The following is a 115,343-nucleotide window of genomic DNA, read 5'->3' as shown; positions in this document are numbered from 1 at the left end:
TGGGTCCGCTCCGCGATCGTCTCCCGCAGAAACTGCCAGCGATCGCGTGCCCTGATGCGATGCGGCCGAAGGCTGGAACGCAGGTGTGGAACTCGGGTCCGCATCCGAAAGAGAAAGAGCACGTTCGGTTCCGGAATCCTCGACACGGGGACGGGAAAAGAGGACACCCTCTTCCGCTTCGCCGACACTGCCGAGGACCGTCCATGAGACCGCACTGCCGGCGAAGGTCACGCTGATCGGCGCGGCGGAGGCCGCGCTGTCGGCTTCCACGTCGGTCGCGGGACGGGGGCCGTCAAGCCTTGCGTCGCGCGGACCCGGTTCGCTGCCACGGGCCTGCACCGGCCTCGAATCTACCTGCGTCATCGTCTCTGCCTTCCGAAACTTCTCGCCGCCCGGGCGGACCTATCTCTCGGTCAGCGCGCGGTCGGAGATGATCCGAAGCGGCTTCAGGAGATAGGACAGGACCGTCCGTCGTTCAGTCGTGATGTTTGCCACGACCGTCATTCCGGGAGATATGGGGAGCATTGTGTCGCTTTCGTGGCCGCGATCGGCGAATGCACCATTCTTTTCGAACGACAAGGTCGTCCGGAAGACCTGCCGTCCCCCGTCGATCTCGAAGCTCGAGGGCGAAATACGCTCGACGCGGGCCTCGATGTCGCCGAACCGCGTAAAATCGTATGTCAGGATCTTGAGGCTGACCGGATCGCCGACCTTGATGCCGCCGACCCGCTCTGCCGGTATCTCGATCTCGGCCACCGCACGGCTGTCGCGTGGCACGATCTCGGCCACGATCTCGCCCGCACCGAGAACCTCTCCCGGGCCCTGGACCTCGATCGAATTGACGATGCCCGCGACCGGCGCGGTGAGGATGGTGCGGGCGAGCCGCTCGTCGATCTGGCCTAGCGTCTCCTGCGCGGCTTCGAGTTCCTCGCGTGCCTCGCCCGCATTGCGCGCCGCGTCGAAGCGATATGACCCGACGAGTTCGGCCTCTTCTGCCAGGGTCCGGGCGATCCTGGCCTCGGTTACGGCACGCTCGCCCGAAAGCGCGTCGCGGTTGGCGCGGAGCTTCACGAGATCGCGGTCGAGATCCTCGACCGCCTGACGGGTCAGGGCCCCACTGTTCTCGACGGCACCATAGCGGGCCTGCCGGGCGGCGAGGAGATCGATCTCGTAGCCGAGCGAGGTTGTACGCGCCGTGATCGCGGCGATGCCGGCCTCGGCAACGGCGCGCTCCTGGCGGATCACGTCGAGCTGCGCGGCGCGGAACCCAAGTTCCTCGATCAGCGCGGGATCGATACCGGCACCCGCCCGGTCGCGCGCTTCGGACTCTGGGGCCAGTGCGAGCAGCGCGTCGTACCGGGCAATGTCCCGTTCCAGCCGCGTGATCCGGGCCGTGAGCTTGCGGCTATCGGCGCGCAGATCGGAATCGTCGAGCACGACGAGCGTATCGCCCGCCTCGACGGTATCCCCCTCGGCGACGGCAATGCGTGCGACGACGCCGCCCTCGGGATGCTCCACCCGCTGCAGGAGGCCCTCCGGACGGATCATCCCCTGACCCGTCACGGTCTCGTGCACGGGGGCGTAGGCTGCCCAGGCGATGAAGCCGACGAGCGCTACGGCAATCGTCCAGACGAGCGCACGTGCGGGGCGTGTTTCGTGGTATTCGGGGAGGAACGCACTCGACGTGAGGGTCGCGTGGCCGGCGTGAGCATGGGACATGGTTGACGGAAGGATCATGGCTTCCTCTGTTCGATGGTGGACGGTGCACCGGCGAATGCAACGCGCCCGTCGCGCAGGGCAACGACGTGTCGGGCGCGTGCGAGAATGGTCGGCCGATGGCTGACGAGGACGCATGACATCCCGTCCAGCCGGCGTTCGAGCGCCGCCATCAGGAGGCGTTCATCTTCGGGGGAAAGCGACACCTCGATCTCGTCGAGGAGGAGAATCTTCGGCATTCCGAGCAGCGCACGTGCGACGCAGAGCTGCGTTCGGAAGGTCGGTGTCATCGCCGCTTCGGCAGCCCGGTCGAGAACCGTGTCGAAGCCTGCCGGCAGCGCGCGGACCTTGTCGAGAAGACCGAGTTCATCGCAGATCGCCTCGAGGTCGGTGCGTGTCGCGGCAGGGGCAATCAGGCGCAGATTCTGGGCGACCGTCCCGTGGATAAGAAGCGGTTCGTGCCCGACATATCCGATGAGCTCGGCTTTCTGGCGCCCGGCCCATTGCGCGAGGTTCATCGTCCCGAGGCGTACCCGACCCGACTGGATCGTATGATTGCCGACGATGGCCCGGAGCAGGGAAGTCTTTCCCGCGCCCGACGGACCGGCGATGCAGGTCAGGCAGTTCGGCGGAATCTCGAACGTCAGGTTCTTGAGCGCGGGCTCGCTCGATCTCGGGTATCGCATGACCACGTTCTCGAACGCGATCGGCATCTGCGAGGAGCCGGTCTGCCGCCCGTCCGTCCGCACAGCGCTGTCGTCGCGTTCGGAGGGGAGGGCCCTCATGGCGTCGACCTGCCGGAAGATCTTGAGCAGGCCGTCGGCCCGCATCAGCACGAGAAGCGCCTGCCGTACCGGACCGAAAAGGCGCGATCCGAGAATGATGCACGCAACGAGCGCGCCACCCGAGATATTGCCTTCGGTTACCTGCCAGGCACCTACGAAGGCGATCGCCGCGACGCTGAGCGTCATGACAATCGACAGGCCAATACCGAGAGCTGCGACCGTCCGATCGAGCGCGGCCTGTGCTTCGAGTTCTTCCTTGAAGGCGGGCTGCAAGCGTGCCGAGAAGGCGGGCCCTAGTCCGCGCCGCGCGATTTGCCCGGCGTGATCGAGCGTGTCGCTCAGAAGGCGACGATAGGCCCTTCGGGCCGTGCCATGGCGGGCGACCCGGCTTCTCAGCCGCGGGACGGCGATCGCCACGATGACCGCGAGCACGGCAAGCGTGGCGAGCACCACGAAGCCGAGCTGAAGGTTGATGACGAAGATCGCCACGATCAGCGCCGCGACGAAAGGAAGATCGAGCATGATGATCATGCCCGGACCGGCCGCGAAATCGCGTACCGCCTCGAACTGCTTGAGGCGTTCGAGCTGTTCGCTGTTCGGCGCGGCGACCAGCAGGCTCAGCGGCATGCGCAGGAGCTTGGAATAGAGTTGCGCGCTCACGATGTAGTCGAGGCGCCCCGACACCCGCGCCGTAACCTGCGCCCGGATGCGCCGAAGCTGGATGTCGATCGCCATCATTCCCACAAGACCGATGCAGATCGCGACGAGCGTATCCATTGCTTCGCTTGGCAGGACCGCCTCGAAGACGAAGGCCACCGACATCGACGCCGCGATGATGAGCGAGCTCGAGAGCGTGGTCAGAAGCACGAGCAGACGCAGTTCCGGCCAGAACCGGGTCACGATTTCACGCCGCAGAGGTTCGACCTGTCCCGCGCCCTCGTGGCTTGGTCGATCCTCGACGATCAGGCAATCGTAGACGCGCCCCGCCCGGATTCCCGACCGCGCTCCCGTCGCGCAATCCCGCAGGACCGCTCCATCGCCCAAAAGGGTCTCGACGAAAAGCACACGGTCGCGATGGAGGATCATCGTGCCGGGCGGAAGTGCCGCAAGATCCGCGCCACTGTACTGGACCTCACGCGTGAAAAGACCCAGATTTCGCAATGTCGCCCGGATTTCGGGAATCTCGAACCGGTCGGGAAAATGCGGTGTCGCCCCGGCGAAACTGCGCGCGTTGACGGGCCACGCACGGCGACGCAACACCTCGACCAGAATGCGCGGACCCGATCCCGCGACGGGGATGCCGCAAAACAGGCCACTCTCCATGCCTTCGATCAACGTGTCGTAGGCGAAGTCCGCAGTCACGGGATCCGCTTGGACGGCGTGGTGTATCTGCGCTTCCCCTGAGTGATCTTCGGCGGGGAGGATCCTGGCTTCGAGCTTCATGGGGCATCCCCGGCGCGCGTGATCGCGATTGCGGGCCCCGGCAGCGCGGATTCCTCGATCAGTTTCCCATCCCGTAGCCGGTAACGACGATCCGCGAGCGGCTGCGCGAAAGGATTGTAGCTGACGACGACGAGGATCAGCTCGGACCTCATCTCGGCGAGCAATTCGAGAAGCGACGATTTCAGACGATGATCGAGACCGAAGGACATCTCGTCGTAGAGGATCACGTCGGGTTTCGAGACGAGAGTGCCGATCGCGAGAACACAGTCATGTACCGCTTTCGGCAACCGGGCGGCGTTCTGAACGGAAACGTCGGTATAGAACCCGTCGGGCAGCCCCGAGATGAACTCGTCGATCCCGAGCCGTCGCGCCAGCGCGAAGGCTTCGTCGCGATATCGCGGGGGATCGAAGCGGGTCATGTTGTCGAGAAGGGTGCCCTGAAGCATGACATGATCGCCGCCGAGATGGACGATCCGTTCCGAAAGAGCGACGGGGTCGAGATCGAGGATCGACCGTCCGTTCAGCTCGACCTTGCCGGACGTTGCAACCGAATGACCTCCGAGAATGGAGATCAGGGCCGAACATCCGCTTTCGTCATGGCCGTCGAGAGCGATCGCCTCGCCCTTTCGAAGCGACAGGCTGACCCCGTCCAATCGCGGCGATGCTCCGTCCGCTTCGGCAAGCGTGACGTCTTCCAGCCGGATCTCGTCGATCGGGCCGACGGAATGGCGGCCGGATCTGACAAGCGGCGCGCCCAGCAATTGAGCCACGTCTTCGACGTGGAAGCGCACGTCGCGCTCTCCCGCGATCAGCGCCTCGATCCTAAGAACCGGCTGGATGATCCGGCTGGTCAGGAGGATCGTCGCCGCCAGTCCGCCCATCGTGATCGACTGGTTGATTACGAGGAAGGATCCCAGGCAGGCCATGATCACGGGCGACACGAGGGAGATAGTCCCGGCAAGGCCCTGGGTAAAACTGACCCGCTCGGAAAATTCCCGCGTCTGGGCCGCATTGACCGACATCAGCTTTTCATAACGGCGTTCGAAATCGGATTCGAGGCCGAGCGCCTTGATCATCTCGATCCGCCCGAGCGTTTCGGCGAGAAACGCGTTGCGGCGCCCGCTGCGTTCGATCCGCTCGTGTCCGAGTTTGATGATCCTCCGGCGGAAATGCACCACAACGATCATCGAAACGAGCGCGAGCAGCATGGCTCCGAGGCCCATGATCGGCGAGATCAGCACCACGACTGCGATGAACAGGAGGACGAAGGGAATGTCGTAGAGCGCGATCGCGACCTCGCCACCGTAATGCTTGCGGATGCGCGCGATGGAGTCGAACCGGTCGAACAGCTTGTGCGTCGCGAGGAAACGGCCATCGATCCCCGGATCGAGGATGCGCTGGCAGGCTTGCCAATGCGCCGAAAGCGCGAACCGCATGGTCGATGCGGAAACGATGCGGAAACGTGCCGTCCTGACTGCGTAATCGAGCACCGCAACCACGGCGAGGCCGACCGCGAGAACCCCCAGTGTCGCGAACCCGCGGTTCGGAACCACACGGTCGAACACCTGCAGCAGCGCCAGCGGCAAGGCCAGCGCGAAGATGTTCGTCAGGAACGATGCCGCGATGATCGCAGGATCCTTCCTGGCATTCTGGACATCCTCGATCATGTCGCGATTCCACGGGCCCGGATGGTTGCAGGAACGTGGTCTCCTAGCGCGACCGATTATAAGATTGGGTTAAACCCGTCGCGGACGGGATCGGGCCGTAGCAGACAGGAATGCGGTGACCGGTTCGGCCTTATCCCGACCTTTAAGGGTTCCGGGACTTATCGAACGAGTGTCTTCTGAGATGGCGTAATGCGGGAGGTCCACATTTCCTGAGAAACGACCTTTGCGGCATCTCGATAGTGCTCCGCCGGTGGCTACCGGAGCAGGGACAGTAGAAGCGCGGCGGCACAGGGCCAATTGGGCAGGTCCGCCACGATGGAATCGTGGCAAATCCTGCGCCGCCGCGGATGGTCTTATTCGGGTTCGGCCGATCTGGTTTCCCGCTCCACGTTGCGGTTCCAGATGGAGTGATCGACACCGTCGCCGAGCTCGGGGTAGTCCGCGATCTTGAAGAGCGGCTCTTTTCCCGCGCGTCTCTGGGCGAAGTAGTCGCGGGTGAGCTTTCCGACGGTCTTCGACAGGATCAGGATCGCAACGAGGTTCACCGTCGCCATCAGCGCCATCGACGCATCTGCGAAGTTGAACACCGTCGTCACCGCCTGCAGCGATCCCCAGACCACCATGAGAACCACCAGCGCCTTCAGCACGAGAAGCGGAATGCGCTTGCCCATTCCGAGGAACTCCATTGCGCTTTCGGCATAGGAGTAATTTCCGATGATCGAGGTGAAGGCGAAGAACAGGATCGCGATCCCGACGAAGATCGGGCCGAACGCACCGATGTGCTGCTCGAGAGCGATCTGTGTCAGCGCCATGCCGGTCGGTGCACCTTCGGAATAGTCGACCGCGCCAGACAACAGGATCATCAACGCGGTCGCCGTGCAGATGACGAGCGTGTCGATGAAGACGCCGAGTCCCTGCACGATTCCCTGGCTCGACGGGTGATGCGGATCGGGCACCGCGACGGCCGCGATGTTCGGGGCCGACCCCATGCCAGCCTCGTTCGAGAAGAGGCCGCGCTTCACGCCATTGAGGAGCGCTGCCATGAACCCGCCCGTGAACCCGCCCGCAGCCGCCTCGAAGCCGAAGGCCGACTTGACGATCAACGCCAGCATGGCCGGAACCTCGGCGATGTTAATCAGCACGATGATCAGCGCCACGAGGATGTAGAGCCCGGCCATGCCCGGGACGATCTTCTCGGCAACGCGCGCGATCGACTTGATGCCGCCGAAGATCACGATGCCCGCAAGACCGCCGACGACGAGACCGGTGACGAGTTTCGGGACCGAGAATGCCTCTTCCATCGCGACCGAGATGGAGTTCGCCTGCACAGCCGAGAAGATAAGGCCGAAGCTGAGGATCAGGCAGACCGAGAAGACATAGCCCATCGCGTTGGACCCGATGCCCTTGGACATGTAGAAGGCCGGCCCGCCGCGATACTGTGAATCCGCGTTCCTTACCTTGTAAAGCTGTGCCAGCGTCGATTCGGCATAGGCCGTCGCCATGCCCACCAGTGCCACCATCCACATCCAGAACACGGCACCCGGGCCGCCAAGATAGATTGCAACCGCGACCCCGGCGAGGTTGCCGGTGCCCACACGACTCGCGAGCGAGATCGTTAGCGCCTGGAACGGCGAGATGCCCGCAGACGATGTATCCCGCGAAGATTTGATGACGCGAAAGAATTCGGGGAAATGGCGAAACTGCAGGAACCCCGTCCGCCATGTGAAATACAGGCCGACGGCCAGCAAACCATAGACGAGGACATAGCCCCAGAGGATCGTGTTGAGAAAATCTACGATTGCTGTCATTGCCCTGCCTTCCGCAAATATCACGCAAGTGTTAACCACACTTCTTGCGATGAAAACCCTTCACCTGCCTACGATGCCCGGCGGCGTAGGCATGATGCGGTTTCGCATCTGTCGGGCCTGGCTGGCCGAGAGTGATCATATCAAGCAATAGAGGCGTCGAACCGCATCCTGCCCGGGGATCGAACGGGGCGGGCGCTGCGCGACTGACCGCGATCAAGCCGCTTTGGGAGCCCATGCGGCGACATTGCGTCGCGTCAATTTCGGCTAATTCTGGCCGAGCGTCGAAGTTACGCAGTGGTAACTTTCATTAGACTTGCCGATTGTCTGATTGGTTTTTCCGCGGCAAAGCGCAGTACACGTTCGGTGTCGCCCAGTACTTTAAACATTGTGAAAGCCCTTAGCGTGAGCTTGAGGTTGAAGGCTTCCTCGCGGATATGAGTGACGGAAAATACTTACTTTATCGTAAGTTATATCGGAAATTTAATGTATAGAAGATTGCACGGATTACAGGCTATACAAGACATCGTACACCCGCGGTAGTTGTAGCGCCCTTATCTTTTCGGCCGCGCTTCTTCCTGAAGGGACGTGACATCAAGTACCGTGTCCGCCTATCGACCGACACCGAGGTCGGTATCTCCGCACCGTCCTGTTTGTCTGCGCTCCGGCGCAGACTATTCTCTCTGGCGGCAGTCGGACGACGGACGAGGCACCAGCGTAGCCCGATCGACCGGCATAGATGAACGGGACCATCACTCCCGATACCCACATTCCGCAGGAGACCTGCAATGAAAGACCAACCTACCGACGATCATGCGGCGACCCTTGGCGCATGTCCGTTCCGCGGCACGCGCGTGGGCGGTGCCCTGGGCTCGGAGCCGCAGCTGGACCATTGGTGGCCCAACCGCCTTAAAGTCGAGCTTCTGAACCAGAACCCTGTGCAGTCGAATCCGCTGGGCGAGACATTCGATTATGCGGCGGCGATCGAAACGCTGGACTACGAGGGCTTAAAGCAGGACATGCGCGCGCTCCTGCACAGCTCGGTCGAGTGGTGGCCTTCCGACTACGACAATTATGGCCCGCAGATGATCCGAATGTCATGGCATTCGGCAGGGACTTACCGGATCGCCGACGGACGCGGCGGAGCCGGGCAGGGCATGCAGCGTTTTGCGCCGATCAATTCGTGGTGGGACAACGGCAATACCGACAAGTCGCGGCGCCTCCTGATGCCGCTCAAGCTGAAATACGGCTCGAAGGTGAGCTGGGCTGATCTTATGGTTCTCGCCGGTACCGTGGCGCTCGAGGATATGGGTCTGCCGATTGAGGGCTTCGCTTTCGGCCGCGAAGATGCGTGGGAAGCGGATCGCGCAACCTATTGGGGTCCCGAAGGCTGGCACGGAAAACGTCCGGGCGAAGAGCCCGCCGGTCCACATGAAGGGCACCCCGACCAGATGGTGACCCGCGGAATCCGCTGGGAAGGCGACGTCAAGGAAGAGTATTACGACCTCGAGAACCCGCTCGGCGCATCGCACCAAGCGCTGATCTACGTCGATCCCGAGGGCCCGAACGGCAATGGCGACCCGATGGATTCGGCGCGCGACATCCGTGAGACGTTCTCTCGCATGGCGATGAACGACGAGGAAACCGTCGCGCTGGTCGCGGGCGGACATGCCTTCGGCAAATCCCATGGCATGACCCCCCCGGACCAGATCGGACCTGCGCCCGAAGGTGCGTCGATGCAGTCGATGGGAATGGGCTGGCACAATCCCAACGGAACGGGCAAGGGCCAGTACACCATGACGAACGGGATCGAGGGAGCCTGGACACCCGATCCGACGCGGTGGGACAATTCCTACCTCGAGAATCTCTTCAAGTTCGAATGGCAGCAGACCAAGAGCCCGGCAGGATCGGTGCAATGGACGCCGGTGGATCCCGACGCGCCGAAGACGCCCGATGCGCATGTCGAGGGTCAGATGAACCCGCTGATGATGATGACCTCCGACATCGCGTTCAAGGTCGATCCGAAATACCGCGCCGTTTGCGAACGCTTCCTGCAGGATTTCGACGCCTTCACAGATGCCTTCTCGAAAGCCTGGCACAAGCTCATTCACCGCGACATGGGCCCGAAATCGCGATATCTTGGGCCGGATGTGGGCGGTGACTTTATCTGGCAGGACCCGCTGCCCGAGGTCGATCATCCGCTCGTCGGCGCGGATGATGTGGCCGAACTGAAGCGGATGATCGGTGCGCTGAACATTCCCCGGCGCGAGCTGATCGCCGCCGCATGGGCCGCGGCATCGACCTACCGCGACACCGACAAGCGCGGCGGGGCCAACGGCGGTCGCCTGAGACTCGAGCCGCAGAAGGACTGGCCGGTCAACGCACCCGATCAGCTGTCGCGTGTTCTGGCGGCACTCGAAGGCGTGAAGACGGAATTCGACGAGCGTGGCGCGACGAAGATCTCGATTGCCGATCTCATTGTCCTCGCGGGCTCTGCCGCGGTCGAGGACGCCGCAAGGGATGCAGGTCACGAGGTCAATGTGCCCTTCGTGCCCGGTCGGACCGACGCAACGGACGAGATGACCGATCCAGAGCAGATAGACTGGCTTCAGCCCGTGGTCGACGGGTTCCGTAACTACCACAACGACGCGGTGCGTTTCGCGGTACCCGACGAACATCTGTTTCTCGACCAGGCGGCAAAGCTCGCGCTTACCGCGCCGGAATGGACGGCGCTTTCGGGCGGCCTGCGTGCGCTCGACCAGAACTTCGACGGCGGACGGCACGGCATCTTCACCGATCGTCCCGGGGTTCTTTCCAACGACTTCTTCAAGGTTCTCGTCTCGATGGAGTACGTCTGGGAACCGCAGGACGAAAGCGAGACGCTGTTCAATCTCGTCGATCGCGCCTCCGGTGAGACGCGCTTTACCGCAACCCGCTGCGATCTCATCTTCGGGGCCAACAGCGAATTGCGCCAAGTCTCCGAGTTCTACGCGGGTGCCGATGGCGAGGAGCATCTCGTCCGGACGTTCGTGAATGCCTGGACGAAGGTCATGATGCTCGACCGGTATGACGTACCGAAAGAGCGGGCCGCAGCAACCTCCATCTGCTGATACGATCACTGCTCCGCGCCGATGAGGTTTTCGGCGCGGAGCATTCTAAAAGGAAATACGCCTCAGATTTCGAGCCAATACGGGTCAAAGTATATTACATAATCGAAGTTCTCGGCATTTACGATTTCTTACAGCGCGAGTTTTTTGAAAAGCTTGAGGGCTCTTCCGGCCCGGATCACAAAGCTCCGACATACTAGCCTGCCGGACGCGGTCAACGCTGTCTAAGTCTTCCTCAATACCCGAAGTAATGCCAACGTTGCCCAAAACCCTTGATTGAGAACTGCAATCACGAGGTCGAGTTGACAGCATGACGTTATGGCGAAACGTTTGGGCTCGAACCCGCAGAACATCGAGGATGCCCGGAACATGGAAGAATTCGCCAGGAAGCTGGGACTGAAAACCGACGCGACGATCTTCTTCGTGTCCGCTGGCTTCATGGTCGTCTTCGTGCTCGCGCTGGTCATCGCCCCTGGGCCGATCGAAGCCGCTTTCGCCGCCGGGCGAAGCTGGATCGTGACCAATCTCGGGTGGTTCTTCATCGTCGGCGTGAACGTCTGGCTCGCATTCCTGCTCTGGATCGCATTGAGCCGGTTCGGCCGCATCCGCCTCGGCGGACAGGATGCGAAGCCCGCCTATGGCAATCTCTCATGGTTCACCATGCTCTTCGCCGGGGGCATCGGAACGGTTCTGATGTTCTGGGGCGTGGCCGAGCCAATCTTTCACTTCACCACACCGCCCCGCCCGGGCGTCGAGCCATTCAGCCCCGAAGCGGCGCAGGATGCTATGGCATTCTCGCTTTACCATCTCGGGCTCCATACCTGGACGATCTTCGCCCTTCCCGGCCTCGCATTCGCGTATTTCATCTATCGCTACGATCTTCCGATCCGGGTGAGCTCGGTCTTCTACCCCTTGATCGGCGAGCGCATCCATACCGGTGTGGGCAAGGCGATCGACATCGTGGCGATCCTGGGCACGCTCTTCGGAGTCTCGGTCTCGATCGGACTGGGCACGCAGCAGATCAATGCAGGTCTGAGCGAACTCATGGGGGTGCCCGACAGCGTCTTCGTCAAGGTCGTCGTCATCGCGATCCTGACCTCTGTGGCCGTCGGGTCGATCGCGGCGGGGCTCGACAGTGGGGTGAAGCTCCTGTCGAACATCAATATCGGGATGGCGACGGGGCTCATGATCTTCGTCCTCGTCACTGGATCGACGGTGTTCCTGCTGCGCGCGATCATCGAGACGGTAGGCATCTACGTATCGAACATCATCCCTCTCGCCTTCTGGAACGACACGCTCGCCGAATTTACGAGCGATGACGGCGATTGGGGCTGGCAAGGCAACTGGACGATCTTCTACTGGGCCTGGACGGTCACATGGTCCCCGTTCATCGGCATCTTCGTCGCGCGGATTTCCAAGGGGCGCACGATCCGGGAATTCGTCCTCGGTGTGCTTTTCGCGCCGTCGGCCTTCACGCTGGTCTGGTTCGCGATCTTCGGCTGGTCCGCGATGGAGATCGACGGGATCGGTGCCGACGCGCGCGCGGCGCTTGGCGATCAGGCCGGAAGCCTTTCGCAGGCCGTGTCAGAAAGCGTGCCGCTCGCGATGTTCGCGTTCTTCGAAAGCTTCCCCGCAACCACCCTCATCCAGGGGCTGGCAATCGTCATCGTGGCAATCTTCTTCGCCACGTCGTCGGACTCGGCCTCGCTCGTGGTCGACATGCTCTGCAGCGGGGATGCCGATCCCGGTCCCGTCCGGCAACGGGTGTTCTGGGGCGTATCGGAAGGCGTCATCGCGGCGATGTTGATCGTCCTCGCCGGAGAGGCGGGCCTGACGGCGCTTCAGCAGGTCATCACGGTCATCGGATTGCCGATCTTCATCATGGTCTCGATGATGGTCGTATCTCTGATCAAGGGATTGCAGACGGAAACGGTGCATCTGCGTCCCATCGATCCCCCGAAGGAAGCGTCCGAGTTGAAGTGATCGCACGCTGCGACGCGTAAATCGCCCCGGACCGGCCTATGCTGGGCCGGTATCGCTTGCGCACCATGCGGATCGGTACGAGATCCGCATGGTGGGCCTCTGCGGATCAATCAGCCGTGGGAAGCGAAGCGCAATGCGCGCCCGCAGCATCAGCCCCGGAGCCGAGTGCGATAAAGGCCGGCTGCGCATAGGGGTCCAGCGGCTCCGACGCCGCCAGATCGAAGGCTAGGAGACCGGTCATCAGGATCGCGACGACCGTCGCGGTCAGCTTACGCGTCATCGATCAGCCCCCCAGCCCGAGTTTCGGACGCAACTTCACGCCGAAGATCGATCCGGCGAAGGCGGCTGCGAACCACGCCCAACCATGCAGCGATCCGGTCGAGATACCGGAAAAGAACGCGCCCACATTGCAGCCGAACGCGATCCTCGAGGAATATCCCAGAGCTAGCCCCGCAAGGATCGCCGAGATCCAGGCGGTCGCGGAATAGCTCGGCAGCTTCTGCGCGAACCCGCCCCGCCAAGCGGTCACGAGAAAGGCACCCCCGATGATCCCGAGATTCGTGAGAGAGGTCACGTCGGTCAGAAGGCTCTGTGCGATACGGTCCTGATTTGCGGGAAGGCTCCAGAAGGCTGACGCCTCGAGCGGAATGCCCATGCCCGTCGCGCCTTTGGCGACCCAGAGGCCGAGCCCGTAAACGACCCCCCAGGGCTGACCTGCGACAATCAGGTTGAGAACGGCCAGCGCGGCAAGGATGACGGCCGCCAGGATATAGCGTCGCTGGATTCGACGATGCTCAGCCGGAGCAAGCCAGAGGACCAGGACAGCGATGATCGCAAGGCCCGTCAGCGTCAGCAGCAGCCCGCCGGTCCCGTCGAATGCGATGACCGGCAGTGCTCCGAGGTCCGTCCACCAAACGAGATTGAATGCACCCAGAAACGAGCCGATCGCGAAGAAGGGCAAGGCCACAAGCCCGATCGGGTTGCCGCTGCCTGAATTGACCAGCGTGCCCGATCCGCACCCCATGACGAGCTGCATCGCCAGACCGAAGACGAAGGCTCCACCCACCATCGCGTATCCGATCGGGGCATGCGCACCGATGAGTTCCCCGGGATGGCCCGCCAGCAGAGGAAACGCCACGAGCGCCACGAGCGCAATCGACAGAAGGTGGCCCAAAAGGCCGTCGGGGTTGCGATCCACGATCATGCGTCGCCACGGACCGGCGAAACCGAACCGCAATCCTTCGAGCGTGATGCCGAAGCCGAGACCGATGAGAAGCAGCGCGCCGTAGCGTGCTCCGGCGAAAGCCGCGACCGCGAGCGCGAGTGCGAGAGCAGCCGCAATCAGGCCAATACGGGCCAGCGTCGACGCGCCGGCCGGGGATGCCGGCGGCGCGAGTTCGATATTGGACATGGCCTATCCTTTCCGGGACGCCTCAGAACGCCGACGTGATCTTGTTCCACATCATGCGCAGCGGCCCGGGAACGTTTGCCATCTCGTAACCGGCATTCGACCAGCCGACCATGGATTCAGGGTAAAGTTTCACGTTCTCGACACCGGCCAGTTCGGACAGCGCGAACCAGTTGGTCGCGGCCCAGTGGCCAGTATTGCAGAACGAGATGATCGCCTCGGCATCCGTAAAATCCTGCTGCGACGCGATATCCCGGGCGGCGGAGGCATCGACGATGGTGGGCCCGTCAGAGAACCAGCCGGCATGCTCGAAATACTGCGACTGCGGCAGCGTTCCGGGCTTTGCCGCGGCCGGGTGTCCATCCCGTCCCTCCCAGAAGCTTTCGGGGCGTGCATCGAGAAGCAGTGCCTCGTCCTCTCCACCGATCGCGTGCTGAACGTCATCGACCGAGGCAGTCCACTGATCGTTCCAGGTGATCTCGATCTCCGACGGCTCGACATCGGTCGGTGCGTCGGTCAGATCGTATCCCGCTTCTGTCCACGCGTTGACGCCACCGTTCAGGATCGAAAGATCCTCGAACCCCGACGATTTCAACGTCCAGTAGACACGCGCGGCGGCACCGAAATCGGACACGTCGCTTCCCTGATAGACAATGACGACGTGGTCATCCGTTTCGAGCCCGAGATCGCGATACGCGGTCTGGAGCGCGTCGGCGGAGACGATCGCACCGGGGTTTTCGGCGGGGCCCCGGAAGAGGTCGTAAGGTGCCGAAGCCGCACCGGCGATATGACCAGCGTCGAAATCGGCGCTGCGGATGTCGATCACTCGCACCTCGTCGAGCGCATTCTCCAGATCGGCCGGCGCAACGAGCGGTTCCAGATCGGCCGCCCACACGGATGTCGTGGCGAGGGAAAGCGCAGTGACGAGCGCGAATCGGGACGTCATGATCATGGATCGCCTCCAGAGAATTGGTTTCCCCGCCATCTGGCGTGCAATCGATGTCGCGACAAGCCTCGCTGCTGCGATCAATCGAAACAGCGGTCTGCTCATGCAGACCTTTTGTGGAACGTGCGTTTCGCCGTGAGGGTCCGTCCCGGGCGGTCGCGACGCCGTCGCGCCCGGCTATGGAACCCCCATTCCTTTCGCTCCGCGGGCACCCTTCTGTTCTAACGATGGAAACTTACACGTAGGCGGGGTCGCGGGAATACCCGCGATAGCCGGGAAGCTTCTTTGCGAGGATCAGGCATCACCGCCATGCATACGTCAGGAACCGAACTCGAACACAGCGTCCACCTCGACGAGCGCACCAGCCGGGAGGGACGAAACGTTGACCGCCGTGCGCGCATGCCGTCCCGCATCGCCCCAGATGTCGATGAACATCTGCGACGCTCCGTCGATCACCGCCGGACCTTCGCCGAAGGTCGGAGGAGCGGCGACGAAGCCGCCAACGCGCACGACCTGGGAAACGCGATCGAGCGATCCGGCGACGGCACGCGCCGAATAGAGCAGATTGAGCGCACACATGCGCGCCGCCTCCCTCCCCGTCTCCGGATCGAAATCTTCGCCCACAGGGCCGAAGAATTTCGGCACGCCTTCCCATTCGCAGATCTGACCTGACAGGAACAGCAGGTTGCCCGTAATTTTCCCCGGCAGGAACAGCGCGCGGGAGGGCGCGGAGGGCGGGAGCACCAGTCCGAGTTCGGCCAAACGTGCCTCGACCACGCCGCTCATGCGCGATCACCCGCCATCAGGCGCGCGGCCAGATCGATCAGCGACAAATCCGACCCTCGCGGGCCGATCAACGAAACACCGACCGGCGCGCCGTCGATCCGTCCGGCGGGCATGACGACTTGTGGCAGCCCGGCCAGACCCGCGATGCAGAGGATCCGCTGGCTGTCGTGCCGGAAACTGTCGAAGAGCGCCAGCGGAGGCTCGAGACGAAAGGGTTCCGCATGGACCGCGGGGGCAAGGATCACGCCGTCCTCTCCCAGCAAACGGTTGAGATGATCGGTGAAGGCTGACCGGACGGCACGTGCCGCCTGGATCTCGTCCTCGCTCAATGCCCCTGCGGCCGCGATCCGACCGTCGATCCCGTGGACCAGCGGCGGCCGCGCCCGGGTCACCCAGGGGAGAAGATGTTCGCGCGCATCAGCGCCGATCGTGGCGAGGCAGGCGGAATAGGCGGCCTCGACTCCATCGGGATAGGGTTCGGCCTGCGCGGTCGCGAGCCCGGCGAACGCCTCGTCGAAGATCGTCCGAACGCCCGCGGTGGCGAGTGCCTCGATCGCCTCGGACCGAAGGTATCGCGGCGTATCCGGCAAAGGATGTGCGTCCTCTCCGTAGAGCGCGCGGGCTCCACTGCTCAGCGTCGCGGCATCCCGGGCGAACAACCCGGCCGTGTCGTAGCTTGGCGCGACGGGCTGGGTGCGGTCCATCGGTACCGTGCCGTGGGTTGGCCGGATGCCCCAGATCCCGCAGAAGCTCGCCGGTGCACGCACCGATCCGCCCGTATCGGACCCGAGCGCCAGATCGACCAATCCGCCAGCCACCGCAACGGCCGATCCAGAGGACGAACCCCCTGGAATGCGGTCGGGCGCGGCCGGGTTCACGGGCGTGCCGAAATGCGCGTTCATCCCGTACATCGACCAGGCGAGCTCGTCGGTATGGGTCTTGCCGACGCACCGCGCGCCTGCATCGACAAGCCTTTGGACGGGCGGCGCATGAGCCGTCTTGATGCCGCTTTCGGCGAGCCTGAGCGGGCAGCCGCTCCCCGTGCGGTAGCCCGCGACATCGTAGATGTCCTTGACCCCGAGCGTCAGCCCGGCAAGCGGGCCGTCCGTGGCGAACGGCACCTCGACCCCTTCGTAGGGCATGAAGGCGTGGAAGGGATCATGGTCGAGCAGCATGTCAGGCAACCTCCATCGGTGCGTCGGCATGGATGCAGGCCACGCGACGGCGCGGCCCGATCCGGTGAACCGGCGGAAGGGCGGCGCGGCAGCGCGCCTCGGCCAGCGGGCAGCGCGGAGCGAAGGGACAGGCATCGGGCTTCGTATCGAGGGGTGGCGGCGCGCCCGGGATCGCGTCGAGCCGCGTGCCCCGCGCCACGTCGTGCAGGTTCGCGGCCAGCAGTCCCTTGGTATAGGGATGACGCGGCGACTTGATGATCTCGCGCGTCGTGCCCTCCTCCACGATCTGGCCGGCATACATGACCGCGATCCGCTCGGAGACCTCGACCGCGACGCCGATATCGTGCGTCACGAAGATCACGCCCATGCCGAATTCGCGCTGCAACGCGCGAAGCAGCAGCAGGATCTGGATCTGCACCGTCGCGTCGAGCGCGGTCGTCGGCTCGTCCGCCAGCAGCAGCCGCGGACGACACGAGAGAGCCAGCGCAATCATCACCCTCTGCAGCATGCCGCCCGACAATTCGTGGGGATAGTTCCGAAGCCGCCGGTCGGGCGAGGGGATCCGCACGCGTCGCAGCATGTCGAGTGCGGTCGACATCGCCTCGTCGCGACTGACACCCGTCTTCCGGCGCACCGCCTCGGCGATTTGGTGGCCGATCGTGTAGACCGGATCGAGCGCAAGACCCGGTTCCTGGAACACCATGGACACCTCGCCCCCGCGGTAATCCTGAAGTGCCCTGCCCTTCAGCGACATGACATCCACGGCGTTCACCTTCATGACCCCGTCGATATCCGTTCGTCGGGGCGGCAGAAGCCGCAACAGCGCCTTCAGCGTCACGGACTTGCCGGATCCCGATTCCCCCAGAAGGGCGAGCGTCTCGCCCTGCTCGAGCTCGAGCGTCAGGTCGTTGATCGCGTGAACGTTGCGTGCGCCGCGAAACCGGATGTTCAGATTGCGGATGTCGACGAGAGATCCCTGCCCGCTCATGCCACCCCCTCCTCGCCCGCGCGGGAATGGCCCGACGCGCGATCGTGGAGATGGCAGGCCGCGAGATGCCCCTGCCCGTCCGAGACGTCCCGCATCGTGGGAACCCGGCCCTTGCAGACGTCCTCGGCATATCTGCAGCGCGTGTGAAACCGGCAACCCGAGGGAGGGTTGATCGGGTTCGGCGGATCGCCCGTCAGCGGCGGCTTCTCGGTGCGGTGATCGGGATCCATCGAGGGCATCGCCGAGAAGAGCGATCGCGTATAGGGATGCGCCTGACGCGACCAGATGAGGTCCACCGGCGCGACCTCGACCACCTCGCCCAGATACATGACGAGAACCCGGTCGGAAATGTAGCGGACCACGTTCAGATCGTGGCTGATGAAGATGTAGGTCAGCCCGAATTCGGCACGCAGATCCGCCAGCAGGTTCAGCACCTGCGCTTCGACCGACTTGTCGAGCGCCGAGACCGCCTCGTCGAGCACCACGATCCTCGGCGACATGGCAAGTGCGCGGGCGATGTTGATCCGTTGCCGCTGTCCGCCCGAGACCTCGTGCGGATACCGCCGCGCGAAGCGCGCCGGGTCGAGCCCGACGCGGGCCATGAGATCGCGGGCCCGACCGATCGGGTCCGACAGGCCCTGAACGCGGGCACCGAAGGCAATCGATTCCTCGATCGTCAGGCGCGGGTTCAGTGACGCGTAGCTGTCCTGAAAGACCATCTGCATGCGGCCGCGCAGGTCGCGCACCGAGAGATCCTCGCCGAGCGTGCGCCCCTCGAGCCGGACATCGCCCTTGTCACGGTCGATCAGTCCGACCAGAAGCCGCGCGGTCGTGGACTTGCCGCAACCGGACTCGCCGACGATCCCCAGCGTCTCGCCCTCGTTGACCGAAAAGGAGACCCCGTCGACCGCCTGGACCCAGGCTTTCTGACGGCCGAGGATGCCCCCCCTCACCGGGAAGTACTTCCTGAGGCCCGTCACCTGCAGGATCTGCCCGGGGCCGCCGGGGAGCAGTGCGTCAGTCGCGGACATTCATGGCACTCCTTACGCCGTCGCTGAGAAGGTTGAGGCAAAGCGAGGTCACGAAGATCATCACGCCCGGCAGCGCCGCGAGCCATGGATCGACGTAGATGGCCGATCTGAGCGTGTTGAGCATTAATCCCCATTCCGGTTCGGGCGGACGCACGCCGATGCCGAGGAACGACAGGCCGGCGGCCAGGATCATGCACACGCTCGTCAGCGAGGTCGCATAGACGAAGATGGGCGACAGCACGTTGCCGATCACGTGGACGCGGATCACGGTCAGCGCATTCGCGCCCGTTGCACGGGCCGCATCAATATAGTCGAGAGACCGCACCCCCGATGTCACCGCCTCGGCCACGCGGGTAATGGGCGGGATGAACACGATGGTGAGCGAGACGAGGCTGTTGACGATCCCCGCCCCGAGCGCACCCGAGATCGCGATCGCCAGGAGAACCGACGGAAACGCGAAGAACACGTCGACCGTCCGCATGATGACGGTATTGAGCAGCCCGCCGACATACCCGGCGGTGATCCCGAGAAAGCTGCCGATGAAGAAGGCGAGGATTACCGGCACCAATCCGATGAAGAGCGTGAGCCGCCCGCCATAGATCAGGCGGGCCAGCATGTCGCGCCCCTGCTCGTCGGTGCCGAGAGGATGCCCCTCGGACCCGATGGGGTTCAGCCGCGCGACCATCGACCCGGTATAGGGATCGGCAAGACCCAGCCACGGTGCGAAGATCGCGGATCCGATCAGCAGACCGAGGATCGTGGCGCAGCAGATCGTTACCGGATCGCGCGACAATCTGTGCAAGACGCCGGACCAGTATCCGCCGCTTTCGCCGACCGGGATCTCGACGATATCGGTTTGCGCGACCGCCATGTCAGGTCCTCTTTATGCGTGGATCGATCGCGGCCTGCGCCACGTCGACGACAAGGTTCATCGCTACGAAGAACAGCGCGAGGACCAGGATCGTCCCCTGCAGAAGCGGCAGGTCGCGCTGGAAGATGGCGTTCGACAGCAGGTATCCCGAGCCCGGCCAGTTGAAGACCGTCTCGATCAGGATCGACCCGCCGAGCAGATATCCGAGCTGCAGACCCATGACCGAGAGGGCCGTGGCCGCCGCGTTGCGGGCCACGTGGCGGATCACGTCGCCGCGGCTCATCCCCTTGGCATAGAGCGCCAGAACGAAATCCATCGACAGGATGTCACCGGCCAGCGCGCGTACGGTCCGTGCGACGATGCCGATCGGAACCACGGCAAGCGTCGCCGCCGGCAGGATCAGATGCCGCAGATGCGACCAGTTCCAGGACCAGTCCTGCGAGCCCCCTGGCCCCGCACCCATCGAGGGCAACCAGCCGAGATTGACCGAGAAGATGATGACCAGCACGATGCCGAGCCAGTAGTTCGGGACCGATACGCCGGCGATCGAGATCGCCGTGACGATCCGGTCGAGGATCGTATCGCGGAAATAGCCCGCGACGAAGCCCAGCAGCACGCCGATGGGAAAGGCGATGATCGCCGCGCTCACCGCGAGGAGGAGCGAGTTCTGCACCGCGCCGAACACCTCGTCCGCGACAGGGCGCCCCGTCGCGATCGACCGACCCATGTCGCCCTGGATCAGGTTTCCTACCCAGACGACGTACTGGACCGGCAGGGGCTTATCGAGCCCGTAGGCCGCGCGCATCGCGGCCTGCTGTTCGGCCGTCGCGTCGACCGGCATGATCGCGGTCAGCGGATCGCCCGGTGCGATCTGCACCAGCATGAAGCAGATGACCGAGACCCCGAATGCCACCGGCATCACGAGGATCAGGCGTCTGAGGAAATAGACGAACATGCGCCGGAACTCCTTTCGCGACGGGCCGACCGCACCCGCCGCACGCTGCGCGGCGGGTGCGGTATTGCCGTCAGTCGGTCATGGTGATCGAGGAGAAGTTCTGGAACCAGTTCTGCGCCTGGACGTAACCCTCGACGCGCGGGCTGAGCGCACGCGGGGCCACGTCATGCGCGACCATCAGGAACAGGGCGTCGTCCACGTATTTCTCGTGAGTCCTGCGCAAGACCTCGTTCTGCGCCTCCACGTCGAAAGTGGTCTGGATCTCCTCGAAAAGCGCCTGCATCTCGGGGTCGCAGTAATGACCCCAATTCGTCCCGTCGGGCGCGATGAGATCGCAGGACAGGTGCCTGATGAGGCCGGTGAACGGATCCTGCACGAAGTAGCTGAAGTTGATCGATTCAGCCCCTTCGACGGCCGGGTCCGCGGCACCAGCGCGCCAGAGGTTGATCATCTGGTTCCACTCGACGACCGAAAACTCGACGTCGATCCCGATCGCGGCCAGGTTCTGCTGGACATACTCGTTCATCGGCAGCGGCAGCATCTGCCCCGACCCCGAGGGCGAGATCAGCGCCTTGACCGCCAGCCGGTTGTCGGGACCGTAGCCCGCCTCGGCCAGCAGCTCCTTTGCCGCCTCGGGATCGTAGCGGACCTCGAATTCCGGCTCGCCGAACCAGTTCGACGAGGGCGGCAGGAACCCTTCGGCGGGCACCATCAATCCGCCCAGAAGCGCGCCCATCCCCTCGCGGTCGATCGCGAGATTGGCCGCCTTGCGCACGTTGATGTCGTTCCAGGGCGACCCGTCGAGACGCGAGAGGTGCCAAGTCCAGTTATGAGGATAGGTGTTCGACGAGATGACGAAACCGTTGCCCTCCATGGCGGGAATGGTGTCGGGCGCGGGCGCCTCGATCCAGTCGACCTGCCCCGACAGGAGCGCGGCCGAGCGGGCATTCGGTTCGGGCAGCGGGATCAGGATCATGCTGTCGAGCTGCGGCACCCGTTCGGCATCCCAGTAATCCTTGAACGGCACCATCTCGGCGCGCTCGCGTGGGACGAAGGTCTCCATCTGCCACGGCCCCGTTCCCGAAGGCTCCTGCGCGACCCGCTCCCAATCCTTGTCGAGCGCTTCCCAGTTCGCCTGGGAGGACATCAGGATCCACGACAACTGATACGGCAGCGTCGCGTCGGGTTCGGTCGTGGTGATCTCGAGGGTGTATTCGTCGATGGCGCGGTAGCTTTCGACCGTCGGAATCCGCGACCGTCCCTGTGCGGATTGCCGCGGGTCGTACTGCTCCGACGATTCGTCGAGCAGCTTGTCGAAGTTCCACACGGCAGTCTCGGCCGTGAAGGGGCTGCCGTCGTGGAACGTGACGCCTTCGCGAAGCTTGAACGTCCAGACCGTCTGGTCGTCTTCGTTCACCGACCATTCCGTCGCGAGCCCGGGGACCAGTTCCGACGGCCTGTCCGCGGAAAGCAGGTCCCAGGATACAAGCGGATCATAGAGGGTGTAGCCGATGAAACGCATCCCCTCGCCGCCCTGGTCGGTCTGACCGGTGGTCAAGGGAATGTCGGCTGCCGTCATCCCGATCCGCAGGGTTCCCTGAGCGTTCGCGGTCCCCGCGAAAGACGCGCCTGCAACCAGTGTGATCGCCAAAAAGCCATGCTTCCAGTCTCTCAAGGTGTATCTCCGCTCTCTATCGCTCGGACGCCGGCCCGGGCTTCATCCCGGGCCATTCAAGATCGAAATCGGGCAGGTGCACATGTTTCATGCGATGCGATCCCGCCCGCGCGACCGCGGATAGGGCATTTTGCTGAATTCTTCGGACCTGTTGGATCCGAACGCCTAAACTCCCATCGGTTGCGGAACCCGAAGGGCAGGTTGGCGCGTTGCCAAATGTCGACCCGTATTCCGTTCCGTGGGATCGGATCAGGATGGCGACTGCATTTCGTAGTGCAACGCCGAAACTCGGAGAGTACACCGCACCCGTACCGAGACAGGAGTTGCTTTCGGCGCGATTGCCCCGACAGCGTTCAGGCAGCTTTTTCAAGAGACCGACCATGCTCACGCAGACGACGGCCCCCGAAGTTACAATGGCCGCAGACCCCCCCGATCCGGACGACGACCGCACGACACGCCGGATCTCCGACATACTTCAGGGGATCGCCGACGCGCCCGCCGGTGCCGACGAACGGATCACGCTGGGTCAGCTCGTCGAGGGGTTCGGCAATCGCGCATTCGGCTCGCTGCTGTTCATCTTCGCACTTCCCGTGGCGCTGCCCATTGCGATCCCCGGCATCTCTGCGGTTCTTGGCGCGCCTCTGCTTCTCCTGACTTGGCAGCTCATGTGCGGCCGCGACCAGCCGTGGCTGCCCGAGCTCATGCGCAAGCGGTCCTTCCGGCGCGCCGATTTTTCGCGGATGCTGCTGCGGGTCCTGCCTTTCGTCCGACGGCTCGAACGTCTGATCGGCCCGAGATTGACGTGGCTGGTCGACCGGCCCGGTGAACGGATCATCGGTCTCTTCGCCTTCATCCTCGCGGTCGTCCTGTTCCTGCCGATCCCGTTCGGGAACTCTGTTCCTGCCCTCGCAATTGCGATCATGGCGCTGGCAGTCCTCGAAAGGGACGGCATCGCGGCTATCGCCGGTACGGTGATCGGTCTTGCGGGGATCGCGGTTGTGTCCGGCGTGATCCTCGGACTGCTCAAGGGTGCCGTCCTGCTCGTCCACTCGTTCATCTTGTCCTGAGCGAAGGAACCGCATTTCAAGCGATCGACGGGACGCTCTGGATGCACACTGATCGCCGGGACGAGGCGGCCCCGATCAGGCTGCGGCCTTTTGCCTGATCGCATTCAGGAAATTGGCAATTTCCGTTCGTCGTAGCCGCCCGTCGGTGACTTCGACATCCAGACCGAGCTGCCATGCAAGATCGCGCCGTTCCGGCACCGCATCCAGTGCATCGAGATCGCCCGCATACCGCTCGACGGTTTTCTCGTCCTGGGCCAGACCCTGATGGACGAGCGCCTCGGACTGCCCTCTCAGCGCATCCGCGATCTCGGCCAGGGCGAGTTCGGGGTGATACTGCACACCCCAGAACACACCCGATCCCGACCGGATTTCCGCGGCCTCGACGGGCACGTCCCGCGTCCCGGCGAGGACCGTTCCCCCTTCGGGCAGCTCGCACACGACGGCCGAATGCATCGTCGGGGCGTCCCACGCGCCCGGGCGCCCCCGCAACATCGGATGACCGCGCCCAGCCTCGGTCGCGACGATCCCGCGCGCAAATCCGGCCTCCATCCGCGTTTCGCAGGGCTTTACCGCACCACCCGCGGCGACCGCGGCGATCTGCAATCCCGCACAGGACCCGAAGGATGGCACGCCCGCTTCGAACACGGCCGCCATGAAACGTGCCGCCCTGCGGACTTCGGGCGTGGCTTCATGCATCTGGATGGGCGAACCCGGAAACAGGACGCCGTCGAACTGCCGCAGCCATTCGAGTGTCACATCGGCACCGCTTTCCACGCAGGAGACATGCTCGATCGTGCCCTCCCCCATCATGTCGCGCACGGTGTCGGCATAGGTTTCGTGCGAGGCCATGCCCGAACGACGACGCCGGGCGGCCTGCTGGTCCGGGGTCTCGCTCGACACGACGAGGACATGAAGCGGCATGGTCGAAATATCTCGGCATCAGGGTTGGGTCAGCAGCCACATAGGTCCCCGCAGCGACTTGGAACCGGCATGCGACAAATCGCGGGTGCGACCCGAGGGCCGGACGCTTCGACCGGCCAATGGTCTTCGACCCGGCCTCTTCGGCGCGGCGCTTCGCTTGCACGCAACACCCATGCTTTCATACTGCCGGAAACGGTTGGCAGAGGACGCAGACCGACCGATTTACGTCCCCTGCGGACCTGATCGGCCGAATTGCGCGGTACCGTCCCACCCTATGAAAAATCACTACCTTATAGCGAGACTTCGGCCCATGCTGATCTCGCGATGCTGGTGTCGGACACGACGAAACGTGCATCGTGAAACTGGGAGGAAATCATGAGTGACGGAACGGGACGGCGTCCAAGTGACGCGACCGGCTACTGGAAGGCCAATATCCGGACGATCGTCGGATGCCTTATCGTCTGGGCCCTGGTGAGCTTCGGCTTCGCCATTCTCTTGCGGCCGATATTGTCGGTCATACCGATCGGCGGAACGGATCTGGGGTTCTGGTTCGCCCAGCAAGGCTCGATCCTCGTCTTCCTTGTCCTGATCTTTTTCTACGCCTGGCGCATGAACAAGATCGACCGGGAATACGGCGTCGAGGAGGATTGAGCCATGGACCAGTATTACCTCAACCTGCTGATCATCGGCGGCTCGTTCCTGCTTTATATCGCGATCGCGATCTGGGCACGGGCCGGAACGACATCGGAATTCTACGCGGCCGGACGCGGCATCCATCCGGTCACAAACGGAATGGCCACAGCGGCGGACTGGATGTCGGCCGCCTCCTTCATCTCCATGGCGGGCCTCATCGCCTTCTCGGGCTACACGGCGTCCGCCTATCTCATGGGATGGACGGGGGGATACGTGCTGCTGGCATTGCTGCTGGCACCGTATCTCCGCAAGTTCGGCAGCTTCACCGTTCCCGAATTCATCGGCGACCGCTTCTACAGCCGCAGCGCGCGACTCGTGGCGGTGCTGTGCCTCGTCATCGCCTCGATCACCTACGTCATCGGGCAGATGACCGGGGTGGGCGTGGCCTTCTCGCGCTTTCTCCAGGTGTCGAACTCCACCGGCCTCTTCATCGGGGCGGCGGTCGTGTTCTTCTACGCGGTTCTCGGGGGCATGAAGGGGATCACCTATACCCAGGTCGCTCAATACGTCGTCCTGGTTTTCGCCTATACGGTGCCGGCGATCTTCATCTCGCTCCAGCTGACGGGCAATCCGATCCCGGGCCTCGGCCTTTTCTCAACCTATGAGAATTCCGGAGAGCCGTTGCTGGCAACGCTGAACCAGACCCTCGCGGATCTCGGTTTCTCGTCCTACACCGCACAGGACGGCGCGCCCCTGGCGGTGCTCAACATGTTCCTGTTCACCCTGACCCTGATGATCGGCACCGCGGGCCTGCCACACGTGATCATCCGCTTCTTCACCGTGCCGAAAGTGTCGGATGCGCGGCTGTCGGCAGGCTGGGCGCTGGTCTTCATTGCCATCGTCTATCTGACCGCCCCGGCGGTCGGCGCGATGGCGCGGCTCAACATCATGGACACGATCTGGCCCAACGGCACCCAGAACGCAGAGGCGATCGAGATCGACGAGCTTCCGGCCTGGTTCGAGAACTGGCAGACCACCGGGCTGCTCGGCATCGAGGACAAGAACGGGGACGGCCGCCTGCAATATTACGACGAGAACGGCACGCCTTCCGAGACCCTCGGCACGACCGAACTTGCCGGCAACGAGCTCGTCCTCTTCAACCCTGACATCCTCGTCCTTGCGAACCCCGAGATCGCGCAGCTTCCCGGCTGGGTCATCGCGCTGGTGGCGGCGGGCGGAATGGCGGCCGCGCTCTCGACCGCGGCGGGTCTGCTCCTGGCGATCTCCTCGGCGATCAGCCACGACCTCGTGAAGCGGTCGATCAATCCGAACATCTCGGATTCGGCAGAGCTGTGGTGGGCACGGGGCTCAATGGCGGTTGCGGTGGTGGTGGCCACGTATCTCGGACTGAACCCGCCGGGCTTTGCCGCGCAGACCGTGGCACTCGCCTTCGGGATCGCGGCGGCGACGATCTTTCCCGCGCTGGTGATGGGCGTCTTCTCGCGCCGCATCAACAACGTGGGTGCCGTATCGGGCATGCTGACCGGGCTCGTCTTCACGGTGGTCTACATCTTCCTACACAAGGGCTGGTTCTTCATCCCCGGCACCGAAAGCTTTCCCGACACGATCGAGGGTTCGCTCTTCGGGATTCAATCGACCGCCATCGGCTGCTTCGGGGCGCTGCTGAACTTCGTCGTGGCCTTCGTGGTCTCGGGCCGCACGGCCGATACCCCCGACGAGGTGAAGGCGATGATCGAGAATGTCCGCATTCCCCGTGGGGCCGGCAGCGCCACCGGCCACTGACCCCGATCGCGTCAGCCTTCGGGCCGACGCCCCGGGCCCGATCCGAACCAGGAAAGGCCGGCTCGATCCCCGAGCCGGCCTTTTCGTCCCCTTTACCGATGACCAAAGTCAGCGGCGATACGTCCCCTTCGACCCCTTTCGGGCCGGCCTCTGCTGCATCGGACCGCAGCTCACTTCAGATTTAACGGTTCAAATTTCGGTGAACACCGTGCAAGGGTCGGACCGAAGCTGCAAGGAGGACCCTCGATGGCAACCGGAATTTGGGTATCGCTCGCGATATACTTCGCCGCGATGATCGCGATCGGACTATACGCGTATCGAAGATCGACGTCGAATTCCGAGGATTACGTCCTCGGGGGCCGCAATCTGCCTCCGGCGGTGGCCGCGCTGTCCGCCGGCGCGTCGGACATGTCGGGTTGGCTGTTGCTGGGTCTGCCGGGTGCGCTCTATGCCGCGGGCCTCGTTGAGGCCTGGATCGGGATCGGCCTGTTCGTCGGGGCGCTCTTCAACTGGATCATCGTCGCGCCGCGCCTGCGCGAGCAGACCGAACGCTACGACAACGCGCTGACCATTCCTTCCTTCCTCGCCAATCGCTTCCCCAGCCAGGCGACGCTTCTGCGGGTGGTCTCGGCGGTCGTGATCGTCCTCTTCTTCGCCGTCTACACGGCGAGCGGCCTCGTCGGTGGCGGCAAGCTGGTGCAATCCGCGTTCGACGGGTCCTATCAGCTGGGCGTCTGGCTGACGCTCGGCATGGTGCTCGCCTATACCGTCGTCGGCGGTTTCCTCGCGGTGTCGCTCACCGATTTCGTGCAGGGCTGCATCATGATGCTCGCCCTTGTCGTCATGCCGATCGTGGTTCTCTACGCAGGCGACGGCGGTGGATTCGATCAGGCGCGCGAGACGCTTTCGGGCGTCGAGGGTTTTTCCCTCTCTCTGACATCGGGCCTCACGCTGCTCGGATGGCTCTCGGCAGTAACCTGGGGGCTCGGCTATTTCGGGCAGCCGCACATCATCGTCCGCTTCATGGCGATCAAGTCCGTCGGGGCGGTGGCGGCCGCGCGGAACATCGGGATGATCTGGATGGGCATTTCCCTGATCGGCGCGATCGGGGTGGGCATTCTCGGACGGGCCTATGTCGTGCGCAACGGCGTAGATGTCAGCGATGGCGAGACGATCTTCATCGTTTTGGCGAACCTGCTGTTCCACCCGCTCGTCACCGGGTTTCTATTCGCCGCGCTGCTGGCCGCGATCATGTCGACGGTTTCCAGTCAGCTTCTCGTGGCATCCTCCTCTCTCGCCGAAGATTTCTATAGGCTCTTCATCCACCGTGACGCGAGCGAGACGGAAGTTGTCAATATCGGCCGTCTTTCCGTGGTCGCGGTGGGCCTCGTCGCGGCCTTCATCGCCCGCGATCCCGAAAGCGAGGTGCTCGGGCTCGTATCCAATGCCTGGGCGGGTTTCGGTGCCGCGTTCGGGCCCCTCATCATTCTGTCGCTGACCTGGTCGCGGATGACCGGGGCGGGCGCGGTGGCCGGTCTCGTCACCGGGGCGGCTGTTGTGATCCTCTGGATTTTCGCGGGATGGAACGGAAGCTTCCTAGGTGGCCCCGGAATATACGAGATCATCCCGGGCTTCATCGCCGCCACTGTCGCTACAATCGGCGTCAGCCTGGCCACGCGCGACCGGCAGGAGTTCCGCGCCGTCCCGGCGGAATAGAACGACCGACCGGCCCTGCAATCGAAGGGCCGGTCGGTCGTAGACCAATCACCGCAGAACGAAGTCTGACAATCGCGTTCCGGGATACCGGTCCCGTCGGCAAGTTCTTGCCCCCCGAGTGCCGTGGCTTTTCGGCCCCGTCCCGACCCGATCGCGGCCCTCGCTCTGGCATGCGCCGACCATCGCTATAAGCTCCGCCCGAACCGATCTTAGGGAGGACGCCGTGCTTCAATTCATCTCGCGACCGATGACGCGTATCGTCGATCGCTACCTGCCCGACCCGTTCGTCTTCGTCGTGGTCCTGACGCTCGTCGCGGGGCTCGCTGCGCTGCTGGTCGAAGGGACAGGACCGCTCGAGATCGTCGCCATCTGGGGCGACGGATTCTGGTCCCTCCTTTCCTTCTCGATGCAGATGCTTCTGGTTCTCGTGACGGGATACATGATGGCATCGACGCCGGTCGTCAGCCGCGGCCTCGGCGCGCTCGCGGGCCTCGCGAATAGCCGTGGCGGCGCGATCCTCCTCGTCTCTCTCGTCTCGTTGCTTGCATCCTGGATAAACTGGGGCTTCGGCCTCGTCGTGGGCGCACTCTTCGCCAAGGAACTCGCGCGCCGGATCGCGGTCGATTACCGTCTTCTCGTCGCGTCGGCCTATTCGGGCTTCATCGTCTGGCATGGCGGGCTTGCGGGCTCCATCCCGCTTTCTATCGCGACGGCGGACCACCCCTTCGTCGACAGCCTCGGCATCGTTCCCACCTCCGAGACGATCTTCGCACCGTTCAACCTGATCATCGTCGCGGCGCTCTTCATCGCGGTGCCCTTCGTCAACCGCGCCATGCTTCCCCCCGAGGACGAGGAGGTTCTGATCGACCGCAGCCTCCTCGATCCCGAGGAAAAGCCTCGCCGCTCCACGGACCGTCCCGCCGACTGGGTCGAGACCTCGCCCGCGCTTTCGATGCTGATCGGGTTCGCGGGGCTTGCCTGGTTGATCCAGTATTTCGCCACCGGGGGCGGGCTGTCGCTCAACGTGGTGAACTTCATCTTCCTCACGCTCGCGATTCTTTTGCACGGGAACCCGCGAAACCTTCTCGACAGTCTTGCGGACGGCGTGAAGGGCGGGGCCGGTATCGTCATCCAGTTCCCGTTCTATGCGGGCATCATGGCAATCATGACGCAATCGGGCCTCGCGGCGACCATCTCGGCATCGCTGGTGGGCCTCGCCAGTGCGACGACCCTGCCCTTCTGGGCGTTCCTGTCGGCCGGCATCGTCAACTTCTTCGTGCCCTCGGGCGGCGGACAATGGGCTGTGCAGGCACCCGTGATCGTCCCCGCGGCGGCCGAGCTCGGAACGGATCAGGCGCGCGCCGCGATGGCAGTCGCCTGGGGCGACGCCTGGACCAACATGATCCAACCCTTCTGGGCGCTGCCGATCCTCGGGATCGCGGGGCTTGCCGCGAAGGACATCATGGGGTTTTGCGTCGTGCATCTGATCCTGTCGGGGATCATCATCTCCGTCGGTCTGACCTTCCTGTAACCCGGGCAGCCGATCGAAGTCTGCGCGGCGCGGTCGTGTCCGCACCGCGGATGCCCAAAGGCTGACCGAACACCAGGGATGGGTGAAGCTCCATCGCTGATGTGAACGGATGGATTGCGGCAGCCCTTCGCCCCGGCGGGAAATGCGCTAGCATTGCTGCATGACCCGGGCGTCGTGGCCATTCATGTGCCGCAACGCCCTGAGACGAGCGTAACGGGGATCGAATGGGCCGCAGCGGCGACGACGGACAGGACGCCGATCACGACACGACCGGGGTCGACGACGATCCCGGCGCGCGCTCGCCCGACTGGGAAGCGCGGTTGGCAGCCGCACGCCGCGCCCGCGAAAAGGCGCTTGCAGGGCGCGAAAAGGCGACGGCCAGACCCGCACGGAAGGCCGGGCAGGAAACGGCCGTTTCCCTCGACCGACGTCTGGAAGCGGCACGGACCGCACGCGAACGCGCGCTGGCCGAACGAAAGATCACTCCCCCCGCCAGGCAATACACCCCACCCCGGCCGCGGGACGCCGACCGCACGATCGGGTCCGGCCGGGAACTGGCCCGGACGCTCCGTCACGGCGCGCCCGCGCCTGCGGAAGCGGAAGACGACGCAACTCCGATGCGGCACGCATCGCTCTATGCCGCAGGGGCAGCGGTGCTCGTGATCGGTACGGGCATCCTCGCGGCGACGCTGAAGCCCGGCTCCGAACGACTCCCGGATCTCTCGCGGCACGACCTCGTGATCGTCGCCCGTTCCGCCCAGACCCGCGATCTGCCCTTTGCCGCCGGTGACGAGGAAAGACGCCGCAGCACCTTTCCGATCGAAACGTCGAGCGTGCAGTACTTCCACCCGGGCGACGTCGAAGCCGCCGAGAGGCTCGCCACGATCGTGGGGGGCGAACCGCTCGATCTCACCGGGTTGCGCCCCTCCCCGCCCGAGGGTCGCCTGATCGTTTATCTCGCTGACGAAGGCTCCTGAACCTCGCCTTCTATCCGCCGGTCTCGAAGACGATCCGCACCAGAACCTCGCCCGGACCAAGGTCCAGACCGCCCTCCCGAAGGGCCCCGCCTTCGCCCAGTGCCGGGACGAAGTCGGCGATCTGCGCGGCCAGGTCCAGATCGCTGTCGAAGCCATAGACCACGGAACTCGTCCCGTCGGCATCCTCGGTCAGGTCATAGACGACGTCGAGTCCCGACCGGTCGAGCGATGCGCCGATCCGTTCGGCATATCCCATCGCCCGGCGATCATCCTGCCCAACCCGGAACCGCACCGTCGCAGGCGGCACCGTCTCGACGGGCACGCCCTCGGCATCGGTCCAGGGCGATGCGGCGTAATCCGTCTCGCCCATCTGGATTACGCGGACGATCGCATCCTCGGGGAGATCGGGCAGCGTGAGGGAGGCCGCCGAGATCTCCGTTTCGATCGACTGGACCTGTCGCGCGGCGGGTCTTGCCGCGGCATCCATCATCTCGACGCGATAGCGGCTGCCGTCCGGGCCGGGCGGTGCCGCCCAGGCGAGGCGCGCCTCCGCACCGCTCCCGTCCTCGACGAGCACGACCAGCAGGATCTCGGGCGCACCGAGCGCCGCACCCTCGACCGGCGCAAGGCCTTGAAGCAGGTCGCCTGCCGCAGGCACGTCGTCCTGCGCGCGTCCGAGCCACAGATCGGCAAGGGCGGGATTGGCGGGGACGCCGGTTCCCTCGGCGAAGATCCGGCCGAGGTTGTACTGTGCCCGCGGAAAATCGTCGAGCGCCGACAGTGCGTACCATCCCGCAGCCCCGCGCGGATCGCTCTCGGCCCCGACGCCGGAATCGAGCATGACCGCCACGTTGAACGCCGCCTCGGCATTTCCCAGCCGCGCCGCGCGGCGATACATCGCGAAGGCCTCGTCAGGCCGGGAGGGGCCCGTCAGCCCGAAATCGAGCAGGTTGCCAAGCCCGAGGAACGCCTCGGCCGACCCGTCTTCGGCCGCATCCAGCCACAGGCGTTCGGCCGCCGCCCAGTCGCGCGCCGCATAGGCCTCCTGCCCCGAGCCATAATCCTGCGCGCCCGCCGGAGCGGCGAGGCTCAGGGCGATCAGCAGCGATGCCGCGCCGCGCATCCCCTCAGCGCCAGTTGATGAGGACGGAGCGGTTCTCTTCGTTCGCCACGCCGTCATCCGTCGGGACGGGCAACTCGCTGTTGCCACGGCCCAGGACCTGCAAACGCTCGATAGGAATGCCGCGCGCGACGAGGCCGTCTGCCACGTTGCGCGCGCGACGGATCGACAGGTCCAGATTTTCCGATGCGCTGCCGACTGTGTCCGCGCTGCCCGTGACAATCATGACGACCGGATTGCCGTCGCGGAACAGGCGCGATGCCTGATCGAGCACTTCCTGCTGATCCGACCGGATCGACGCCCCTCCCAGATCGAAGAGGATCGACAGCCCCTCCTGATCCGGATCGACCGACAGCGAGGCCGATTGCTGCGCGGGGGCCTGGAACGCGAACAGCGACAGGGCGAGGGAAAGGGAAAGGACAAGCGGCTTCGCATGCATGGCATTAACTCCGGTACTGATACTCGTTAATGGAACGTTAAGGATTTCCGCGGCACCCCGCAATCTTTCCCGACCGGTCGGCCCAGATCGCGCCGAACGGCTTTGCGTCGCGCGTCAAGATCGCCCAATATGCCTGCCTATGCCGGATCGGGGGGATCGATCGCGGCGATGCATTTGAATTGCGGCGAAGGAAGGAACACTCATGTCCCGCTCGGATCGCCAGGACGGGTCCAGGCCGCTGATCCAGACGATGGAGGAGCTTTCCGCCGCGATCGGCGTCTCGCGTCCGACGTTGTCGCGGTACTTCCAGGACCCATCTCGGGTTAGTGCCGCTTCCGTCCGCCGGATCGAGGAGGGTCTCAGCACGGTCGAATACGTGCCGAATTTCTTCGCCACGCGGATGAACCGCAAGTCGACTGGGATCATCGGGGTCATCATCCCGTATCTGAACGACCTCTTCTTCACCAACCTGCTCAAGGCGGTCGAGATGGCCGCGATGGAGGCGGGCTTCACCGTCATCACGCAATGTTCCCACGACGATCCCGCGATCGAGGCGCGCGCGGTCGAGACCTTCCTGTCGATGAGCGTGGACGGCGCGCTCGTGGCGCCGCTGGGCGACCGCAGCGATGCGCGCGCCCATACGCGGCTCGACGCGCGGCTGCCCTACATCCTCATGGATTCGCGCCCGCATACGCTGCCGCAGATGGATTACGTGGGCACCGACCACCCCCGCTCCACCAGGCTCATCGTGGATTACCTTTGCGATGCCGGCGACCCGCCCGCCTTTCTCGCCATGCCCGGAACGAACTTCAACGCGCTCGAGCGCGAGCGCGCCTATGTGGACCGGATGGAATCGCTCGGCCACGAGCCGATCGTGATTGGCACGAAGCCCGAGAACGACGCCGACCATTACGAATCACATGGCTTCGCCGTGCTCGACGACCTCTTCTCGCGCGGCCTCCATACCCAGAGATCCATCCTATGTGCCAATGACAGGGTGGCGATCGGCGCTCTCGCCGCCGCGGCGCGGCATGGCCTTGATCCCGGTGGTGCCTCGCGGGGTGGGCTGAGGATCGCGGGCCACGACGACTATCCGCTCTGCCCGTTCACGACCCCGTCCCTGACCACGGTGGCGCAGGATGTGGCCGCAATCGGGCGCAACGCGGTGCGATTGTTGACCGAAAAGATCCACGCGAAAAGCCAGCGGACGGAGCCTGCGCTCCTTCTTTTCGAAGGGGTCCTGAAGGTCCGCCAAAGCGCCTGAGCACCAACGTTCGCCGCAGCGCGGCGGAAGATTTTACATCTTCATGCTTGACGGATCGGACATCCCCGATCAATCTTTGACACGTGTAAAGATTTTACCGGGAGGAAAGACATGATGACCAAACGCACCCTCATGGGGTCCGTTGCGGGTTGCGGCATTGCCGCTGGACTCGCCTTCACCGCGAGTGCGGCCGAGATCACCGTCGCCACGGTGAACAACGGCGACATGATCCGCATGCAGGAGCTCTCCTCCGCTTGGGAGGAAGAGACCGGCAATACTATCGAATGGGTCACGCTCGAAGAGAACCAGCTTCGCCAGCGCGTGACGCAGGATGTCGGAATGAGCGGCAACTCCTTCGACGTCGTGACGGTCGGCAACTACGAGGTTCCGATCTGGGGACAGCAGGGCTGGCTCGCCTCGCTCGACGATCTGCCCGAGGATTACAACGTCGACGATCTGCTGCCCGCGGTCCGCAAGGCCCTGTCGGTCGAGGACACGCTCTACGCGGTGCCGTTCTACGGTGAATCCGCAATGGTGATGTACCGCACCGACCTCGCCGAGCAGGCCGGGATCGAAATGTCGGACGAGCCCACCTGGACCGAAATCCGCGAGGCCGCCGCGGCCATGCAGGAAGCCGGCGACGATGTCTACGGCATCTGCTTGCGCGGCAAGCCCGGCTGGGGCGAGAACATGGCCCTCATCACCGCGATGGCCAATTCCTACGGTGCGCGCTGGTTCGACATGGACTGGAAAGCACAGTTCGACAGCCCCGAGTGGCAGGAAACGCTGACCGACTATCTGTCGCTGATGAACGAATACGGCCCTCCGGGTGCCGCGGCCAACGGCTTCAACGAAAACTTGACGCTGTTCCAGCAAGGCCGCTGCGGCATGTGGATCGACGCGACGGTCGCCGCGTCCTTCGTGACCGACCCCGACGAAAGTCAGGTCGCCGACAATGTGGGCTTCGCGCGCTTCCCCAACAAGGAAGGCGTCGACAACCACGGCAACTGGCTCTGGGTCTGGACGCTTGGCGTGCCCTCCTCGTCCGACCAGCAGGACGTGGCCAAGGAGTTCATCTCCTGGGCGACCTCGCAGGACTACACCCAGCTCGTTGCCGAGCGTCAGGGCTGGCGCGCCGCCCCTCCGGGCACGCGGACATCACTCTACGAGAACGCCGAGTATCAGGAAGCGGCTCCCTTTGCCGAAATGACCCTGAACTCGATCGAAGCGGTCAATACCGACAGCCCGTCGGTGCAGGAAACGCCCTATACCGGTGCGCAATTCGTCTCGATCCCGGAATTCCAGGGCATCGGCACGGCGGTCGGTCAGACCTTCTCGGCCGCTCTGGCAGGGCAGATGGATGCCGAACAGGCGCTGCAATCCGCGCAGTCGGCGACCCAGCGCGATATCGACCGCGCGGGCTACGGCTCGAACTGATCGTACGTCCGATCTGATCGGCTGATCCGTCGGGGGGCACCGCCCCCCGACACAACCCTCCTCGCGAAGGGGCAAGCTCCATGGCCACGCAACATTCGCGCGCTGCCGCGCGGTTCATGATCGCACCGTCGGTCGTCCTGCTCCTCGCATGGATGCTCATCCCTCTGGGGATGACGATCTATTTCTCGCTTCTTCGCTACAACCTGCTGATGCCGGGGCAGAATCCCTTCGTCGGCCTCGAGAACTATACCTACTTCCTGAGTGATCCGGCCTTCCAGACCGCGATCTGGAACACGTTGCTGCTTGTAGGCGGCGTCCTCTTCATCACAATCGTAGGCGGCATCGCGCTCGCCACCCTGCTTGACCAACCGATGTGGGGCGTCGGGCTCTGGCGGATCATGGTGATCTCACCCTTCTTCGTGATGCCCACTGTCTCGGCACTCGTCTGGAAGAACATGTTCATGAATCCCGTGAACGGCCTCTTCGCATGGATCGCGGGGATCTTCGGCCTTCCGGCTTATGATTTCCTGACGCAGGCTCCGCTCGCCTCGATTGTGGGGATCGTGTCGTGGCAATGGCTTCCCTTCGCCACACTGATCCTCCTGACCGCGATGCAGAGCCTCGACGGAGAACAGCTCGAAGCGGCTGAGATGGACGGTGCCTCCGCTTGGTCGCGCTTCTGGTATATCAAGCTGCCACACCTGGCGCGTGCAATCACCGTCGTCGTGCTGATCCAGACGATCTTCCTGCTGTCGATCTTCGCCGAGATCCTCGTCACCACGAATGGTGGCCCCGGCGTGGCCTCGACGAACCTCACCTATCTCGTCTACGCCGAGAGCCTGCTGCGCTTCGACGTGGGCACCGGTTCCGCCGGCGGCGTGATCGCCGTCATCCTCGCCAACATCGTCGCGATCTTCCTCATGCGGATGATCGGCAAGAATCTCGACGCCTGAGGAGAGACGTCCATGGCCCGCGCAGTCCAGACCAGAACCAAGGCGATCTATACCGTTACCGCGGCAATCGTCGCCTTCTTGATCTTCTTCCCGATCCTCTGGACGATCCTAACCTCGTTCAAGACCGAAGGCGAAGCGATCTCGACCCCGCCCTCGTTCCTGTTCTTCGACTGGACGTTGCAGAACTACATAGCCGTGCAGGAGCGCTCTGATTACTTCCGGCATTTCTGGAACTCGGTGGTGATCTCGCTCGGCTCCACGGTGATTGGCCTTGCCATCGCCATTCCGGCCGCCTGGGCCATGGCGTTCGTGCCGGGAAAGCAGACGAAGAACGTCCTGATGTGGATGCTGTCGACCAAGATGCTGCCGCCGGTCGGCGTGCTCGTGCCGATCTACCTGATCTTCCGCGACTGGGGGCTGCTGGATACGCGGACGGGCCTCGTCATCGTGCTGACGCTCATCAACCTGCCTATCATCGTCTGGATGCTCTACACATATTTCCGCGAGATCCCAAATGACATCCTCGAGGCTGCCCGGATGGACGGTGCGGGTCTTAGTTCGGAGGTGATCTACGTGCTGCTTCCGATGGCAGTGCCCGGCATCGCCTCGACGCTGCTTCTCAACGTCATCCTCGCCTGGAACGAGGCATTCTGGACGCTGAACCTCACGGCCGCGAATTCGGCACCGCTCACCGCGTTCATCGCGAGCTATTCGAGCCCCGAAGGCCTCTTCTACGCTAAACTTTCGGCGGCTTCGACCATGGCGATCGCGCCGATCCTCGTCATGGGCTGGTTCAGCCAGCGACAGCTCGTCCGCGGCCTGACCTTCGGCGCGGTGAAATAGGGAGATCCTGAAAATGGGACGCATCACGCTCGAGAAGGTGCAGAAGAAGTTCGGCGAGACGGAGGTGATCCCGCCGCTCGACCTGACGATCGAGGACGGAGAGTTCGTGGTCTTCGTCGGCCCGTCGGGCTGCGGCAAGTCCACCCTGCTGAGGCTCATCGCGGGGCTTGAGGACGTGTCGGGCGGCGAGATCCGCATCGACGGCAAGCCCGCCACCGACCTTCCGCCCGCCAAGCGCGGCCTCGCGATGGTCTTCCAGTCCTATGCGCTCTATCCGCATATGAGCGTGAGGAAGAATGTCGCCTTCCCGCTCAAGATGGCGGGGCTGGACGAGGCCGAGAAGAAGAAGCGCGTAGAACACGCCGCGCGGATCCTGAACCTCACCGACCATCTGGAGCGGCGCCCCGGGCAGCTTTCGGGCGGTCAGCGCCAGCGCGTCGCGATCGGCCGCGCCATCGTCCGCGAACCCGCCGCTTTTCTCTTCGACGAACCGCTCTCTAACCTCGATGCCGCCCTGCGCGTCGGAATGCGGCTCGAGATTACCGAGCTTCATGAGCGTCTCAAGACCACGATGGTCTACGTCACCCACGATCAGGTCGAGGCGATGACCATGGCCGACAAGATCGTCGTGCTGCGTGCGGGCCATGTCGAGCAGGTCGGGTCGCCGCTGGAGCTCTACCGGACGCCGCGCAACCGCTTCGTCGCCGAATTCATCGGCAGCCCGAAAATGAACGTCATCGACGGGGCCGAGGCAGCCAAGCACGACGCCCACGCGATCGGCATCCGTCCCGAACATATCGCGGTTGGCGACGGGCCCTGGCACGGCCGCGTCGGCGTGTCCGAGCATCTGGGTTCCGACACGTTTTTCCACGTGCACGACACGGGCCTCGCAGAGACAATCACCGTGCGCGCGCCGGGCGAGGTCACGCTGAGGAGCGGTGACAGCGTGCAGCTCGCCCCCGAAGCGGACAAGATCCACAGATTCGACCGGAACGGCCTCCGGATCGCCTGACCTACCCAAGACTGGACGCCCCCAATGACCGATCCGATCCGGCTTTCCGCCGACACCCTCGACCGCCTGCCCGACGATGTGCGCCGTCCTAGCTACGACCGCACGAAACTGTCGGCCGGCATCGTCCATATCGGCCTCGGAAATTTTCACCGTGCCCATCAGGCCTGGTATCTTCACCGTCTGATGGACGAGGGACTCGCCCATGACTGGGCGATCCTCGGCGCGGGGGTGCGCGCACCCGATGCCGCACGGCGAGACGTGCTGCTGGCGCAGGATTGCCTCAACACACTGATCGAGCTCGATCCCTCGGGTAAATCCGCCGAAGTCACCGGCTCCATGATCGGTTTTGTCGCGGTCGAGGACGGCAACGCGGCGCTGATCGCAGCAATGGCAGATCCCGCCATCCGCATCGTTTCGCTCACCGTGACGGAAGGCGGCTATTTCCAGAACGCGTCGGGCGGCTTCGACACCGACCACCCCGACATCCGCCACGATGCCGAACACCCCGATACGCCGCGCACCGCCTTCGGAGCCATGATCGCGGCTCTTCGACTGCGGCGCGATGCGGGTCACGGGCCCTTCACTTGCCTTTCCTGCGACAACCTCCAGGGGAATGGCGACGTGCTCGCACGGACGGTGCGGGGTCTCGCGCGGCTCGTTGATCCCGAACTTGCCAAGTGGATCGAAGAGACCTGCACCTTCCCGAATTCCATGGTCGATTGCATCGTTCCCGCCACCGGCGAAAGCGAGCTCGCCCTCGTTCGGGACTTCGGAATCGCCGACAATGCGCCCGTGACGCACGAGAATTTCCGCCAATGGGTGATCGAGGACAAGTTCTGCGCAGGCCGCCCCGACTGGGACCGCGCGGGGGCGACCTTCACCGATGATGTCCACGCCTTCGAGGCTATGAAGATCCGCCTCCTCAATGGCGGCCACCAGATCATTGCCAATCCGGGCGAGATCCTCGGGATCGAGACGATTCACGGCACGATGGAGCACGAAGGAATCCGTGCGACCTTCCAGAAGATCGAGCGCGAGGAGATCGCCCCCCATGTCGCCCCCGTTCCCGACATGGATCCCGACCGCTATATCGAGCTCATCTCGACCCGCTTTGCCAATCCCGAAATTCGCGACACGACGCGCCGCGTGGCATTCGACGGGTCGTCGCGCCATACGGGCTTCCTCGTTCCGGTGATCCGCGACGCGATCGAGGCGGGCACCCCGGTCGAAGGCCTCGCTCTCGCCGAAGCGCTCTGGGCGCGGATGTGCGAGGGCACACGTGAAAACGGAACCGAGATCGCGCCGAACGATCCCCTTTGGGGCGACCTGCAGAAGGCCGCCCGTGCGGCGAAGGACGATCCGGCTGCCTGGCTCGAACAGCGCCGGTTCTACGGCGACATCGGCGCGGATCCCCGTTTTGCAAAGGCGTTCGCCGCATGGCTGTCGCTCATCTGGTCAGAAGGGACCGAAGCCGCACTCGACCGCTACGCACGCTCGACCTGAACGGTGTCTAGCCCCAGGGTCCGTCATGATCGCGGCCCTGCTGCTGGCGGGCCTCGGTCCGGGGGCTGATCGATCCGGCCATCTCGCGCAGCGCCGCGACGCGGTTCTCGGTCGACGGATGCGTCGAGAACAGCTTGTCGTGGCTATGCGCGTGAAGCGGGTTGATGATGAACATGTGCGCCGTGGCGGGATTACGCTCGGCTGTATTGTTGTCGATCCGCGCGGCACCCTGCTGGATACGCTCCAAGGCCGATGCGAGCCACATCGGGTTGCCGCAAATCATGGCCCCCTCGCGGTCGGCGGCGTATTCGCGAGTCCGGCTGATCGCCATCTGCACGAGCGCGGCGGCAAGCGGTGCCAGGATCATCAAGGCGAGCGTCCCGATCAGCCCCATCCTTTCACGTGACCCGCCAAAGAACAGCGCGAAATTGGCCAGCATCGAAATCGCACCGGCGAATGTCGCGGTCACCATCATGATCGCCGTGTCGCGGTTCTTGATATGGGCAAGTTCGTGGGCCACCACCGCCGCCACTTCCTCGCGCGAGAGCGACCGCATCAATCCGCGCGTCACCGCGACGGCGGCGTTCTCGGGGTTGCGGCCCGTGGCAAAGGCGTTTGGTTGGTCTGTGTCGATCAGGTAGACGGCCGGCATCGGCAGGTCGGCGTTGCGTGCCAGTTCTGCCACCATCTGCCTGAGGCCCGATCGGTCATTCTCGTCGACAGGATGCGCGTTGTGCATCCGCAGGACCATCTTGTCGGAATTCCACCACGAGAAGACGTTCATCGCCACCGCGACGGCGAAGGCGATGGCGATCCCGCTCGTTCCGGCGAGTAGATAGCCGATCCCGAGGAAAAGCGCGGTCATCGCGGCCATCAACATGGCGGTCTTGACGTAATTCATTTGCCGGCACCTCTCTCGTTGCAAGGTGCAATATGGGTGTCGGGTTGCGGGGGTGAAGGTCCCGCGCGACGAAATGCAGGCGGGGCGGCAAGGCCCCGCCTGCGCGCTTTCAGACGTCGCGTCGGCGCGACCGCATCGCCCCGAGCCCCGCAAGGCCAAGCCCCATCAGCCAGATCGAGGCCGGAAGCGGGATCGCGGCCGAAACCTCGCCCGCCGAAAGTATCTCGTATCGCAGGCCCTGCGCCTCGCCCGCGTCGAAGCCGGCCCAGTTTCCGAGATCGCCCAGCTCCGGCAGGTCCAGATAGCGGCTCATCGAGTTGTCGCCCTTGAGTTCGAGATTCATCCACGCCGTCAGAAAATGCTGCGCGATGTTGTTCGAGCGTACCTGATCCCAGACCGGGTCGTTGTAATGAGCCGAGACATCGAAGCCCAAGGCATCATTAAAATAATAGGCCTCCTCCGGCGCGGGCATCGGCGCCGCGACGCTGTGGCCGCCACCTTCGAAGGTTACGAGGGTCCGGTCTACATTCACGGCCCCCTCCCAGATCGCGCGGATCCCGTCCTCGTAGAGCGATGTCGCGTCGTCGGACCCGGCGAGGAACAGCATCGGCATGTCGATCCCTTCGAGCCCCTCCGCATCCCAGAAACCGGCATTCATCCCCCAAGGCCCGATCGCCGCGGCCGTTTTGATGCGCGGATCGTCGAGCGCCTCGTGGCTGTCGCTCCCGGCCTGATGGATGGCAAGCGTTCCCTGCGGTGCGAACCCGGCTGCAGCCTCGGTGACACCTGCGCCCGCGTTGATCACGGCACCGTAGCCACCCATCGAATAGCCGATCACACCGGTATTGTCGGCGTCGATCATGCCGGCAAAATCCGACTCGGCATCCCGGTTGAGCTTTGCCATCTCGTCGAGCACGAAGCGCTGGTCGAGCGGGCGGTTCACCAGCGTCGACGCAAACGCCGCCTGATCGCGATAGGTCGAGTCGGTATGATCGATGGACGCCACGACATACCCCTTGGAGGCGAGGTTCTCGCCCAAATGGGACATCAGAAAGCGGTTGCCTGGATAGCCATGGCTGAGGATCAGCAGGGGATAGGGGGTCTCGGATGCTGCAGGTGCAGCATCGCGGATCGCGCGCCCTTCCAAGGTCACCTCGGTCGTTCCATCCCGCAGATAGGCCTTCAACGATGTATCGCCGTCCGACCCCTCGGCGGCAGGATACCACATCTCGACGCTCAGCGGTCTGTCGTACCGCGGCAGGCTTTCGGGACGGTCTCCGCTCGGATCGACCGCCAGGATGTCGATTTCGTCTTTATTGACGAAGTCGATCTGCCGTACGCCAACCGGTTTTTCGCCATAATTCGAAAGTTCCGGAGCAAGGGGCGACTGTCCGTCGATCCTGTTCTCCGCACCGACGGGCCCGGTCAATGTCGTCGCGGCCACAACCGTGGCTAGAATCCTGTAGCTCATTCTGCAACTCCTCCTGATTCTGGCTCACCTTAAGGGAGAAACATGACAATTTGAGCTTTCATCTTTCGTTAACCTCTTCTGCGGCGACGCAGCACTTGAAATGCTGCAATGCGGCACGATATGAGATGGAGCAGAGACAAAGAACGCAATTTAATTTTCAGGAGAAGATGTCATGGCCAATCGTCAGCAGAAGACCAAATCCGCCGCCAACGACATGCAGTCGCTGTTCGATCCGCAAAGCTATCGGAGCGCCTTCGAAACCTGGGCATCCAGCAATGAGCGGATGTCGAATGTTGCGCTCGAGGCGGGCAACCGCATGACCGAGGTCGCCAGCGACAGCGCCCGCGAATCCTTCGCCAACATCCGCGAAGTCACGCAGGTTCGGGAAGAATTCGCCGATTACGGCAAGGCCTACAGCGACTTCATGCAGAAGCAGATGGATCTCGTCATGCGTTCCGCGCAGAGCTTTGCCGAGATCGCGCAGAATGCCGGTGGACAGACCACCGAGCTGGTCCAGAAGACCGGTCAGGAAATGGGCGAGACGATGAACGCCAATCTCGAAACTGCCGCGAACAAGGCAACCTCCGCAACCAAATCGGCCGCCTGAGTCGATCCGACGGACGGAAGTATCGAAATGGCGGATCCATCGGGGCCCGCCGTTTCTTCGTGGATCAGACCGTCCAGGGAGCGGGCTTCGCGGAGTCGAGGTTGAAGCGGCGCACCGCATTCGCCTGCACCTCCACGTCGATCCGGCCCTCCGCGACCAGCGCCTCGATCGCGGCGAGAGCGATGCTTGCCGCGTCGACCTCGAAGAAGGCCCGCAACGGTGCGCGTTGATCGCTGCGCCCGAACCCGTCGGTGCCGAGCGCCACGAAGCGCTGGCTGACATGCGGCGCGATCATCTGCGAAACGGCACGCACGTAATCCGTTGCGGCGATGACCGGACCGTCCGAGTTAAGACAGGTCGCGACATGGGGCACGTGGCCTGCGCCGGGCTCGAGCCGATTGAGCCGCGCGACCGCCTCGGCATCGCGCGACAGCTCCGAATAACTCGTCGCGCTGAAGACGTCCGAGGCGATGCCGAACTCGTCCGCGAGGACCCTCGCCGCCGCGATCACCTCCCGCAGGATCGTCCCCGACCCGAGAAGGTTCACGCGCAGATCGCCCTCGCCATACTGACTGATCCGGTAGAGCCCCTTGAGGATGCCCTCCTCGTCGCCCTCCGCCACCGCCGGATGGGGGTAGTTCTCGTTCATCACAGTGACGTAGTAGAATTCGTCGACCTGCTCTTCCATCATGCGGCGCGCGCCGTGATCGAAGATGACCGCGAGCTCGCCCGCGAAGGCGGGATCGTAGGCGCGGCAATTGGGGATCGTCGCGGCGATCAGATGGCTCGTCCCGTCCTGATGCTGGAGCCCCTCGCCCGAAAGCGTCGTGCGCCCCGCGGTCGCCCCGAGCAGGAACCCCCGCGCACGCTGGTCTGCGGCGGCCCAGATCAGATCGCCCACACGCTGGAACCCGAACATCGAGTAGTAGATGTAGACCGGCAGCATCGGCATCGCGTGGACCGAATAGGATGTCGCCGCCGCGGCCCATGACGACAGCGCGCCCGCCTCGGTGATCCCCTCTTCCAGAAGCTGTCCGGTCGCGGCTTCCTTGTAATAAAGCATGGAGCCCGCATCCTCGGGCTCATATAGCTGGCCTTCGGGCGCGTAGATACCGATCTGGCGGAACATGTTGTCCATGCCGAAGGTCCGCGCCTCGTCCGCGACGATGGGCACGACACGCTGGCCGAAGCCCTTGTCCTTCAGCAAACCGCTCAGCAGACGCACGGCCGCCATCGTGGTCGAGATCTCGCGATCCGTCCCGTCGAGCGCGAACCCCGCATAGGCCCGCCGCTCCGGCAATTTCGCGACGCTTTCATCAGGGGCCTTCCGCCTGCGCGCGGGCAACGCGCCGCCGAGCGCCTCGCGACGTCCGCGGAGATAGCGCATCTCGTCGCTGTCGGGATCGGGCTTCACGATGTTGAGCGCCTCGACATCCTCGTCAGGGATCGGCAGGTCGAACCGGTCGCGGAACTGCGCCAAAGCCTCGCGGTCGAGCTTCTTGGCCTGATGGGCGATCATCCGCGATTCCCCCGCACCGCCCATGCCGAAGCCTTTCTTCGTCTTGGCAAGGATCACCGTCGGCCGTCCCTCATGGGCCTTCGCCGCCGCGAAGGCCGCATGAAGCTTGCGCAGATCGTGACCGCCGCGCTTGAGCTTGTGGATCTGGTCCTCGCTCATGTCGCGGACGAGTGCGGCACTGGCGGGATCGGCGTTGAAGAACTTTTCGCGGTTGTAGTCACCGTCCTTCGCGCCGAGATTCTGGTATTGTCCGTCCACAGTCTCGGAAAAACGGCGGAGCAGTACATGATCCGTGTCGCGCGCGAAGAGGTCGTCCCATTCCGACCCCCACAGCACCTTGATCACGTTCCAGCCCGCTCCGATGAAGAGGCTTTCCAACTCCTGAATGATCTGGCCGTTGCCCCTGACCGGCCCGTCTAGCCGCTGCAGGTTGCAATTGATGATGAAGGTCAGGTTGTCGAGCCCCTCGCGCGCGGCGAGCGTCAGGCCCGAGATCGATTCCGGCTCGTCCATCTCGCCGTCGCCGAACACGCCCCAAACATGGCGGTCGGATGTCCGGGCAAGGCCACGCGCCTCGAGATAGCGCATGTAGCGCGCCTGATAGACCGCGTTGAGCGGCCCGATCCCCATGGATCCCGTCGGAAACTGCCAGAAATCCGGCATGAGCCACGGATGCGGATAGGAGCAGAGCCCGTTCCCCGCGACCTCCTGACGGTAGTTCTGCAGCTGCTCGAGGTCGAGCCGCCCTTCGAGATAGGCGCGCGCATAGATCCCGGGTGAGGAATGCGGCTGGTAATAGACCAGATCGCCGCCGAAATCCCCGTTTGCCGCGCGGAAGAAGTGATTGAACCCCGTTTCGAAGATCTCTGCGGCCGAGGCATAGCTCGCGATATGGCCTCCGAGCCCCCCGTAGGCCGCATTGGCGCGGGCCACGATGGCGAGCGCGTTCCAGCGCATGATCGCGGTCAGGCGCGTCTCGATCTCGAGGTCGCCGGGATATTCCCCCTGTGCCTCGGGCGGGATCGTGTTGCGATAGGCCGAGAAAGGACGCTCGCCTACCGTCAGACCTTCGACTCGCGCTGTCTCCTCGAGCTTGCGCAGGATGAAGCGCGCGCGCTCCACCCCGTCATGCAGCTTGACGTCGCGCAGCGCGTCGATCCAGTCGCGCGTCTCGACCTTGTCGATATCGGGTAGGGGGGCGGTGGCTTTCATGATCTCTCTCCCGGGCCTCGGACGGGCGCGACCGCCCGTCCCGCAGGTGCCGCCTCAGCCGTCCTTGTAGTGATAGGAATACCCGTTCAGCGCCGGAGCGCCACCGAGATGGGCATAGAGGACTTTCGATCCTTCGGGGAAGAACCCCTTCTTCGTGAGGTCGATCATCCCTTGCATCGACTTCCCCTCGTAGACCGGGTCGGTCATCATCGCCTCGGTCCTCGCGGCGAGCCGGATCGCTTCGTTCGTCTCTTCCGACGGCACGCCGTAGGCGGGATAGGCGTAGTCCGGATTGATGACGATCTCGTCTTCACGCACGGAACGGCCCAGCCCCACGAGATCCGCTGTCTTGTCGACGATGCCACGCACCTGTGCGCGGGTCTGGTCGGGCGTTCCCGATGCGTCGATACCGATGACACGATCCGCGCGATCCTGCGCGGCAAACCCCACGATCATGCCCCCTTGCGTCGATCCGGTGACGACACAGACGACGATGTAATCGAATGTGAAGCCCAGTTCGCGCTCCTGCGCCGCGACTTCCTCGGCGAAGCCGACATAGCCAAGGGCCCCGTATTTGTGGACCGATGCCCCGGCGGGAATCGGATAGGGCTTGCCGCCCGCCTCCTCCACCGAGCGGATCGCATTCTCCCAGCTCTCGCGGATGCCGATATCGAACCCTTCATCCACCAGCCGCGAATCCGCGCCCATGAGGCGGGTCATCAGGATGTTGCCGACCCGGTCGTAGACGGCATCGTGATGCGGCACCCAGGATTCCTGGATCACGACGCATTTCATCCCGAGCTTTGCGGCAGTGGCCGCGACCATCCGCGTGTGGTTCGACTGCACGCCACCAATGGAGACGAGCGTATCGGCCCCCGACGCGATCGCATCGGGTACGATATATTCGAGTTTCCTGAGCTTGTTGCCCCCCATGGCGAGGCCGGAATTGCAATCCTCGCGCTTGGCATAGATCTCGACACCGCCGCCGAGCGCCTCGGTGAGGCGCGGCAGATGCTCGATCGGCGTCGGCCCGAAGGTGAGGGGATAGCGTTCGAACTTCTCGACAAGCGACATGCGCCGTTCTCCATCTCTTGAAATCGAGGATTGACTAGCATGGTGTCTGACGGAATGTCCCAATCAATTTTAAGATAGTTATCTTTCGGATATTTCGGTTATCCAGTATATTTCGGTTTCTTCGAGAAACTCGGCCACGCACCATGAAAGCTTCTTCCATGCCTGATCTGGACCGAATCGATCTGGCCATCCTTCGGCATCTGCAATCTGACGGGCGGCTCAGCAATGCGGACCTCGCCCAGCGGGTGAACGTCAGTCCGGCGACATGCCATCGCAGGACCCAGCGGCTCTTTGACGACGGGCATATCGAGGGCGTGCGCGCGGTGGTGGCACCCGACACAGTCGATCTCGGCGCAGTGGTGATGGTGGGCGTCGTGCTCGACCGCTCGACACCCGAAAGCTTCGCCGCCTTCGAAGAGGCGATCATGCGGCTCGACATCGTGCTCGACTGCAATCTTGTGGCAGGCGATTTCGACTACCTGCTCAAGATCCGTGTCCGCGACATGGCCGATTTCAACAAGTTCCACGGCTCGCACCTGATCGCCTTGCCCGGCGTGCGGCAGACCCGCACCTTCTTCGTCATGAAGCAGGTGAAGGACAACGCGCCGCTCGCCTTCTGACGAATGCCCCGGCCGAACGGACCATCTCGGCCGTTCAGTCGAACCGGGTCAGGTCCGGCCCCTCGAAATATTCCATGAGCGCGGCCTGATCCTCACAGCCAAGACCCGCTGAGGTCAGCATGCGGTGGATCTCGTTGCAGAGCGCGGTCAGCGGCATGGACGTGTTCGTTCGCCGCGCGAGGGCCTGCGCCGCGTCGAGATCCTTGACCATGTTGTCGATCCGGCCGGTGCGGCGGTAATCCTTGGCGACGAAGCGCGGCATGTATTCCTGCAGTATCGCGCTGTCCGCGCGTCCGCCCCTGAGCGCGCCCGGGATCTTCGAGGCATCGACGCCGGCATTGACCGCAAGCTGCGTCGCCTCGGCTGCGGCCATGAAATGCAGCCCGCACAGCACCTGGTTGATCAGCTTCGTGGCCTGCCCCGCGCCGTGATCGCCCATCCGGGTGATGTTGGCGGCCAGATGGCTCAGCACGTTCGCGGCATCGTCGACATCGTCCTCGGACCCACCGCACATGAGCGCGAGATCCCCTGTCGCGACCTTGGGCGCACCGCCCGAAAGCGGGCTGTCGACCCATCTGAGCCCGGCTTCTCCGGCGCGCGTCGCCAGTGCCTTCGTCGCCTCCGGATCAATCGACGACATGTCGATGAGAAGGACGTTCGCCCCCGCACCAGAGGCGACGCCGTCCTCCCCAAAGACCGCCCTCTCGACGATTTCGGCCCCGTTGAGCGAAATGATCACGTATTCGACACCGCTCGCCGCCTCGGCCGCGTTGCGGGTCGCGGTCGCGCCCTTCGCAACCAGCGCCTGCATGGCCCCCTCGTCGAGGTCGAAGACGCGCACGTTCTGACCTGCCTCGCACAGACGCGCGGCGATCGCACCGCCCATGGCTCCGCAGCCGATCACGGCAATTTTCATACCCATAAAATAGAATCCTTTTGAAACATTGTGCCTGGCGCCAAAAATCAGACGCAGGCGGTCATTCCGCCATCGACGAAGATTGTCGTGCCGTTGACGAACGAAGACGCGCTAGAGGACAGGAAGATCGCCGTCCCCACCAGCTCGTCGACTTCGCCCCAACGCCCTGCGGGCGTTCGCTTCTCGAGCCATGCGGTGAATTCCGCATCCTCGACCAGTGCCTTGTTCATCGGTGTCGCGAAATATCCGGGCGCGAGCCCGTTGATCTGCAGCCCGTGCTTCGCCCAATCCGTCGCCATCCCCTTGGTGAGGTTCGCAACGGCACCCTTCGTGGCGGTGTAGGGCGCGGTCCCCGGCCGGGCGAGCGCGGTCTGAACCGAGCAGATGTTGACGATCTTGCCTTCCTTGCGGGCGATCATGTGCCGCGCGCAGGCCTGGCTCACGTGAAAGACGCTCGCGATGTTGGTCTGCATCAGGTCGTCGAACCCGTCTGCGGGAAACTCCTCGAGCGGCACCCGCTGCTGCTTGCCGGCATTGTTCACGAGAATGTCGATCGCGCCGGTCTCGGCCTCGAACCGGTCGATCGCCACGCGCACGCCTTCGTGATCGGTAACGTCGAAGGCAAGCTCGTGCACGACCGCCCCCGTCTCCCGCAACTCCCCGGCGGCTTTCGACAGACGTTCCGCGTCGCGGCCGTTCACGACGATCTCGGCCCCCGCAGCCGCCAATCCTCGTGCAATGGCATGCCCGATCCCCTGAGAGGATCCGGTGACGAGGGCACGTCTGCCGCTCAGATCGAAGAGGGAAATGCTCATCAAGCCTCCTGCATCGCCGCGAGTTGCGGCGCGTTGCGACGTCTCGACATGAAACACTAACCCGACATGGCGAATAAGCTACCGGAAATCCCGCCGGCGCGACCCTTCCTCCTGCGGAAGGGCTTGTGGAAGGCCCGCAGGCGACTTGCAGCTTCCCGTGCAAGCCACGACTGCAAAGGAACTGGCGCTCAACGGCCCTGTCCGCGTCCACGGGAAGTCCTTCACCGGCGTCAGCCCTTGTAGAACAACTTGGATCTACGTCCGGCCCTTCGTCAGGCGCACCTTTTCGCTTGCCGACGCGCTTTCGACGTTCGAGGTTGCCGACGACCGCTCACGCTCGATCAAGACGCAGATCGCCTTCACCGACGCCTGATCCCGCGCAACCGACAGGATAATCATGCCCGACAGCATCGCTTCCGCAAACACCCGCCTCGCCGATCCCGGGCACCGTGCCTTTCTCAAGGCCGATGCCGAGGCTGCCCTCGACTTCTTCGCGGGCAGCCTCCGCGCGGATGGCGGTTTCGACACGCTCGATACCGATGGCACGCCCCTGCCCCGCGCGGGACAGGAACTCCACAACACCACGCGGATGATCCATTCCTACGCTCTCGGCCATGCGATCGGCCATCCCGCCTCCGAGCGGATGATCGACGCGGGCATGGCGTTTCTGTGGAACCGCCACCGCGATACCGAGCATGGCGGCTATTTCTGGTCGGTCGACGAGACCGGCGTGCACCGCGACGAGAAGCTCGCCTACGGTCACGTCTTCGTCCTGCTCGCCGCGTCGAGCGCGACCGAGATCGGCCATCCCGACGCGCCACGCCTCTTGGCCGACATCTCGGAAATTCTCGAGCGGCACTTCTGGGACGATAGCGTCGGACGGCTCGAGGACGAGTTCACCCGCGACTGGCAGCCCTTCTCGCAATATCGCGGGATGAACGCCAACATGCATGGCGTCGAGGGATTGCTCGCCACGTTCGAGGCGACCGGCGACCGGGTCTGGCTCGACCGGGCGGGCCGGATCCTCGATTTCTTCGTGCATCGCATGGCGTCCGAACACGATTGGCGCATCCCCGAGCATTACGATACCGAATGGCGGGTCGATCCCGATTATTCCGGCGATCCGATGTTCCGACCGTCCGGCACGACGCCCGGCCACAGCTTCGAATTTGCGCGTCTGCTGCTTCAGCATTGGGACCTGTCTGGCCGGCCCGAAGGCCCCGCGATCGACGCGGCGCGCAATCTCGTCGACCGGGCCGAGGCCGACGCCCTGCAGCCCTCGGGCGGCTATGCCTATACTCTCGACCGGAACGGCCGCGTCGACATCCCGGACCGCTACTGGTGGCCCGTGACCGAGGCGATCGGCGTCCGCGGGGCCCTTCTCAAGGTCGCGCCGCGCCCCGAGGACGATGCGGCCTATGCCCGCGACTGGGACTTTGCCCGCGCCCGTCTCATCGATGGCGAGCGTGGCGGCTGGGTCCCCGAACTCGACGCCGAGGGCCGCCCCCAATCGACGCAGTTCGCGGGCAAGCCCGACCTCTATCACGCGCTGCAGGCCGATCTCTTTCCGCTCGTTCCCGGCATCTCGGCCCATCTGCGGGGCTTGGCAGCACTCGGCTGATCCCGGGCGGTCATCGCCTGGAGGGCAGCGCCCGTTCCAGCTTTCCGGTGATCGGGATGAACTCGTCCTCGTCACCGGGCGGCAGGCGGAAGGGGCCGTTCTCCCAATCGGCGGCCTTCCACGCCTCCTTCGCCGTCTCGATCCGATCGCGCGAGGACGAGACGAAGTTCCACCAGATGTAGCGGCTTTCGTTCATCGTCGCCCCGCCGAGCGCCATAAGCCGCGCGCCCGTCTCACCCGCCCTGACCGAGATCCGGTCGCCGGGCCGGAACACCATCATCCGCCCTGCCTCGAACCTGTCGCCCGCGACCTCGACCGATCCTTCGGTGATATAAAGGCCGCGATCCTCGTGATCGTCGGGCAGCGGAAACCGCGCACCGGGTGCGAGTGTCACGTCGAGATAGAAGGTCTCGGACGGCAGCGTCACCGGGCTCCGCTCGCCGTAGGCCGTGCCGAGGATCAGCCGTGCGGTCGCGCCCGCCTCCTCGATCATCGGCAGCGCGGCCTCCTTGTGATGCTCGAAATCGGGCTCCATCTCCTCGCGATCCTCGGGCAGCGCGATCCAGGTCTGGATCCCGAAAAGCCTGCTGCGCCGCGACCGCGTCTCGGCGCTCGTCCGTTCGGAATGGGTGACGCCGCGCCCCGCGATCATCCAGTTGACCTCGCCGGGATAGATCATCTGGTGCGTGCCCAGGCTGTCGCGGTGCTCGAACTCTCCCTGATAGAGATATGTGACCGTGCCGAGCCCGATATGCGGATGCGGTCGCACGTCGATACCGCCCTCGGTTATGAACTCGGCCGGTCCCATCTGGTCGAAGAAGATGAATGGCCCGACCATCTGCCGCCTGGGCGATGGCAGCGCGCGCCGCACCTCGAACCCGCCGATATCGCGGACCCGCGGGATGATCAGCGTCTCGAGCGCATCGGCCCCCGCTTCGGGGCATTCGGGATTCTGGGTCGGGTTCCAGCTCATGATAATCTCCTCAGAGGTCTATCCCGTGATCAAAGCCATGCGGCGGACACGCCGCCTACAATTCGACGATATCCGCAGTCTCGACGCGATGACGCTGGGCGTAGCTTTTCAGAAACGGGCAAAGCGGCACGATCCGCCGCCCCGCCGCGCGCGCATCCGCGATGGCCCGCTCGGCCAGTGCCGCGGCCACACCCCGCCCGCGCATCGTGTCCGGAACGCCCGTGTGATCCACGATGACGCGCGTCTCCGACAGCTTCGACAGCGTCATCTCGGCCTCGCCTTCCAGCCCCTCGATCCGCGCGGCATAGCGGCCCCTGGACCCGGTTTCCTCGTAAGTGATGATCACGTCCGACATCCTCGTTTCCCCTTTTTCGTTGCCGACCCGCCGCGACGACGCCTGCCCAGTCACGTTGCCCCGGTCATGCCCCCGCATCGAAGAATTTCACCAGCGCCTCGATTTCGACCGGGCGGATCTCGTGACCCCCCTCGTGGACCTCGCTCGCGATCTGCGCGCCTTGCGCCCCGAACCACCCGATCAGCCGTTCGCTCAGCGGCCACGGGCAAATCGGGTCCCTTCGTCCGGCCGTGACGAGGACGTGGCGACCAACAAGCCCCGGCACCGGCTCCGGGTCCCACGGGATCAGCGGATGGAGAAGGACCACCCGCCCGAAAAGGTCCGGCCGCGCCATCGCCACCGATGCGAGGATGTTCGCGCCGTTGGAATAGCCTACACCCCAGACCGGAGCGCCGGGATGCATCGCCGCATGATCGGCCACGAAACCCGCCATCCTCACCGTCGCTCGGGCGAGATCGTCCATGTCGTAGACGCCCTCTCCCGAACGGCGAAAGAACCGGGCGGCACCGCCTTCGAACACATCCCCGCGCGGGGCCACGACCCCCGCGCCGGGCACGAGGCTCCGGGCGAAACCGACCATCTGCTCCGCATCGCCGCCGGTCCCGTGGAACGCGAAGATCAGCGGCGCGCCGGAACCGGGGGCTACCGCGACATGCGCGTAGCTGCCTTCCGACATCGCTTTCGACATCACGCGGCGAGCGGCGGCAGGATCCGCTCGATCCGGTCGCGATGCGGCTCGTAACGCTCGGGCAGCTTCAGCGCCTCGCCCAGATGCGCGACCTCTTCGTCCCGGTCGAAACCCGGCTCGTTCGTCGCCACCTCGAAAAGGACACCCCCCGGCGTACGGAAATAGATCGCGTGGAAATAGTCGCGGTCGATCACCGGTGTCACCTGGTATCCCGTATCGAGCAACGCGGCGCGCACCGCGTCCTGCGCGGCCCGCGTCTCGACGGCAAACGCGATGTGATGCACCGATCCCGCGCCCTGCCCCGCGACCTGCGCGGTCGGCAATTCCTCGATATCTATCGTATCGGCCGCGTTGCCGCCCTCGATGACGTAGCGGGTCACGTCACCGCTACGCTCAGCTATTTCGTAGCCCATGAACCGCAACAGCTCCGCCGTCGCCCCCGCCTCGCGCAGCCGCAACCGCGCGCCGTGGAAGCCGAGGATCGCGGCCTCCTCCGGCACACCTGCACCGGTCCATCCGCGCCGTCCGCGCGTCGCACTCTCGACCAGCGCCAGATCGTCTCCGTCGGCACCGGCAAAGCTCAGCCGCGACCGGCCGAGGAACGTCTCCTCTGCAAGGCCAGATACGTTCATTTGTCCAAGCCGGTCCTTCCAGTAGGCGGCCGACCCTTCGGGGATCGCGAACTCGGTCACGCCGACCTCACCCGTGCCCCGCCGCCCGCGCGGCATCCGCCCGAAGGGAAATGTCGTCATCACCGATCCCGGCGTGCCGGTCTCGTCGCCGTAATAGAGGTGATAGACCTCCGGCGCGTCGAAATTCACCGTTTTCTTGATCCGCCGCAGCCCGAGGATGCGCGTGAAGAAATCGTTGTTCGTGCCAGCATCCGCCGCCATCGACGTGACGTGATGCAGACCCCTGATTGCCCTGTCCATGATCGGCTCCTGATCGCAAGGAATGTTCCTGCGGTCAAAGATAGGTGAGCCCGCCACGATCCGGAACGACAATCATCTTGCATATACCGTTGTCATGAATGCAATGATTCCGCATGATGGACCTCAAACCGATCCGTGTCTTCCTCAAGGTCGCGAGACAGAAAAGCTTCGCGCAGGCCGCGCGGAATCTCAGGATGACGCCCGCCTCGGTCACACGCATCGTCGCGCGCCTCGAAACCGATCTCGGTCAGCAGCTTCTCGTGCGCACATCCCGTCAGGTGGCGTTGACCTCGTCGGGCGCGCTCATCGCCGCGCGGTACGGCCCCGTCATAGCGGAGTTCGACCGCATCTCGGTCGAGCTCGAACGCTCCATGCTGCCCGATCGCGGCACGCTTACGATCAGCACGCCGATGTCGTTCGGACAGCGCGTGATGCCCCGCCTCGCCCGGGCCTTCGGCGACGCCTATCCCGCGATCGAACTGCGTCTGCACATGGCCGACCGGCTGGTCGACATCGTGTCGGAAGGGATCGACCTCGCCATCCGCATCTCGGCCCCGCCCACCGACAAGTCGTCGATCTGGCGCAGGATCTGCGTGATCCCGCGCCGGGTCATCGCGGCGCCGACGCTCTTCGACCGGACACCCCGTCCGACCGCACCCGACGATCTCGACCCCGCGCTCTGCATGTCCTACGGCCACGGCCCCGAAACATGGCGCTTCCGGCAAGGCGCTCTGAAGCGTGACGTGACGGCCGGAACCGCGATCGTCTGCAACAATGGCGATGTCCTCTCCGCCCTAGCAGTGTCGGGCACGGGCCTCGCGCTGCTACCGGATTTCATCACGGCGCCGGATCTCGCGACCGGGGCGCTCGAGCCGGTGCTGCCCGACTGGACGGCGTCGCCGCTCTGGCTCGCGGTGCATTATCCGCCCTATGAGACGCTGCCGCCGCTGGTCGCGACCTTCACCGACTTCTTCGAGGCCTTCCTCCGCGATCTCGACGGCTTCGACTTCGCATGAGCGGCAAGCGACGGGGTCAGACGATCCCGCCGCCGCCCGATTTCGAGGCTGGACGGCTTTCGGCCACCGAGGCGCGATAGCCCGACGCACGATAGGTCGCGATCGGATCGATCGCCGCGCCCTTTTCCAGTCGCGCCATCTCGAGGATCGGCGTCACGTCGGTCCGGAAGGCACGCTTTAGCGTCTCCGACGCCATCATCGCGTCGTTTTCTTCCTGATAACCCGACAACGCGGCACGATCGACTATCAGCGCCTGCGCATAGGCGCGCTGCACCTCCATCGCCGAGTTCATCAGGCTCTCGATCGGGTCCGTCACGTTGTGGCTCTGGTCGAGCATGTGCGACGGATCGAAGCCCGGCCTGTCCGCCGCGTTCACCAGCTCGTTGAAGACGAGGAACAGCCGGTAGGGGTCGATCGCCGCCGCATCGAGATCGTCGTCGCCGTACTTGCTGTCGTTGAAGTGGAACCCGCCGAGCTTGCCGAACTGGATCAGCCGCGCCACGATCATCTCGATATTGACCGTCGGCGCGTGGTGTCCCAGGTCGACGAGGCAGAAGGCCCGATCCCCCAGCTCCTTGGCGATCAGGTAATTCGTGCCCCAATCCTGCACCACGGTCGAATAGAAGGCCGGCTCGAAGATCTTGTGCTCGGTGAAGAGCCGCCAATCCTCGGGCAGCGCGCCATAGATCGCGCGGGCCGAGTCGAGATAGCGCTCGAACTGCCGGGTCATGTCGACCTGACCGGGAAAGTTCGATCCGTCGCCCACCCAGATCGTCAGCGCCTTCGACCCGATCTTCCGCCCTAGCTCGATGCAATGCAGGTTGTGCTCGATCGCCTGGTCGCGCACCGGTTTCTTGGTATGCGACAGCGATCCGAACTTGTAGCTGTGCGCCTGACCCTCGGCATCCGAGAAGGTGTTGGAGTTCATCGCGTCGAAACCCAGGCCGTGCTCCTTGGCCTTGGCCCTCAGATCCGCCGGGTCCGCATCGTCCCACGGGATGTGCAGCGATACCCGCGGCGTCGCCCCCGCGAGTCTGTGGATCACGCCGCAATCGTCGAGCTTGTCGAAGATCGTCGCGGGCTCTCCCGCGCCGGGGAAGCGGGCGAAGCGCGTTCCGCCCGTACCCACGCCCCATGACGGCACCGCGATACCGTAGGCCGCGACCTTCTCCGTCACCGTGGCGATGTCGATGCCGCGCCGGTCGAGCTGCTCTCCCAGCGCGTCGTATTCGGCCCTGAGCCGCGCTTCGTCCGCCTCGTTCGCGGCGGCGATATGGCTGTCGTCGATCATGGTGTCCTCCCTCGGGTCGTTCGTTCGCGCGCCTCTCAGCGCGTGAAGGATTGCACGTTGCCGGCATCCACATTGACGATGTTGCCCGTCGATTTGGCGCTTTCGTCGCTGGCGAAGAAATAGCAGGCGGCGGCGATGTCCTCGGGCAGCACGTCGCGCTTCAGGAGCGAGCGCTCGCGGTACATCTGTTGCAGCCCCTCCTTGTCGGTCCCGTAGGTCGAGGCCCGCTGTTCGAGCCATTCCCCCGACCAGATCTTGGAGCCCGACAGCACCGCGTCGGGATTGACCACGTTGACCCGGATGCCTTCAGGGGCCCCTTCGAGCGCGAGGCACCGCGCGAGGTGGATCTCGGACGCCTTGGCGGTGCAGTAGGCCGCGGCACCCGGGCTCGCCGCGAGGCCGTTCTTCGAGGCGACGAAGATCATCGAGCCGCCGATTCCCTGCGCCTTGAGAAGTTTGAACGCGTCGCGCGAGACCAGGAAATACCCCGTCGACAGGATCGACATGTTCCGGTTCCAGAGCTCGAGCGTCGTATCCTCGACCTTGGCCGACGAGGCGATGCCGGCATTCGACACCACGATGTCGACGCCGCCGAACTCGACTGCGATCTCGGCATAGGCCGCCGCGACCGCGTCTTCCGATGTCACGTCCATCTCGACTGTGCGGACGACGTCCGCGCCATAGGCACCGGCCATCGCCCCGCGTGTGGAGGCGAGCGCCTCGGCGTCGATATCGGCAAGCATCACGCAGGCCCCTTGCGATAGATATCTGAGCGCCGTGGCCGCCCCGATGCCGCCCGCGCCGCCCGTGACGATCGCGACCCGCCCGGCCAGCGATTTCGGCTTCGGCATGCGCTGCAGCTTGGCCTCCTCGAGAAGCCAGTACTCGATGTCGAATGCCTCCTGCTCCGGCAGGCCGGTATAGGTGCTGACCGCATCCGCATTGCGCATCACGTTGATCGCGTTGACGTAGAACTCGCCCGAGATCCGCGCCGTCGCCTTGTCCTTGGCGAAGGTGATCATGCCGACGCCCGGCACCAGATAGACGACCGCGTTCGGATCGCGCATGACCGGACTGTCGTCGTGCTTGCAGCGTTCGTAATAGGCCGCGTACTCGGCGCGGTATTCCTCGACCATGCCCCGCAACCTCTCGAGCGTGGCATCGAGATCGGGGCTCGACGGGTCGAACTCCACGACCAGGGGCCGGATCTTGGTGCGCAGGAAATGATCGGGGCAGGACGTCCCGAGGGCGGCAAGCCGCGCCATGTCGCGCGCGCCCGCGAATTGAAGCACGGCGTCGCAATCGTCGAAATGACCGACCTTGTGGCTCTCGCCCGAGATCATGCCCCGGATCGCGGGCATGAGCCGGGCGGCGACGCGGCGGCGTTCCTCTGGGGGCAGCGCCTGATGCGCCTCTCCCCCGAAGGCCGCGACATCCTTTGTCTCCTCCCCGAACCACTCGATCGCGCGGTTGATAATCTTGAGCGTCAGCGCGTAGCATTCCTCCGCGTCGTCGGCCCAGGTGAAGAGCCCGTGGCTCTCCAGCACGACACCCTTGGCCTCCGGGTTCTCGCGGCAGAACGTCTCGAGCCACAACCCCAGCTCGTAGCCCGGCCGCTTCCAGGGAAGCCAGCCGATCTCGTCGCCATAGATCCTGCGCGTCAGCTCCTCGGAATTCTCGGCGGCGGCGATGGCGATGACGGCGTCGGGATGGACATGATCGACGTGCTTCTTGGGCACATAGGCATGGAGCGGCGTGTCGATCGAGGATGCGCGCGGATTCAGGTCGAACGTGCAATGCGGCAGGTAGCCGACCATTTCGTCCTCGTACGCGACGCCGCGATACTTGTCCTTCAACGCGCGGAGCTTCTCCATGTAGAGGGTCGCGAACCCGTCCATGGCCATCGAACCGATATCGCCGCCCGACCCCTTGACCCACAGAACCTCGACATCCTCGCCGGTCAGCGGGTCGGGCTGCATGACCTTCGCGGACGTGTTCCCGCCCCCGTAATTGGTCACGCGCTTGTCCGATCCGAGCAGGTTGGAGCGATAGAGCAGCTTCTCCGGCTCGCTCATTCCCGCCGCGGTCGCGGCATCCCACCCGTTCGCGATCGAGCCGCCTTCGGCACCCTTGGACATGGTCTGGATCCTCCCGCATCCGAATTTCCGTCGCGCGCATCCTGTCCGCTGCGCCTCGACCCGTCAATCACAAACGCTCAATTTCGGTCATACTGCGTCGCAGCATGATCGTTGGCGATCATTCGTGATTGACAAGCGTGGAGATGCCGCGCGAAGGTCGCCCACGGGGAGGACGCGGAATGATCGAGAGCGAACGCCACAGGCTGATCCTGTCCGCCGTCGAGGCGCGGCCGGTCCTGACAGTCGCCGAACTCGTCGAGATGACCGACGCGTCGGAGGCGACGGTCCGCCGCGACATCGCCACGCTCCACATGCAGAAAAAAGTCCGCCGCGTGCGGGGCGGTGTCGAGAGCCTCGCACCGCCGCAATTCGTGGGCCTTTCGGGCCGCACCTTCGAGATGAACGCGACCCGCCACGTGGCGCAGAAGCGCGCCATCGCCCATGCCGCCGCCGACCTCTGCGAGGATGGGGACGCAATCATCATCAACGGCGGCACGACCACGTTCCAGATGGTCCACCCGCTCGCCAATCGCCGCTGCCTGATCCTGACGAACAGCTTCCCGATCGCCGAGCATCTGCTCAAGCAGTCGCGCAACACGGTCATGCTTACCGGCGGCACGATCTACCGCGAGCAGAACATCGTGCTTTCGCCCTTCGACAACGACGTAAGCCGGAATTTCGCGGCACGGCGCATGTTCCTGGGCGCGCACGGCATCTCGCGCCTCGGGATCATGGAAGCCGACCCCCTCGTCGTGCAGTCCGAGACCAAGCTCCTCGGCCAGGCCGAGGAGGTCGTTCTGCTGGTCGATTCCTCGAAGTTCCGCAAGCGCTCGGCGCTGGTGCTCTGCCCGCTCGAGCGGATCGACAGGATCGTGACCGATGACGGCATCGCCGATGCCGACGCGCGGATGATCGAGGCCGCTGGCGTCGCGCTGACAATCGCCACCCCCGGCCGCGCGGAGGAGGCGCGGAACACGGGGTAACCGCACAAAATCATGGGAGGAAACCACATGACCATCACCAGACGGATCGCCATCGCCACCGGCCTCATCGCGGGACTCATGGGCAGCACCGCCATGGCGCAGGACAATGTCCGCATCGCGCTTGTGGCGAAATCGCTCGGCAACGGCTTCTTCGAGGCCGCGGCCCGCGGCGCTGAGGAAGCGGCCGAGGAACTTGGCAATGCCGAGATCATCTATACCGGCCCCACCACCACCACGGCCGAGGGCCAGATCGAGGTCATCAACAGTCTGATCGCGCAGCGCGTCGATGCCATCGCGATCTCCGCCAACGACCCCGACGCTCTGGTCCCGGCGCTCCAGCGCGCGATGCAGCGCGGCATCACCGTGATCTCGTGGGATTCAGGCGTCGCACCCGAGGGCCGCGAGATGCACCTCGCCCCCTCGTCGGACGAGCTGATCGGCCAGACCATCATCAAGCTCGCCGCAGATCACCTGCCCGATGGCGGGCAGGTCGCGGTGCTCTCCGCAACCTCCACCTCGACGAACCAGAACACCTGGATCGCCGAGATGGAATCCAACATGGATCAGTATCCCGACATCGAACTCGTCGCGACGGTCTATGGCGACGACCTCGCCGACAAGTCCTACCGCGAAACGCAGGGCCTACTGCAGAGCTATCCCGACCTCGACGCGATTATCGCGCCGACCTCCGTCGGCATCGTCGCCGCCGCACAGGCCGTGCAGGACGCGGGCAAGGTAGGCGAGGTGAACGTCACGGGCCTCGGGCTGCCTTCGGAAATGGCCGGTGCCATCGAATCCGGCGCGTCGGAATCCTTCGCGATCTGGAACCCGGTCGATCTGGGCTACGCCACCACGATGCTGGCCTACAACCTCGCCACCGGCGAGGCCACGGCCGAGCCCGGGGCCGAGATCGGCATGGGCCGCATGGGCACCGCCACCCTCGACGACAAGAACGAGGCAGCGATGTCCGAACCCTTCACCTACGACGCCTCGAACATCGACGAGTTCAAGGACGTCTTCTGATCCCGTCCCGACCGGGTCGGCCTCGCATCAGGGCCGGCCCCACCCCGTCCGGCAAGAGGATTGGCCATGATTGACGACGGACATGCCGCCGCCCCGGTCCTGCGGCTGCAGGGCATCACCAAGACATTCCCCGGCGTGACCGCGCTTTCGGAGGTCGAGCTCGCCCTCCATCCGGGCCAGGTGACCGCGCTCGTGGGCGAGAACGGTGCCGGCAAGTCGACGCTGGTCAAGATCCTCACGGGCATCCACCAGCCCGACCAGGGCCGGATCGAGGTCGACGGGGCCGAGACCCGCTTCGCCAGCGCCACCGACGCGCAGGCGGCAGGCGTCACCGCAATCCACCAGGAAACCGTCCTTTTCGACGAACTGAGCGTGGCCGAGAACATCTTTCTGGGCCACGCCCCGCGCACCCGCTTCGGGCTTATCAACTGGGCGGCGATGCGGACGCGATCGCGCGAGATCCTGGATCGCATCGGCGCGCGGCTCGATCCCGACACCGCCCTGCGCGATCTCGGCATCGCGTCGAAGCACCTCGTCGCGATCGCCCGCGCCCTGTCGGTCGAGGCCCGCGTCGTCGTCATGGACGAACCCACGGCCGCGCTGTCGCAGGCCGAGATCGAGGAGCTCTACGACCTCGTCGAGCGGCTCAGATCCGAGGGCCGCGCGATCCTCTTCATCTCCCACAAGTTCGACGAGATCTTTCGCATCGCCGACCGCTATACCGTCTTCCGCGACGGCCGCATGGTCGATGCCGGCATGATCGCCGACGTGACCGAGGACGATCTGGTCGAGAAGATGGTCGGCCGCTCGGTCGATGCGATCTTCCCCCGACGCGACACCGTGCCCGGCGACGAGATCCTGCGCGTCGCGGGCTATTCCCATCCGACCGAATTCGCCGATATCGGCTTCGGGCTGCGCCGGGGCGAGATCCTCGGCTTCTACGGCCTCGTCGGCGCCGGCCGGTCCGAGCTCATGCAGGCGATCTTCGGCGTGACGAAGCCTTCCAAGGGCGCGGTCAGGATCGACGGCCGTGTGGCCGTGATCCGCTCCCCGGCCGAGGCGATCGCGCGTGGCATCGTCTATGTGCCCGAGGATCGCGGCGCGCAGGGTGCCATCACCGCGCTGCCGATCTTCCAGAACGTCACCCTGCCCTCGCTGTCGCAGACCTCGCGCAGCGGGTTTCTCCGCATGGCCGAGGAATTCGCGCTCACCCGCCACTACACCGAACGGCTCGACCTGCGTGCCGCGGCCCTCGACCAGGATGTCGGCAACCTGTCGGGCGGCAATCAGCAGAAGGTCGTCATCGCCAAGTGGCTCGCCACCCGGCCCAAGGTCATCATCCTCGATGAACCCACCAAGGGCATCGACGTGGGCTCCAAGGCGGCCGTGCATGAATTCATGGCCGAACTCGCGGCCGAGGGGCTCTCGGTCATCATGGTCAGCTCCGAGATCCCCGAAATCCTCGGCATGTCCGACCGCGTCATCGTCATGCGCGACGGCCGCATCGCGGGCGAGTTCGAGCGCGACGCGCTCAGCCCCGAGACGCTCGTCCGCGCCGCCGCCGGATACAGGGAGAGCGCCGCATGACCCGGTTCTTCACCTCGCGCGAGGCGATCCTGCTGGGCGCGCTCCTCGTCCTCGTCCTCGCAGTCGAGATGCGGTTCAGGGGCTTCGCGGCGCCCGGCAACCTCGCCGCGATCTTCAACGACACCTCGATCCTCATCATCTTGGCGCTTGGCCAGACACTCGTGATCCTGACGCGCTGCATCGATCTCAGCCAGGCGTCGAACCTCGCGCTGACGGGCATGGTCACCGCGCTTCTGAACGCCGCGATGCCGGGGATCCCGCTCGCGGCCCTCCTCGTCCTCGCGGTCGCGATGGGCCTCGCAATGGGGGCGTTCAACGGCATCCTCGTCTGGAAGCTCGACATCCCGCCCATCGTCGTAACGCTCGGCACGCTCACGATCTATCGCGGGATCATCTTCCTCGTCTCGGGCGGCGCATGGGTCAACAGCCACGAGATGTCGGCGGCCTACAAGGCCTTTCCTCGCGCCGTGATCCTCGGCCTTCCGGTCATGTCGTGGATCTGCGTGGGCGTGGTCGCGGCCTTTGCGGTCGCAGTGAACCGCACCGCGCTCGGTCGCGCCTTCTATGCCGTGGGCGGCAATCCCGGCGCGGCCGTCTATACCGGGATCGACGTGGGCCGGACGCGCTTCTGGGCCTTCACAATCGCGGGCGGGCTCGCCGGGCTCTGCGGCTATCTCTGGGTCGCGCGCTATGCCGTCGCCTACACGGATGTCGCCGGCGGGTTCGAGCTCGACATCGTCGCCGCCTGCGTGATCGGCGGCATCTCCATCGCGGGCGGGCTCGGCACAGTGACGGGTGCCGTCCTGGGCGCGCTCTTCCTCGGCACGATCAAGAACGCGCTGCCCGTGGCCGGGATCTCGCCCTTCTGGCAAATGGCGATCTCGGGGGCGGCGATCATCGTGGCCGTCGCCTTCAACCGCCGCCGCGCGCCCGGCCGCGTCATCCTCAGGGAGGCCGCGGCATGAGTACCGCGCATGGCACCCGCCCCCGCCACGTCCCCGACCGCCTGCAATCGCGCCCCGCCCGCATCCTGCATTCGTGGGAGCTTCTGCTGGGCGCGATCGCGATCCTCATCTTCCTCGCCAACACGCAGGCGAGCCCCTATTTCCTCGACCCCTGGAACCTCTCGGACGCGACGTTCAACTTTACCGAAAAGGCCTTCGTCGCCTTTGCGATGGCCCTGCTCATCATCTCGGGCGAGATCGACCTGTCGGTCGCGGGCATCATCGCGCTCGCCTCGACGGCGATGGGCTGGGCGCTGCAATTCGGCGTCGGCACGCCCGGCCTCGTCGCGATCGGCCTTGCCGTCGGACTTGCCTGCGGGGCGTTCAACGGCATCCTCGTCACGCGGCTGGGGCTGCCCTCGATCGTGGTCACGATCGGCACGATGAGCCTCTTTCGCGGGATCAGCTACATCGTGCTGGGCGATCAGGCGTTCAACGGCTACCCGACCGATTTCGCCTTTCTCGGCCGCGGCTACGTCGTCTGGGTCATCTCGTTCGAGCTGGTGCTCTTCTTCCTCTTCGCCGCGATCTACGCGACGATCCTGCACTTCACCAATTTCGGGCGGCAGGTCTATGCCATCGGCAACAATCCGACGGCCGCGACCTTCTCCGGCATCCGTGTCGCGCGGGTCAAGATGATTCTCTTCCTCCTGACGGGCCTCATGTCGGGCATTGCCGCGATCTGCCTGACCGCGCGTCTGGGCTCGACCCGCCCCTCCATCGCTTTCGCGTGGGAGCTCGAGATCGTAACCATGGTAGTCCTCGGCGGCGTGTCGATACTCGGCGGCGCCGGCTCGATCCTGGGCGTCGTCCTCGCCGCGATCGTCATCGGCCTCGTCACCTTCGGGCTTGGCCTCCTGAACGTGCCGGGCATCGTCATGTCGATCTTCGTGGGCGCACTGCTGATCGGCGTCATCGCCATCCCGCGCCTCATCCGCCTCATCCGAACGGGGAAAGCCGCATGAGCCAGAAACACGCCTTCATCATGAAGCTGATCCCGGGATGCGAGGCGGAATATGCCCGCCGCCACGACGCGATCTGGCCCGAACTGGCCCAACTCCTGTACGAGGCAGGCGTCAGCGACTATTCCATCCATCTCGACCGCGAGACCTCGACCCTCTTCGCAGTCCTCTGGCGCAGCGACGAGCATTCCATGGATACGCTGCCCGGCCATCCCGTCATGCGCCGCTGGTGGGACCACATGACCGACCTCATGGTCACGCAGCCCGACGCATCGCCCTACGAACGCCCGCTGGAAACGGTGTTCCACCTGCCATGACACTTTCCCGCATCGCCGTCATCGACATCGGCAAGACCAATGCCAAGCTCGCGCTCATCGATGCCGAAACCCTGTCCGAAATCGCGGTCACCACCCGGCCGAACCGCATCCTGCCGGGCCCACCCTGGCCACATGTCGATCTCGACGGGCACTGGAATTTCCTGCTGGATGCGCTGCGCGAGATGCACGCGGCCCACGGCATCGACGCGATCTCCGTCACCACGCACGGCGCGTCCGCGGTCCTGCTCGATGCGGCGGGCGGGCTCGCTGCGCCGATGCTTGATTACGAACATGACGGCCCCGACGCGATGGCCGTCGGATACGACGCCCTTCGTCCGTCCTTCGCCGAGACGGGCAGCCCCCGCCTGCCGCACGGCCTCAACCTCGGCGCGCAGCTTCACTACATGCTGGCGACCGATCCCGGCCTGCGCGACCGCATCCGGCAGATCGTGACCTTCCCGCATTACTGGGGACACCGCTTGACCGGCGAGATCGCGAGCGACGTGACCTCCCTCGGTTGCCACACCGATCTGTGGAACCCGTGGAAGGGCACGCCCTCGGGCCTCCTCGACCGCCTCGGCCTCGGCGGCTGCCTCGCCCCGGCGCGCAAATCCACCGACATCCTTGGAACCGTCACGCCCGAGATCGCCGCGCGAACGGGTCTCTCGCCCGACACGCCGGTGGCCTGCGGCATCCACGACAGCAACGCCTCGCTCTACCCGCATCTGCGGGGCCGCGAGGGACCGTTCTGCGTGGTCTCGACCGGAACCTGGGTCGTCGCCATGGCGGTGGGGTGCGGGGGTGGCACGCTCGATCCGGCACGCGACACACTCGTCAACGTCCATGCCGGCGGGGGCGCGGTGCCGTCGGCCCGCTTCATGGGCGGCCGCGAATACGAGATCGTCCGCGACGGGGACGATGCGACCCCCGACGTTGCCGACCGCAAGGCAGTGCTCGACGGGCTGTTCCTCCTGCCGGCGATCGCGGCCGGGACCGGGCCCTATCCCGGCCGGTCGGGCGGTTTCGACCGTCCCCCTGCGACCAGGGGTGAAAGGCTTCTCGCCCTTTCCTATTACTTGGCCCTGATGACCGATACCTGCCTCGATCTCATCGGTGGCGAGGGTCCGACCATCGTCGAGGGCCCCTTCGCGCGGAATGCCGACTACCTGGCCATGCTGGCCGTTCTGCGGCCGGACGGCGTCGCCGCATCGCCGTCGATCACCGGGACGGCCACGGGTGCCGCACTCCTGATGATCCCGAAATCGATCACACCACCGCCCGCCGTCGCCATCCCCGACGACGCCCCGGCCCTCCGCGCCTATGCCAGTGCATGGGCCACGCGGGTGAACGGGGCCGCCTAGCCGCCTTTGCCGGTCGCAGACCGCGGCGCATGGAGCGGCACGGCCTCTGACGGTTCGCCCCCACCGGCACCGGCTGGCTCACTGTCGGGCTCGGACCCCTCCGCCGCACGCCCGCCGACCCGGTGCCGAAGAAACAGAGGATCGCCCCCGAGAATTGCAGGCCCCAGCATCGCGCGGGCTCAGGGCTCCTCGTCATAAACCGCGAACGAGGTCGCCGACATCACCGCCCCCTCGATCCGCCCGAGGATCCAGACGTTCCGCCCGATCACCGGATCGGCCATCCCGCCATCGACCGTCTCGGGCGTCAGCCGAACCGTTAGAAGCGCACCGTCGGGCTGACGGATCTCGATCTCGCCATCACCGATGCCGGTCCGCACGGCCTCGATCCTGCCGAACCTCTGACCGCCGGGGATCGCCTGAACGGGGCCGCTGGCCGGGTCCATCGCGAATGTCGTCATCTGAGCCTCCCTCGCTTTGCCCCCGACAAGATCGACCGGAACGCCCGAAGGGCTATAAAACTGGTTTAAGAAATCGCGGATCGCGGCATTCCGTCCGACCGCGACCTCTGCGCCACGATGCGCGCGATCAAAAGCCAAGGAGCGTGAAGGCACCATGAGCGATAGCTTCCTCGTCCAGCGACTGGGGCGGTTTCTCCATCTGACCGCCGACGAGCGGGATTTCGTCGCCGGCATGGAGCGCGAACCCCGCGAACTTGCGCGCGGCGATGTCCTGGTCTCGCGCGGATCGGACAGCCGCAGGCTGCATGTCGTCAAATGGGGCTGGGCGGTCGTCACCGCACGTGAGGTCGGCGGTCGCCGCGCCATCCTGCGGACATACCTCCCCGGCGAGGTGATCGGCCTGGCCGAGATCGGCACCCCCGAAGCCCCGCATGACATCGTCATGCTGACCGACGGGGCGGTCTGCCCCTTCCCGCGATCCTCGCTCGGACGGATCTACGATAGCGCCCCGCGTCTCGCGGCCCTCCTGACGGCCATCAGCAGCACCGAACAGGTCATCCTGCGCGAGCTTCTGCTGGCAGTCGGCCGCATGCCGGCCGAGGACCGGCTCATCCTCTTCCTGCTGACGCTGCTCGACCGGCTCTCGGTCGCCGGGGGCGGATCGAATTCGCGGTTCCACCTGCCCATGTCGCAATCCGAGATCGGCGACGCGCTCAGCCTCACGCCGGTCTATGTCAGCCGACTGATGACCCGGCTGCGCGGCGCGGGCGTGATCGAGGTGGCCGACCGGCATGTCCGGCTCATCGACCGCGCAGCGCTCGAGGCGCGGGTGGGCTATTCAACGCTCGCCACCCGCATCGACACGTCGTGGTTCCCGAAACCGCGCGCCACGCCGGACTGATCCCCTCCATCCCATAAACTGGTTTGCCGGTCGCGGATCCGCCCCGTTGCGGCGGATCGTCCCGATCGCCAGATCCGGGCCTCGCCCAGACATGCGGGAGCGGGAACATGATCGACTGGATGCATTCGAACACGGCCTTCATCTCGATGCTTTCGAGCATCGCGACCGCCTTCATCTGGCTGCTCTACCTGCAGATCATCGTGACCAGCAACAGCCGCCAGCGGCGCGCGCTCGTCACGATCAATCGCGGCGCGGGGCGCAATCTCGACGCCCACCTGGTCCTCTGCAACTTGGGCTACGAGACCGTCTACGTCACCGACGTCATCGCCGAGCTGGAACTCGACGGCGAAACCCTCGCCGCAAACATCACCGAATGCGACGAGACGACGGACACCGCCCCCTCCAACCCCCTCGCCGGTACCCTGCAGGGGTCGCTCGGAAACGGCGATTGCCGCGCGATCGGGACGATCCGCTCGATCCTCGAGCGCATCGCCCGGCAGAGCGGCACCGAAACGCTCGACCGGGCGGGGCGGATCTCGGTCGTCGTGCTTTTCGGACGCGAGACCTCGATCGGCGTGCGCCGCCGCTATCGCCTCATCCGCTCCGATGGCACGATCCATCTCGACGCCGACATGATGGACACCAAGCGCATCCCGCGCGGATCCGCGCGCCGCTACCGCGAAAGCTGGGGTTACGACGTGCCGAAGGGCTACGTGGAATCCGCGCAGGCCGCCTGAGACGGCGGGTTGCGCTCAGGCCAGGATGCCGTTCGCGGCGTCGTGCAGGAAGGGCAGGATCTCCGCGCGGATCCGCGCCTCCTCGTAGGCGTGGCCCGACACCGACACCTGCACCGCCGCCTCCGCGCGCCCGTCCATGCCCTTCACCGGGGCCGCGATGCTGACCTCGTTCAAGATCATCTGGTTGCGCGTGATCACATACCCGTTCTGCGCGCCCCGCCGCACGTCCTCCCGGATCGCCAGGCGGTCGGTGACGGTCTTGGGCGTCATCGCCGTGATGGGCCATTCCGCGATGGCGCGGTCGACCTCCTCCTCGGGCCAGGTGGACAACATCGCGCGCCCAGCGGCGGTCGCGATCGCGGGCAGCCGCCGCCCGACGATGCTCGCCCCGAAATGCGTCCGCTGATTTGGCAGGCGCAGCGAATAGATGATGTGATCGCCCGACATCTGGGCGAGGTTCACCGTTTCGCCGATCCGGCGGCTGAACTCGATCAGCCGCGGCAGCGCCCGCGCGATCAGCGGATCCGACCAGTAATAGGCATAGGCAAGCTGAAGCCAGGCATGCGACGGCCTGAATCTCCGCGTCACCGGGTCCTTTTCGAGCATTCCCTCAACATGAAGCGTATGGGCGAGCCGCTGCGCCGCACTCTTCTCGAGGCCCGTCCTGCGAACCAGATCGGACAGCGACAGCGAGACGTTTTCCTCGTCGAAGGCCCGCAGAATGCGGATTCCCTTGGCGAGCGTGCCCGCATGAAGCGGGTCCGCCTTTCGAGATGCCGACTTTTCACTCATTCCGTGTCCCGATCAAAAAAATTCGTGTTCGACCCTTGACGCATGCGGTCAGGCTGCGCGTACTGGGATCAAATCACGATAAGCCGTATCGCATAATGATACAATGCAAGCGGCAGCACCACGATACGCCACCAACAGGGACCGCCGATCATGAAGAAACTTCTCAGGACGACCGCCCTCGCCGCCCTCGCCGCGGGGCCCGCCATCGCCGACAAGGCCGACGACACCCTCGCGGTGGCCTTCACGAAGGAGCTCGAGAACGTCGACAGCTACTTCAACTCCTCGCGCGAAGGCGTGGTGCTGCAGCGCGCGGTCTGGGACGGGTTGATCTATCGCGACCCCGAGACCAACGAATATGTCGGCAACCTCGCCACCGACTGGGAATGGATCGACGACACCACGCTCGAATTCACGCTGCGCGAGGACGTGACCTTCCATAACGGAGAGCCCTTCACCGCCGACGACGTGGTCTACACCGTCAACTTCGTCGCCGACGAGGCCAACGGCGTGAAGACCCAGCGCAACGTCAACTGGATGGACTCCGCCGAAAAGGTGGACGACTACACTGTCCGCATCAAGCTCAAGGACAAGTTCCCCGCCGCGATCGAGTTCTTCTCCGGCCCCGTCTCGATGTATCCCGACGAATATTACGCCGAAGCCGGCCCATCGGGCATGGGTCTCAAGCCCGTGGGCACCGGTCCCTACAAGGTCGTCGACGTGACCCCCGGTCAGCGCTTCGTCCTCGAGAAGTACGAGGATTACCACGACAGCCCCAAGGGCCAGGCCCAGATCACCAATATCGACATCCGCACGATCCCCGACGTGAACACCCAGATGGCCGAACTCTTCTCCGGGTCGCTCGACTTCATCTGGCAGGTCCCGGCCGATCAGGCCGAAAAGCTCGCCGCGATGGACCGCTTCACCGTGGTCAACGCCTCGACCATGCGCGTGGGCTATATCCAGATGGACGCCGCCGGCCGCTCGGGCGAGGACAATCCCTTCACGAACAAGCTGGTGCGCGAGGCCGTCAATCACGCGATCAACCGCCAGGAACTCGTCGACGCGCTGCTCCAGGGCGAAAGCGCGGTCATCGACACCGCCTGCTTCCCCAGCCAGTTCGGCTGCGTGCAGGACGTCAAATCCTACGAATACGACCCCGAGAAAGCACGCGAGCTTCTTGCCGAGGCTGGCTATCCCGACGGTTTCTCGACCGAATTCTACGCCTATCGCGACAGGCCCTATGCCGAGGCGATCGTGAGCTACCTCAACGCCATCGGCATCCAGACGGATTTCAAGATGCTTCAATATTCGGCGCTGCGCGAGCTCAACATGGACGGCGTGGTCCCGATCTCGTTCCAGACCTGGGGCAGCTATTCGATCAACGACGCCTCCGCGATGGTCAGCCAGTATTTCAAGCATGGATCGCTCGACAGCGCGCGCGACGACCAGGTGCTCGAATGGCTGAACGTGGCCGACAGCTCGACCGATTCCGACGAGCGCATCGAATACTACACGATGGCGCTGCAGCGCATCGCCGACGAGGCCTACTGGGCCCCGATGTTCAGCTACAACACCAACTACGTCTTCTCGCGCGAGGTCGAGTATCAGCCGACCCCCGACGAGGTGCTGCGCTTCGTGGACATGAGCTGGAAGTGATCCGCAAGGTGGGCGGCCCCGTGCCGCCCGCGCTTTCGCCCCTCCCGCATCCCCTTGGGTGCCGCGCGTCCCGCGCGCGCGCCGCCCGCCACACGAGGTGCATCCGATGCTATCGTTCATCCTGAAGCGGACCGGGCTCGCGCTGCTCGTAGCCTTCACCGTCAGCTTCATCAGTTTCTCGCTTCTCTTCATGTCGGGCGATCCGGCCGCGGCCCTCGCGGGCGAAACCGCAAGCGGCGAGGATATCGAGGCCATCCGTCGCATCTACGGCTTCGACCGGCCGATGCTGGTGCAATACGGCGAATGGCTGTTCTCGGCCCTCAGGGGGGATTTCGGAGAGAGCTACTACTTCAAGCTGCCCGTCGCCGGCCTCATCGCCGAACGGTTGCAGGTGACGATGACGCTCGGCGTCTGCGGCATCACCTTCGCGCTGCTGACGGCCGTGCCGCTCGGCGTCGCCGCCGCGATCCGGCCAAATTCGATCATCGACCGCGCCGCGCTCTTCCTGTCGGTGGCGGGACAGGCGATGCCCTCCTTCTGGTTCGGGCTCATTCTCATCGTGGTCTTCGCGATCCAGCTCGGCATGCTGCCGCCCTCGGGGGCCGACAGCTGGCGGCACTTCATCCTCCCCACGATCGTGCTGGGCTATTACGCGATGCCCGCCATCATGCGCCTGACGCGGGCCGGGATGCTCGACACGCTCAATTCCGACTACATCCGCACCGCGCGCGCCAAGGGCGCGGGCGAGGGCCGCGTGCTCTTCAAGCATGCCCTTCGGAACGCGATCATCCCCGTGGTCAGCCTCGCGGCGGTGCAGATGGGCTTCATGCTCGGCGGCTCGATCGTGGTCGAGTCGGTCTTCGCACTGCACGGCGCTGGCTACCTCGCCTGGGAGAGCATCGCGCGCAACGACCTGCCCACCGTGCAGGCGCTGATCCTCGTCTTCTCGATGTTCTACATCGTCTTCACCCTTCTCGCGGACGTGCTGAACGCCTGGCTCGACCCCCGGATGCGGAGCGCATGATATGACCGACACGACGCTGACCGACGCCGCCGATCCCCTCACCCGCGAATGGCAGGGCCCCACCCCGCGCCAGATGCTCGTCTCGCGCGTCAGGGGCCATACCGGGCTGCTCATCGGCGTGGGCATCGTGGGACTGCTGGCCGTGATCGCGATCCTCGCGCCCGTGCTGGCCCCGCACGACCCCTACGCGCAATCGCTGATGAACCGCCACGTGCCTCCGGTCTTCATGGGCGGCAGCTGGGACCACCCCCTCGGCACAGACCATCTGGGGCGCGACTATCTCTCGCGGCTCATCTACGGCGCGCGGGTCTCGCTGCTGATCGGCACGGTCGCGGCACTGATCTCGGGCCTCATCGGCACCGCGATGGGCGTGGCCGCAGGCTATTTCGGCGGCAAGGTCGACATGGTCGTGACCTTCCTCATCAATGTCCGCCTCGCCATGCCGGTGGTCCTGGTCGCGCTCGCCGTCGTGGCGATCCTGGGCGGCTCGCTCACGGTCGTGACCTGCGTGCTGGGCCTGCTGCTCTGGGACCGCTTCGCCGTGGTGATGCGCGCATCGACCCTGCAGGTCAGCCGCCGCGACTATGTCGCCGCCGCGCGCGCGATCGGGGCCTCCACGCCCCGGATCGTCCTGACCGAGATCATGCCCAACATCTTCAACAACCTCATCGTGGTCATCACGCTCGAGATGGCGCATGCCATCCTGCTCGAAGCCGCGCTGAGCTTCCTCGGCCTCGGCGTGCAGCCGCCGACGCCCTCCTGGGGCCTGATGGTCAGCGAGGGCAAGGACATGATGCTGTTCGAGCCATGGCTCGTCCTCATCCCCGGCATCGTGCTCTTCCTCCTGGTGCTCGCGATCAACCTGATGGGCGACGGATTGCGCGACGTGACCGCCCCCGAGAACCGGAGCTGACACCATGACAGACGACCCGCTTCTGGAGGTCCGCAACCTCACCCTCGACATCCCCACCGGCGGGGGCGAGCTTCACGCCGTGCGCGGCATCGACTTCGACCTCCGGCGCGGCGAGACGCTGTCGATCGTCGGTGAAAGCGGATCGGGCAAGTCGCTGACCTCGCTGGCGCTGATGGGCCTTCTGGGCAAGGGCATCCGCCGCGACGCGGACGTGATGCGCTTCGACGGCACCGACCTCCTGACCGCCTCGCGCAGGCAGATGCGCGCGCTTCGCGGCGACCGGATGGCGATGATCTTCCAAGAGCCGATGACATCGCTCAACCCCGCCTACACCATAGGCGACCAGCTGATCGAGACGCTGCGCCTCCACCGCCGGGTGAGCCGGAGCGCCGCCCGCGCCCGCGCGGTCGAGCTGCTCGAGAAGGTCGGCATCACCGCCGCCGAAAGCCGGCTGGGGCAGTATCCCCACCAGCTCTCGGGGGGCCTGCGGCAACGCGTGATGATCGCGCTCTCGCTCATGTGCGAGCCCGACCTCCTCATCGCGGACGAACCCACCACCGCGCTCGACGTGACGATCCAGGCACAGATCCTGCGCCTCCTCGTCGATCTCACGCGCGAGATGAACATGGCGATGATCCTGATCACCCACGACCTGGGCGTCGTCGCGCGCGTGGCCGACAAGGTCGCCGTCATGTATGCGGGCGAGCTGGTCGAGACCGGCCCCGCCGCCGACCTCTTCGCGCGGCCGAGCCATCCCTACACGCGCGGCCTCCTGCGCTGCATCCCGCAGCCCGGCAGGACCGCCCGCGGCTCCGAGCTCGGGACCATTCCGGGCATCGTCCCCTCGCTCGTGGGCGACATCACGGGCTGTGCCTTCCGCACCCGCTGCCCCCATGCCGTGCCCTCCTGCCGCGAGGCCATCCCCGTCCGCGGCGACGCCGCCCACGATTTCCGTTGCGTCCATCCCGACGGCGCACTCCACGCCGAAAGGGAAACCGCATGAGCGATCCGATCCTCAAGCTCGACCGCGTCGCCAAGACCTATACCGTCAAGCAGGGACTCTTCGGCGCGCGCAAACCGCTCAACGCGGTCAACGACGTGACGCTCTCGCTCGAAAAGGGCGAGGTCCTGGGCCTCGTGGGCGAGAGCGGCTGCGGCAAGTCCACGCTCGCCAAGCTCCTCCTCGGGCTCGAGAAACCGACCAGCGGCGAAGTCCTCGTCGAGGGCAAGGCCCTCCACGATCTCGACCGCTCGACGCTGGCGAGCCGCCTCCAGCCGATCTTCCAGGACCCGTATTCGTCCCTCAACCCGCGCAAGTCGATCGAGGACATCGTCTCGCTGCCGCTGCGCGTCCACGGGATCGGGGATGCGGCGAGCCGGGACAGGTCGGTGCGCGAGATGCTCGAGATCGTGGGCCTGCCCCAGCGCGTCCTCAATTCCTACCCGAGCCAGATGTCCGGCGGGCAGCGGCAGCGCGTGGCCATCGCCCGCGCCCTCGTCATGCGCCCCGAGATCGTCATCTGCGACGAGCCGACCTCCGCGCTCGACGTCTCGGTCCAGAGCCAGATCCTGAACCTGCTGGGCCAGCTCCGCCGCGAATTCGGCCTCACCTATCTCTTCATCTCGCACGATCTCGCCGTGGTCGAACATCTCGCGACGCGCGTGGCGGTCATGTATCTCGGCCGCCTGGTCGAAGAAGCCCCTGTCGCCGACCTCTTCGAGCGTCCCCGCCACCCCTATACGCGCGCGCTGCTCAGTTCGGTCCTCACGCCCGAGCCGGGCCTCGGCGTGCCCGAGACCTCGCTCGGCACCGCCTATCCGAACCCGATCGACCCTCCATCGGGCTGCGCCTTCCATCCCCGCTGCCCGAACGCCACCGCGCATTGCGCCGCCACGGCCCCCCGGCCCGTCGAAACCCCCGGCGGTCGCGTCGAATGCCACCTTCACGATCCCGACAGCCCGATGTTCCAGAAGGACGCCGCCTGACCCATGAGCGACGCACTCTCCCGCACCGCCCGCACCACCAAACACGTCGTCGAGACCGAGTTCGGTGTCGTCGCCTCGCAGCACCGCCTCGCCGCCGAGGCAGGGGCCGAAATCCTGCGCGCGGGCGGCGACGTGGTCGATGCGGCCGTCGCCTGCTCCTTCGTCGTGGGCGTGCTCGAACCGTGGATGTCGGGCCCTGCCGGGGGCGGGGCGGCTGTCCACTGGCGCGCCGCGACCGGCGAGGCCACGGCCATCAATTTCGGCATGCGCTCGCCCAAGGGACTCGACATCGGCCACTATCCCCTTTCGGGCGAGGGGAAGGCCGCCGACCTCTTCCCGTGGGAGCGCGTGGTGGACGACCGCAACGTCGAAGGGGCCAGCGCCATCGCCGTGCCCGGCACGGTCGACGGGCTCGGCCAGGCGCATGATCGGTGGGGCCGCATGCCCTGGTCCGATCTGCTGCAACCCGCCATCGCCCATGCGCGCGAGGGGATGCTGGTCGACTGGTACGCGGCCCTGATGATCGCCTCGACCGCGCGCGAGCTGTCCCGCGATCCCGACGCGGCCGCGATGTTCCTCGACGACGGCACATGGCCCAAGGGCTCGGGATGGACCGCGATCCCCGAGAACCGGCTCGACCAGTCCCGCCTGGCCCAGAGCCTGGAGATCATCGCCCGCGGCGGCCCCCGCGCCTTCCACGAGGGCGATCTGGCCCAGGCTCTTGCCGCCGACGTTCAGGCCAAGGGCGGATCGCTTTCCGCCGCCGATCTCGCGGGCTACCGCGCCTGGACGGGGCCTGCGCGGCGCGTGCCCTATCGCGACGCGGCCTTCCACGTCATGCCGGGCCTCACCGCCGGCCCCACCTTCGCCCGCGCGATGGAAGACCTCGCCTCCCGCGACCTCTCGACCGGGCCCGACGCCTATGCCGCCTATGCCGATGCGCTCCGCCGGGCCTATGCCGAACGGCTCGGCACGATGGGCGATACCGGCGAGGTGCCCGAGGCCCCCGGTTGCACCACGCATTTCTCGGCCGTCGACCGCGAGGGCAACATGGTCGCCCATACCCAGACGCTGCTGTCGATCTTCGGCTCCCGCGTCGTCTCGCCCTCGACCGGATTCCTGATGAACAACGGCATCATGTGGTTCGACCCCGAACAGGGCAAGCCGAACTCCCTCGGCCCCGACAAGGCGTGCCTGATGAATGTCTGCCCCGTCGTGGGCGAAACCCCCGACACCCGCTTCGCGCTCGGCGCGTCGGGCGGGCGCAAGATCGTGGGAGCGGTGACGCAGCTCTCCTCCTTCATCGTCGATGGCGGGATGAGCCTCGAAGGCGCGTTCCACGCCCCCCGGATCGACGTCTCGGGCGGCGCGGGCGTCATCGCCGACGACACGCTGCCCAGGGACGTGTTCGACCGCCTCGCGCGGGACGCCGCCCTTCAGACTACGCGCCGCACTGTCCTGCCCTATGCCTTCGCCTGCCCCGCAGGCGTCGCGCGCAGGAACGGCCGCAATGCCGGCTGCACCGAGATCATGTCGCCCTGGGGCGACGCCGTACTGGAACAACCCGAGGAACAGCAATGACCCGCCAGGCCGCCCTGACCCGCGTGAGCGACTATTTCGACGACGGCACCTTCCGCGCCGAACTCGCGCATCTCGTCACCTTCCGCTCCGAAAGCCAGAACCCCGACGATGCCGCCCGTGCCGAATGCCGCCGCTATCTCGACGAGGCGATGGAGCCGCGCCTCCGTCGGCTGGGCTTCGACTGCGAGATCGTGGACAATCCCGATCCGCGCGGCGGCCCGCTTCTTATCGGCGAGCGGCACGAGGGCGACGACCTCACCACGATCCTGACCTACGGCCACGGCGACACGGTGCGCGGCCAGGACGCGATGTGGCGCGAGGGCCTGACCCCCTGGCAGATCGTCGAGGAGGGCGAGCGTCTCTACGGTCGCGGCACCGCCGACAACAAGGGCCAGCACCTCGTCAACATCGCCGCGCTCGAGGCGGTGCTGGCCGAACGCGGCCATCTCGGCTTCAACGTCCGCATCGTCATCGAGATGAGCGAGGAGGTCGGCTCCGTCGGCCTGCCCGAGACCTTCGAGCGGCACAAGGACCGGCTCGCAGCCGACGTGCTCATCGCCTCGGACGGGCCCCGCCTCCAGCCCGACGTGCCGACCATGTTCATGGGCTCGCGCGGCGGCACGGCCTTCGATCTGGTGGTCGAGACGCATGAGGGCGCGCATCACTCGGGCAACTGGGGCGGCCTGCTCTCCGATCCGGCGATGATCCTGGCCCATGCTCTGGCCTCGATCACCGACAGACGTGGCCAGATCAAGGTGCCCGAATGGCGTCCGACGAGCCTGACCGACAGCGTCCGCGCGGCGCTCGCCGACCTGCCCGTCACGGGCGGCGAAGGTCCCGAGGTCAATCCCGACTGGGGCGAGGAATCGCTCACCCCGGCCGAGCGGGTCTTCGGCTGGAACAGCTTCGCGATCCTCGCCATGGTCTCCGGCGTGCCCGACGCGCCGGTCAACGCGATTTCCGGCTGGGCGCGCGCGACCTGCCAGCTGCGCTACGTCGTGGGCACCGACCCCGAGGAGGTGATCCCCGCTCTGCGCCGGCATCTCGACGCCGAGGGATTCGAGAATGTCGAGATCCGCGCCCACGATCGCGGCTTTTTCGCCGCGACGCGCCTCGATCCGGACCACCCCTGGGTCGAGAGGATCGGTGCCTCCATTCGCGAGACGAGCGGCGGCGCACTTCACGTGCTGCCGAACCTTGCGGGATCGCTGCCGAACGACAGCTTCACCGACATTCTCGGCCTGCCGACCATCTGGGTGCCGCATTCCTATCGCGGATGCTCGCAACACGCACCGAACGAACACGTGCTGAAGGGCGTCAGCCGCGACGGGCTACGGATCATGGCCGGGATCTTCTGGGATCTCGGCGAACCGGGATAAGCCCAAAACCATTCGATTGATGCGAACGGTCAGACCCGTATTACTCGTTGGATTGATCGGTAGAACAAGGGATATGATCGGCCCCGCAATCAGGAGCCGACATGTCCGACACCACGATCCGCCTCTTCGCGGTCCGCCCCACACCCGCGGCCATTCCCGGCCTCGTCATCTGCATCGCGATCGCCGCACTCGCCTTCGCGGCCGCGCGCCTGCCGGGGCTCTCGGCGCTGTCGCCACTGATCCTCGCCATCGTTATGGGCATCGCGGTCGGCAACCTGACCCCCCTCGCAAGTCGCGCCGAGCCAGGCGCGACCTTCGCGGTCAAGGTCATCCTGCGCTGGGGCATCGTCCTGCTGGGCCTGCAGCTCACCATCGCGCAGGTCCTCTCCGTCGGCCTTTCGGGCCTTGCCATCATCCTCACCGGGCTCTTCGCCTGCCTCTTCCTCACCCGCCGGATGGGCCGCGCACTTGGCGTACCCGCGGGCCTCACCGACCTCATCGCGGCCGGCAGCTCGATCTGCGGGGCCTCCGCCGTCGTCGCCGCCAACACGGTCGTCCGCGCCCCTGAGGAGGATGCGGCCTACGCGGTCGCGACCGTCACGCTCTTCGGCACGCTCGCCATGATCCTCTGGCCCTTCCTGGGCTCGCTCGCCGGTCTCTCGCCCGAACAATACGGCCTCTGGGTCGGTGCCTCGGTGCACGAGGTCGCGCAGGTCACCGCAGCCGCGTTCCAGCATGGCGACGTCGCGGGCGAGGTCGGCACGGTATCGAAGCTCGTGCGCGTCCTGGCCCTCGCTCCCGTCGTGCTGCTTCTGGGCGCGCTCTCGGCGCGGCGCAACGGGACCGAGAGCGGCGGCGGCGTGCCTGTGCCGTGGTTCGTCGTGGGCTTCATCGCGATGGTGCTGGTGGCCTCGACAGGCTGGGTGCCTGCTCCTGCGCTCGACGTCGCGCGCGTCGCCGTGCCCGTGCTGCTGGCCGTGGCGCTGGCCGGCATGGGCCTCAAGACGAACCTGCGCGCGCTCGTGCGCCGCGGTCTGCGTCCCGCATTGCTGGCGGCTTTCAGCTGGGTCCTGATCGGCGGTCTGACCTTCGGGCTCATCACCCTGGTCTGACGCGGCCCGGGCGTTCCGCCTCGCGCAGGAACGCCATCATCGTCGTGACGGCCCGCGTCGGGCTGCGCTTGCCGTCGCGCACGATCGAGAATTCCCGCCCCGGCAATTCCACCGGCAGCCGCACGACGCTGCCCTCCGCGATCCGATAGCGCACCGCCCGTTCCGACAGCGCGGTGATCGCCTGCGACTCGACCAGCGCCGCCGCGCAGGCCTCGTTCGAGGGCAGCTCCAGCGCCACCTGCAACGTGCCGGGATCGATGCCGAGCGCGGCCAGATCCGCCTCCAGTGCCGCGCGCGTGCCCGACCCGTTCTCGCGCAGGATCCACGATGCGGCTGCCAGATCCGCGGCCCCGAGAATGCGTCCGTCCGCCCATTCGTGCCCTGCACCGGCCACGACCGACAGCCGGTCGATCGCCACCGGCTCGCGGATCAACGCGCTGTCGCCGATATCGCCCTCCACGATCCCGAGATCGGCGCGCCCCGCCTCGACCGCCTCCGCGACCGAGGTGGTGTTGCCGACCGACAGCGCGATCTCAACCCCCGGGAACCGCTTGCGGTGCCGCATCAGGATCGGCGGCAGCCAATAGCTCGCCACCGTCTGGCTGGCCTGGATGGCCAGCGTCCCGCTCGTCCCGTCCGCCAGATCGGCAAGGACCCTTTCCGCCGCCCGCATCTCGTCCACGAGCCGCCGCGCCCCCGGCAGGAAGCTGCGCCCCTCGGCCGACAGCGCGATCCGCCGCCCCACCCGCTCGAAAAGCTTGACGCCGTGTCGCTCCTCCATGGCCGAGATCGCGGCGCTCACGGCCGATTGCGTCATGTTGAGCGCGCGCGCGGCATCCGTCACATGCTCGCGACGTGCCACCTCGATGAAGACGAGCAATTGGGCAAAGGTCATGCGCAACTAATAACCTAAATCGAACATTCGATCAAAAACATTCGATTGAACGGAACTGCATCACGCGCCTGTCACCTCGACGACGATGCGATAGACGGACCGCGTCGCCGTGATGAAGATCGTGTTGCCCCGTGGCCCCCCGAAGCAGAGGTTCGATACCCGCTCCGGCACCAGGATCTTGCCCAGCAGATCCCCCTCCGGGGACAGGCAATGCACACCGTCCCAGGCCGATGACCAGAGATTGCCATGCACGTCGCAGCGCATCCCGTCGGGGAAACCCGTATCGATCTCCGCGAATATCTCCCCGCCGGCCACGCGCGCCCCCTCGACGTCGAAGCGACGGATCACCGAGGGCACGTCGGCATCGTGGCTCGACCCGCTCTCGGCCACATACAGCACCCGCTCGTCGGGCGAGAAGCAAAGTCCGTTCGGCTGAGCGAAATCCTGGATGACCGCGCCGAGCGTCCCGTCCGGCGCGATGCGAAAGACGTTCCGCGCCTCCTGCTCCGGCTCGGCGCGGTAGCCCTCGAAATTCGACAGGATCCCGTAGCTCGGATCGGTGAACCAGACCGCCCCGTCGCGGCTCGTCGTCACGTCATTGGGCGAGTTCAGCCGCCCGCCCCCGAAATCCCGCGCGAGGATCGTGATCGACCCGTCATGCTCGGTCCGCGCCACGTCGCGCATCCCGTGCCGGCACGAGATCAACCGACCCGCCCCGTCGCGCGTATTGCCGTTGGCATAGCCCGACGGGGCGCGAAAGACGCTCGTCCCCTCCGCCTCGGACCAGCGCAGCATGCGGTCCGACGGAATGTCGGAAAAGATCAGGCATCGATGGTCGCCGAACCAGACGGGCCCCTCTGTCCAGGTGCAGCCCTCCACGATCCGCTCCAGCCGTGTCATCGGGTGGACCAGATCCGCGAAACGTCCGTCGATCGGCAGCAGATGCTCGGGATAGGGTTTCATGGGCGGTTCCTCCTCCTATGTGACGAATTGTCCGATCCTTGCGCGCCCGGCGGGGGATTTGCAAAGCCCGACCGGGAACCTTCCAGCGCTGGATCGTGGTTTCGCCGCGAAACCTCCCCCATGACGGAGATCCGTATGCCCAAGGATACACGCGAGAAACAGGCCGTCCTCTACCGGATGGTGATGCCCGGCCATCTCTGCCCCTTCGGTCTCAAGTCCAAGGACCTGCTCGAACGCGAAGGCTTCGCGATCGAGGACCACTGGCTCGAGAGCCGCGACGAGGTCGATGCCTTTAGGGAAAAGCACGGCGTCAAGACCACGCCGCAGATCTGGATCGACGGCACCCGCGTCGGTGGCTACGACGACCTGCGCGTCCATCTCGGCAAGGACGACGCGAAGGCCGCAGACGCCACGACCTATCGGCCCGTCATCGCGATCTTCGCCGTGGGCTTTCTCATGGCCTGCGCCGTAAGCTGGGCGGCCTTCGGGACGATTGCCACGATCCGCACCTTCGAATGGTTCGTCGCGATCTCGATGACGATCCTCGGCATCCAGAAGCTTCAGGATGTCGAGCGTTTCTCGACAATGTTCCTGAACTACGACCTCCTGGCCCGCAGGTGGGTGCGCTACGGCTATCTCTATCCGTTCGGCGAGACGCTGGCGGGTCTTCTGATGATCGCGGGGACGCTTGTCTGGATTTCGGCCCCGATCGCGCTCGTCATCGGGACGATCGGCGCAATTTCCGTGTTCAAGGCCGTTTATATCGACAAGCGAGAGCTCAAATGCGCCTGTGTGGGCGGTGACAGCAACGTGCCGCTCGGCTTCATCTCGCTGACCGAGAACCTGATGATGATCTTCATGGGTCTATGGATGCCGGCGCGCGCCTTCCTGTTCTAGCGCCGCCCCATCCGCCGGGCGAGCCGCCCTTCGAGCAGGACGAGCGCATCGTAGATCAGCACGGCGAAGAGGCCGACGATCAGCCCGCCCTGCAGCACGAAGGCCGTGTTGCTCGTCAGGAGGCCCGCGATGATGACCTCGCCCAGTGTGCGCGCCGCGACCGTCGATCCGATGGTCGCGGTCCCGAGCGCGATGACGACCGACAGCCGGATCCCCGCGAGGATCACCGGGGCGGCCAGCGGCAGCTCCACCCGCCAGAGCCTTTGACGGCGGTCGAGCCCGATGCCCCGCGCGGCCTCCATCGTGGCGGGCGGCAGGGTCGAAAGCCCCGTCATCGCGTTCTCGAAAATCGGCAACAATCCGTAAAGGAACAGTGCGACGAGCGTCGGGCCCGCCCCGAACCCCAGAACCGGCACGGCGAGCGCCAGGACCGCGACGGGCGGAAAGGTCTGGCCCACATTGGTGATCGTGCGCGACAGCGGCCGGAACGGCGCACCGGCGGGCCGCGTCACGAGAATGGCAAGCGTCACCGCCACCAGCGTCGCCGCGGCAGAAGCTATCGCCACGAGGCCCAGATGGCTCAGCGACAGCGCAAGAAGCGATGTCCGCCCGTAGATCACCGGCCCGTTCGGGGGCGCAAAGGGCGCGAAGACCGGCACGAACCATTCGGGCCGCAGCACCAGCGCCAGAAGCAGCGCGACCGTTGCCGCGCGCAGGAGATTTCCGACCTTCATACGTGCGCTTCGGCGCGGGCGCGGATCGCGCTCAGCGTCGCGCGCCCGATGGCCCGCCCGTCGCGCGTCACGGGCACCGCGTCCCGCCCGGTCCAGAGGCAGGCCGACAGCGCGTCGCGCAGGCTCGCATCATGGGCCAGCGCCTCGCCCTCGGCCTCACCCGGCTCGACGATCTCCGACAGCTCCACCAGCGACAGAAGGCGCAGCGGACGCTCCACGTCGCCGACCATCTCGGCCACGAAATCGGTGGCGGGCCGGGCCACGATCTCGGCGGGCGGCGCATATTGCACCAGCTTGCCGCCATCCATCACCGCAACCCGGTCGGCGAGCCGGATCGCCTCTTCCATGTCGTGCGTGACGAGCATGATCGTCGAGCCGAGCTTCTGCTGGATCTGGCGCAGATCCGATTGCGCGCGTGCCCGGATGATCGGGTCGAGCGCGCCGAAGGGTTCGTCCATCAGCAGGAGATCGGGCCGCGAGGCCAGCGCCCGCGCCACGCCCGCGCGCTGCTGCTGACCGCCCGAAAGCTCGCCCGGAAAGCGGTCGCGGAACTGTTCGGGGTCCATCGAGAAGAGGTCGAGCAGCTCGTCCACCCGGGCCGCGATCTTGTCCTTCGGCCAGCCGAGCAGCTTCGGCACCGTGCCGATATTGCGCGCGACGCTGTGATGCGGGAACAGCCCGTGGCCCTGGATCGCATAGCCGATCCGGCGGCGCAGGATATGCGGCTTGACCGTATGGGTGGGCTCTCCGTTGATCCGCACCTCGCCCGAGCTGGGCTCGACCAGGCGGTTGATCATCCGCAGAAGCGTCGTCTTGCCGGAGCCCGAAGTGCCGACGATGACGGTGATCGTTCCGGTCTCGACGATCATCGACACGGCATCCACGGCGCGATGGCCGTCGTAGATCTTGGTGATCTCGTCGATCTCGATCATGTCTCACCTTTCGCGCGCGCGGGCCGGGCAAGCTCCACGAGGATATCCATCACCACCGCCGCGACGAGCGCCAGCAGCACCGTCGGCAACGCGCCCAGCAGGATCAGGTCCGTGGCCGTCTGGTTCAGCCCCTGGAACACGAAGGTGCCGAACCCCCCGCCGCCGATCAGGCCCGCGATGACGGCAAGGCCCACATTCTGCACCAGAACGATCCGGAGCCCCGCGAGGATCACCGGCAGACCGAGTGGCAACTCGACCCGGAAGAGCCGGCGCATCGGCGTCATGCCCATGCCGCGCGCGGCCTCGATCGCGGCGGGCGGCGCGGTTCCGAGCCCCGCGACCGTGTTGGCCACGACCGGCAGCAGGGAATAGAGCACGAGCGCGAGGAAGGCGGGCGCGAAGCCGATCCCCGCGATCCCGACGGCACGCGCGGCCGGAAAGCTCAGCGCGACCCAGCCGAGGATGGGGATCATGATCCCGAACATCGCGAGCGACGGGATCGTCTGCAGAAAGCTCAGCACCGGCAGGATCGCGCCCCGCGCCCGTCCGCTGCGATGGCAGAGGATGCCGAGCGGAAATCCGATGAGGCCCGCCGCGGCCAGAGACCCGAAGGCGAGGCCCAGATGGCGCACCGCCTCGCGCTGGAAGGCATCAGCGCGGCCCCGGTATTCGACCATGACCGACAGGTCCGACAGCATCCCGGAGGCGAGCACCAGCGCCAGCGCCCCGAGAAAGAGCGCGAGCAGCCCGCCGCGCAGCCACGGCCCCGGCGACAGCGTCGAGAGCGCATCGGCCAGCAGCAGGAGAAGCACCGCGAAAAGGCACCAGAACCCCGCCGCGGGCGAAACGCGCGCATATTCCCCCGCCTCGCCCAGAAGCGACACCGCCCCCGCCGAGAGCAGCGCAAGCACCCCGCCGAGCCCGAGGATCGCGCCCGCGAGCCGCAGATACGGCCGGCCCGCCCGGATGCCGAGGCCAAGGGCCACGATCACCGCGCCCCCTCCGAGCACCGCGCCCAGAGGCGCGCCGAGATTCCAGAGCCGAACCCCCTCGCCCGCGACGATGCGGTTCGCGCTCAGCGTCATGTAGGGCAGGAACAGGGCCGCGAGCCCCGCCGCCGCAAAGAGGAGGCCCGGCGGCGAGAGGCCGCGGGTCATCCTCCCGCCCTCCTCAGTCGAGCACCCCGGTCTGGGTCAGGTAGTCGCGCGCCACGGCCTCGGCCGGCTCGCCGCCGACCTGGATGCGGCCGTTGAGCTGCTGCAGCGTCTCGAGGTCGAGCCCCTCGAAGATCGGGTTCAGCACGTCGGGGATCGAGGGATATTCCTCGAGCGTCTCGTCGCGGACGATCGGCGCGGGCTCGTAGACGGGCTGCACGCCCTGATCGTCTTCCATCACGACGAGGCCCGTCGCGCCGATGCCCCCGTCGGTGCCGTAGACCATCGCGGCGTTGACGCCGGACGTGCCGCGCGCGGCCGCCTGGATCGTCGCGGCGGTGTCGCCACCCGACAGGATCACGGTCTGGTCGTTCGACAGCTCGAAGCCATAGGTCTCCTGCATGGCGGGCAGCACGGCGGGGGACGAGACGAATTCGGTCGAGGCGGCGAGCGTCACGTCGCCCCCGCCCGCGACCCATTCCCCGAAATCGGTCATCGTCGACAGATCGTTGGCCTCGGCCACGTCGCCCGTGACCGCGATGGCCCACGTATTGTTGGCGGGGGCCGCCTCGAGCCAGGTGATGCCGTTCTCGGCGTCGAGCTCGCGCGCGCGCTCCAGCGCGGCATCCGCGTCGTTCCAGGTATCGGCATCGGCCTCGTTGAAGAAGAACGCGGCGTTGCCGGTATATTCGGGATAGATATCGATCTGCCCCGCGAGGATCGCCTCGCGCACGACCTGCGTTCCGCCGAGTTGCAACCGCCGTTCGACCGGCAGTCCCGCATCCTCGAGCGCGAGCGCGATCATGTTGCCGAGCAGCCCCCCTTCGGTGTCGATCTTGGAGGACACGGTGATGTCCGCGGCGGCGGTGCCCGCGATGCCGGCGGACAGACCCGCGGCCAGGACGAACTTGATCTGCATGGCGTCTTTCCCCTCGGTCGGTGCAGGGCCGCGTCGCGCGACCTTTTCCGTTAACCTAGCGAACCCTGCATCGGGTCCAAGTCTTTTCCCCGCGCCGCGACACTCGCGCGCGGAACCGGCGCTCACTTCATCAAGCCGCGGATCCCGCCCGAGACGAGCACATTGACGTCGTAGAGGATCCGCGCGGCCGAGATGCCGCCCGGCGCGGCCAAGTAATTGCCGGTCCAGACCGGATCGAACTTGGTCTTGAACCCGTGCAGGCCCTCGAACCCGTAGATCCGTTCGCCATGGGTATAGACGAAGCCGCCGAGCCGCGCCCAGAGCGGGGCGAGCGGCCGCGCCTCGAGGCCCGCGAAAGGCACCGATCCGAGGCTGAACCAGCGATACCCCTCCGCCTTGGCCCAGAGCATCAGCTCGCCGAAGAGGGCGTCCATGCTGACGCCCTTCGCCTCGGGGTCGTAGCGCATCAGATCGACCGACACCTCTTCGCCCTCGGCCCCGCGCATGATGTTGGCGAAGGCCGCGATCCGCCCCGTCTCCCGGTCGCGAAAGACCGCGTGATCGAAGTTCGAGAGGTATTCGGGATCGAAGCGCCCCATGGTGAAGCCCTTCTCGCCGCCGGGCTTGTCGCGCCGCCAGGCTTCCGACACGGCGCGCAGCGCCTCCATCTCGGCGGGCACGCGGTCGCGGGGGACGATCTCGAAATCGAAGCCCTCCCGCTTGGCCCGTCCGATGTAATAGCGCAGGTCCTTGCGTGCCTTCCCCTCGAGCCCGAAGCCCGAAAGATCCACGCGCGCAAGCTCTCCGATCTTGAGGATATCGAGCCCCAGATCGATATAGGCGGGCAGCCAGTCGGGCGAGACCGCGTAGAAGGCGCAGAGCCGCCCCATCCGGTCGGCCTGTTCGCGCAACTGCCACAAAAGCGCGCGCCCCGCCTCGCGGTCGCCCACCGGATCGCCCTTCGAGATGAGCGCGCGCCCCGTATCGGCATAGGCGAGAAACGCGCGCCCCTCCGGATCGACGAGGAACGCCTTGTCGCCCAGCAGGTCGATATTGGGCTCGGCCACGGGGCTTTCGGCCACGAGGCGGCGCACGGCGTCGGGGATCGGCTCGGGCACGATGCGGCGCGTATCGCGCCAGACGAGCTGCGCGAAGGCCACGCAGCCGAGCGTCACGGCTGCCACAAGCGAGGCGCGCAGATAGCGCGAGGCATCCCCGCTCAGCGCCACCTCCCACCAGAGCGCGTCGCGGTAGTCCACGTTGGAATAGGCGAACAGCCCGATCCACAGCACGACGCCCAGCAACACGACGAGGCTCACCAGCCAGCGCGCGGTGAGTCTCAGGCTGCCCGCCCCGCGCCGGTAGAAGGCCGGCCGGAAAAGCGCCATGGCACCCGCCAGCGACAGCAGGATCAGCGCCTCCTCCCAGTCGAGCCCCTTGGCGAGCGACAGGACCGCGCCCAGGATCAGCAGGGCCGTGACCGCCGCCCAGGCGCGGTGCAGCCTGCGCCAGAGCCCCCGCGCCAGGACGAGGAGCAGCACCCCCACGACCGATCCGATCAGGTGCGACGCCTCGATCACCCCCAGCGGCAGCAGATCGCCGAGCGTCGAGATCCGCCAGCGCACCGCCGGAAGGCTCCCCGAGACGAGCAGCACGATCCCCCCGAGCGTCGCCATCGCCGCGGCGAGCGGCGGCACGATCGGCAGGGCGAGCCGGTAGCCGCGACCGGCGATGCGCCCCGCGCTTTCGCGGCGCGCGCCGCCCCAGACCGCCGCAAGGCCCAGCACCGCGCAGAGAAACGGCACGAGATAATAGATGACGCGATAGAGAACGAGCGCCGCCAGGACGTCAGCGCGCCCCCCGGCCCCCAGCCCCGCGATCATCGTCGCCTCGAAGACGCCGATGCCGCCCGGCGCATGGCTCGCCGTGCCAAGCGAGATGGCCGCGAGAAAGACCACGAAGACCTGCGCGGGCCCGACGCCCAGATCCGCGGGCAGCAGGACCCAGATCACCGCCGCAGCCGTCACCAGATCGATCGCCGACAGCGCCGCCAGCACCAGCGTCATCCGCCCCGAGGGCAACCGGAACTCCCATTCCCTGAGCCTCAGCGCCCTCGGCCCGCGCCAGAGCCACCCGATCACCGCCCCGATGATCAGCAGCGTCGCGACCCCCAGCAGCGGATCGGTCCCGATGCCCGACGCCCCGAACCAGATCGCGGGCCAGCCCAGAAGCAGGATCGCCACGACCGTCGCGATCGCCAGGAAATAGCTGAGCCACGTCGCACCGAAGACCGACGACAGGCGCGCGACGTCGATCCCGTAGGCCGCATAGACGCGGTAGCGCACGCTCATCCCCGTGACGATCGCGAAGCCCAGCATGTTGGCGACCGCGACCGCCGCGGCCCCCGTCGCACTCGCCACCTTCCACGGCATGTCGAGCCCCAGCGCCCGGACTGCCGCCGCGTCGATCTGCGAGATGGCGAGAAAGCTCAGCCCCGTCGACAGGAAGGCCAGCGCGATGGCCCCGGACGACAGGTCCCCGATCTCGTCACGCAGCGCCGCCCAAGAGATGTCGGTCGCCATCCGGTGCAGCACGAAGAGCGCGAGGATCGTGATTGCGAGCGGCAGGGCCACCCTGAGGACGACGAGCGCGCGCGACAGCGCCGCGCTGCCCGGGCGCGGATCGTCGACCGGCGAAGGGGCGTGATCGGTCATGTCGCGTGGCCGCTCCGCATCCAGGGGTTGAAAGTCGCACCCGGGAAGGTAGCAGGCGGCCCCGCGCAGGGCCAGCGCGCGACACCCCGCCCCGCCCCGGCCGCGACATTCGCGTCACGGGTGCGGCGCGCGGGAGGTCCTACCAGCGGCGGCTCAGCTCGAAGCTCACCTCGCGGCCCGCGCCGTAGGAACAGACATAGGCCGTTTGGCATCCCGTCACGTGCCGCTCGTCCTCGAGGTTGGTGACGGCGAGGCTCGCATGCCACTCATCCGCGAAATCGTAGCCCGCATGCAGATCGACCAGCGTGTTCGACGGCACCTTCAGCGCGTTGTCCTCCGAGGCGAAGCTCTCGCCGCGATAGCGGATGCCGGCGCCCAGCGTCAGACCGTCGAGCGTGCCCTCGAACGCGTACTCGGCCCGCAGGCTCGCCTCGCGCTCGGGGATCAGCGTGGGCGTCGTGCCGACGAGCGTCGCATTCGCGTCCTCCGTGACCTCGGCATCGAGATAGGTGAACGTCCCCGCGACGCTCAGCCCGATATCGGTCCGGTAAGTGCCCTCGACCTCGACACCCTTCGATTCGACCGCGCCAAGCTGCGAAAAGTCCGGAAAGACGCCCGTCACGGTGTTCTCCCGCTCGATCGAGAAGGCGGCGGCCGACAGGGTGAAGTTCCCGCCCTCGGGCAGCCATTTCACCCCGATCTCGACCTGATCGCCGGTCTCGGGCTCGGTTACGCCATTCCCGGGCGAAGTGATGAGCGGGTTGAAGAAGGTCGCATAGCTCGCATAGGGCGTCACGCCGCTCGCCGTCTCGTAGGCCAGCGCGACGCGATACGATGTCTCGCTGTCCTCGCGCGCGAAGCCCGCCGCGCCGTCCTGCTCGGTCTCGACCCGGTCGTGACGCAGGTTCGCCGTCGCGATGAACCCGTCTCCGAAACGCAGCTGGTCCTGCAGATAGAGGCCGACCTGCCGCTGCCGAGTCGTCGAATCCTGATAGGGTGCGCCGAGCGTGGGCGTGCCGGGATCGACCGATCCGACCACACTCGTCGTGCCCGAGCCCGAGGCCTGCATCTCGTCGATACCATAATAGCGCGCGTCGAGGCCCACCAGCAGGTCGTGCTGCACATCACCGGTATAGACGGTGCCGTAATAGCGCAGGTCGGTCTGCGCCGTGCGGACCAGCGTGTCGTGCTCGAACGCGACGAGGCTCAGCGTGCCGGCATCGTCCTGCGGGGTCAGCGCGAAGCCCGAATAGCCGAAGGGATAGTAATAGCTCTCCTCGACGCTCGCGACGCCCAGCCGGCCGACGCCCGTGAAGGTGAAGCCGTTGGCGAATTCATGCTCCACAATCCCCGTGACCGAGGCCTGCCGGCGTCGGTAATCGTCCCAGTCGGGGTCCGAGAAATTCGCCTCGTCGTCGATCCGGCCGAAGTCCTGCACCGCCTCGACCGTGCCGAAATAGGGCAGGAAACTCGACCCGTTATGCTGCTCATCGCCGGCGTGGAGATTGGCCAGGAGCGTCACCTCCGTCCCGGTATCAAGCGTGAAGCCGTAGCTCGGCGCGAAGGTGCCGCGCAGCCCGTCGTTGAACTCGTCATATGCCTCCCCGCCCTTGAGCCGGCCGGTCAGGCGATAGGAATGACCGTTCGTGAGGACATTGCCCCAGTCGAACTTCACCGATCCAGAAACCGCATCGTCGATCCCGAAGGAAAGCTCGCGCACCCGCTCTCCGGGGCGCTTCGAGACGTAATTGACGATGCCCCCCGGGTTCGATCCGCCATAGAGCGCCGAGGACGGCCCCCGCAGCACCTCGACCCGTTCGAGCGTGTAGGGGTCGATGAAGAAGGACCCGAAGGCAAAGGACAGGTTCTGCGCGTTGTCGAGATAGATCCCCGTCTGGTCCGCCTGGAATCCGCGGATCCTGAGCCAGTCGTAATCCGCGTCGTTGCCGAACACGTCGCTCGTCACGCCGGGGACATAGCGCATCGCCTCGCTCACCCGCTCGGCGTTGAAGACCTCGATCTGCTCGGTGCCCAGAACGCTCAGAGATTGCGGCACCTCGTTGACGTTCATCGGGAATTTCGATCCCGTGACGGTCAGCGGATTGGCCAGTTCGCCCACCGGCCCGGTCGCGTCCTCCTGGCTGTTGAGAACGATCGTCCCCAGAAAACCGTCATCGGCCCCCTGCGCCATGGCAAGCGGACTGGCCGAGAGCAGCAGGACGCCCGACAGCAGGATCGGACGGGCGGGAAGCAGGTGGCAAGGCATGTGCGGGTCTCCGGTTGCGGATCCTTCGCGGATGCCGCAAAGGGAGAGGATAGGTTTCCGACAAAAAGAATCGGGTTTCATCTTGCTATGACGGATCTGCCGGAGAGCGCAAACCGAAATGCAAGGCTTTTCCTCCTCCTCGCGCTGGCCACGCTGCTCTGGGTTTCGCGCGCCGTGGCCGATCCGGTCGAGATCGCCCATCGCTGGGGCACCACCCGGATCGACGCCCCGCCCGAGCGTGTGGTGAGCCTTTCCTATACCGGGGTCGACTATCTCCGCGCCCTGGGCGTGACGCCCATAGCCTACCGCGCCTGGTATGGCGGGGATGCCGACGGCCTCTGGCCCTGGACCCCGCCATTCGAGAGCGAACAGCCCCGCGTGCTCAGGGGCGAGATCGACCTCGAGGCCGTCGCGCGGCTCGAACCCGACCTGATCGAGGCGGTATTCTCGGGCCTCACCCGCGCCGAATACGACGCGCTCTCGCGCATCGCGCCGGTCGTGGCCGCGCCCAAGGGGGCGATGGAGTTCGGGGCCACGTGGCCCGACATGCTCGCCATGATCGGGGCCGCCACCTTCCGCCCCGCACGCGCCGCCGGGATCGCGGCCGATCTCGACGCGCGCCTTCGGGCCATCCGCGACGCCCATCCCGGCTGGCAGGGGAAAAGCGCGATGATCGTCTGGCCCGACGGGCCGCTCATCTACGGGCCAGACGATCCGCGCATGCAGCTTCTCGCGCGTCTGGGCCTCGTCCTGCCCGATGCGGCGCGGGAACTCGTCCGGGGCGGGTTCTACTTCCGGCTCGACACCGAGCTGACCGCGCCGCTCGACGCGGACGTTCTGATCTGGCTCGACGTGGGCGGAGGCGTCGCGGCCGCGCGCGACCTGCCCCTGCGCGGGACGCTCCGCGCCGTGGCCCAGGGGCGCGAGGTCGTGGCCGATCCCGAAACGGCAGCCGCGCTCAGCTACGCGACGCCCCTTAGCATTCCCTTCGCGCTCGACCGCCTCGTGCCGCTGATCGAGCGGGCGATCGACGGCGACCCCGCGACCCCCGTGCCGGGCGTGGCCCAGGCGGGGCTCGCCCGTTGAGGGATGCGGGCCTCCTCCTTGCGCTCGCGGTGCTGGCGCTGGCCTCGCTGACGCTGGGCGCGCGCGGGCCGATCTCGCCCGTGGGCCCATGGGGTGACGCGGCGCGGATCGTGATCCTCGACATGCGCCTGCCGCGCACGATCGCCGCGATCCTCGCGGGCGGCGCGCTCGGCATGGCGGGGGCCGCGATCCAGACCCTGACCCGCAACCCGCTGGCCGATCCGGGCCTTCTGGGCATCAATGCGGGCGCGGCATTCGCCATCGTCCTGACGATCTGGCTTGGCGGACCGGCCTCTGGCGCGGGCCTGGTGATCCCCGCGCTCGGGGGCGCGCTTCTCGCGGCCACGGCGGTGGTGGCGCTCGGCAGCGCCGCGCCCGGAACGCTCACGCTGATCCTCGCAGGCGCTGCGGTGACGGCGGTCCTTTCGGCGCTCGCCCGTGCGATCATTCTCGTCGACAGCTACGCGCTCGATGCGTTCCGCCACTGGATCGTCGGGGCGGTCGACGGCACCGGCTGGCCCGATCTCGGCCCCGCCACTCCCCTGATCGCCCTCGGTGCGGCCCTTCTCGCGCCGCTGACCCGCCCGCTCGACGCGCTGGGGCTGGGCGAGGACGCGGCCCGCGCGCTCGGCATCGGCGTCGGCCCCACCCGCGCGGCGATCCTGCTCGCCGTCGCATTGCTCAGCGCGGGCGCGGTCCTGCTGGCCGGGCCCATGGGGTTCGCGGGCCTCATCGCGCCGCATCTCGCGCGGATGGGCGGGGCCGACCGCTCCGCCGCGCTGATCCGTCGGGCGGGCCTCATCGGGGCCGCGCTGGTCGTGGCGGCCGACCTCGCCGGACGGCTGATCCTGCCCGGCACGGTGATCGAGGCAGGACTCGGCGTCGCGCTCATCGGCGGTCCGTTCCTCGTCTGGCTCGTCCGGCGCGACGCGCGCGCCCTGGCATGAGCCGTGCGACCACCGCCCATCTGGCCGCCCTCGCGGCGCTTGCGGCCCTTACGGCATTCGCCGTCGCGCGCGGCGGCGACGTCTCGACCCTCGCCGCGGCACTGGCGGGCCGCCAGCCCGACCTCACCATCGTGCTGCATTTCCGCCTGCCCCGCATTCTCGCGGCCCTTCTGACCGGGGCGGTTCTTGGGATGGCGGGCACGATGATGCAGGTGATGCTGCGCAATCCGCTGGCCTCGCCCGACATCATCGGGTTCGGAGCGGGGGCCGCGGCGGGCGCGGCCATCGCGATGCTCACGGGACTTTCCGCCGCACCCGGCGCGATGGCGGGCGGCCTTCTCACCGCCGCGCTCGTCATGGCGCTCGCCTGGCGCGACGGGATCTCGCCGCTCGCGCTCGTGCTGATCGGCGTGGGCCTCGCCTTGATGCTGGCGACCCTGACGGACGTACTGCTGAGCCTCGGCCCCGCCATACAGGCGGCCGAGATCGTGCGCTTTCTCACCGGCTCCTTCGCGGCCTCGACCTGGGGCGGCGTCGGGCTTCTGGCGATCGCCGCCAGCATCGGCGGTGCGGCCTTCGCCTGGCTCGCCTTCCGTGTGGACCGGCTCGAGATGGGCGACGACCTCGCGACCGCGCTCGGCCTCTCGCCGGACGCCACGCGGATCGCGGTGACGGGCATCGCGGCGATCCTCGTTTCGATCTCGGTCGCGGTGGTGGGGCCGCTCGCCTTCGTGGCCTTCCTCGCGGGGCCGCTCGCCCGGCTCATCTCGGGACAACCCGGCACGTGCCTTGCGCTTTCGGCCATCACGGGCGCGCTGATCGCGCTCGGGGCCGATGCGCTCTCGCGCGTGGCCCTCATGGGCGTCACCTTGCCCGCGGGGGTCTTCACCGCGATCGTCGGAGGTCCGGTGATGCTTCTTCTTCTCATCAACGGCGCGAGGAGACGCGAATGACCCGGCTCACGGCCATGGATCTCCACGTGACGCTTTCGGGGCGGCGCATCCTCGAGGGCGTCGATCTCGACGTGGAACCCGGCACGATCACCGCGATCATCGGGCCGAATGGCTGCGGCAAGTCCACGCTCCTGCGCAGCCTCGCGCGAATCGTCCGCCCTGTCCGCGGCGCGGTCACGCTTGACGGCACGCCGCTCTGGCAGCGCCCCGCGCGCGATGTCGCGCGGCGGATCGCCTTCCTGCCGCAATCGCCCCAGACGCCCGAGGGGATCCGCGTCCGCGCCCTCGTCGAACGTGGCCGCACGCCCTGGATGGGCCCCTTCCGCGCGCCCTCGCCCGAGGATGCCGGTGCCGTCGACGCCGCCATCGCCGCCACGGGTCTAGACGATCTCGCCACCCGCCGCGTCGACAGGCTCTCGGGCGGTCAGCGGCAGCGCGCCTGGATCGCACTGGCCTTGGCCCAGGGAACGCCGATCCTCCTGCTGGACGAGCCCACGACGTTCCTCGATCTGCCCCACCAGGTTGAAATCCTGCGCCTGGCCCGACGCCTCAACGCCCAGACGGGCCGCACCATCGTCATGGTTCTGCACGACATCAACCTCGCCGCGCAATTCGCCGACAGGCTGGTCGCGCTCAAGGGCGGCCGCGTCCTCTTCGACGGGCCGCCCGCCGAGATCGTGACCGAAGCGCGGATCGGCGCGCTCTTCGACATGGATCTTCGCGTCGTGGCGGATGAGGGGACGATCCCCCTCGTGGCCCCCCGCTGATCAGCGCGTGTAGATTAGCGCCGTGTAGCCCCCGATCGACAGGCCGGCATGGTAGGGTCGTCCGTCATGCTCGCCTTCCTGCACCTCGAGGTCGGCGGCGGCGTGGTTGCCGAAATCGGGGCTGTAACCCTCCCAGTCGGTATTGAGCCTCAACCGCCATTGGCCGCCCTCGGGCAGTCCGACGGTCAGCCCCTCGCGGGCCTGGGCCGCGAAGTTCATCACGACCAAGACTTCGCCCTCGGCCCCTTCGGCGCGGCGCAGATAGGCGATTGTCTTGCCCTCGTGATCGAGATGCACGATCTCGACCCCATGTCCGGCAAGGCCGCCCGCATCCCCCGCGCGGTCGAGCCTCAGCGCGATCAGATCACGCCAGAGCCGCGCGATGCCACGGAATTCCTCGCTGAGATCCCAATCGAGCGGCACGCTGTCGTCGAACCAGCCGCCTTGCAGAAATTCCTGCCCCTGGAACATCATCGGAATGCCCGGAGCGGTCATCACGAGCGCCGCGCCGAGCGTGGAAAGCTTCTGCGCGGCCCAACCCGCGTGGCCCTCGCCGTCGATCTCGTGGGGCACGCGCGCGCGCCCGTTCGCCACCTCGTCGTGGCTCTCGGTATAGATCACTCGGCTGAACGCATCGCCGTTGTAGCTGTGCGTCAACGCGCCTTCGATCGCCGACATGTCGCGGTCGTGATCCTCCTCGGCCGTCAGCACCGCACGCACCGGATGGACGAAGGCCGCATCCCATTGCGCGCCGAAGCCCGCGCCGCCATCGCCCGTTGGGGCCGTGATCGCGTCCTTCTCGCGCAGATCCTCGGCAATGGTGATGCGGCCGGGATGGGCGGTCGCGATCTCGTCGTTGAGCCACTGCATCAGGCTCCAGCCCTCGGGCAGCGCGTCGTCCTCGCTGCCCTCGTCCCCGGTGATCGTCCGGATATAGAGCGTCATGTCGAAGCGCAGACCGTCGATGTGGAACTCCTCGAGCCAGTAGAGCGCGTTGTCGCGGATCAGGCCACGCACCTCGTCGCGCCCGTAATCGGGCCGCGTGTCGCCCCAGGGCGTGTCGCTTCGGTGGTCCTGGTAGAAATAGATCCCGCCCTTGTCGTTCTCCGACCAGCCGTCGAACTGCCAGAGATCGAGATCCGAGGGACCGAAATGGTTGTAGACCACGTCGAGGATCACTGCGAAGCCCTGAGAATGCGCCTCGCGCACGAAGGATTTGAGCGCGTCGGGGCCGCCATAGGCCGTCTCGACCGCGAAGATATGCGCGGGGTTGTAGCCCCAGCTCAGATCGCCCGCAAATTCCTGAACCGGCATGATCTGGATCGCGTTGATGCCGAGCCGCTTGAGCTGGTCGAACTTGGCGATCGCGTCGCCGAAGCTGCCGATCGCGTCGTCCTCCTCGCGGTTGAACGTGCCGATATGCAGCTCGTAGATCACCAGCCGGTTCCAGTCGGGCATGGGCGACGCATCCTCGCCCCAGTCGAAGGCGGGATCGTGCACGATGGCGTTGCCAACCGAATTGGTCACGGCGCGCGCGTAAGGGTCGATCCGGCTTACGGCCTCCTCGCCCCTCACGATGCGATAGCGGTATTCGGATCCGGCACCCGCCCCTTGGACATCCGCGCGCCAGTATCCGTCATCCTCGCCTTCCATCGGGGTCGCGTCCTCGGACCACTCGTTGAAATCGCCCGTCACGAAGACGGCATCGGCATTGGGGGCCCAGACCCGGAACGTCGTGCCGTCTGCGCCCAGCGTCGCGCCCAGCCCGGCGGAAAACTGTCTGTTGTCTTTCATGTCCTGTATCCCGATCTGGCCCTGCCCCTCGGGCCGGCCCGCGCGCCATCATTGCGGCACACCGTCGAACGGCGGGGCGCGGCTTTCGTTCCCGCGGCCGCGATGGCGCGTTGACTGTCGCGCATTTGCAGGTAGACGCCCCGGGGACCGGCCACGGCAACCGGAGGATGTCCTTCCCATGCGGTTCTCGACCACGATCGGACTGATCTTCGTCCTCTCCGCCGTGGGCCTCACCTACGAGATCGCGGCAGGCCGTGTCCTCGCCCCGTTCTACGGCACGTCGTTGCTGACATGGACGGCGGTCATCGCCACGGTCCTGGCCGGGTTCTCGGTCGGCAACGCGGTGGGCGGGTTCCTCGCCGAGCGCCCCTCCGCGATCGCCGCGCGCGACACGGTCCGTATCCTGATCGGCACCGCCGTGCTGATGGCCGTCTCGCCCATCGTGCTGTCGGTCGTCTACGGGATCGGGGCGCGCGGCACGCTCGGCATGTTCATGGGCGTGATCCTTGCCTTCTTTCCGGCCTCGGTCCTCGTCAGCGCGCCCTCACCCTATCTCGCCAAGCTTGCGGTCGAGGCGCGGCCGGGCCGCGAGGGGTCGTCGCTCGGCCTCGTTCTCGCCGCCGGATCGTCTGGTGCCATCCTCGGCGCGATCCTCGCGGGCTTCGTGGCGCTGCCCTTCGCGGGATCGGCCGCGACCTTCGCGGGCTGCGGCGCGGTGGCGCTGCTCTGCGTGCCGTTCCTGCCGGGCGGGCTGCGGGGATCGCTCGCGGCGCTCCTGCCCGCGGCACTTCTCGTCGCGGCGAGCTTCACGACCGGGGCCGTCTGCCGCTACGAGTCCGGCATCTCCTGCATCGACACGGCGCGCTCCGGCGCGACGATCAGCCTCTATTCCGACCGGACGCGCCAGGCGGCCGAGCGGATCGATCCCGCGGGCGACACCGCGCTCGAGCTCGATTACACGCGGTGGCTCTGGGACCGGCTCGACCGCGATCTCGGACCCGACCCGCGCGTCCTCTTCATCGGCGGCGGCGGCTATTCGCTGCCCGACACGCTGCTGCGCGACCGCCCCGGCGCGCGTGCCACGGCGGTCGAGATCGACCCCCTCGTCACGCAGGTCGTGCGCGAGACGATGCCCCGCGCCGCGGACACCCTCGCCCGCGAGGGGTTCGACGCCTGGCCCGAGACCTCGGGCACGTTGACCGGCGAGGGCCGGCTCGCCATCGTGCACGAGGATGGCCGCGTCTTTCTGAACGAGACCGCACGCCGCTTCGACGCGGCCGTGATGGATGCCTTCTCCTCGGGCTCCGTCCCCGCCCATCTCGCCACGCGCGAAACCTACGAACGGCTCGCCCTGATCGTCGACGGCCCGGTCTACGTCAACCTGATCGGTCCGCCCGACGGCCCGCTTGCCCGCGGCCTCCACGCGATCCTGTCGGAGATCTACCCGCATGTCGCGGCCGTGCGCGGCCCCCTGGGCGCGACCGGCCGTACGAACGTGCTCCTCGCCGCGTCGGACAGGCCCCTGCCGCCGCTCGACACTCTGCCCGAGGGCTACGCGCTGCTCGACATCGCGCCGGGGCGCGTCTTCACCGACGATCGCGGCTGGATCGGCCACCGCTGAGAGGCTCCGCGCCTCAATGCCCGAACAGCGCCGCATCCTCGTGCGCGCGGTCGAGCCGCTCGAACTCCAGGCTCGAATGGGCGATGCCGAACCGCTCGTGCAGGCTGTCCTTGAGCGCGCGCTTCACCCCCTCGATCCGGCCCCAGCCGCCCGCATCCAGCACGACATGGCAATCGAGCGCGGTCTCGGTCTCCTGCATCTGCCACAGATGAACGTGGTGCACGTCCTCCACGCCCTCGACCGCCCGCAGGACCGCGACCACCTCCTCGCCGTCGATGCCCGGAGGGCAGCCGAGCATGAGCGTGCGGATGGGGCTGCCGATCTCCGTCAGCGCGAGATAGAGGATATAGACCGCGATGAGGATCGTGATCGCCGGGTCCACCCACCGGATGTCGTAGAGCAGGATCAGCGTGCCCCCCGCGATCACCGCGACCGATGACAGCGCATCGCTGAGATTGTGCAGGAACAGCGCGCGGATGTTCACGCTGCCCTTCTGCATCGAATAGGTCAGCCCCGCCGTCAGCGCATCGACGGCCAGTGCCACGAAGCCCACGATCACCACTGTCCAGCCGGCAACCTCCGGCGGGTCGGCGAACCGCATCGCCCCCTCGAAGATCAGGTACGCCCCGATGATGATCAGCGTGACGTAATTGACGAGGGCCGCGACCACCTCGACCCGTCCGTAGCCGAAGGTCATGCGCTTGTCGGCCGGCCGCCGCGCGATCTTGCGCGCCGCGAACGCGATGACGAGCGCGGCCATGTCCGACAGGTTGTGCAGCGCATCCGCGATGAGCGCGAGGCTCCCCGACGCGATCCCGCCCACGACCTGCGCGACCGTCAGAAGGCCGTTGGCCCAGATCGCGACGGCCACGCGCCGGTCGCCCGATGCCGGGTCGAGATGGGCATGGGCATGACCGTGCCCGTGGTCGTGTACGTGATCGTGCGGCATGGTCTTTCCTTCTTGTCTCCGTGCCTTCAGCGGATGAATCGCTCCACGTAATCGGCCCCGAGACCCACCGCCTCGTAATGCCGGCGGCACATCTCGATCTTGGTGAAGACGTCCTCGTAGCCCATCGTCTTTCCGCGCGGATCGACATAGAGCATGACGCCGTTGACCTGGAAGTAGGTGATCATCTCCTCGACGCCATCCGGCACGACGAGCGTATGCGTCTCGCCCGGCGGCTCGTAGACATAGCCGCCCTCCTCCGCCGTCCAGTCATGTTCGAGATAATGCCACCGCCCCTTGATGACGTATCCGTGGACCGGCTGCGGATGGCGGTGGCGCGACAGCACGCCCGATTTCCTGACCCGCAGCAGGTTCATCCAGTAGCCTTGCGACGCGCTGAGACAGAGCGGCCGGAACGCCACGTTCTCGGCCTGCGGCACCCAGATCCGCTCGTCCTCGGGCACCGCGTTCGGCACCACGATCTCCTCGCGCGCATCCGGCGGGAACGGCAGCTCGTAGGGCATCAGCGCCTCGTCGCGGCCCTCGGGTTCGAAAGTGTCGTCCGGCATGGTCCCCTCCCTTTTCATTCACATCGCGGCATAGCCGCCATCGACCGGATAGATCGCCCCGGTCACGAAGCTCGCGGCGGGGCTCAGCAGCCAGGCAACCAGCTCCCCGACCTCCGACGTGCGGCCCCACCGCCCCATCGGCGTGCGCGCGACGATCGGGTCGTTGCGCGCGGGATCGGCCTGCAGCGCCTGCGTCATCTCGGTGTCGATCCAGCCCGGCGCGACCGCGTTCACGCGGATGCCGTCCTTGGCCCATTTCCCCGCCAGCGCCTTGGTCAGCTGCGCGACACCGCCCTTCGACGCCGAATAGCCCGGCACCAGCGGCCCGCCGAAAAAGCTCAGCATGGAGGCGGTGTTGACGATCGCGCCTCCCGATCGCGCCAGCAGGTCATGCGCGGCGAGGCAGGTCCGCATCGTGCCCGTCAGGTTGACGTCGATCACCGCCTCGAAAGTCTCGATCTCGTATTCCGCCCCGCGCGCGAGGATGCCCGCACAGTTCACCAGCGCGTCGAGCCGCTCGATCCCGTCGAAATAGGCCTCGACGGCGGACATGTCGCGAATGTCGAGGATATCGGCTTGCCCGCCCGGATTGGCCTGCGCGTAGGTCGCGACCTCTCCCGCCTCGACGCCCGTGACGCGCACCTCCCAGCCCTCGCGGCGCAGTACCCCCGCGATGCCGGCCCCGATGCCCCGGCTGCCGCCGATGATGACCGCGCGACGCCCGGCCCCGGCCCTGTCGTGATCCCCGTTCACATCGTCCTCCCAGATCGCCGCCACGTTGGGCCTCCTCCCGCCGAAAGGCAAGCAGGCGCCCCCGGGGCCCGGCGAAATTCAGAAGTGGTTAACATTTCACTGCGAAATTGCCGTCGATTTGAGGAATTGCCACGAAGGAGACCCACGTCGTGCGCCTGTCGAGACTGGTCATAGGATTCACGCTCATCGTCGTCGCGGTGTGGATCATCGCAGCCGAACAGATGGCCGGCGCAAGCGCCGACGCCGTCGTCAATGCGCGGTTGACCACGCTGTCGGCCCCGATCGCGGGGCGCGTCGAACTCGGGTCCGTCGCCCTGGGCAGCGGCGTCGATCCCGGCGCGCAGCTGGCCAGCATCACCGATCCCATGGCCGACACGATCCGCCTCGAGGATCTCGAAATGGAGAGCGCCTTCGCCGCCGCCGAGATCGCCCGGATCGAATCCGTCCTCGCCTCCACGGCCGGTCTGGCCAAGCGGCTCGAGACCCGCAGCACCGCCTTCACCGACGGGCAGATCGCCGATCTCGCTCTCAGGCTCGACCGCGCGCGCGAGCGGCTCGACCTCATAGGCGGCGACGCGGATGTCGAGCCCGGAACCGCCCCCGCCGCATCGCTCGCCGACAGCCGCATCGCCGAGGAATTCGACCTCGCGCGCAACGCGCTCTCCTCGGCCGAGGGCGGCGTCTTCATCGGCAACGGCTACAACGACGCCCCCAACGCCGAGACCCGCCGCGTCGAGCTCCTCTCGACCCGCGCCGAGCTCGAGGCCGCGCTCGAGGCCGCCCGCGCGCGCGCCACGGCGATCGAGGACCGGCTCGACGCCGAACGGATCTCCGTCAACCGGCTCGGCACCGCCGACATCGCCTCGAACGTGCAGGGCCGGATCTGGGAGATCCTCGCCGCCGACGGCGAGCAGGTGCAGCGCGGCGAGCCCGTGCTCAGGCTCCTCGATTGCCGTTCGACCTTCGTGACGCTCTCCGTGACCGAGACCATCTACAACCGCCTGCGCATCGGCGACGCGGCCGAGTTCCGCCTCTCGGGCACCGGCGAGACCTATCCCGGGACCGTCATCCGCCTCGGCGGGTCGGGGGCGGCCACTCTCTACCGCAACCTCGCCGTGGCACCGGGCCAGGCCCATCTCGAACGCTTCGACGTGGCGCTGTCGGTGCCGGGCCTGATGACGGACCCGACGCTCGGCTGTCCGATCGGACGCACCGGGCGGGCCTTCTTCACCTCGCGGCCGCTCGATCCGATCCGGAACCTCTTCTGATGCCCCAGATCGTCTGGCTGAGCGAGGTCCAGTCCTCGGCCCTGCAGATCGTCATCGTCGTGGGGCTGGGGCTCGTCCTTCCGATGGTGGTGAACCGGTTCGACAACCGCCACCGCCTCGCACTCTCGCTCGTGGGGATCGCGCTCGCGCTCAGATACGTGTGGTGGCGCGCGACCGAGACGCTCGCGCCCGCCGGGCTGACCCTCGACTGCCTGATGAGCTGGTCGTTCTTCGCCATCGAGATCGGTGCGCTCGCAAGCTCGATCAGCGCCGCGATCCTCATGTCCCGCATCCGCGAGCGCAGCCCCGAGGCCGACGCCCATGCCGAATGGTGGGCCCCCGGCCCCGCCCCGAAGGTCGCCGTCCTGATCGCCACCTACAACGAGGACCGCGAGGTGCTCGAACGCTCCATCGTGGGGGCGATGGCGCTCGACTGGCCCGACGTCGAGGTGCTCGTCCTCGATGACGGGCGACGCGACTGGCTGGGGGCGTTCTGCACGCTCCACGGGGCGCGCCACGTCACTCGGCCCGACAACAAGGGGGCCAAGGCCGGCAATATCAACCACGCGCTCGACCTTCTGGCCGGGGAAGGCCCGCCCGACTTCTTCGCCGTGCTCGACGCGGATTTCGTGCCGCATCGCAACTTCCTGCGTCGCTCCCTCGCGCTCTTCCACGATCCCGCTACCGGCATCGTCCAGACGCCGCAGCACTTCTTCAACCCCGACCCGATCCAGAACAACCTGCGCCTCGAGGAATCCTATCCCGACGAGCAGCGCTTCTTCTTCGACCACATGCAGCCCTGCCGCGACGCCTGGGGCATCGCCATCTGCTGTGGCACGTCCTCGGTCGCCCGCTGGCAGGCCGTGGCCGAGCTCGGCGGCTTTCCGACCGAAAGCGTGACCGAGGATTTCATGCTGAGCCTCGCCCTGCGCGAACGCGGCTGGGAGACGCATTACCTGCAGGAACCGCTGACCGAGGGCCTCGCCCCCGAGGGCCTCAAGGAATACATCACGCAGCGCGCGCGCTGGTGCCTCGGCCTCATGCAGATCGCGCGCGGCAGGCTCGGCCCCTTCGCCCCGAGCGGGCTGGGCTTTCGCGATCGCTGGAGCGTCTGCGACAGCGTGCTCTACTGGACGACGACCTTCACATTTCGCCTCGCGGCCTTCGTCTATCCGCTCTTCTACTGGTATTTCGGCGTGATCGTCGTCGATGCGAACGTGCCCGACGTGCTCAGCTATTTCGGGGTCTACTTCGCCTGGACGATCGTGTCGTTCAACCTGCTGGCCCCCGGAATGCTGCTGCCGCTCCTCAAGGACGTGAGCCAGAATCTCGGCGCGGTCGAGGTCAGCCGCGCGGCCTTCGGCGGACTTCTGCGCCCCCATGGCCGGCCCTTCAGCGTCACTGCGAAGGGCGGCGATCGCAGCCGCAGGATCGTGCAGTGGCGGCTCATGGCCCCGTTCCTCGTCCTGCTGGTCCTGACGGTCGCAGGGCTCGCCATCGGCATCGTCTTCGACGAATTCGCCCGCACCGATGCCGGAGAGGGCAAGGCCGTCATCCTTTTTTGGACGATCTACAACCTCATCGTGGTCTCGCTCGTCATCCTCGCCTGCATCGAGCTTCCGCGCCGCGAGATCCACGTCGCCGACCGCCCCGAGCCCGCGATCTTCCGCGCGGGCAGCGAGCCGCCCCGCCGCGTCTGGATCTCGAGCCTCACGGGCAGCACGGCGCAGATCCGCGGCCGCCATTACGAAGCGGGGATGCAAGGCGTGATCCGCATCCCGCGCGTGGGCGACATCGACGCGACCGTCATCGCGGGGCGAGGCGAATGGGCCGAGCTGCTGCTCTCGCCCGAGGCGGAGATGCGCGAGGCGCTGCTCAGGCGGTTCTACACCGAAGGTGCCGCTCCCGGCATCGGCCGGATCGATCTCGCCACCGTTCTGGGCGATCTCGCCCGACGCATCGCCCCCCACCGGCACGAGTGACGCGGGCGGACGGGCACCCGCCTACCGGGGGCCCGCGTCTTCAGGCGGCGCGCTGCACGTCGAGCCGGACCAGCGCTTCGGACAATATCCTCAGCTCGGCCGTCGTGCGGATCTCGGCGGGATATTCCTCGACCCCTTCGGAGATCCGGCGCGCATTGCCAGCGAGCCGCCCGACGGGAACGAGGTAGAGCCGCGCGAAGATCATCGCGGCAGCGAGGAAGACGAGCGTCGCGGCCACGAAGATCACGCCCGCTTCGGCCAAGAGGCCAGTCGCGCTCGTCAGCGCGAACTGCGCCTCGGGGATCCGTCCGACCAGACGCCAGCCGAAGGACGGCAGATCGCCGTACCCCACGCTCGGCAGGACGGTCGCGAAATAGCGCGCGCCGTCGGGCCCGGTCTCGAAACCGCTGGTCGCGACGCCCATGGCGGCGGCCCCGATGCTCGGCAGGTCCCGCGTCAGCTGCCCGCCATCGGTCGAGAGCACGATGTCGCCCGACGCGTTGACGATGGCGAGCTCGAGCTCGAGCGCATCGCCCACATCGTCGAGATATTCCTGCGCGCGCGCCGCGTCGATGTGGAACCCCAGCACGCCGCTGACGCGTCCGTCCGCCGCCTCGATCGGCCGCGCGAGGTCGAGGAATTGCGGCGTCGGCCCGCCCTCCGGCCCGAGAATCTCGGCCAGCAGGACCGCTTCGTGCACGTCGCCCGCCACCGGACCCTGCAAACCCTGCCGAAACCAGGGCCGCGACGCCACGTCGGCACCCACCAGCATGTCGCCCGACGCCGCGACGATCTCGCCGTTGGGCCGCGCGTATCCCGCCCATGAAATGCGCTTGCCCGGGCCCGCCGTCGCGTCCAGAACCGCGCCGAGACCCTCGGCCCCGAGATGCGGTACCAGCGCCGCGATGGAGCCCAGATCCTGCCAGTCCCGGTCGAGCATCCCGGCAAAGGCCGTCGCGGCCCCGTCGGTACGCACCGCCACGGCCTTTGCCAGTGCCGCGCGCTGGAAATCGCCCACCCGCTCGCGCACCACCACGAATGTCGTCGCAGCGAAAATCAGGATCCCGAAGATGACGAACCCCGCGAGGGCACGCGGCAGCGTCGTCTGGGGGGAAAAGCGAATCATTTCTTGATCCTTCATGAACCGTAAACCTTGCCGCGACTTTGGTGGGAGAAGGTCAACCAATGGTTACGAGCGGCGGCCACATTCCCGCGAGAGGCGCTGAGATGCAGAGACGGACCATCCTCGGAATCGCCGGTGCCGCCAGTGGCGGAGCGCTCTTTTCCCTTCGCGCGTCCGCCCGCGCGGCGGCCGGCGCATCCGACGACTGGTCCGCCTGGAAAGCCGCCTTCCTCACCCCGGAAGGACGGATCGTCGACGCGCTGCAGGGCGATGCCAGTCATTCCGAAGGTCAGGGGTGGGGACTGCTTCTCGCGCATGCGGAGGGGGATCGCGAGGCGTTCGACCGCATCCTCGACTGGACCGACGCGCATCTCGCGCAACGCCGCGATCCGCTCCTTGCCTGGCGGTGGAAGCCCGGACCCGGCATCGACGATTACAACAACGCCAGCGACGGCGATCTCTTCCACGCCTGGGCGCTCCTGCGGGCCGCGCGCACCCGCGACGATCCGCGCCTCGCCGAACGCGCGGAAAGGGTCGCCCGGGCCATCGACACGATCCTGGTCAGACCCTCGCCCCTCGACGGCGACGCGCTGCTGCTGCGCCCCGCGGCCGAAAGATTCTCGGCGCCCGGCTCCGAGACGATCAACCCGTCCTATTACATGCCGCGCGCGCTGCAGGACCTCGCCGCCGCCTTCGCGCTGCCGCGGCTCGCGCAGGTATCGACCGACGGCGAGGCGCTTCTCGCACGGCTCGCGCGGTCGGGCCCCCTGCCCGACTGGATCGCGATCACCAAAGGGGGCCCGGCCCCGGCCAAGGGCCTCTCGGCGCTCCATTCCTACGACGCGATGCGCGCGGCGCTCTATCTCGTCTGGTCGGCGCGCGCGGCCCATCCGGCCGTCACCGCTTCACGCAAACTCGACACGACCGACGGCGTGCCGGTCAGCGTCGATCCCGCCACGGGCGCGGTGCTCGAGCGGTCCGACGCGCCGGGCTACGCCGCGCTTTCCGCCCTTGTCGCCGCGACGGGACAGGCCCTGCCCGCGCCCGCGCCGCCCCCCTTCACGACGCGGCAATCCTATTACCCAGCGACGCTCCAGCTGCTCGTGCGGCTCGCCGCGCGCGACCTGGGACACCCGCCCCATGCCTGAGCGTCACCCTTCGCGCTTGTAAAATCGCGCCCGATCGCGTTCCTCATGGATGACGACCACTCTCGACACTGGGGGAGCGTGCCGCCCATGACCCGAAGATCCGCCCTCGGCCTCGTCGGCCTCATCGTGCTGGCGGCCTATGCCGTGCCCTACCTGATCCTCGGCGACATCGCCCGGTGGTGGGCGAGCTTCCTCTTCTGGACGCTGTCGGGCGTGGCGATCATCGCGCTCAACTGGGTCGCCACCCGCGATCTCGGTGACGGGGAATGAGCACCTCCCTCGTCCTGTCGGGCCTCGCCGTCTATGTCGCGATCTCCTGCCTCGTCGCGTGGCTGTCGCGCCGTTCGGCGGCGGGACCGCTCTCGTCCATGTCGGATTATTTCCTGGGCGGCCGCACGATGGGCGGTGTCGTTTCGGCGTTGTCCTATTCGGCGACGACCTATTCGGCCTTCATGATGGTGGGCCTCGCGGGCCTCACCTATCGCGGCGGCGTGGGCGCGCTGGGATTCGAGATCGTCTATTTCGCGGGCGTTTCTCTCGTCGCGGTCTTCGGCCCGCGCTTCTGGCGCGTCGGCCGCCGTTTCGGCTTCGTCACGCCGTCCGAGATGCTGGGCCACCGCTATGGCTCTCCGGCGCTTGCCGTCGTCTCGGGCCTCCTCGCGCTGGTCTTCCTCATCCCCTATTCGGCGGTGCAGCTCTCAGGCGTGGGCTACCTCCTCTCGGGGATGAGCGGCGGAGCAATCCCCTTCGGCGCGGGCATCGTCACGGCGACGATCCTCGCAATCGTCTTCTCCTATGTCGCGGGCATACGCTCGGTCATGTGGACCGACAGCCTGCAGGCGCTCTTCATGCTGGTGGCCTCGGTCGCGGTCGCGGCCGTCGTGGTCTCCCAGCTCGGCGGCTTCTTCGGCATGTTCGCCCGCCTCTCCGAGGAACAGCCAGCCCTTCTTCAGGTGCCCGGCCCCGGCCTCTTCTCCTTCACAACCTTCCTCGGGCTGACGCTCCCGTGGTTCTTCTTCGCCATCTCGAACCCGCAGGTCAGCCAGCGCCTCTTCATGCCCGCCTCGCTCGGCGCGCTCCGGCGAATGCTGTTGATCTTCCTGTGCTTCGGCCTTGTTTACACGCTGGTGACGGTGATCTGGGGCTTCTCGGCGGCACTGGCCTTTCCGGGTCTCGACAATCCCGACCTCGCCACCGCGACACTCCTGTCATCGGATTACGTGCCGCCAATCCTGGGCGTGATCGTGATGGTCGGCATCCTCGCCGCCGCCGTCTCGACGATCGACTCGATCCTGCTCACGCTGTCATCGATCTTCGCGCGCGACGTCTGGGGCAATCTCGCGGGCGATCGGGGCGATGCGCGCCAGCTCGCCACCGGCAAGATCGTCATTCCCGTCATCTCGGCCCTGGCGCTCGGCTTCGCGGCGATGGAGCTCTCGATGATCGCGATCCTGTCGGTCGCGGCCTCGACCGGCCTCGTCGTGGCGGTGCCGGCCATCGTCGGCGCGTTCTTCTGGCGGAGCGGCACGGGCGCGGGCGCGATCGCCTCGATCCTCGGCGGTGCGGCCTTCGTCGTCGCGATGTACCTGACGGGCAATTCGCTCTGGGGCCTCAACGCGGGCATCCTGGGACTGCCCGTCTCGACCCTGATCTTCGTCGGTGTCAGCCTCGCGACCTCCAACGCCGGCACCCGTCCCGAAGGCTTCCTGCCGGAGGGGCGCTAGCAGCGGCAGCCTATCTCGGCCCAGGACTCATTGATTGCCTCCCTTCGTGATTCAGGCTCCGCGAGGAGACCGCATGCATGAGCAAACTTTTTTGGCTCGACGAAGCGCGGATGTCTCGCCTTCGCCCGTATTTCCCTAAGAGCCATGGCCGTCCCGGCGTCGATGACAGAAGGGTCCTGAGTGGCATAAACTTCATTAACTGTAATGGGCTGCGTTGGTGCGAAGCCCCCAGTGAGTATAGCCTGCCGAAGACACTCTACAATCGGTGGAAGCGGTGGAGCGATATGGGTGTGTTCGCCAGGACCATGGACGGCCTGGCGGCCGAGGGCGCGGAACGGAAGACGACCATGATCGACGCGACTTACCTCAAGGCACATCGCACGGCTTCAAGCCTGCGGTTGAAAAAGGGGGGCGTGGCAGACTGATCGGACGGAGTTCGAGGATCAGGAGACGATCCAGTGGATTGTTTCCCCGAGGACGGCGGGATGAACACGAAGCTTCACGCCATCACCGACAGCATCGGGTGCCCGATCCAGTTCTTCATTACGGCAGGCCAGATCAGTGATTACACAGGTGGCAAAGCAATGCTGGGTAGTTTACCGGCGGTCGACTGGCTTCTGGGAGATCGCGGATACGATGCGGACTGGTTCCGCGAAGACCTTGTAGACAAGGGATTGATCCCCTGCATCCCGGGACGGAAGTCGCACGACAAACCTGTCCAATACGACAAACGCCGCTACAAGCGCCGAAGCAGGATCGAGATCATGCTCGGGCGAATGAAGGACGGGCGCCGCGTCGCCGCTCGCTACGACCGCTGCCCGAAGGTTTTCTCGTCAACGATCGCCCTCGCAGCAACCGTCTTGTCCTGGCTCTGCAACAATGAGTCTGGAGCATAAGAATTAACGAAACCCATGCGAGAATACTCGTTCAACTATAAACCGGTAAGGAATAAGCATCTTTCGAATGGATTATGGTAGACAGCGGGGTTGCAACCTATTAGCTAGGTTAAGCTACGTTTCCTCTGTCGATACCCTGCTTTTCCTACCCGGACATCAGCGAACTCGATCTTGGCCGACCGCGCCACGCTGTTGCATTCCCGCGAACAGGTAGAAAATTACAGGAGATCTTACGATGGCCAATGGCACCGTGAAATGGTTTAACCCCACCAAAGGCTTCGGCTTCATCGCACCCGATACGGGCGGCAAGGACGTCTTCCTTCACATTTCCGCAGTCGAACGTGCCGGTCTTTCGACCGTGAGCGATGATCAGAAAGTGACCTACGACGTCGAATCCGGCCGCGACGGTCGCGAATCCGCGACCAACCTTCAGCTCGCCTGAACGGCTCGCAGAAACCCGAAGCAGGGCGTCTTCGGACGCCCTCTCTCGTGGCACTTTGCCTGCAATCCCAAGAAGTCCTGCGTGAGCCCGGCCCTCGGGACGGTTCGGATTTCTTGGCCCTGTGTAATCGCGGTTACCAAGGGCCCGAATTGGATCGGTTCCGACAGGACCTCCATAACAGTCGGCTACACTTGGTGTCGGCGCGGTTCAGTGGCTTTCCGGTCCTCGCCAATGCGACATGGACAGACACCGTCGCCGTGCCGAAGCCCAGCTCCATTCGAAGCCTCGCGACACAAGCACATGACAGACCGCCCGCGCCGTCGCGGTGGCACGACATAGAATGCCTTCACGGCACGCCGACGCCTGTCCGATGGAGCAGTCCTGCGCGGAGATGGGCCCGGATCTGCGGAATCGGATCTGCCCCTTTGCCGATCTGTTCAAGCGCGCGCGCACGATCCGGCAAGCCAACCTGATACACTTTCAATGGAACACAGCGTGAAAAACAAGAAAGAGAACGATCTCGCCGACCGCCGCAAGGCCGCTACGGAATCAAAGGCCGCCCTCCTCCAGGCGCATCGGGCCGCGATGGAAGCTGCGGAGCCGACCCGCCTCGCAAGGGAGGAAGAGCGTCTGGCGGTCGCAAAGGCACGGGAGGAACGCCGTGCGGAACGTGAGAGGGTCAAGCTCGAAGAGCAGGAGCGCGTCGCGGCCGAAGCCGCCCGACAGCAAGCCGCAGCCGATGCGGCGGCCGGAGCCGAAGCCAGAGCGCGCCAGAAGGTGCAGGACGACATGATCTCGCGCGTCGTTCGCGATGAGGCAACCCGAAAGGCCGAACGCGACCGGCGCTACGCCAACCGCAAGGCGAGGAAAGCCTAGCACCGCCGTATTTTAGTTGCGTCGACGCGCATGGCGGGAACACCCGGACGCATTCGTTGTCCAGGTCCCGCCCCTTTTCAAGGATGGTGAACAACATGTCGAACAAGAACACGGTCTTTCGACCGACCCCGTCCGAAACCAAGGCGGACAGCGTCACCAGGATCGTCAAGGGAATGATCGCGGCCGATACATCGGCGCGGCAATCGAAGACGGAAAGACTCCGCGCGGCGCGCCTCGATCGCGACGCGTCCGCAAAGACCGAGGCGGAAGCAGCCCCGAAGAAGAAGCCGAAGAAGGCCCCCTCCAAGCCTTGATGCATCCTTCTGCCGACAAATTGTCTGCTGCCCGCGGAAAGATCGTGGATGACGTCCCGGAACGTTACCACGGCACAACCGGGATCTCCGAAAATCGTCTGCTTTCGATCCCGGCTGGCCTCGAAAGCCTCCGATGGCCCCCTTCTGGCATGAGCCAGGCGGGTCCCATGCCTTTGCATGACCAGCTTTTGTTAACTTCCTACCCGTAGCTCTCCGAGAAATCTCCCGAACACGGGATACGTCAACAGAACCGGATGACCGTGGGACCGATCCCGGCACGTCTCTTCCGATTGCATCGAACGACGGGGCGCGCTTGGAAGCTGTCATTACCTGCCTTGGCGAAGGCCACGACCGCCGGCTGCTGATCGTGGCGGGTCTGATCTGCATGGTCGGTATATACGCGGCCTCCGCCCTCGCGAGACATGCCGGCCGATCCGAGGGAACGGCACGACAGGCCTGGGCGCTCGTCAGCATCGTGGCGGCCGGGTCCACGGCATGGGCGACGCATATGGTCGCCCTTCTCGCCTACCGGCCGGGAATGCAGGCGGCGTTCGATCTGCCTCTGACGGCGATATCCCTCGTCGCGGTGATTGCCGGCATCGGTCTGAGCATGAGCCGTATGATCGGGTCCCGGGATCCGCTTCGCCAGTTCTCCTCCGGACTCCTGCTGGGAGTTTCCGTCGCTGTCCTGCATTATCTCGGTCAACACAGCTACCGTGTCACGGGAACGGTGTCCTGGGACCTGACGATCGTTGCGGTCTCGATTGCGATCGGCCTTCCGATGTCCGGCCTCGCGATGGTTGTCGCGGTGGAACGTCGACGGATCTTGCGGCATTTCGCCCCCCTGCTGCTCTTCGGAGCGATCGCGGTCCTGCATATCGGTGGCATGGCGGCGATGACGCCGTCTTACGATCCGTCGGTCAGCCTGCCGGATTTCTCGGTCGCACCGGACATCATTGCGCCGATCGTCGCCGGCATGTGTTCCGCCCTCGTCGCATTGGCGTTTCTCGGTCTGAGGTTCAGCCGTCAGGCACAGGCGCGTCGCCAGCAGGATTGGGCCCGGCTGCGCGAGCTTTCCAATCTCGCACTCGAAGGGCTGGTGGTCTGCGAGGGCGGCATCGTCTCGATCGTCAACGACAGTTTCACGAGACTGGCTGGCGTCGCTCCGGGCGATGTGATCGGCCAACCCGTCAGCAAGGTCGTCCCGATCGATCGACCCCACGAAATGGCCGAGCGCGAGGAATACGACACGGTGCTCGCGCTCGCGGGCGGAACGCCCGTGCCCGTTCGTGTCCTGCGAAGCACGGTCAGGGTCGGCCGAAAGGATCAGACCGTGTTTGCATTCCGGGATCAGCGCGAACGTCTGAAGAGCGAGAAGATCATAGCAGCGAGGGAAGCCGATCTCCGCACGGCCAAGATCGCCGCCGAGGAAGGGACGCGCGCCAAGAGCCTGTTCCTCGCATCGGTCAGCCATGAGCTCAGGACCCCGCTGCATGGCATCATGGGCACGATCGAGCTGCTGCGCGATACGAGCCTTGACGACGATCAGCGCGACTATCTCGGAACGATGGCACGTTCCAGTGACGGGCTTCTCTCGCTGGTCAACATGCTTCTGGATTTCACGCGCCTCGAAGAAGGCAAGGTGGATCTGAACATCGTCCCGTTCGACCTTGTCGATGCCGTCCGGTCGGTCGTCGATCTGCTCGGGCCACTGGCTCTGGCCAAGAAGATCGCGCTCGATCTCGACATCGATACGCCCCCCCTCGGGCCTGTCGCGGGGGATGACGGCCGGTTCCGGCAGATATTGACCAACATCGTCGGGAACGCCGTAAAGTTCACCGACAGGGGGTCCGTCGCTATCCGCATGTCCTGGCTCGAAGGAGAATGCCGGATCGAGATCGAGGATACCGGGGTGGGCATCGCCCAAGACCGTCTTGCCGCCATTTTCGAGCCGTTCACCCAAGGGGACGCCGAAACCACGCGGCTGTTCGGCGGGACAGGGCTCGGCTTGTCCATAAGCCGAATGCTCGCCCGGCAGATGGGAGGCGAGATCCGTCTTCGCTCGGCGCTCGGCGACGGCTCGACATTCACGCTGGATCTGCCGTTGCCGCAAGCCGCCGATGTCCCGGCGCCCGCCGTCGCACCGGTGGAAAAGGCGCTGCCCGATCTCAGCGGGTGCAGCATTCTCGTGGTCGATGACAACAAGACCAACCGCATCCTGGCCGAGCGGTCCCTGCGGGCCGCGAATGCCCGCATCCATCAGGCCCGAGACGGCGTCGACGCGGTCGCGAAGTTCGGGGAAATCCGCCCGGACGTCATCCTGATGGATATCTCGATGCCGCGCATGGACGGTCTCGATGCGACACGCGCGATCAGGGCGCTCGAGCCGGCGGATCGGCAGCGCGTCCTCATCGTCGGATTGTCGGCGAACGCCTACGAGGAAGACAGGCAGAAATGTCTTGCGGCGGGCATGGATGGCTTCCTCGCCAAACCCGTGGGCCGGACCAAGCTGATCGAGACCGTCGCGGCCGCGCTGTCTCCGGGAACCTGTCCGGGCGGGTCGCCCCGCGATCGCCGGGACGCCGCATTCGCATTCACGTGATCGTCCATCGTGCTGGTCGATACGCGGCGTATCCGGTCATTTGCCGCGGCGGCATGCCTTCATGCGCGTCGTCAAACAGCACCGACAAAGCCGCAGCGAACCGCTACCGGCACCGACGCGTTGTCTCCCGCCGCGCCCGCCGAACGGCCCGCGACGAAAACCCTGTCCTCGGGAATGCCATTGCGGACTCGCCACGGTCCCGCCTCTGATCCGCGCGGCCGAGATGGTTTCAGCAGGACCGGACGTCGTCGTCGCATGACTGCTCCGGATGGATACCGGCGAAGCAATGCCACTCGGACGACGTCTTCTTGATGCCCGCGGAGGCCTGAAGGCTGCCGAGAACGCTGCTTGAGCCGAGGGTCGGCCGGGCCTGACGTCAGAACGTGTTCCGGCGACACCCACCATCTTGATATGCAGGATCTTCCCAGCTGCACGGAGCTGCGTACGCTTCGCCCAGTTAAGATTCCCAAGGTCGGTCTCCATCGTAGGCGCTCGACCAAGCGGTCGTCGGCCTCTCCTTGCACCTGCAGCTGCTCTCCGATCGCGGTGCGGAAGATGTCGCTTCGGTTCCGGAGGGATCGGTGTTGCGAATGCCGCCTCGGCGCATGCCCTGACACGGCGGCCCGTCCGGCCACCCTCCTTTCCTTGTCTGCCGGAACGCCATTTACCGCGATTCCACAAAAGGACTGCGCCCTGCCCGCAGGGCAATCTCGGCAGGATACGCGACGGGAACGCGAAACTTTCCATCTTGCGGTCGCAGCGGCACCGCATCGGGCTAGGCTCCTCGCTGTGCAATACGGAGCCCCGGACATGAGCGAACACGATCTCGTCGGCGCGAAGGCCGCCCCTGCCAACCTCGAAGGTCAGGAGAAGAAGGCATCCGCCTCATGGACGCACATGGCGATCCTCGCGGTGATGGCCGGCATCTTCATCGCTTTCGGCTCGATCGCCTATCTGATCGCCCAATCCGTCCCGTCCGGCGTCTCCGGCCCGACCAACCTGCTTTCGGGTCTCGCCTTCTCCGTCGGCCTTGTTCTCGTCATGGTGGCCGGTGCTCAGCTCTTCACCGGCAACACGATGATGCTCGTGCCCCTGACCGAGGGCGACCTGTCCCCGTCCCGCGTCGCGGCCGCCTGGACCTGCGTCTGGCTGGGCAACCTCGCGGGCAGCCTCCTGATCGTCGCGCTCCTGGTGATCTCGGGCGGGCTCGGCGACATGGACGGCGCGTTCCGCGACGCCGCCGTGAAGGTGGCCGAGGGCAAGCTGGGCAAGGGAGCCTTCCAGCTCATCGCCGCCGGCATCCTCGCCAATATCCTCGTCTGCCTTGCCGTCTGGATGTCCGCCGCTGCAATCGACGTGACGAGCAAGGTGCTGGCCATCGTCGGCCCGGTCACGGTCTTCGTCGCCGCGGGGTTCGAGCATTCCATCGCGAACATGTCCCTCATCCCGATCGGCATCGCGGCGGGGGTGCCGATGGATCTGGGGGCCGTGACCTACAACCTGGTTCTGGTGACCTTCGGAAACATCCTGGGCGGCGCGATCGTGGCGTTCGGTCTGTCCTACGGCCACGGCGCCGTCGACGATTGAAGCGACCCTGCCCCCCTCTCGAGTGGTACAATGAGACACCGGCCCCGGACCGGGCTACCGTCTGCGGGGATGGCGACGGGTTTGCAGCGGAAGAAGGGATGCGCAGCCGGAGCATTGGGGATGGGACCGGCTGCGCATGACGCGAAGGGGGTGGGAAAAGCTTCGCGTGCCTCACGCTGGCCCCGCTGTGGTTAATGCCGTGTTAAGCCCCACGCATCTTTTGCGTCCGGGCCACTCGGCGGAGCCGCCTGTCATATTGCAAGCCGCTGTTCATTTCTGCCTTTCGATCAACGTGCCGTTTACGCTGACCATGCGACAGACCGGCAGTTCGCTCCGGCCGGCAGGGCGGAACTGGCACGTCCCCGTTGGGGCGCGCATCCGGGTGCCGAGGGAGGCAAACCGGCCTCTCACCTCGATCCAGGGACGACATGAGTGACGGCCACGGGCGAGAGGGGCTCATCGCTCCAAGCGCAGGGTGGCTGACCAACCCAGCAGGAAATCCTGGCGTTTGAGGGGGTCCAGATAGGTCAAGAGGCTCGGCCCGAGCCGGATGGGGAGGAAGTTTCCCGAAGGTTCCGAGGGCCGGCCGATGACGGGGACCGTCACCGAAGCGGGGCGGATCGGGATCAGCGGCGTTTCCTGCCCGAGGAGGAACTGACCCGCATCCGAAAGCAGGAACGCAACGAGCCGCGCCCCGCCGGCCGGGTTTCCGGCACCTTTCGGCACAAAGGCCGTGCGCGTCATGACGAGGTTGTAATCCTTCAGGAAATGCACGCCGATCCGGGGGTCCTCGGCCGCGAAGTCGAGCGCATAGGACCCGATCACGTTGAAGGCGAGCGCCAGCTCGCCCTCGGCCGTCGCGCGCGCCATCTGCAACGTGCAGCAATAGGTCCTGAGGCCCGCACGTCCCAGCACCTCCGCCAGACGCTGTGCCTGCAGGCCCTGCGCTGCGTCCTGCGTCGCATAGAGATACCCGATGCCGGAGCCTGGCAGGTCGTATCCGCCGATCCGTCCGTCGAGACGTTCCTCGTTCGTGCGGATGAACGTCGCGAGCTCGCGGTGAGTGCGGGGAAGCTCGCGCTCGTCCACGAGGTCGCGATTGAAGATGATCGCCGCGGGCTCGTAGGTAAACCCGAAGAGCTCCGATCGCCAGACAGCCCATTCCGGCGGCAACGTGCCGGGCGGAAGCTCGATCCGCCGGGCGAGACCGCGATTGACCAGATCCAACTGCATGTCCATCGAGGGCGAGATCACCACGTCCGGCAGGGATCCGGGCGCGCTTTCAAGGAATCGCTCGTGCAGGTCGACCGTCTGGAATTCGACATAGTCGATCCCGGTATCGGCCTCGCGCGCCTCGAATTCCCGCAGGAGCGGTGCGATGGCTGCGGCGTCCGTGGCGCTCCAGACCGTAAGGGTGTCCGCCACCCCGGGGCGGGCCGGCAATGCCAGCAGGGCCACGAGGATCAGCAGGATGCGCGGAAAGGCGATTGCGACGCGCAGCCCTCCCATGCGGGACCGCGAGAGCGTGAGGCCTGCATCATGCCCTTCGGCCACGGCGCGCACGATCGACAGGCCCAGCCCCGAACCGGCCGAACCGGCCGCGATCGAGGTGAACCGGTCGGTCGCGCGGGCGCGGTCCGCCTCGGCGATGCCTGGGCCCGCATCCTCGACCGCAAGGCCGACCCGATCGTCGTCTGCCGCGATCTCGACCATGATCGTGTTCTCCTTCGGGCCGTGACGCACCGCATTCTCGACGAGATTGCGGAGCGCCTCCCGGATCGAAAGCGCATCGCCCAGGATCACGTCCCCCCCCTCGCCCACCCCTTCGGCGTCGAAGGTCAACGTGACAGAGCGCATCCGGCTGTCGCGCAAGATCTCAGCCAGAGTGTCGCGAACCACAGGTCGGAGCGCAACGGGTTCGAGCCGTTCGCGTTCGGACCGGTGGATGACCATGGCACTGGCGAGCAGCTGGTTGGTGAGCCTGACCGTACGCTGCGCCTGACGGTCCGCCTTGACGAGCCGCGCGCGCATCTCGCCCGGCTCTCTGGCATCGGCGGCCAGCGACAGATGCCCCTGCAGCGCCGAGAGCGAGGTCCGCGTCTGGTGCGCGACATCGGCGATGAAGGTCTCGGTTGATGCGTGACTTTGCCCGAGGCGGGCGATGAAGCCGTTGATCGCATCGAAAAGGCCCATCACCTCGCGCGGGGGCTGGCCGCCCAGCGGCGACAGGTCCCCCGGCGCGCGGTCGCCCAGATGCGCAGCGATCTCGCGCAGCGGCGTCAGCGAGATACGGATCGCGAGCCAGACGAATCCGAGCCCCAGAACCGACACGGCCCCGAGGCCCAGAAGCCCCGTCAGGAAAAGCGACCGGCTCTGATCGCGCCGTGCGTCGAGCGTCTGGCCGACCTGCACGAGGATCCATTCGCGGCCATCCTGCGCGGAGAGCTGACGACCCTGCAGGATGAAGCGGAACGGGGTATCCCCGACCGTCGCGGTATAGAAGACGGGTCTGTCCGGCATCTCCCCTGTTTCAGCCGCGTTCGGCAGGGGCAAGTCGGGATCGCCGGTGACATGGCCCCATCCCGGTGCCGAGACGCCGTAGACCACCCGCTCGTCGGGGGCGAGGGACAGGATGTTCATCGCGCTCGTCGGAAGATCGACGGTGGGCCCGTCGGACCCGTAAGCCACGCGTTCGAGGATCGAAAGCGCCGCACCCGCCAGCAGCAGGTCGTAGGTCCGGTCCGCCGCCGCGCGCGCATAGGTCCAGAGCAGCGCCGAGATTACCAAAAGCAGAACCACGAAGCCCGCCGCCATGCTTGCCAGAAGACGCCGCTGCAGCGACCGTCCCCCGGCTTCAGTCCTCGTCGACATAGGCCATGTAGCCAAGCCCGCGCGCAGTCTTGATGACCAGGGGCGTCGCCTCGAGCTTGCGTCTCAAACGAGCGACCAGCTGCTCGACGGCGTTCATGCTCGGGGTTTCCTCGAA

General features: G+C 66.1%; 99 protein-coding genes and 1 pseudogene (2 of these 100 cut by a window edge). 53 read left to right on the top strand and 47 right to left on the bottom strand.

Annotated elements, in window-relative coordinates; all coding sequences use genetic code 11:
• The 5 genes from RVY76_RS15785 to RVY76_RS15765 form a co-directional block, all read right to left on the bottom strand.
• Positions 1-363, bottom strand: partial view of a cadherin domain-containing protein gene (locus RVY76_RS15785; protein ID WP_317376853.1) — the beginning only. 2,679 nt of this gene lie to the left of the window's left edge; only the first 363 of its 3,042 coding nucleotides appear in the window; its start codon is at positions 361-363; its stop codon lies beyond the left edge, outside the window.
• 39 nt (positions 364-402) lie between these two features.
• The gene (locus RVY76_RS15780) at positions 403-1,737 is read right to left on the bottom strand and encodes an HlyD family type I secretion periplasmic adaptor subunit (protein WP_317376852.1); all 1,335 of its coding nucleotides are present in this window, start codon (positions 1,735-1,737) and stop codon (positions 403-405) included.
• Entirely contained in the window at positions 1,734-3,863 is a 2,130-nt protein-coding gene (locus RVY76_RS15775) for an ABC transporter transmembrane domain-containing protein (RefSeq protein WP_317376851.1), read from the bottom strand. The genes RVY76_RS15780 and RVY76_RS15775 overlap by 4 nt, the downstream gene beginning before the upstream one ends.
• Before the next feature lie 77 nt (positions 3,864-3,940).
• Positions 3,941-5,611, bottom strand: a complete 1,671-nt coding sequence (locus RVY76_RS15770; RefSeq protein ID WP_317376850.1) for an ABC transporter transmembrane domain-containing protein — start codon at positions 5,609-5,611, stop codon at positions 3,941-3,943.
• Positions 5,612-5,964: 353 nt separating this feature from the next.
• Complete coding sequence (locus RVY76_RS15765) at positions 5,965-7,419, bottom strand: alanine/glycine:cation symporter family protein (RefSeq protein ID WP_317376849.1); 1,455 nt, start codon at positions 7,417-7,419, stop codon at positions 5,965-5,967.
• Between the two features lie 785 nt (positions 7,420-8,204).
• Between RVY76_RS15765 and katG the strand changes: the two genes are divergently transcribed.
• The gene (gene katG / locus RVY76_RS15760) at positions 8,205-10,526 is read left to right on the top strand and encodes a catalase/peroxidase HPI (protein ID WP_317376848.1); all 2,322 of its coding nucleotides are present in this window, start codon (positions 8,205-8,207) and stop codon (positions 10,524-10,526) included.
• Positions 10,527-10,892: 366 nt separating this feature from the next.
• On the top strand, positions 10,893-12,506 hold the full coding sequence (locus tag RVY76_RS15755; RefSeq protein ID WP_317377189.1) for a BCCT family transporter: 1,614 nt from the start codon (positions 10,893-10,895) through the stop codon (positions 12,504-12,506).
• Between the two features lie 106 nt (positions 12,507-12,612).
• Here the strand turns inward: RVY76_RS15755 and RVY76_RS15750 are convergent, their stop codons facing one another.
• The 10 genes from RVY76_RS15750 to RVY76_RS15705 all read right to left on the bottom strand — a co-directional run bounded on the left by RVY76_RS15750 (position 12,613) and on the right by RVY76_RS15705 (position 22,341).
• Positions 12,613-12,786, bottom strand: coding sequence for a hypothetical protein (locus RVY76_RS15750; protein WP_317376847.1), 174 nt, complete (start codon positions 12,784-12,786; stop codon positions 12,613-12,615).
• A gap of 3 nt (positions 12,787-12,789) precedes the next feature.
• Complete coding sequence (locus RVY76_RS15745) at positions 12,790-13,917, bottom strand: YeeE/YedE thiosulfate transporter family protein (protein WP_317376846.1); 1,128 nt, start codon at positions 13,915-13,917, stop codon at positions 12,790-12,792.
• Positions 13,918-13,939: 22 nt separating this feature from the next.
• The gene (locus RVY76_RS15740; protein WP_317376845.1) at positions 13,940-14,860 is read right to left on the bottom strand and encodes a sulfurtransferase; all 921 of its coding nucleotides are present in this window, start codon (positions 14,858-14,860) and stop codon (positions 13,940-13,942) included.
• A gap of 318 nt (positions 14,861-15,178) precedes the next feature.
• Positions 15,179-15,646 carry a RidA family protein gene (locus RVY76_RS15735; RefSeq protein ID WP_317376844.1) on the bottom strand — a complete coding sequence of 156 codons (468 nt, stop codon included), beginning with the start codon at positions 15,644-15,646 and terminating at the stop codon, positions 15,179-15,181.
• Positions 15,643-16,821, bottom strand: coding sequence for an amidase (locus RVY76_RS15730; RefSeq protein WP_317376843.1), 1,179 nt, complete (start codon positions 16,819-16,821; stop codon positions 15,643-15,645). The genes RVY76_RS15735 and RVY76_RS15730 overlap by 4 nt, the downstream gene beginning before the upstream one ends.
• A gap of 1 nt (position 16,822) precedes the next feature.
• The gene (locus tag RVY76_RS15725) at positions 16,823-17,809 is read right to left on the bottom strand and encodes an ABC transporter ATP-binding protein (RefSeq protein ID WP_317376842.1); all 987 of its coding nucleotides are present in this window, start codon (positions 17,807-17,809) and stop codon (positions 16,823-16,825) included.
• Positions 17,806-18,840: an oligopeptide/dipeptide ABC transporter ATP-binding protein gene (locus RVY76_RS15720; protein ID WP_317376841.1), complete on the bottom strand. Its 1,035-nt coding sequence runs from the start codon at positions 18,838-18,840 to the stop codon at positions 17,806-17,808. Before RVY76_RS15720 ends, RVY76_RS15725 begins: the two co-directional genes overlap by 4 nt.
• Positions 18,827-19,711, bottom strand: coding sequence for an ABC transporter permease (locus tag RVY76_RS15715; protein WP_317376840.1), 885 nt, complete (start codon positions 19,709-19,711; stop codon positions 18,827-18,829). Before RVY76_RS15715 ends, RVY76_RS15720 begins: the two co-directional genes overlap by 14 nt.
• A 1-nt stretch (position 19,712) precedes the next feature.
• A complete protein-coding gene (locus RVY76_RS15710) occupies positions 19,713-20,666 on the bottom strand; it encodes an ABC transporter permease (protein WP_317376839.1) in 954 nt (317 codons plus the stop codon).
• 70 nt (positions 20,667-20,736) lie between these two features.
• A complete protein-coding gene (locus RVY76_RS15705) occupies positions 20,737-22,341 on the bottom strand; it encodes an ABC transporter substrate-binding protein (RefSeq protein ID WP_410796039.1) in 1,605 nt (534 codons plus the stop codon).
• A gap of 380 nt (positions 22,342-22,721) precedes the next feature.
• Here RVY76_RS15705 and RVY76_RS15700 point away from each other — a divergent pair, with 380 nt between their 5' ends.
• A complete protein-coding gene (locus tag RVY76_RS15700) occupies positions 22,722-23,408 on the top strand; it encodes an exopolysaccharide biosynthesis protein (RefSeq protein ID WP_317376838.1) in 687 nt (228 codons plus the stop codon).
• Between the two features lie 75 nt (positions 23,409-23,483).
• On the opposite strand, the gene RVY76_RS15695 is transcribed toward RVY76_RS15700, so the two are convergent.
• On the bottom strand, positions 23,484-24,329 hold the full coding sequence (locus tag RVY76_RS15695; protein WP_317376837.1) for a glutamine amidotransferase-related protein: 846 nt from the start codon (positions 24,327-24,329) through the stop codon (positions 23,484-23,486).
• Positions 24,330-24,704: 375 nt separating this feature from the next.
• Between RVY76_RS15695 and RVY76_RS15690 the strand changes: the two genes are divergently transcribed.
• The 5 genes from RVY76_RS15690 to RVY76_RS15670 all read left to right on the top strand — a co-directional run bounded on the left by RVY76_RS15690 (position 24,705) and on the right by RVY76_RS15670 (position 30,989).
• A complete protein-coding gene (locus tag RVY76_RS15690) occupies positions 24,705-24,980 on the top strand; it encodes a DUF4212 domain-containing protein (RefSeq protein ID WP_317376836.1) in 276 nt (91 codons plus the stop codon).
• A 3-nt stretch (positions 24,981-24,983) separates the two neighbouring features.
• Complete coding sequence (locus tag RVY76_RS15685; protein ID WP_317376835.1) at positions 24,984-26,765, top strand: sodium:solute symporter family protein; 1,782 nt, start codon at positions 24,984-24,986, stop codon at positions 26,763-26,765.
• Positions 26,766-27,011: 246 nt separating this feature from the next.
• The gene (putP, locus tag RVY76_RS15680) at positions 27,012-28,481 is read left to right on the top strand and encodes a sodium/proline symporter PutP (protein ID WP_317376834.1); all 1,470 of its coding nucleotides are present in this window, start codon (positions 27,012-27,014) and stop codon (positions 28,479-28,481) included.
• A gap of 223 nt (positions 28,482-28,704) precedes the next feature.
• Positions 28,705-30,012: a short-chain fatty acid transporter gene (locus tag RVY76_RS15675; RefSeq protein WP_317376833.1), complete on the top strand. Its 1,308-nt coding sequence runs from the start codon at positions 28,705-28,707 to the stop codon at positions 30,010-30,012.
• Positions 30,013-30,236: 224 nt separating this feature from the next.
• Complete coding sequence (locus tag RVY76_RS15670) at positions 30,237-30,989, top strand: hypothetical protein (protein ID WP_317376832.1); 753 nt, start codon at positions 30,237-30,239, stop codon at positions 30,987-30,989.
• 10 nt (positions 30,990-30,999) lie between these two features.
• Here RVY76_RS15670 and RVY76_RS15665 read toward each other — a convergent pair whose 3' ends face one another.
• Together RVY76_RS15665 and RVY76_RS15660 are read right to left on the bottom strand one after the other, a co-directional pair.
• Positions 31,000-32,112, bottom strand: a complete 1,113-nt coding sequence (locus RVY76_RS15665; protein ID WP_317376831.1) for a tetratricopeptide repeat protein — start codon at positions 32,110-32,112, stop codon at positions 31,000-31,002.
• Between the two features lie 4 nt (positions 32,113-32,116).
• A complete protein-coding gene (locus tag RVY76_RS15660) occupies positions 32,117-32,548 on the bottom strand; it encodes an OmpA family protein (protein WP_317376830.1) in 432 nt (143 codons plus the stop codon).
• A 202-nt stretch (positions 32,549-32,750) separates the two neighbouring features.
• Here RVY76_RS15660 and RVY76_RS15655 point away from each other — a divergent pair, with 202 nt between their 5' ends.
• From RVY76_RS15655 to RVY76_RS15630, 6 genes are all read left to right on the top strand, one after another.
• A complete protein-coding gene (locus RVY76_RS15655) occupies positions 32,751-33,812 on the top strand; it encodes a LacI family DNA-binding transcriptional regulator (protein WP_317376829.1) in 1,062 nt (353 codons plus the stop codon).
• A 111-nt stretch (positions 33,813-33,923) separates the two neighbouring features.
• Entirely contained in the window at positions 33,924-35,249 is a 1,326-nt protein-coding gene (locus RVY76_RS15650) for a sugar ABC transporter substrate-binding protein (protein ID WP_317376828.1), read from the top strand.
• Between the two features lie 80 nt (positions 35,250-35,329).
• A complete protein-coding gene (locus RVY76_RS15645) occupies positions 35,330-36,202 on the top strand; it encodes a sugar ABC transporter permease (protein ID WP_317376827.1) in 873 nt (290 codons plus the stop codon).
• A gap of 12 nt (positions 36,203-36,214) precedes the next feature.
• On the top strand, positions 36,215-37,045 hold the full coding sequence (locus tag RVY76_RS15640) for a carbohydrate ABC transporter permease (RefSeq protein ID WP_317376826.1): 831 nt from the start codon (positions 36,215-36,217) through the stop codon (positions 37,043-37,045).
• A 13-nt stretch (positions 37,046-37,058) separates the two neighbouring features.
• A complete protein-coding gene (locus tag RVY76_RS15635) occupies positions 37,059-38,057 on the top strand; it encodes an ABC transporter ATP-binding protein (protein WP_317376825.1) in 999 nt (332 codons plus the stop codon).
• A 24-nt stretch (positions 38,058-38,081) separates the two neighbouring features.
• Positions 38,082-39,560, top strand: a complete 1,479-nt coding sequence (locus RVY76_RS15630) for a mannitol dehydrogenase family protein (RefSeq protein WP_317376824.1) — start codon at positions 38,082-38,084, stop codon at positions 39,558-39,560.
• 7 nt (positions 39,561-39,567) lie between these two features.
• Here RVY76_RS15630 and htpX read toward each other — a convergent pair whose 3' ends face one another.
• Both htpX and RVY76_RS15620 read right to left on the bottom strand, forming a co-directional pair.
• Positions 39,568-40,461: a zinc metalloprotease HtpX gene (gene htpX, locus RVY76_RS15625; protein WP_317376823.1), complete on the bottom strand. Its 894-nt coding sequence runs from the start codon at positions 40,459-40,461 to the stop codon at positions 39,568-39,570.
• 109 nt (positions 40,462-40,570) lie between these two features.
• Complete coding sequence (locus RVY76_RS15620; RefSeq protein WP_317376822.1) at positions 40,571-41,932, bottom strand: VPLPA-CTERM sorting domain-containing protein; 1,362 nt, start codon at positions 41,930-41,932, stop codon at positions 40,571-40,573.
• Between the two features lie 172 nt (positions 41,933-42,104).
• Here RVY76_RS15620 and RVY76_RS15615 point away from each other — a divergent pair, with 172 nt between their 5' ends.
• Positions 42,105-42,539, top strand: a complete 435-nt coding sequence (locus RVY76_RS15615; protein ID WP_317376821.1) for a phasin family protein — start codon at positions 42,105-42,107, stop codon at positions 42,537-42,539.
• Between the two features lie 64 nt (positions 42,540-42,603).
• Here RVY76_RS15615 and mdeB read toward each other — a convergent pair whose 3' ends face one another.
• Positions 42,604-45,270 (bottom strand): alpha-ketoglutarate dehydrogenase, encoded by a 2,667-nt coding sequence (gene mdeB, locus RVY76_RS15610; RefSeq protein WP_317376820.1) that lies wholly within the window; start codon positions 45,268-45,270, stop codon positions 42,604-42,606.
• A gap of 54 nt (positions 45,271-45,324) precedes the next feature.
• Entirely contained in the window at positions 45,325-46,344 is a 1,020-nt protein-coding gene (locus tag RVY76_RS15605) for a 1-aminocyclopropane-1-carboxylate deaminase (protein WP_317376819.1), read from the bottom strand.
• Positions 46,345-46,502: 158 nt separating this feature from the next.
• Between RVY76_RS15605 and RVY76_RS15600 the strand changes: the two genes are divergently transcribed.
• Entirely contained in the window at positions 46,503-46,964 is a 462-nt protein-coding gene (locus RVY76_RS15600; RefSeq protein ID WP_317376818.1) for an Lrp/AsnC family transcriptional regulator, read from the top strand.
• Positions 46,965-46,998: 34 nt separating this feature from the next.
• Here RVY76_RS15600 and RVY76_RS15595 read toward each other — a convergent pair whose 3' ends face one another.
• Both RVY76_RS15595 and RVY76_RS15590 read right to left on the bottom strand, forming a co-directional pair.
• Complete coding sequence (locus RVY76_RS15595; protein ID WP_317376817.1) at positions 46,999-47,886, bottom strand: NAD(P)-dependent oxidoreductase; 888 nt, start codon at positions 47,884-47,886, stop codon at positions 46,999-47,001.
• 41 nt (positions 47,887-47,927) lie between these two features.
• The gene (locus RVY76_RS15590; RefSeq protein WP_317376816.1) at positions 47,928-48,695 is read right to left on the bottom strand and encodes an SDR family oxidoreductase; all 768 of its coding nucleotides are present in this window, start codon (positions 48,693-48,695) and stop codon (positions 47,928-47,930) included.
• Between the two features lie 145 nt (positions 48,696-48,840).
• On the opposite strand from RVY76_RS15590, the gene RVY76_RS15585 reads away from it, so the two are divergent.
• Together RVY76_RS15585 and RVY76_RS15580 are read left to right on the top strand one after the other, a co-directional pair.
• Entirely contained in the window at positions 48,841-49,068 is a 228-nt protein-coding gene (locus tag RVY76_RS15585; protein WP_317376815.1) for a hypothetical protein, read from the top strand.
• Positions 49,069-49,092: 24 nt separating this feature from the next.
• The gene (locus RVY76_RS15580) at positions 49,093-50,316 is read left to right on the top strand and encodes an AGE family epimerase/isomerase (RefSeq protein WP_317376814.1); all 1,224 of its coding nucleotides are present in this window, start codon (positions 49,093-49,095) and stop codon (positions 50,314-50,316) included.
• A gap of 10 nt (positions 50,317-50,326) precedes the next feature.
• Here the strand turns inward: RVY76_RS15580 and RVY76_RS15575 are convergent, their stop codons facing one another.
• The 4 genes from RVY76_RS15575 to RVY76_RS15560 all read right to left on the bottom strand — a co-directional run bounded on the left by RVY76_RS15575 (position 50,327) and on the right by RVY76_RS15560 (position 53,264).
• Positions 50,327-51,289 carry a pirin family protein gene (locus RVY76_RS15575; protein ID WP_317376813.1) on the bottom strand — a complete coding sequence of 321 codons (963 nt, stop codon included), beginning with the start codon at positions 51,287-51,289 and terminating at the stop codon, positions 50,327-50,329.
• Positions 51,290-51,344: 55 nt separating this feature from the next.
• The gene (locus RVY76_RS15570; protein WP_317376812.1) at positions 51,345-51,644 is read right to left on the bottom strand and encodes a GNAT family N-acetyltransferase; all 300 of its coding nucleotides are present in this window, start codon (positions 51,642-51,644) and stop codon (positions 51,345-51,347) included.
• 64 nt (positions 51,645-51,708) lie between these two features.
• The gene (locus RVY76_RS15565) at positions 51,709-52,320 is read right to left on the bottom strand and encodes an alpha/beta hydrolase (protein ID WP_317376811.1); all 612 of its coding nucleotides are present in this window, start codon (positions 52,318-52,320) and stop codon (positions 51,709-51,711) included.
• Positions 52,321-52,331: 11 nt separating this feature from the next.
• Positions 52,332-53,264 (bottom strand): ring-cleaving dioxygenase, encoded by a 933-nt coding sequence (locus tag RVY76_RS15560; RefSeq protein WP_317376810.1) that lies wholly within the window; start codon positions 53,262-53,264, stop codon positions 52,332-52,334.
• A gap of 113 nt (positions 53,265-53,377) precedes the next feature.
• Between RVY76_RS15560 and RVY76_RS15555 the strand changes: the two genes are divergently transcribed.
• On the top strand, positions 53,378-54,280 hold the full coding sequence (locus tag RVY76_RS15555) for a LysR family transcriptional regulator (RefSeq protein WP_317376809.1): 903 nt from the start codon (positions 53,378-53,380) through the stop codon (positions 54,278-54,280).
• 16 nt (positions 54,281-54,296) lie between these two features.
• Here the strand turns inward: RVY76_RS15555 and rhaI are convergent, their stop codons facing one another.
• Together rhaI and RVY76_RS15545 are read right to left on the bottom strand one after the other, a co-directional pair.
• Positions 54,297-55,571, bottom strand: a complete 1,275-nt coding sequence (rhaI, locus tag RVY76_RS15550; RefSeq protein WP_317376808.1) for an L-rhamnose catabolism isomerase — start codon at positions 55,569-55,571, stop codon at positions 54,297-54,299.
• Between the two features lie 35 nt (positions 55,572-55,606).
• A complete protein-coding gene (locus RVY76_RS15545; RefSeq protein ID WP_317376807.1) occupies positions 55,607-57,709 on the bottom strand; it encodes a bifunctional rhamnulose-1-phosphate aldolase/short-chain dehydrogenase in 2,103 nt (700 codons plus the stop codon).
• A gap of 179 nt (positions 57,710-57,888) precedes the next feature.
• Between RVY76_RS15545 and RVY76_RS15540 the strand changes: the two genes are divergently transcribed.
• The 7 genes from RVY76_RS15540 (at position 57,889) to RVY76_RS15510 (ending at position 64,946) form a co-directional block, all read left to right on the top strand.
• Positions 57,889-58,692 carry a DeoR/GlpR family DNA-binding transcription regulator gene (locus RVY76_RS15540; protein WP_317376806.1) on the top strand — a complete coding sequence of 268 codons (804 nt, stop codon included), beginning with the start codon at positions 57,889-57,891 and terminating at the stop codon, positions 58,690-58,692.
• Between the two features lie 27 nt (positions 58,693-58,719).
• Entirely contained in the window at positions 58,720-59,715 is a 996-nt protein-coding gene (rhaS, locus tag RVY76_RS15535; RefSeq protein ID WP_317376805.1) for a rhamnose ABC transporter substrate-binding protein, read from the top strand.
• A gap of 66 nt (positions 59,716-59,781) precedes the next feature.
• Positions 59,782-61,302: a sugar ABC transporter ATP-binding protein gene (locus tag RVY76_RS15530; RefSeq protein WP_317376804.1), complete on the top strand. Its 1,521-nt coding sequence runs from the start codon at positions 59,782-59,784 to the stop codon at positions 61,300-61,302.
• A complete protein-coding gene (locus tag RVY76_RS15525; RefSeq protein ID WP_317376803.1) occupies positions 61,299-62,267 on the top strand; it encodes an ABC transporter permease in 969 nt (322 codons plus the stop codon). The genes RVY76_RS15530 and RVY76_RS15525 overlap by 4 nt, the downstream gene beginning before the upstream one ends.
• Positions 62,264-63,271 carry an ABC transporter permease gene (locus tag RVY76_RS15520; RefSeq protein WP_317376802.1) on the top strand — a complete coding sequence of 336 codons (1,008 nt, stop codon included), beginning with the start codon at positions 62,264-62,266 and terminating at the stop codon, positions 63,269-63,271. Before RVY76_RS15525 ends, RVY76_RS15520 begins: the two co-directional genes overlap by 4 nt.
• Positions 63,268-63,585 (top strand): L-rhamnose mutarotase, encoded by a 318-nt coding sequence (rhaM, locus tag RVY76_RS15515; protein ID WP_317376801.1) that lies wholly within the window; start codon positions 63,268-63,270, stop codon positions 63,583-63,585. Before RVY76_RS15520 ends, rhaM begins: the two co-directional genes overlap by 4 nt.
• Positions 63,582-64,946 carry an FGGY-family carbohydrate kinase gene (locus RVY76_RS15510; RefSeq protein ID WP_317376800.1) on the top strand — a complete coding sequence of 455 codons (1,365 nt, stop codon included), beginning with the start codon at positions 63,582-63,584 and terminating at the stop codon, positions 64,944-64,946. Before rhaM ends, RVY76_RS15510 begins: the two co-directional genes overlap by 4 nt.
• Before the next feature lie 179 nt (positions 64,947-65,125).
• Here the strand turns inward: RVY76_RS15510 and RVY76_RS15505 are convergent, their stop codons facing one another.
• Positions 65,126-65,404, bottom strand: a complete 279-nt coding sequence (locus tag RVY76_RS15505; RefSeq protein ID WP_317376799.1) for a hypothetical protein — start codon at positions 65,402-65,404, stop codon at positions 65,126-65,128.
• A 154-nt stretch (positions 65,405-65,558) separates the two neighbouring features.
• On the opposite strand from RVY76_RS15505, the gene RVY76_RS15500 reads away from it, so the two are divergent.
• Positions 65,559-66,305: a Crp/Fnr family transcriptional regulator gene (locus RVY76_RS15500; RefSeq protein WP_317376798.1), complete on the top strand. Its 747-nt coding sequence runs from the start codon at positions 65,559-65,561 to the stop codon at positions 66,303-66,305.
• 107 nt (positions 66,306-66,412) lie between these two features.
• On the top strand, positions 66,413-67,042 hold the full coding sequence (locus RVY76_RS15495; RefSeq protein WP_317376797.1) for a hypothetical protein: 630 nt from the start codon (positions 66,413-66,415) through the stop codon (positions 67,040-67,042).
• Positions 67,043-67,057: 15 nt separating this feature from the next.
• On the opposite strand, the gene RVY76_RS15490 is transcribed toward RVY76_RS15495, so the two are convergent.
• Positions 67,058-67,834: an IclR family transcriptional regulator gene (locus RVY76_RS15490; protein ID WP_317376796.1), complete on the bottom strand. Its 777-nt coding sequence runs from the start codon at positions 67,832-67,834 to the stop codon at positions 67,058-67,060.
• A gap of 150 nt (positions 67,835-67,984) precedes the next feature.
• Between RVY76_RS15490 and RVY76_RS15485 the strand changes: the two genes are divergently transcribed.
• The 8 genes from RVY76_RS15485 (at position 67,985) to RVY76_RS15450 (ending at position 77,485) form a co-directional block, all read left to right on the top strand.
• Positions 67,985-69,490, top strand: a complete 1,506-nt coding sequence (locus RVY76_RS15485; RefSeq protein WP_317376795.1) for an ABC transporter substrate-binding protein — start codon at positions 67,985-67,987, stop codon at positions 69,488-69,490.
• Between the two features lie 106 nt (positions 69,491-69,596).
• Positions 69,597-70,514 (top strand): ABC transporter permease, encoded by a 918-nt coding sequence (locus RVY76_RS15480; protein ID WP_317376794.1) that lies wholly within the window; start codon positions 69,597-69,599, stop codon positions 70,512-70,514.
• Between the two features lies 1 nt (position 70,515).
• Positions 70,516-71,427, top strand: coding sequence for an ABC transporter permease (locus RVY76_RS15475; RefSeq protein ID WP_317376793.1), 912 nt, complete (start codon positions 70,516-70,518; stop codon positions 71,425-71,427).
• Positions 71,428-71,431: 4 nt separating this feature from the next.
• Entirely contained in the window at positions 71,432-72,430 is a 999-nt protein-coding gene (locus RVY76_RS15470; protein WP_317376792.1) for an ABC transporter ATP-binding protein, read from the top strand.
• The gene (locus tag RVY76_RS15465) at positions 72,427-73,413 is read left to right on the top strand and encodes an oligopeptide/dipeptide ABC transporter ATP-binding protein (protein ID WP_317376791.1); all 987 of its coding nucleotides are present in this window, start codon (positions 72,427-72,429) and stop codon (positions 73,411-73,413) included. Before RVY76_RS15470 ends, RVY76_RS15465 begins: the two co-directional genes overlap by 4 nt.
• Positions 73,414-73,416: 3 nt before the next feature.
• Positions 73,417-74,994 carry a gamma-glutamyltransferase gene (locus RVY76_RS15460; protein WP_317376790.1) on the top strand — a complete coding sequence of 526 codons (1,578 nt, stop codon included), beginning with the start codon at positions 73,417-73,419 and terminating at the stop codon, positions 74,992-74,994.
• Positions 74,991-76,373 carry a M20 family metallopeptidase gene (locus RVY76_RS15455; RefSeq protein WP_317376789.1) on the top strand — a complete coding sequence of 461 codons (1,383 nt, stop codon included), beginning with the start codon at positions 74,991-74,993 and terminating at the stop codon, positions 76,371-76,373. Before RVY76_RS15460 ends, RVY76_RS15455 begins: the two co-directional genes overlap by 4 nt.
• A gap of 101 nt (positions 76,374-76,474) precedes the next feature.
• A complete protein-coding gene (locus RVY76_RS15450; RefSeq protein WP_317376788.1) occupies positions 76,475-77,485 on the top strand; it encodes a YeiH family protein in 1,011 nt (336 codons plus the stop codon).
• On the opposite strand, the gene RVY76_RS15445 is transcribed toward RVY76_RS15450, so the two are convergent.
• Together RVY76_RS15445 and RVY76_RS15440 are read right to left on the bottom strand one after the other, a co-directional pair.
• On the bottom strand, positions 77,472-78,380 hold the full coding sequence (locus RVY76_RS15445) for a LysR substrate-binding domain-containing protein (RefSeq protein WP_317376787.1): 909 nt from the start codon (positions 78,378-78,380) through the stop codon (positions 77,472-77,474). The two genes, RVY76_RS15450 and RVY76_RS15445, sit on opposite strands and share 14 nt — an antisense overlap.
• Before the next feature lie 60 nt (positions 78,381-78,440).
• Positions 78,441-79,343, bottom strand: a complete 903-nt coding sequence (locus tag RVY76_RS15440) for an SMP-30/gluconolactonase/LRE family protein (protein ID WP_410796038.1) — start codon at positions 79,341-79,343, stop codon at positions 78,441-78,443.
• 135 nt (positions 79,344-79,478) lie between these two features.
• Here RVY76_RS15440 and RVY76_RS15435 point away from each other — a divergent pair, with 135 nt between their 5' ends.
• A complete protein-coding gene (locus RVY76_RS15435) occupies positions 79,479-80,240 on the top strand; it encodes a glutaredoxin (protein ID WP_317376786.1) in 762 nt (253 codons plus the stop codon).
• Here RVY76_RS15435 and RVY76_RS15430 read toward each other — a convergent pair.
• The 6 genes from RVY76_RS15430 to RVY76_RS15405 form a co-directional block, all read right to left on the bottom strand.
• The gene (locus RVY76_RS15430) at positions 80,237-80,974 is read right to left on the bottom strand and encodes an ABC transporter permease (RefSeq protein ID WP_317377155.1); all 738 of its coding nucleotides are present in this window, start codon (positions 80,972-80,974) and stop codon (positions 80,237-80,239) included. The genes RVY76_RS15435 and RVY76_RS15430 overlap by 4 nt on opposite strands.
• Entirely contained in the window at positions 80,971-81,906 is a 936-nt protein-coding gene (locus RVY76_RS15425) for an ABC transporter ATP-binding protein (RefSeq protein ID WP_317377153.1), read from the bottom strand. The genes RVY76_RS15430 and RVY76_RS15425 overlap by 4 nt, the downstream gene beginning before the upstream one ends.
• Positions 81,903-83,063, bottom strand: a complete 1,161-nt coding sequence (locus RVY76_RS15420) for an ABC transporter permease (protein WP_317377151.1) — start codon at positions 83,061-83,063, stop codon at positions 81,903-81,905. Before RVY76_RS15420 ends, RVY76_RS15425 begins: the two co-directional genes overlap by 4 nt.
• A gap of 13 nt (positions 83,064-83,076) precedes the next feature.
• On the bottom strand, positions 83,077-83,979 hold the full coding sequence (locus RVY76_RS15415) for an ABC transporter substrate-binding protein (RefSeq protein WP_317377149.1): 903 nt from the start codon (positions 83,977-83,979) through the stop codon (positions 83,077-83,079).
• 122 nt (positions 83,980-84,101) lie between these two features.
• Positions 84,102-86,693: a bifunctional lysylphosphatidylglycerol flippase/synthetase MprF gene (gene mprF, locus RVY76_RS15410; protein ID WP_317377147.1), complete on the bottom strand. Its 2,592-nt coding sequence runs from the start codon at positions 86,691-86,693 to the stop codon at positions 84,102-84,104.
• A gap of 139 nt (positions 86,694-86,832) precedes the next feature.
• On the bottom strand, positions 86,833-88,959 hold the full coding sequence (locus tag RVY76_RS15405; RefSeq protein ID WP_317377145.1) for a TonB-dependent siderophore receptor: 2,127 nt from the start codon (positions 88,957-88,959) through the stop codon (positions 86,833-86,835).
• An 87-nt stretch (positions 88,960-89,046) separates the two neighbouring features.
• Here RVY76_RS15405 and RVY76_RS15400 point away from each other — a divergent pair, with 87 nt between their 5' ends.
• Genes RVY76_RS15400 through RVY76_RS15385 form a run of 4 tightly spaced genes read left to right on the top strand, consistent with a single transcriptional unit; the run spans position 89,047 to position 92,712 of the window.
• Positions 89,047-90,045: an ABC transporter substrate-binding protein gene (locus RVY76_RS15400; RefSeq protein ID WP_317377144.1), complete on the top strand. Its 999-nt coding sequence runs from the start codon at positions 89,047-89,049 to the stop codon at positions 90,043-90,045.
• Positions 90,042-90,992 carry an iron ABC transporter permease gene (locus tag RVY76_RS15395; RefSeq protein WP_317377142.1) on the top strand — a complete coding sequence of 317 codons (951 nt, stop codon included), beginning with the start codon at positions 90,042-90,044 and terminating at the stop codon, positions 90,990-90,992. Before RVY76_RS15400 ends, RVY76_RS15395 begins: the two co-directional genes overlap by 4 nt.
• The gene (locus tag RVY76_RS15390; protein ID WP_317377140.1) at positions 90,989-91,945 is read left to right on the top strand and encodes an iron ABC transporter permease; all 957 of its coding nucleotides are present in this window, start codon (positions 90,989-90,991) and stop codon (positions 91,943-91,945) included. Before RVY76_RS15395 ends, RVY76_RS15390 begins: the two co-directional genes overlap by 4 nt.
• Positions 91,942-92,712, top strand: a complete 771-nt coding sequence (locus RVY76_RS15385) for an ABC transporter ATP-binding protein (protein WP_317377138.1) — start codon at positions 91,942-91,944, stop codon at positions 92,710-92,712. Before RVY76_RS15390 ends, RVY76_RS15385 begins: the two co-directional genes overlap by 4 nt.
• Here RVY76_RS15385 and RVY76_RS15380 read toward each other — a convergent pair whose 3' ends face one another.
• On the bottom strand, positions 92,713-94,506 hold the full coding sequence (locus RVY76_RS15380) for an alpha-amylase family glycosyl hydrolase (protein WP_317377136.1): 1,794 nt from the start codon (positions 94,504-94,506) through the stop codon (positions 92,713-92,715). It abuts the gene before it with no gap.
• A 178-nt stretch (positions 94,507-94,684) separates the two neighbouring features.
• Between RVY76_RS15380 and RVY76_RS15375 the strand changes: the two genes are divergently transcribed.
• The gene (locus RVY76_RS15375) at positions 94,685-96,127 is read left to right on the top strand and encodes a fused MFS/spermidine synthase (protein WP_317377134.1); all 1,443 of its coding nucleotides are present in this window, start codon (positions 94,685-94,687) and stop codon (positions 96,125-96,127) included.
• Positions 96,128-96,140: 13 nt separating this feature from the next.
• Here the strand turns inward: RVY76_RS15375 and RVY76_RS15370 are convergent, their stop codons facing one another.
• The 3 genes from RVY76_RS15370 to RVY76_RS15360 are packed head-to-tail and all read right to left on the bottom strand — an operon-like array spanning position 96,141 to position 98,410.
• Positions 96,141-97,076, bottom strand: coding sequence for a cation diffusion facilitator family transporter (locus RVY76_RS15370; protein ID WP_317377132.1), 936 nt, complete (start codon positions 97,074-97,076; stop codon positions 96,141-96,143).
• Positions 97,077-97,102: 26 nt separating this feature from the next.
• The gene (locus tag RVY76_RS15365; protein ID WP_317377130.1) at positions 97,103-97,642 is read right to left on the bottom strand and encodes a 2,4'-dihydroxyacetophenone dioxygenase family protein; all 540 of its coding nucleotides are present in this window, start codon (positions 97,640-97,642) and stop codon (positions 97,103-97,105) included.
• Positions 97,643-97,660: 18 nt separating this feature from the next.
• Positions 97,661-98,410 (bottom strand): SDR family NAD(P)-dependent oxidoreductase, encoded by a 750-nt coding sequence (locus RVY76_RS15360; protein ID WP_317377183.1) that lies wholly within the window; start codon positions 98,408-98,410, stop codon positions 97,661-97,663.
• 134 nt (positions 98,411-98,544) lie between these two features.
• Between RVY76_RS15360 and RVY76_RS15355 the strand changes: the two genes are divergently transcribed.
• Both RVY76_RS15355 and RVY76_RS15350 read left to right on the top strand, forming a co-directional pair.
• Positions 98,545-99,663 carry an HlyD family secretion protein gene (locus RVY76_RS15355; RefSeq protein WP_317377129.1) on the top strand — a complete coding sequence of 373 codons (1,119 nt, stop codon included), beginning with the start codon at positions 98,545-98,547 and terminating at the stop codon, positions 99,661-99,663.
• Entirely contained in the window at positions 99,663-101,645 is a 1,983-nt protein-coding gene (locus RVY76_RS15350) for a glycosyltransferase (protein WP_317377127.1), read from the top strand. The genes RVY76_RS15355 and RVY76_RS15350 overlap by 1 nt, the downstream gene beginning before the upstream one ends.
• Positions 101,646-101,685: 40 nt before the next feature.
• Here RVY76_RS15350 and RVY76_RS15345 read toward each other — a convergent pair whose 3' ends face one another.
• Positions 101,686-102,771: a cache domain-containing protein gene (locus RVY76_RS15345; protein WP_317377125.1), complete on the bottom strand. Its 1,086-nt coding sequence runs from the start codon at positions 102,769-102,771 to the stop codon at positions 101,686-101,688.
• 101 nt (positions 102,772-102,872) lie between these two features.
• Between RVY76_RS15345 and RVY76_RS15340 the strand changes: the two genes are divergently transcribed.
• From RVY76_RS15340 to RVY76_RS15300, 9 genes and pseudogenes are all read left to right on the top strand, one after another.
• Complete coding sequence (locus tag RVY76_RS15340; RefSeq protein ID WP_317377123.1) at positions 102,873-103,916, top strand: glycosyl hydrolase family 8; 1,044 nt, start codon at positions 102,873-102,875, stop codon at positions 103,914-103,916.
• 87 nt (positions 103,917-104,003) lie between these two features.
• Complete coding sequence (locus RVY76_RS15335; RefSeq protein WP_317377122.1) at positions 104,004-104,186, top strand: hypothetical protein; 183 nt, start codon at positions 104,004-104,006, stop codon at positions 104,184-104,186.
• On the top strand, positions 104,183-105,640 hold the full coding sequence (locus tag RVY76_RS15330) for a sodium:solute symporter family protein (protein ID WP_317377121.1): 1,458 nt from the start codon (positions 104,183-104,185) through the stop codon (positions 105,638-105,640). Before RVY76_RS15335 ends, RVY76_RS15330 begins: the two co-directional genes overlap by 4 nt.
• Positions 105,641-105,717: 77 nt before the next feature.
• Positions 105,718-106,536 (top strand): annotated as a pseudogene (locus tag RVY76_RS15325) (IS5 family transposase).
• Positions 106,537-106,771: 235 nt separating this feature from the next.
• Positions 106,772-106,978: a cold-shock protein gene (locus RVY76_RS15320; RefSeq protein ID WP_317377120.1), complete on the top strand. Its 207-nt coding sequence runs from the start codon at positions 106,772-106,774 to the stop codon at positions 106,976-106,978.
• A gap of 495 nt (positions 106,979-107,473) precedes the next feature.
• A complete protein-coding gene (locus RVY76_RS15315) occupies positions 107,474-107,854 on the top strand; it encodes a DUF6481 family protein (RefSeq protein ID WP_317377119.1) in 381 nt (126 codons plus the stop codon).
• A 95-nt stretch (positions 107,855-107,949) separates the two neighbouring features.
• Positions 107,950-108,168 (top strand): hypothetical protein, encoded by a 219-nt coding sequence (locus RVY76_RS15310; RefSeq protein WP_317377118.1) that lies wholly within the window; start codon positions 107,950-107,952, stop codon positions 108,166-108,168.
• 313 nt (positions 108,169-108,481) lie between these two features.
• Positions 108,482-110,770 carry an ATP-binding protein gene (locus tag RVY76_RS15305; protein ID WP_317377117.1) on the top strand — a complete coding sequence of 763 codons (2,289 nt, stop codon included), beginning with the start codon at positions 108,482-108,484 and terminating at the stop codon, positions 110,768-110,770.
• An 810-nt stretch (positions 110,771-111,580) separates the two neighbouring features.
• The gene (locus tag RVY76_RS15300; RefSeq protein WP_317377116.1) at positions 111,581-112,357 is read left to right on the top strand and encodes a formate/nitrite transporter family protein; all 777 of its coding nucleotides are present in this window, start codon (positions 111,581-111,583) and stop codon (positions 112,355-112,357) included.
• Positions 112,358-112,813: 456 nt separating this feature from the next.
• On the opposite strand, the gene RVY76_RS15295 is transcribed toward RVY76_RS15300, so the two are convergent.
• The gene (locus tag RVY76_RS15295; RefSeq protein ID WP_317377115.1) at positions 112,814-115,228 is read right to left on the bottom strand and encodes an extracellular solute-binding protein; all 2,415 of its coding nucleotides are present in this window, start codon (positions 115,226-115,228) and stop codon (positions 112,814-112,816) included.
• On the bottom strand, positions 115,212-115,343 hold the 3' portion of the coding sequence (locus RVY76_RS15290) for a response regulator transcription factor (protein ID WP_317377114.1). 540 nt of this gene lie beyond the right edge of the window; only the last 132 of its 672 coding nucleotides appear in the window; its start codon lies off the right edge, out of view; the stop codon is at positions 115,212-115,214. The genes RVY76_RS15295 and RVY76_RS15290 overlap by 17 nt, the downstream gene beginning before the upstream one ends.

This window comes from Palleronia sp. LCG004 (assembly GCF_032931615.1).
Taxonomy (GTDB): domain Bacteria; phylum Pseudomonadota; class Alphaproteobacteria; order Rhodobacterales; family Rhodobacteraceae; genus Palleronia.
The sequence above is the reverse complement of the archived record's forward strand: the minus strand, read 5'-3'. Positions and strand labels throughout refer to the sequence as shown.

Excerpts from the sequence above, each read along its gene's own strand:
- RVY76_RS15560 (WP_317376810.1), bottom strand. The coding sequence starts at position 53,264 with ATGGACAGGGCAATCAGGGGTCTGCATCACGTCACGTCGATGGCGGCG.
- RVY76_RS15630 (WP_317376824.1), top strand. The coding sequence starts at position 38,082 with ATGACCGATCCGATCCGGCTTTCCGCCGACACCCTCGACCGCCTGCCC.
- katG (WP_317376848.1), top strand. The coding sequence starts at position 8,205 with ATGAAAGACCAACCTACCGACGATCATGCGGCGACCCTTGGCGCATGT.
- RVY76_RS15770 (WP_317376850.1), bottom strand. The coding sequence starts at position 5,611 with ATGATCGAGGATGTCCAGAATGCCAGGAAGGATCCTGCGATCATCGCG.
- RVY76_RS15340 (WP_317377123.1), top strand. The coding sequence starts at position 102,873 with ATGCAGAGACGGACCATCCTCGGAATCGCCGGTGCCGCCAGTGGCGGA.
- RVY76_RS15420 (WP_317377151.1), bottom strand. The coding sequence starts at position 83,063 with ATGACCCGCGGCCTCTCGCCGCCGGGCCTCCTCTTTGCGGCGGCGGGG.
- RVY76_RS15445 (WP_317376787.1), bottom strand. The coding sequence starts at position 78,380 with ATGACCTTTGCCCAATTGCTCGTCTTCATCGAGGTGGCACGTCGCGAG.
- RVY76_RS15460 (WP_317376790.1), top strand. The coding sequence starts at position 73,417 with ATGAGCGACGCACTCTCCCGCACCGCCCGCACCACCAAACACGTCGTC.
- RVY76_RS15605 (WP_317376819.1), bottom strand. The coding sequence starts at position 46,344 with ATGTCGCTTGTCGAGAAGTTCGAACGCTATCCCCTCACCTTCGGGCCG.
- RVY76_RS15720 (WP_317376841.1), bottom strand. The coding sequence starts at position 18,840 with ATGTCCGCGACTGACGCACTGCTCCCCGGCGGCCCCGGGCAGATCCTG.
- RVY76_RS15450 (WP_317376788.1), top strand. The coding sequence starts at position 76,475 with ATGTCCGACACCACGATCCGCCTCTTCGCGGTCCGCCCCACACCCGCG.
- RVY76_RS15300 (WP_317377116.1), top strand. The coding sequence starts at position 111,581 with ATGAGCGAACACGATCTCGTCGGCGCGAAGGCCGCCCCTGCCAACCTC.
- RVY76_RS15365 (WP_317377130.1), bottom strand. The coding sequence starts at position 97,642 with ATGCCGGACGACACTTTCGAACCCGAGGGCCGCGACGAGGCGCTGATG.
- RVY76_RS15595 (WP_317376817.1), bottom strand. The coding sequence starts at position 47,886 with ATGGGTATGAAAATTGCCGTGATCGGCTGCGGAGCCATGGGCGGTGCG.
- putP (WP_317376834.1), top strand. The coding sequence starts at position 27,012 with ATGGCAACCGGAATTTGGGTATCGCTCGCGATATACTTCGCCGCGATG.
- RVY76_RS15750 (WP_317376847.1), bottom strand. The coding sequence starts at position 12,786 with ATGACGCGTAAGCTGACCGCGACGGTCGTCGCGATCCTGATGACCGGT.
- RVY76_RS15700 (WP_317376838.1), top strand. The coding sequence starts at position 22,722 with ATGCTCACGCAGACGACGGCCCCCGAAGTTACAATGGCCGCAGACCCC.
- RVY76_RS15490 (WP_317376796.1), bottom strand. The coding sequence starts at position 67,834 with ATGAGTGAAAAGTCGGCATCTCGAAAGGCGGACCCGCTTCATGCGGGC.
- RVY76_RS15345 (WP_317377125.1), bottom strand. The coding sequence starts at position 102,771 with ATGATTCGCTTTTCCCCCCAGACGACGCTGCCGCGTGCCCTCGCGGGG.
- RVY76_RS15660 (WP_317376830.1), bottom strand. The coding sequence starts at position 32,548 with ATGCATGCGAAGCCGCTTGTCCTTTCCCTTTCCCTCGCCCTGTCGCTG.
- RVY76_RS15620 (WP_317376822.1), bottom strand. The coding sequence starts at position 41,932 with ATGAGCTACAGGATTCTAGCCACGGTTGTGGCCGCGACGACATTGACC.
- RVY76_RS15645 (WP_317376827.1), top strand. The coding sequence starts at position 35,330 with ATGGCCACGCAACATTCGCGCGCTGCCGCGCGGTTCATGATCGCACCG.
- RVY76_RS15715 (WP_317376840.1), bottom strand. The coding sequence starts at position 19,711 with ATGGCGGTCGCGCAAACCGATATCGTCGAGATCCCGGTCGGCGAAAGC.
- RVY76_RS15600 (WP_317376818.1), top strand. The coding sequence starts at position 46,503 with ATGCCTGATCTGGACCGAATCGATCTGGCCATCCTTCGGCATCTGCAA.
- RVY76_RS15385 (WP_317377138.1), top strand. The coding sequence starts at position 91,942 with ATGACCCGGCTCACGGCCATGGATCTCCACGTGACGCTTTCGGGGCGG.
- RVY76_RS15685 (WP_317376835.1), top strand. The coding sequence starts at position 24,984 with ATGGACCAGTATTACCTCAACCTGCTGATCATCGGCGGCTCGTTCCTG.
- RVY76_RS15510 (WP_317376800.1), top strand. The coding sequence starts at position 63,582 with ATGACACTTTCCCGCATCGCCGTCATCGACATCGGCAAGACCAATGCC.
- RVY76_RS15615 (WP_317376821.1), top strand. The coding sequence starts at position 42,105 with ATGGCCAATCGTCAGCAGAAGACCAAATCCGCCGCCAACGACATGCAG.
- RVY76_RS15485 (WP_317376795.1), top strand. The coding sequence starts at position 67,985 with ATGAAGAAACTTCTCAGGACGACCGCCCTCGCCGCCCTCGCCGCGGGG.
- RVY76_RS15475 (WP_317376793.1), top strand. The coding sequence starts at position 70,516 with ATGACCGACACGACGCTGACCGACGCCGCCGATCCCCTCACCCGCGAA.
- RVY76_RS15465 (WP_317376791.1), top strand. The coding sequence starts at position 72,427 with ATGAGCGATCCGATCCTCAAGCTCGACCGCGTCGCCAAGACCTATACC.
- mprF (WP_317377147.1), bottom strand. The coding sequence starts at position 86,693 with ATGACCGATCACGCCCCTTCGCCGGTCGACGATCCGCGCCCGGGCAGC.
- htpX (WP_317376823.1), bottom strand. The coding sequence starts at position 40,461 with ATGAATTACGTCAAGACCGCCATGTTGATGGCCGCGATGACCGCGCTT.
- RVY76_RS15380 (WP_317377136.1), bottom strand. The coding sequence starts at position 94,506 with ATGAAAGACAACAGACAGTTTTCCGCCGGGCTGGGCGCGACGCTGGGC.
- RVY76_RS15500 (WP_317376798.1), top strand. The coding sequence starts at position 65,559 with ATGAGCGATAGCTTCCTCGTCCAGCGACTGGGGCGGTTTCTCCATCTG.
- RVY76_RS15565 (WP_317376811.1), bottom strand. The coding sequence starts at position 52,320 with ATGTCGGAAGGCAGCTACGCGCATGTCGCGGTAGCCCCCGGTTCCGGC.
- RVY76_RS15650 (WP_317376828.1), top strand. The coding sequence starts at position 33,924 with ATGATGACCAAACGCACCCTCATGGGGTCCGTTGCGGGTTGCGGCATT.
- RVY76_RS15710 (WP_317376839.1), bottom strand. The coding sequence starts at position 20,666 with ATGTTCGTCTATTTCCTCAGACGCCTGATCCTCGTGATGCCGGTGGCA.
- RVY76_RS15575 (WP_317376813.1), bottom strand. The coding sequence starts at position 51,289 with ATGAGCTGGAACCCGACCCAGAATCCCGAATGCCCCGAAGCGGGGGCC.
- RVY76_RS15745 (WP_317376846.1), bottom strand. The coding sequence starts at position 13,917 with ATGTCCAATATCGAACTCGCGCCGCCGGCATCCCCGGCCGGCGCGTCG.
- RVY76_RS15470 (WP_317376792.1), top strand. The coding sequence starts at position 71,432 with ATGACAGACGACCCGCTTCTGGAGGTCCGCAACCTCACCCTCGACATC.
- RVY76_RS15400 (WP_317377144.1), top strand. The coding sequence starts at position 89,047 with ATGACGGATCTGCCGGAGAGCGCAAACCGAAATGCAAGGCTTTTCCTC.
- RVY76_RS15310 (WP_317377118.1), top strand. The coding sequence starts at position 107,950 with ATGTCGAACAAGAACACGGTCTTTCGACCGACCCCGTCCGAAACCAAG.
- RVY76_RS15505 (WP_317376799.1), bottom strand. The coding sequence starts at position 65,404 with ATGACGACATTCGCGATGGACCCGGCCAGCGGCCCCGTTCAGGCGATC.
- RVY76_RS15350 (WP_317377127.1), top strand. The coding sequence starts at position 99,663 with ATGCCCCAGATCGTCTGGCTGAGCGAGGTCCAGTCCTCGGCCCTGCAG.
- RVY76_RS15435 (WP_317376786.1), top strand. The coding sequence starts at position 79,479 with ATGCCCAAGGATACACGCGAGAAACAGGCCGTCCTCTACCGGATGGTG.
- RVY76_RS15780 (WP_317376852.1), bottom strand. The coding sequence starts at position 1,737 with ATGATCCTTCCGTCAACCATGTCCCATGCTCACGCCGGCCACGCGACC.
- RVY76_RS15520 (WP_317376802.1), top strand. The coding sequence starts at position 62,264 with ATGAGTACCGCGCATGGCACCCGCCCCCGCCACGTCCCCGACCGCCTG.
- RVY76_RS15430 (WP_317377155.1), bottom strand. The coding sequence starts at position 80,974 with ATGAAGGTCGGAAATCTCCTGCGCGCGGCAACGGTCGCGCTGCTTCTG.
- RVY76_RS15655 (WP_317376829.1), top strand. The coding sequence starts at position 32,751 with ATGTCCCGCTCGGATCGCCAGGACGGGTCCAGGCCGCTGATCCAGACG.
- RVY76_RS15455 (WP_317376789.1), top strand. The coding sequence starts at position 74,991 with ATGACCCGCCAGGCCGCCCTGACCCGCGTGAGCGACTATTTCGACGAC.
- RVY76_RS15330 (WP_317377121.1), top strand. The coding sequence starts at position 104,183 with ATGAGCACCTCCCTCGTCCTGTCGGGCCTCGCCGTCTATGTCGCGATC.
- RVY76_RS15670 (WP_317376832.1), top strand. The coding sequence starts at position 30,237 with ATGGGCCGCAGCGGCGACGACGGACAGGACGCCGATCACGACACGACC.
- RVY76_RS15755 (WP_317377189.1), top strand. The coding sequence starts at position 10,893 with ATGGAAGAATTCGCCAGGAAGCTGGGACTGAAAACCGACGCGACGATC.
- RVY76_RS15765 (WP_317376849.1), bottom strand. The coding sequence starts at position 7,419 with ATGACAGCAATCGTAGATTTTCTCAACACGATCCTCTGGGGCTATGTC.
- rhaI (WP_317376808.1), bottom strand. The coding sequence starts at position 55,571 with ATGATCGACGACAGCCATATCGCCGCCGCGAACGAGGCGGACGAAGCG.
- RVY76_RS15480 (WP_317376794.1), top strand. The coding sequence starts at position 69,597 with ATGCTATCGTTCATCCTGAAGCGGACCGGGCTCGCGCTGCTCGTAGCC.
- RVY76_RS15640 (WP_317376826.1), top strand. The coding sequence starts at position 36,215 with ATGGCCCGCGCAGTCCAGACCAGAACCAAGGCGATCTATACCGTTACC.
- RVY76_RS15405 (WP_317377145.1), bottom strand. The coding sequence starts at position 88,959 with ATGCCTTGCCACCTGCTTCCCGCCCGTCCGATCCTGCTGTCGGGCGTC.
- RVY76_RS15390 (WP_317377140.1), top strand. The coding sequence starts at position 90,989 with ATGAGCCGTGCGACCACCGCCCATCTGGCCGCCCTCGCGGCGCTTGCG.
- RVY76_RS15425 (WP_317377153.1), bottom strand. The coding sequence starts at position 81,906 with ATGATCGAGATCGACGAGATCACCAAGATCTACGACGGCCATCGCGCC.
- RVY76_RS15320 (WP_317377120.1), top strand. The coding sequence starts at position 106,772 with ATGGCCAATGGCACCGTGAAATGGTTTAACCCCACCAAAGGCTTCGGC.
- rhaM (WP_317376801.1), top strand. The coding sequence starts at position 63,268 with ATGAGCCAGAAACACGCCTTCATCATGAAGCTGATCCCGGGATGCGAG.
- RVY76_RS15525 (WP_317376803.1), top strand. The coding sequence starts at position 61,299 with ATGACCCGGTTCTTCACCTCGCGCGAGGCGATCCTGCTGGGCGCGCTC.
- RVY76_RS15370 (WP_317377132.1), bottom strand. The coding sequence starts at position 97,076 with ATGCCGCACGATCACGTACACGACCACGGGCACGGTCATGCCCATGCC.
- RVY76_RS15665 (WP_317376831.1), bottom strand. The coding sequence starts at position 32,112 with ATGCGCGGCGCGGCATCGCTGCTGATCGCCCTGAGCCTCGCCGCTCCG.
- RVY76_RS15570 (WP_317376812.1), bottom strand. The coding sequence starts at position 51,644 with ATGTCGGACGTGATCATCACTTACGAGGAAACCGGGTCCAGGGGCCGC.
- RVY76_RS15530 (WP_317376804.1), top strand. The coding sequence starts at position 59,782 with ATGATTGACGACGGACATGCCGCCGCCCCGGTCCTGCGGCTGCAGGGC.
- RVY76_RS15295 (WP_317377115.1), bottom strand. The coding sequence starts at position 115,228 with ATGTCGACGAGGACTGAAGCCGGGGGACGGTCGCTGCAGCGGCGTCTT.
- RVY76_RS15580 (WP_317376814.1), top strand. The coding sequence starts at position 49,093 with ATGCCCGACAGCATCGCTTCCGCAAACACCCGCCTCGCCGATCCCGGG.
- RVY76_RS15735 (WP_317376844.1), bottom strand. The coding sequence starts at position 15,646 with ATGAGCGGCGTGGTCGAGGCACGTTTGGCCGAACTCGGACTGGTGCTC.
- RVY76_RS15495 (WP_317376797.1), top strand. The coding sequence starts at position 66,413 with ATGATCGACTGGATGCATTCGAACACGGCCTTCATCTCGATGCTTTCG.
- RVY76_RS15375 (WP_317377134.1), top strand. The coding sequence starts at position 94,685 with ATGCGGTTCTCGACCACGATCGGACTGATCTTCGTCCTCTCCGCCGTG.
- RVY76_RS15590 (WP_317376816.1), bottom strand. The coding sequence starts at position 48,695 with ATGAGCATTTCCCTCTTCGATCTGAGCGGCAGACGTGCCCTCGTCACC.
- RVY76_RS15690 (WP_317376836.1), top strand. The coding sequence starts at position 24,705 with ATGAGTGACGGAACGGGACGGCGTCCAAGTGACGCGACCGGCTACTGG.
- RVY76_RS15695 (WP_317376837.1), bottom strand. The coding sequence starts at position 24,329 with ATGCCGCTTCATGTCCTCGTCGTGTCGAGCGAGACCCCGGACCAGCAG.
- RVY76_RS15555 (WP_317376809.1), top strand. The coding sequence starts at position 53,378 with ATGATGGACCTCAAACCGATCCGTGTCTTCCTCAAGGTCGCGAGACAG.
- RVY76_RS15740 (WP_317376845.1), bottom strand. The coding sequence starts at position 14,860 with ATGACGTCCCGATTCGCGCTCGTCACTGCGCTTTCCCTCGCCACGACA.
- RVY76_RS15725 (WP_317376842.1), bottom strand. The coding sequence starts at position 17,809 with ATGAGCGGGCAGGGATCTCTCGTCGACATCCGCAATCTGAACATCCGG.
- RVY76_RS15730 (WP_317376843.1), bottom strand. The coding sequence starts at position 16,821 with ATGCTGCTCGACCATGATCCCTTCCACGCCTTCATGCCCTACGAAGGG.
- rhaS (WP_317376805.1), top strand. The coding sequence starts at position 58,720 with ATGACCATCACCAGACGGATCGCCATCGCCACCGGCCTCATCGCGGGA.
- RVY76_RS15540 (WP_317376806.1), top strand. The coding sequence starts at position 57,889 with ATGATCGAGAGCGAACGCCACAGGCTGATCCTGTCCGCCGTCGAGGCG.
- mdeB (WP_317376820.1), bottom strand. The coding sequence starts at position 45,270 with ATGAAAGCCACCGCCCCCCTACCCGATATCGACAAGGTCGAGACGCGC.
- RVY76_RS15440 (WP_410796038.1), bottom strand. The coding sequence starts at position 79,343 with ATGAAACCCTATCCCGAGCATCTGCTGCCGATCGACGGACGTTTCGCG.
- RVY76_RS15635 (WP_317376825.1), top strand. The coding sequence starts at position 37,059 with ATGGGACGCATCACGCTCGAGAAGGTGCAGAAGAAGTTCGGCGAGACG.
- RVY76_RS15335 (WP_317377122.1), top strand. The coding sequence starts at position 104,004 with ATGACCCGAAGATCCGCCCTCGGCCTCGTCGGCCTCATCGTGCTGGCG.
- RVY76_RS15545 (WP_317376807.1), bottom strand. The coding sequence starts at position 57,709 with ATGTCCAAGGGTGCCGAAGGCGGCTCGATCGCGAACGGGTGGGATGCC.
- RVY76_RS15415 (WP_317377149.1), bottom strand. The coding sequence starts at position 83,979 with ATGCAGATCAAGTTCGTCCTGGCCGCGGGTCTGTCCGCCGGCATCGCG.